The organism is Bacillus sp. KICET-1, from assembly GCF_027721405.1.
Lineage (GTDB): Bacteria > Bacillota > Bacilli > Bacillales > Bacillaceae > Bacillus > Bacillus velezensis.
In genome coordinates this window covers 2,536,695-2,652,037 of record NZ_CP113515.1, presented here as the reverse complement: position 1 = coordinate 2,652,037, position 115,343 = coordinate 2,536,695, and the positions used below count along the sequence as shown (strand labels likewise).

Below are 115,343 nucleotides of genomic sequence, written 5' to 3'. Positions count from 1 at the left end.
TCGCCGCTCCCGGGGACACTTTATTTAATTTTTCACGGAGCCGTTTGACATGGGTGTCCACCGTTCTGAGGTCTCCGAAAAATTCATACTGCCACACTTCTTTTAAAAGCTTTTCCCTGTCGTACACTTTGTCCGGTGTTTTCGCCAGGAAGTACAGCAGTTCATATTCCTTCGGCGTCAGGCTCACCTCTGTGCCGTCGGCAGTCACCCTGTGAGCATCGTGATCAATAGATAGATGCGAAAAGACGAGCACATTTTTTGTCGGGGTATTGGCTGTCAGATAAGATGTTTGGGAAGCCCTTCTTAAAAGCGCCTTTACCCGAAGCACCACTTCTCTCGGGCTGAAAGGCTTGACGATATAATCGTCCGTACCCGCTTCAAACCCCTGGACGCGGTTGGCTTCTTCCCCTTTTGCCGTCAGCATGATAATCGGCGTCGCTTTTTTTTCTCTGAGCTGCCGGCATACTTCGATTCCGTCCGTTCCCGGCATCATTAAATCCAAGAGCACCAGATCATAATCTGATGCCAGCCCCATTTTAATGGCCTCGTCGCCGTTTTCCGCTTCTTCAATCACATAGTTTTCCCGTTCAAGGTACATTCTTAAAAGGCGTCGAATTCTGGCTTCATCATCTACTACTAATATTTTAGTTTCATTTGTTTGATCCATCGTTTTCCCCCTGCTTTCCTTCTGTTACTTTCATTTTAACAAACTGTGCGGCAGCTTGAGAACTGTATCGGCTTTTTGCATCTATGCGTACGAATGAAGTCCGGCAAGCACGAGATTCACAAAAATTAAGTTAAACATAATAATGGCGAAGCCGATGACGGCAAGCCACGCGGACTTTTCGCCATGCCAGCCTCTTGACAGCCGCAAGTGCAAATACGCTGCGTAAAATAAAAAGGTGATCAGCGCCCATACTTCCTTCGGGTCCCAGCCCCAAAAACGCGTCCATGCAAGCTGCGCCCAAATCATCGCAAACACAAGCGCGCCGAGTGTGAATACCGGAAAACCGATGGAAACAGCGCGGTAGCCGACTTCATCGACCAAGTCCAGATTCACATTTTTGACGAGCGGGCTTATAAGAGCGCTGATTCTCTTTCTGAATATCAGCCTGAGCGCACCGTATAAAACGAGACCTGCGCCAAACGACCAGATCACCGTATTGACCTTTCTGCCTGAAAAAATGGCCGGAAGCTCAAAAAGCGGCTTCATTGCGCCTTCCGTAAGCAGTTCTCCGTCATGCGGGCCGACAAGCGCAGGCATATCATATATCATGACGCTTTTGGCCTCTTTTTTATCCACCCAATTAAATTCAGCTTTGTAGTCCGCCAGCCGGAATGCCGACGTGACGGCGATAAATGCCACGGTCGTCACGAGTATAAACATGATGACTTCAAGCCAGAACGTTTTTTTGCCCGGTCTGGATTGGTCGACATGCTTTAACAGGAAAATGACGCCGGCTACAAAACTGATCGCAAGAATCGCCTGCCCGAGCGCCGCCGTTGTGACGTGAATGTACAGCCAATTGCTCTGCAGTGACGGAATAAGCGGCGTGATGTCTGTCGGAAACATGCTTGCATATGCGATAAGCAAAAGCGCGATAGACAATGTGAACATGCCTAATGAAGGCAGTCTGTAAATAAAGTAAATAATAATAAAAGCGAGAACAAGCATCATGCCGAATGACGTCGTAAATTCAAACATATTGCTGACAGGCGCATGTCCGCTTGCCGACCATCTCGCAATGAAGTAGCCGAGATGACAAAGAAATCCGAAAATGGTTAACGTGATTCCGATAGCCGACCAGCGGCCCTTACCGTCCTTAGCACCTTTTGTTCCCCGGATGGCGCCGCCGAAAACCGGGACGGCAATTAAATAAATCAAAAAGGCAGCATAAAGAAAATTTGCGCTCAGCTCCGCCATGACACCACTCCTTTTTCACTAGGTCTGATTTTTGGCCAATTCTTTTTGATCGGCCGGCTCTTGAATCCCGGTCCCGCTAAGAACAAATTCGATATCTTTTTTCAGACCGAACCAGTTTTTGTTCGTATGTCCCGCCACAAGCACTTCATGATCACCTGTTTTGATCCAGATCCTTCTGTGCTGCCAGTACATTCCTTGAATGACGCCGATCATAAAGATCGCGCCGCCGACGGCAAGCACCCATAAGGTTAAGTCTTTTCTGACGGTGAGTCCTGTAATGTTTTTCGTTTCCACATGGTCGAATTTTAATTTGTACTTGTTACTTTCGGAACCTTCAACAGTCTGCTGAATCGCAACAAAACTTTTCTCCCCTTTCGGCTTGTCAGGAGCCGTGATTTTAAAGACAAAAGCCGGATTGTTAGGAACCTTCGTTTTCGTGCTCGGTTCTCCGTCCTTGTTAAAATAAAAATCAGGAAGATAACTGGCGATCTGCACTTTGTAACCGTTACCAAGATCATAGTCCGTGTCGGGATCAAGAAGATTGATCTTCAGTTTGCCGAATGACTGTTTTGTTTTTTGGTCGATCAGCTGAAATACCATCTGATCGAGCTGGTTTTCTTTATAGTCCACCTGATACACAGAATAGGAGTCAAAGCGCAGCGGTTCATTGACGCGGATATTGTTTTCTTTGACTCTTTTAAGCTTCGGCTTTTCACCGAATACAATGTCGCCTTCCCTCTTGTACAAAACCGCGTCCGTTGTGAAGGATTTGGCGACTTTGCCGTTTCCGGCTCTGTCAATGGCGTCGGCGAATACTTTTTTCTCAGTGTCTTTGTTATATGTCTGCATCGTGAACCGATTGTTTTTTAAGTAATACTTGCCGTCAGTGCCGGGGATCTGGGCGGTTTCGCCTTCACGGACCCAGAGCGTTTCATCGACATACATACCGGGTACAAATCTCAGCATGGCTCCGATCAGAAAAATGATCAGGCCGATATGATTGACGTAGGGCCCCCACCTTGAAAAACGGCCTTTTTCCGCCAGAATGCTTCCCTCTTGTTCTCGCACTCTATAATGCTTTTTTTTCAATCGTGTTCTGAGGCTATCAGCCGCATCCCCGCTCAGCTCGGTTTCTGTCCGGCTGTATAGACGCTGCCTCTTCAAAAAGACCGGATTCCGCCGAACTCCTTGATTTTTCAGTGCCCTGTACAAAGGAATCACCCGATCCAGGCTGCAGATGACCAGTGATATGCCAATGGATGCGATCAGGAGCATATACCACCATGAGCCGTACAGCTGATGAAATCCCAGCAGATAATACAGTTGACCGATTATGCCGTACTGCTGTTCATAATATGTATCCGGCTGGGCGCCCGGCGGCAGATAAGCTTCCTGCGGAAAAACCGTGCCGAAAGCAGACGCCGCCAGAGTAATGACGATCAGCCATATTCCGACTTTTACGGAAGAAAAGAAGTTCCATACCTTATCTACGATTGTTTTGTTATATGTTTGCGAACGCCTTGCGCTGCCGTCGTACCGCATATCCGCAAGCGGCGATTTTTGATCATCAAGCGGCTTCCCGCACGACTCGCACAAAACCGTCCCTGCTGGATTCACGTGCCCGCATTCACATTTGACCTTTTTCATGAAGACGCCTCCGGCTTAATTAAATTCATATAGTCATGAACCATGCGTTCTGTCATCGTGCCGGTCACCACTTTCACAACGTTTCCGTCGGGATTGATCAAAAATGTCGTCGGAATAGGTGATACGCCGTACGCGTCCAGCACTTGCCGGTCAGTATCGAGCGCAACCGGGAAATTGACGCCGTATGTTTTCATAAAATTATGTACTGCAATTTTTGATTCGCCGACATTTACCGCAACCACCTCGACACCGAGGTCTTTAAAATGCTTGTATTGATTCTCCATGTAGGGAAATTCCTTCTTGCACGGCTCGCACCACGTTCCCCAGAAATTCAGAAAAACACCTTTTCCTTTTAACTGACTCAGTTCTATGAGTCTGCCCTCTGTATCTTTCAGCGCGAAATTCGGGGCTTTGGACCCCTCAGATATACGCTCACCGTTTGTGTATACGGCATTATAGATGGTATATCCGAGCGCGCAGAGTAAGATGAGAAGGATGCCGGTCCGAATGAATAAACGCCGCCGTTTTTTGTTCATTGTACACTGCTCCCCTCCCCTGCCTGCAAATCCATTCAATTATATCATCAACACGTTTTGTAATTTTTGAAGGTTATGTGAAAATTAGAAAGCGTTTTTACCGTGTTCAGCTAAAGCCCGCAGCCTTTTCACCTCATGCGGCGACAATTCTCTTGCGTCTCCTGTGCGCAGGCCTCTTAAATCTAAAAATGCGTATTCTTCACGTTTTAGTTTCAGCACGTCATGACCGATCGCCTCGAACATGCGGCGGACCTGTCTGTTTCGGCCTTCATGAATCGTCAGCTGAATAATGCTCGTCTGCTTTCTTTTGTCCAGGGAAAGCATTTTCGCTCTGGCCGGCGCTGTCTTGCCTTCTTCAAGCTGAATGCCGCGCTCAAGCTTTCTCAGAAGTTCCTTGGAAGGAATCCCCTTCACTTTGGCGACGTACGTCTTATCAATTTCGTATTTCGGATGCATGAGTTTGTTGGCAAACTCGCCGTCATTTGTCAGCAATAAAAGTCCGCTCGTATCATAATCAAGCCTGCCGATCGGATAAATGCGCTGCGGCACTTCTTTGAAAAAGTCGGTCACCACTTTCCGCCCTTTGTCGTCATCAGCTGCTGAGATCACTCCTCTCGGTTTATAAAGCAGAAAGTACACGGGTTCTTCCCGCTCCACCTTTAATCCGTTTACTTCAATCTGATCAGAACCAGTCACTTTTACGCCGAGCTCTGTTATTACTTTTCCATTCACCTTTACTTTTCCTTCTTTTATCAGCTCTTCTGCCTTTCTGCGTGATGCCACGCCGGCATGAGCAATAACTTTTTGCAGTCTTTCCATGTCGTTCACCTCAAGTATAATCTTACTTTTTTCCCCTTGAACAAACAAGCTTTTTCAAGGAGAGTTATTCTGATATATAAAAAGCGCCTGATTTCAGGCGCTTCCAAATAATAACGTAACTATGATGATTGATGCAACCACCCCGATCAAATCAGCAAGAAGACCAACCTTTAAAGCATCCCCCATTTTTTTGATGCCGACCGCCCCGAAATACACCGTCAGGACATACAGCGTCGTGTCAGTCGATCCCTGCATGACCGAGGCCAGTCTGCCGATAAATGAATCAGGCCCGTACACGGCGATCAGATCTGTCGTCATGCCGAGCGCCGCCGTTCCCGAAATCGGGCGGATCAGAGCAAGCGGCACGACTTCTGCGGGAATGCCGATCGTTGTAAAGAAAGGCTTGCACAGCCCCATGACAAAATCCAGCGCGCCTGAGGCCCGGAATACGGTAATCGCCACCAGCATCCCGACCAAATACGGAATGATGGAAAACGCAATCTCAATTCCTTCTTTTCCGCCTTCAACGAATGATTCATACGTCGGCACTTTTTTGATCGTGCCGTATATCAATATACCGGCGATAATAATCGGAATCATGGCTAAAGACAGCCAATTCACCATTTCCATTCGCTTACCTCCCTTTTCTTTTGCGGCGGTACCAGAAGTAGCGGTCAATGAAAATCGCGCCGATTCCCGAAATTAAAGTCGCTAAGATGGTCGGCCCGACGATATCGGTCGGTGATTTCGCCGAGTAAGCCATGCGCACGGCAATGACGGTTGTCGGTATCAATGTAATACTCGAAGTATTTACCGCCAAAAAGGTAATCATGGAACGGCTGGCCTCAGACTTACCTCCATTCAGCTTTTTCATCTGCTCCATGGCTTTAATGCCGAGCGGTGTCGCCGCATTTCCCAGTCCGAAAAAGTTTGCCATGAGATTTGATAAGATGTATCCCATCGCCGGATGATCAGGGGGAATATCGGGAAACAGCTTAGAAATAAACGGGCGGCACATTCTGCTGAATATATCCAAAAGGCCGGACTGCTCGGCTATTTTCATCAGGCCGAGCCAGAACACGAGAACGCTCATTAATCCGAACGAGATCGTAACCGCTTCTTTCGCTCCTTTAAAAACGGCTTCATTCACATCCTGTAAGGTACCGTTAAACATCGCAAAGACAAGTCCGATTACCGTCAGACATACCCAGATTAAATTGACCATGACGAACCGCCCGCCGCGCTCATAAACAGGCTCGTAAACGTCTCAATGAAATGCTTTTTCGGTTTTTTATGGCGCTCATTTTCATAATAGACTGGGATCTTGGCGATCACTTTCCCATCATGCATAACAGTCATCCGGCCGACGACATCAGGAATGAGAGAGGCGTCCTTTTTCCAGGCTTTTTTCGGTTTTATTAAGGTTGTGCTGATTTTTACATCGTCGATTTCATCCTCTTTTAACAAATATTTGACATCCCGGGCAATAAAAGCGCGCTTTCCGTAAAACGTCTTTTTCAGCTTCGGAATGCCGCCTTTTTTAGCGACGACATAGGTTTTATAGTGATCAAAGACATAATTAAACATATTCATATGGTCATCCCAGTCATCCGGATCATTTATGGTGACCGCGATGAGATCCGTACCGTCTTTTGAGGCCGTCGAGACGAGCGTCCGTTTCGCGATTTTTGTGTAACCCGTTTTTCCGCCTGTGCTGTAACGGTAGAGCCCAGTCAGAAGCTTGTTTTTATTTTTCCATACCCGGTCCATCGTTTCCGCCTTATACACTTTTGTGCCTGAAACGGTCCGGTATTCCTTGATTTTCATCGCGTATTTAGTCAAAAGCGCCATGTCATACGCCGTTGAATATAAATTTTCATGGTCGTCCAGCCCGTGCGGATTTTGAAATTTTGTATTTTCCATCCCGATTTGCTCGGCTTTTTTGTTCATCATAAATACAAAACCGTCAAGGCTTCCGCCGACATATTCCGCTATTGCCGCAGCGGCGTCATTTCCTGATCTCAGCATAAGCCCGTATACGAGATCTTTCAGCTTTACTTTTTGTCCCGGCTGAAGATAAATGGCTGAGCCTTCCGTTTTTACGGCATTCGCGGAAACCGTCACGGTCTCTTCCATCTTCCCTGATTCAATCGCCAGCACCGCCGTCATGATTTTCGTAATGCTTGCAATCCGCCGCTTATGATGTTCATCCTTGGCGAATAACACCCGGCCAGATGCTCCGTCGATTATAATCGCGCTTTTTGCGCTGACATGTATTTGGGCATGTGCCGTATTGCCGTCTGTAATGGAAAAAAGAATAACAAAAGTCAAAAGAAATACGGCAGCTTTTTTGAGAAAGCGCATGAATGCTCACGTCCTTGTTGTGGGTTTGTACAAGTTTATGCGCATGTCCATGACTTATGAATACCAATTGCATCACTTTCACATAAAAAAACTCTTCCAAAAGGAAGAGTTTTTATCTGACTGATGCCATATTTGAGCCTGATGCTTCATATTGCGCCAATTCTTCCCGCATGCGCAGAAATTCACTGCTGAGCGAAAGCAGAAGGCTCCGCAGCGAATCCGGCACTTGCTGGTAGAATTCAATCGCGCTTTGGCCTGTATAAGCGGCGCGGCTGTTTTCGTACCATGTATCCTTTTTCGGCATGAAAAATTCTTCCACGCACTGATGATACACTTTATACAGCGTTTTTTCCGCTCTCACCTCATGAAACGGCTCCTGCATTAAGAGCCGGCGGCAGGCTTCCTGGGCGCCTTCGCAAAAGACGGTCATCCTCCTCAGCACACTGAGCACGTCGCGGCAGTATGCCTCATCCGCCTCTCCTTGAGCCCGCATCTCCGGCAATGTTGTATGATTTAAATAGCTGCTGACCATCGTGACAACCTCGGCTAAAAATTCACCAGTTTCTTCAGTATGGGCCCTCACAATCGAATTTCCCATTTCCGTCCGTTTCCTTCCTCTCTTTTACTTCGTCATTTGCGTCATTCATCAATGGCCTTTCCCTACTATCGTATGATGAAAAACGATTATTATTTAATATCCTCAAAAGTTTGGTTGAAGTTTTCAAAGAATAAATCGGCTTCCTCCTGGAGAACGTCTTCCTCCGCATTTTCAGGAAGCGGCGGGAGCTCCTCCAATGTTTTTAAGCCGAATTGTTCAAGAAATACCGGTGTCGTGCCGTATAAAATCGCCCGGCCGGGACCGTCGGCGCGGCCCACCTCACACAGCAGCGCTTTTGACACGAGGCTGTGCAGAATCCGCTCAGACTTCACGCCCCGGATGTCTTCAATTTCCGCCCGTGTGATCGGCTGCTTGTACGAAACGATCGCCAGCACTTCCAAAGAAGCCTGTGACAGCCCTTTTGACGGCACTTCGATTAGTTTTTTCAAATAAGGAACGAATTCTTTTTTCGTTCCAAGCATATACGTATCCGCATATTCGGTAAGCTCGATGCCCCTGTTGTCTTCCTTGTACTGAGCGGCCACTTCTTCCATGATTCCGGCCAGTTCCGCTTCTTCTATTTCAAGCACCGTCACCAATTGCTTTTTGGTCAGCCCTTCATCACCCGCCGCATACAGCAGGGCTTCCACAATCGCTTTCCAATTCACGATATCAAGCGCCATGAATGGATTCACTCCCCGTAATGTATATATCTGAAAAGTTTTCTTCCTGTTCAATGATAATCTGCTGATTTTTCATCAGTTCCAGGACTGCTAAAAACGTCACGACGAGATGGTCCTTTTGCCGAGAAGGAAAAAGCTCCGTGAAGTTTATTCTTCTCCCCGCCGTTTTTAAGCTTTTTACGATTTCGTTCATTCTGTCTTCAATCGGTATTTCCTGTCTTGTAATGGTCGTTTCTTTCGGCCGCGTGATTTTTTTACGCTGAAGCACCTTTTGAAACGCGCCGATCATGTCATAAACGGTCACCGACAGTTTCTGCTCGGTCTGTTTGATTTCTTTTGCATACTCACTTAAATCACTCGGCGGCTTGGTAAATGACTTTTGTCTTTCTTCTTCCCGCTCTTTTAAATCCTTCGCAGCGGTTTTATACTTTCTATACTCAATCAGTTTTTCAATCAGCTCGTCCCGAGGGTCTTCTTCTTCAAGCATTTCGTCTTCAAACAGCTCTTCCTCTTGTTTCGGAAGCAGCATTCTGCTTTTAATGCTGAGAAGCGTCGCCGCCATGACCAGATATTCACTGGCGACATCAAGTTCAAGCTCTTGCATTGTATGTACATATAATAAATATTGTTCAGTAATGGTTGCCACGGGTATGTCGTATATGTCGATTTCAAGACGGTTAATCAGATGAAGCAGCAGGTCCAATGGGCCTTCAAACGCATCAATTTTCACTTGATATTCTACCATTATCTCACCATTTTCAATATCACTCTCATTGCCGGAAAAACTGGCTACCCTTTAGTATAATCCACCGAAATGCTCTCGTCCAATACTTTTATACACGTCCTCCGTTATTTAGAAAATACTGAAAAAGAAGATATACGCCTATACCTTTAAAGGCGGATGCACATATGATAGCCGTGTAAACTTGAAACAAAGGGAGGCTGATTTCACATGAGCGGAGCTTGTTTCGGCGGAGGTTTTGCATTAATTGTCGTTCTGTTTATTTTGCTCGTTGTCGTAGGAGCATCTTACATCTGCTAGTTCCTCAGGCTTCAGGCACCAAGCCGCTCTTTTTTCCTTTTCATAACGCTGTGGTACACTGGTTTTAGCATAAAAGGAGGAAGCGGCTTGTATCCTAAAGCTTATATCGGCTTTTTGGCCGAATTTCACGCATCAAGAGATTATTTTGAGTGTCATGAACTGTTAGAGGAATATTGGAAAGAAAGCCCGGCTGAAAAGCGGAGCATTCATTGGGTCGGCCTGATTCAGCTTGCCGTCGCTCTGTATCACCAGCGCAGGGGAAATGAAGCCGGGGCGAAACGGCTGATTGCCAACAGCTTACGTATTCTCCAGTCTGAAAAGCAGGCGGTCTGTTCTCTCGGTCTCAGCCATCCGAAGCTGATTGAGCTGATAGAAACGCTGGCAGACGATATAGAAGCGGGCCAGCCTTATAAAAGTGTTATGCTGCCGATTACAGATGAAGCCCTGAAAGAAGCATGTCTTGCCGAATGCCGCCGAAAGGGCTATACATGGGGGCAAGAAGGCGTATCAGATACCTTTCTTATTCATAAACACCGCCTGCGGGACAGGACGGATGTCATTAAGGAACGCGAACGGGAAATTGAGAGAAGAAAAAAAAGCAGAGGCTGACGGTCAGCCCTGCTTTTTCTATATCAAAACAGCTCCCGAAACCGTGAAGATTCCGGGAGCATTTGTCAGTTATTATATGAGATATCCTGATCTTTTTGATGTTGACAGCGTTCAAAAAAGCTTTGCGTTAATTCATTCGGAACGAGTGCCTCCGTTTTGAACAGACGTTTTAAGGCGTCCATCATTTGCTTTCCGATTCCTTGATGGCGGTGAGAAGGATTCACGCTGATATGCCGGATTTCAACTTCTGAGTCCTTTTTTTCGACTCCGATCGCTCCGACGATATCTTCATCCTCTTTCCAAAGAAAGAGCTGGCGGCCAGTATCCGTTTCATAGTCCTTTATTGTCTGCTGAAGCTGCTTGAGATCTTTTTCATTCGGCATAAATGACAGAAGACCCATCGCAATCTTTTCAAACGATTTTTTATAACGAATTAACATAAAAACCCCTCTATATCCAAAATGTCCATTCATGTCCTATCAAACGGATACATAAAGGCGATCCGTTTCCTCACATTATATCATTTTCGCCGCTGTTTTAAACGCTTTTCAACAAATTATTCAAATGAACGGTTTAAATTTGCCATTTCAATGGCAGATACTGCGCAATCCGCTCCCTTATTTCCGGCTTTTGTTCCGGCTCGTTCGATGGCCTGCTCAATGGTTTCAGTCGTCACAATGCCGAAGATAACCGGGACGCCCGTCGCCGTTCCCGCCTGGGCAATGCCTTTTGCCGCTTCATTGCAGACATAGTCATAATGCGTTGTCGCTCCTCTGATAACCGTGCCGAGCGTAATGACGGCATCGTATTTTTTCGTTTCCGCCATTTTCTTTGCCGCAAACGGGATTTCAAACGCTCCCGGCACCCAAGCGACGTCAATGTCGTTTGATTCTACACCGTGGCGAAGCAACGTGTCTTCCGCTCCGCTTAACAGCTTGCTCGTAATAAATTCATTAAATCTGCCGACGACGATTCCGATTTTAAGTCCTGTTCCTACTAGGTTTCCTTGTATGATATTCATATGTTATCCATCCTTTTTTGTGAGATTTGTTTTTAGAAATGAAGCAGATGTCCAAGTTTTTTCATTTTGGTCTGTAAATATTGCTTGTTATGCTCACTCGCTTCCATTTGAAGCGGCACCCGTTCTGAAATGCTGAGACCGTATCCTTCGAGGCCGGCGATTTTCCGGGGGTTATTGGTTAAAAGTTTCATATGCTGAACCCCTAAGTCGCGGAGAATCTGGGCGCCGATGCCGTAGTTGCGCAGATCAGGCAGAAAGCCGAGCGCTTCGTTCGCTTCAACCGTGTCATACCCTTGTTCCTGCAATCGGTACGCCTTCAGCTTATTGATTAAACCGATTCCTCTGCCTTCCTGGCGCAAATACAATAGAACGCCGCGGCCTTCTTCAGCAATTTGCGCAAGCGCGGCATGAAGCTGAGGTCCGCAATCACAGCGATGGGATGCAAACACATCGCCCGTCAGGCATTCTGAGTGCACTCTGACAAGAACGGGTTCGCTGTTAAACGGGACATCCCCCATGACAAAGGCGAGATGTTCTTTTCCGTCAACCTCGTTTGTATATCCGTAAACCCTAAACGTGCCGAAGTCAGTCGGCAGCGTAATATCAACTTCTCTGTTCACAAGTGTCGTAATGTTGTAACGGTACTCTATTAAGTCTTTTATCGTAATCATTTTCAGCTGGTGGCGTTCGGCGATTTCAGCTAACTCCGGCACTCTGGCCATTGTGCCGTCTTCATTCATAATTTCACAAATGACGCCCGCTCCCTGAGATCCGCAGGCTTTTGCAAGGTCAACGGCTGCTTCCGTATGGCCGGCCCGCTTCAGGACGCCTCCTTTTTTTGCGATTAAGGGGAAAATGTGGCCCGGACGCTGAAAATCGTCAGACACAGATTCCTCGTTCAACAGCGCCTGAATCGTAAAAGAACGTTCTTGAGCGCTGATGCCCGTTTTTGTCAGCCTGTGGTCAATACTGACCGTAAACGCGGTCTCATGTGAGTCCGTATTATGATCGACCATCGGGTGAAGATCCAGCCGGCCGGCGATGTCTTCAGACAGCGGCGTGCAGATCAGGCCTCTCCCATGGGTCGCCATAAAATTCACCACTTCAGGCGTGGCATGCTCAGCCAGCGCTACGAAATCTCCTTCGTTTTCTCTGTCTTCATCATCGACAACAATGATGACTTCACCTTTTTTCAGCGCCTCTAACGCCTCTTCTATCGGATGAAACATATCGATCTTCCTTTCTAAAAGCCGTTCTCGCTTAAAAAGGCTTCCGTGATAGTTTGATTGCTTTTCGTTTGTTCTGTTTTGTGCAAAAAGCGGTATAAGTATTTACCGATCATGTCACACTCAATATTTACGGTCGATCCGACTGTTTTCGTCTGAAAAATCGTTTCTGAGATGGTATGCGGAATGATGGATACCGTCACGCTTTCGTCTGATAGACCGAAAATCGTCAGGCTCACGCCGTCTACCGTAATTGAACCTTTCAATACGAGCGTTTTTGTCAATTCCGGCGAAAGTTTTAAATCGTAATAGACCGCGTTGCTTTTTTTCTCGATCCGCGTAATTTCCGCCGTTCCGTCCACATGCCCTGATACAAAGTGGCCGCCGAACCGTCCGTTGGCGGACATCGCTCTTTCCAGGTTTACTTTACTGCCTTTTGACAAGCCGTTCAGCGAAGTGGCTTTCACTGTTTCCGGCATGACATCAACCGTAAATTGATTGTCAGAAAATCCGGTTACGGTCAGGCAGATGCCGTTTACCGCAATGCTGTCGCCAAGCTTCACATCACTTGTCACTTTTGAAGCGGCGATGGTTAATGCCATGGAAAGGCCTGTCTTTTTGATTGCTTGGATCGTGCCTGTTTCTTCAACGATTCCTGTAAACATCGTCACCATCCTTTCCATCTTTAGGTATGGCCGTCAGTTTTATATCCGGCCCGATTTGGGTGATTTGTGTGAATTGTAAATGGGGGACATCTTTCATTGATTGAAAACCTTCACCGGAGATCAAGCTGGGAGCAAGCGTTCCTCCGATTAATTTAGGGGCGAAATAGAAATGAAGCTCTTGGAAACAGCCTTCCTTGACAAAACTTCCGTGTACGGATGCTCCGCCTTCCACATAAACGGACATTATGCCGTTTTCAGCGAGAATGCTGAGCACCTCAGGGACGTGAATGCGGTCTGTTTCCAGCGGAATAACTTTTATTCCGAGTGCGGTCAGCCGGTCTTTCTTTTGCACGTCTGCATCTTTGGCCGTAAATATCCATGTCGGCGCAGCGCCGTCAGTGAGCACATTTGCCGTTTCAGGAATGGTCAGCTTTGTATCGAGAATCACTCTGACCGGCTGCTTCACTGCATCAGGAAGCCTGCAGGTCAGGCTCGGATTATCGGCTTTGACTGTGCCTGCTCCGACAAGAATGCTTTGATGCGATTTCCTGTATTGCTGGGCATCAAGCCTTGCCGCCTCTGATGTAATCCATTTGCTGTCACCGGTTTCAGTCGCTGTTTTCCCGTCAAGGCTCGCAGCCGCTTTCAAGGTGACATACGGAAGTCCGGTCCGCATGAAGTGAAGAAACATTTTATTCAGCTCTTCTGCCTGCTGCCTGAGAAGTCCGGTTTTCACTTCGATGCCCGCTGCTTCCAGCATTCCGATGCCTTTTCCGGCTACAAGCGGATTCGGATCTTTCACAACGATAAACACCCTTTTTATCCCCGACTTTATTATCAGTTCGGCGCATGGCGGTGTTTTTCCGTAATGGCTGCAAGGCTCCAGCGTCACATACAAATCGGCGCCTTTTGCGTGTCTGCCGGCCATATGAATCGCGTGAACCTCGGCATGCGCTTCTCCGTATTGCAAATGGGCGCCCATTCCGACGATCTGTCCGTTTTTGACGACGACAGCGCCGACAAGAGGATTGGACTGTGTCTGTCCTTCACCGCGTCTGGCAAGTTCTATTGCTGTATTCATATAATATTCTTCCATCGTTATCCCTCCCTTCTTCCACGCAATTTGGCGTCAAAAAAGCCCCGAATGTTTACACAGTTCGGGGCTTTGCCAGTTTTAATCCATAGGAAATAAGACTATACAGTAAGTTTATTTTTTGCATAGCTTCTCTCATCCTTCTCCCATCCAGACTTTCACTGTCGGCTTCAGCTTTTCACTGAATCCACCGTATACAGATGCATACGGGTCACGGGCTGTAAAGCGCAAAGCGCCTTATTACCGCCGGTCGGGATTTTCACCCAGCCCCGAAGGATACAATCAATATTTTTTTGTCCTTATCCGCTATTATAACATCCTTTGCGGCAGGCGCAATGAATTTGCACCTAATTATTCAGAAAAATAAAAAGCGCCCTTTTCCCATAAAAGGCGCCTTTATTTATTCGTTCACTTTGACAACCTTCAATAAGCCGTCAATCCGGTTTGATTTGCTGAAATACGCTTTAATTTTATCTCCCTTTTTCACATCGGAGAGATCCTGCTTCAGCTTGTCGCCGTTAAAAATAATTTTTGTGCCGTTTGCTGCCGTACCGTGGTACTCAGTTCCTTCGATTTTCGTAATTTTATATGTTTTGACTGTATATTCTTCTTTTTCCTGGGACAGGGTTTGTCCGATTGCAGTCGGCACGTCTTTCAGTTCAATATCGTTTATGACCATATAACCGCCCGCCAATAACAGCAGCAGTACAAGTAAAATGGCTGCTTTTGTTTTAATTCTTCCCATTTTTCTACCTCCAGCCCGTATCAATCTATTCATTACTATGTCATATTCCTTTTTTTCATGAATAGAAAACCGTTCTTCCCTGCGTGAGTTATTCATATAACGTTTCATAAAGGGAAGATGTTTCATGTATCTGTAAAACTTTCTATCTATTAAATAGATATACGAATTTATGTTCTGTTTTTGAGGGTGGAAAGATAAATTTATATAAAAAAGCAGTTTTCTTATAAGAAAACTGCCTGTACGGTTTATTTCGTCTTGCGAATTTCATTAAACGGGAAGAAGACGAATTTTGATGTGCCCGCTATTTGTTTTTTCGTAAAGAGACCGAGGCCGTTGCGGCTGTCCATAGATTCTCTGCGGTTATCACCCATGACGAAATATTTGTCGTCCGGCACCTTCACCGGGCCGAAGTCTTCTGTCAGCCGGTCAAAGCCGCCTTGCTTCGCCTTGTGCTTGTTTGCCGCTAAATACGGTTCGGACACTTTTTTGCCGTTGATGTACAGCTGATCGTTTTTCATTTGCACCGTGTCGCCGGGAAGTCCGATAATCCGTTTGACATAGTGCTCGTTTTCTCCGTTCAGAACGACGATCTGGCCGCGTTTGAAGTCGCTTATGTATTTGACCGTCATATTGACAAAGATTCTCTCGCGGTCATGCAGCGTCGGATCCATTGATTCGCCGTCAACGAGATAAGGGGCAAATAAAAAGTTTCGGATGAGCAGTGCCAGAACGACAGCGATGATAATGGCTTTCGCCCAATCAAGTACGGCGCTTTTTTTAGAAGTTTTTTCTTTTTCTGATTTCAAGTGATTTCCTCCCATTAGCCATGGTCGTTTTTATTTTACCATGAATCCCTGCACAGAGGGCAAATAAGCCCCGCACCTCATCCATTTTTTTCATTTTATAAGCCGGATCTGCTGATTTTACGGTATTTCACGAAGCTTCCGATCCGCCAAATGCACAAATACACAAAAGCAAGTTCCATCGTTAAAACGGCGAATTCCGCCGCGTCAATGTTTTTGAAATATTGGCTGAGCACGATACGGATCGCAATAATCGCGATAATGACATATTTAAAGTTTTTATTCCGCTTGGAGTAGACAAAGCCGTCTTCCCGAATTTCATAGGCGGTTTGCGACAGCATAATGACGCCGAATACCGCGCCTAACAGTCCGGCGATGGCGAGCTCCCAAAGAGCGGGAAAATGAAACTGCTTTCCCGGGATATTCATGAGCTGGCTGATACTGAATGTGAAAATGACGGCGATAATCAAAAGCGGGAGAATGATGCCGAAGCCGCCGCCTTTAATCGGCCTGTTTCCCTTTTTCACCCTGAACCAAATCATAAGTGCGAGAATGATAATGACAAATAAAACGGTTGCCAATTGAACCAACGTTTCTACCTCTTTTCATTGTTGTAATCGGTCTTTTTCACTATACCAGAATGATCACCGATGTTCATATATGTATTTTTTCATGATTTACACATGAGAATTTTCATATACATAAAAAAACCCGCCTGAAAAAGGCGGGTTTTCTGTCATTATCCTTCTACACGGATTTCTTTCATTTTGTCTCCGTTAGACATGTTTTTCGCATGCTCTAAACCGCTTGTCACTTTTCCGAATACAGTATGAACGCCGTTTAAATGCGGCTGCGGCTCATGTACGATGAAGAATTGGCTTGAACCCGTGTCTTTACCGGCATGCGCCATTGATAAAGAACCGGCTTCGTGTTTATGCGGATTGCCTTCTGTTTCACATTTGATCGTTTTTCCGCTTCCGCCCATGCCTGTCCCAGTCGGATCTCCGCCTTGGCTGACAAAGCCCGGAATCACGCGGTGGAAAATAACGCCGTCATAAAAGCCCGTATTCGCCAGATTTTCAAAGTTAGCGACTGTATTAGGCGCTTCATTCGGATAAAGTTCAAATTCGATTCTGCTGCCGTTTTCCATTTCGATGTAACCAGTTTTCATTCTCATTCCTACTTCCGTATTGTTTTTTGTCAAAGCCTTCTTCAATATGAATTTCAATTGTAAGCCGGCTTTCTTTTTGATATTCTTTTGAAGGAAGAGGCCTCTGCTCTTCTTTTCGCGGCTATTATACCACACCTTCAGCCGGAAAACGAATCTCCCCGCTTCCGCAGAAAGAAAATGAAACCAGAACAGCTTCACAGCCGTCTATGTATCGGAACTGCTTCACGCAGGTCCTCACAAACCGCTTCAAAACGGCATTTGTGAAAAGAAGGAGGTTAACCGCTTTGAAAAAAATGTGGATTGGATTGCTGGCGGCGGCCGTTGTATTGTGCACAATACCGAAAATCAGCCTGGCCGATGCCGCAGTCGGAGATGTCATCGTCACACTGGGGGCGGATCTGTCAAACGAAAACCGTCAGAAAGTGCTTGACGAATTAAATGTCCCTGATAACGCGACAAAAGTGACGGTCACAAATAAAGAAGAACATGAATATCTGGGAAAATATATATCGAACGCCCAAATCGGCACAAGAGCCATCTCTTCGTCATCCATTACGGTGGCAAAGAAAGGGTCCGGGCTTGACGTTAAGACCCATAATATCGATTCCATTACGGATGAAATGTACTTAAACGCCCTGATGACAGCAGGAGTGAAAGATGCGAAAGTATACGTGACGGCGCCGTTTGAGGTATCAGGCACCGCAGCATTAACGGGAATCATCAAGGCATATGAAGTCTCATCAGACAAAGCAATTTCAGAAGATGTAAAACAGGTCGCCAACCAAGAGCTTGTCACCACTTCAAATCTCGGGGATAAAATCGGGGATAAAAACGCCTCCGCGCTCATCGCAAACATTAAAGATGATTTCGCGAAAAACGGTGTGCCCGATACAAAAGAAGGAATCGAGAAAAAGGTCGATGATGCGGCTTCAAACCTTAACATTACACTGACTGACGCTCAAAAAGACCAGCTCGTTTCATTGTTTAATAAAATGAAAAATGCCAAGATTGATTGGGGCCAAGTCGGCAGCCAGCTCGATAAGGCAAAAGACAAAATCACGAAGTTCATTCAATCCGATGAAGGCAAAAGCTTTGTTCAAAAAGTCATTGATTTCTTCGCTTCGATTTGGAATGCGATCGTGTCTGTATTTACAGGAGACAGCGGATCAAGTTCTAACAGCTGAATGCAAAAAGAGACCGGACGCCATTGTTCCGGTCTCTTTTTTATTTATTGTTTGACCCCCGTCTTAAACGGCAGATCCAGTTTTACAATGTCTTCATAAGTTTCCCTTCTAATGACAAGATGCGCTTCGCCGTCTTCCACAAAAACGACGGCGGGACGCGGAATGCGGTTGTAGTTGTTAGCCATGCTGTATCCGTATGCTCCCGTGCAGAAAACGGCGAGAAGATCGCCTTCTTTCACTTCCGGAAGATCTATATCCCAAATGAGCATATCACCGCTTTCACAGCACTTGCCCGCGATGGATACCGTTTTATCGTGGTGTTCTCCGATTCTGTTTGCCGATACGGCTTCATATTTCGCCTGATACAGCGCAGGACGGATATTATCGCTCATGCCCCCGTCAACCGCTGCATATTTACGGGTGCCGGGCACTTCTTTTTGCGAACCGATGGTATAAAGCGTCGTTCCGGCGTCTCCGACGAGCGAGCGTCCCGGTTCAATCCAGATCTCCGGAATGTCAAAAGCGTGCAGCGCTGCGTTTTCTTTTACCGCTTCGATAATTTTTTCCACATAAACGGCGGGATGAAGAGGTTCATCCTCCTCCGTGTAGCGGATGCCAAAGCCGCCCCCTAAATTCAGCACTTCAGAGACAAAGCCGAATGATTCTCTCCATTCATTCAGTTTTGTGAAGATTTTTTCTGCGGCCAGCACAAAGCCCGCCGTATCAAAAATTTGCGATCCGATGTGGCAGTGAACGCCGAGAAGGCGGATATGGTCTGACTGTAATACTTGTTCAATCGCCTTTTCTATTTGCCCGTTATGCAGATCAAAACCGAATTTGGAATCTTCCTGTCCCGTCGTAATATAATCATGCGTATGCGCCTCTACCCCCGGAGTGATCCGCAGAAGCACATCCATTGTGCGCCCTGATTTGCGGCACAGTTCCGCGAGTAAGGATATTTCATAAAAATTATCAACGACAATGCAGCCGATTTGATGATCGAGCGCCATTTTCAACTCTTCTTCGCTTTTGTTATTGCCGTGAAAATGAATCCTGTCAGCCGGAAAACCAGCCGCAACCGCCGTAAACAGCTCTCCGCCGGATACAACGTCCAATGAGAGCCCCTCCTGCTCAGCGAGCTGTATCATCGCAACGGAAGAAAACGCCTTGCTCGCGTACGCGACCTGCGCCTTTAAATCCGCGTCAATGAATGCCTGTTTAAAGCTTTTAGCGCGCTCACGTATTAAAGCCACATCGTAAACATAAAGAGGCGTGCCGTAATGCTCCGCTAAATACAGCGCGTCCACACCTCCGATTTCCAAATGACCTAGTTTGTTTTGTCTGCTTGTGCCATGTAAGAACAATGCTCATTCCCTCTTTCTGATCCGCATATGGGTGAAAAGGACAGCTTCTTTTGAGCTGTCCTTATACAAGTCCCGTATAAGTTAAGACATACAATATCATAATCTTCTGTCGGTTTCAATGCGATTATGAACCGCTTGGCTGTCTTTGACGGTCTTTCGGGTGAACAATGCTCGGTCTGACTTTGGCTCCCGGCACTGTCGTCCGGACGAGCACCTGCCACAGCGCCTTGCCGTTAAACGGTAAAAACGGCCATAAATACGGCGTATGAAACGAGCGGATATTCGCCATTATGATCAGCAGCAATGTAAAGCCTATCACAAAGCCTTTTACTTGGAAAATGGCCACGAGCACCATTAAGATGAGGCGTATCATTTTATTGGCGAGGCTGAGCTCATAGCTCGGCGTGGTAAATGATCCGATGGCGGCGATCGATACGTACAGAATCACTTCTGCTGAAAACAGCCCCACCGCTATGGCGATTTGACCGATCAGCACCGCCGCAATCAGACCCATGGCGGTGGATAAAGCGGTCGGCGTATGGATCGCGGCCATCCTGAGAAACTCAATCCCCAAATCGGCCAAAAAGATTTGCAGAATGATCGGGATATGCGTATTTTTATTTAAACCGATAAAATCCAATCTTTCAGGCAGAAGAGACGGTTCAAGAACAAAGAGGAACCAGATCGGAAGCAGAACAGTTGAAGCGATAATACCGAAGAACCTGATCCATCTTAAAAATGTTCCCACTGAAGGCGCCTGCCTGTATTCTTCCGCATGCTGAACATGGTGAAAAATCGTGGTCGGCGTTATGATCACGCTCGGTGACGTATCAACGACGATGATGACGTGCCCTTCTAAAATGTGATTGGCGGCCACATCCGGCCGCTCCGTGTATCTGACCATCGGAAACGGGTTGTAGCCCTGTTTGACGATGAATTCCTCCACCGTTTTATCAGCCATCGTCAATCCGTCAATGTCAATCGCATTCACTTCGTTTTCGACGATGCTGACAAGGTCCGGGTCCGCGATGTCTTCTATATACACAATCGCAAGATCGGTCTTAGAGCGCTCGCCGACTTTCGTAATTTTGACGCGGAGCCTTTCGTCCCTGATTCGTCTTCTGATCAATGCTGTATTAATGACGATATTTTCGATAAAACCGTCTCTTGCCCCGCGGACGACCTTTTCCGTATCCGGTTCTTCAGGTGTGCGTCCGGGGTAACTTCTGACGTCGACGACGAAAGCGAAGCCCGCGCCTTCAACGATAACGGCGACAAGTCCGGAAAGCACTTGATCCGTTGCTTCGTCGAGCGTTTTGACTTTTTGGACCTGCTGATTGACAAGCCTGTTTTCAACAACGTCAATCGCTTCATCCGCATTTTCGTCATAATTATTGACGTCGACGAGCTGTTCCATTAAATGAATGATAAACAAAGTATCGGTTAATCCGTTGACAAAGTAAATCTGGACTTCCCGGTCTAATACTCGAACTTTGCGGACGCCGACATCATAGCTCGTTCCCATACCGACGCGGTCTTTAAAAAATTGTTCATTTTTTCTAGGATCCCGGTACACCTTGATCATGTTTTCCGGTTTTTCCGGCATGGCTTTCGCTCCTTTCTAAAATGAATTCGACCGCCTTCATCGTGATCGGCGAGCCTTTGGATATGTCATCTTTTCTTCCCATCTTACCTATGTCGCCGATGCCCACAATGAGGGGAACGTCCAATTTATCCAGACAATACACCGTATCTCCGTTCATTCTGTGCTCGTCCATTTCTCTCATTCCGGTTTTATCGACGCCATACTCCGTCACTTCTCCATCACGGTCAATGGAGACATCGACTTTCGTCCATTCAGCCTGATGGGTCTTAGAAGCGACCGCAATCACCCCCAGCACTTCAATGTCCTGATGTGAGGCGACATATTTCAGCGCCGTTTCACCCGGCCCTTCCCCTTGCAGGCCTGAATCGTCAAACATGACAAACACCGGGTCATTCGGCGCGGCTTTAATCAGCTGAACAAGTTCGGGGCCGCTTCTGGTTGACGGATTGCCCTTTGATTGGGAAATACACCGTCCGCCTGCTTTTTCCGCGGCATATTCAATTGTTTTGGCGGCGTATACGTCCCCGTCTGTCACAAGAATGACCTTCCGTTTCGTCATCAGGCATTATCCTTTCGGTTTAAAAATAACGGCTACAAGAAATGCGAATAAAATCGCTGAAGATATACCGGCGGAAGTAAGTTCAAAAATCCCCATGGCGATCCCGATAAATCCATGCTCGTGAGCTTGATGCATGGCGCCGTGCAATAAGCTGTGACCGAAGCTGACGATGGGAACCGTCGCGCCCGCGCCCGCGAATTCGATAAATTTGTCATATATTCCGAACCCATCCAACAAGGCGCCGATGACGACAAAAGTTGTCATTACATGGGCGGGTGTCAGTTTAAAAATGTCAAGCAGCAGCTGACCGATAATGCATATGATTCCCCCGCAAACAAAAGCCAACAGATATTCCATTTATGATGCACCTCCCGCCCGCTCAAATACCACACCGTGCGCGATGGTCGGAATGGTTTCCTTCTGCTGGATCATTGTCGGACTTAAAAGCGCTCCTGTCGCGACAACGAGTACCCTGTTTAGAGTCCCTGCTTTTAATTGATTAAAAATATGTGTGTACGTAACAAGCGCGGAGCAGGCGCAGCCGCTTCCGCCCGCAAACACCTGCTGGTCCGGCGTATAGATGAGAAGACCGCAGTCATCGTGTTTCGTTCCGACGGGATAGCCTTCTTCTTTGAGCAAATCTTTCACGATCGGCGAGCCGACGCCTGAAAGGTCTCCCGTTAAAATCAGATCATAATCATCCGCCGTGCGGTTTAAGTCCTGCAGGTGCTGTTTGATTGTGTCGGCGGCAGCTGGCGCCATGGCCGATCCCATATCGAACGGATCTGTTATTCCGAGGTCGCTTACTTTTCCCACTGTTGCGCTTGTAATCTTGATATCAGAAGGGTTTTGGCTGATGATGACCGCCCCGCCCCCCGTGACCGTCGAAGTGGCGGTATCCGGTTTTTGCCCGCCATATTCCGTCGGATTGCGAAATTGCCGTTCTGCGGTCGCGTTATGGCTGCTCGTGGCTGCGATCGCCCGGTTCGCAAAACCGCCGTCAATGAGCGCGGATGCGACGGCAATCGTTTCCATTGATGTCGAACAGGCGCCGAACAGACAGAGGAACGGGATTTTCAGATGTCTGGCGACGTAGTTGGCGGTCACATTTTGATTTAAAAGATCCCCCGCGAGCAACAAATCAATATCGCTCTTTTTCAAATTCTGTTTTTGCAAAGCTGAGTTGATGGCATCTTCCATTAACTGACGTTCCGCCATTTCCCAGTTTTTCTGATTGCAATGCATTTCATCGTATGTCTTATCAAACAGCGAACCGAGCGGGCCGTCTTTTTCTTTCGGTCCGGCTGCCGTCCCCGCCGCATTTACAAATAACGGGTTTTCAAACACCCAGGTTTGCTTTCCGGTTAATTTCATTTTTTCTCCTCCTACGAAAACAGTTTTTCACAAGCAAACCGTATCAGGCCTACGATATAGGCTGCCACGACGCCGAATACAATGACGTTTCCCGCCAATTTAAACATGTTTGTCGCTACTCCGAGCACGAGTCCTTCACTTCTGTGTTCCAGAGCCGCGCTTGTCATACTGTTTGCAAAACCCGTCACCGGCACGGCTGAACCCGCTCCGGCAAACTGCCCGAGTCTGTCATAAATGCCGAATCCGGTCAAAAGAGCGGAAATTAAAATAAGAGTGGCGGCCGTCGGGTTGCCCGCTGTTTTTTCATTAAAATTAAAAAAGTGGATGTAAAAGTCTTGAAGAGCCTGCCCGATCAGACAGATCAAACCGCCGATCAGAAAGGCTTTGACGCAATTCCAAACATATGGCGGTTTCGGCTGATAGTCTTTCACTTTTGTTTTGTAATTTTCTTTTAAGTTTGTCACGTCGGTTCCTCCTTATGAATGATGGATAAAATACAGCCAATGAAATAAAGAGCCGGCTATTTTGCCGAACACAATGGCCATCAGCAATATGATGATTTTGCTGCCGAAGCCGATCCGTTTGGCAAGAATGGGAAGCACATTCAGCACTTCTGTAAGCGCGGCGGCCAGCATGCCGACAAACATGCCGGCCAAAAGCCCGACCGGAACGGCCAGCCATTCAGATAAAAAAAAATGATTCATATTTAAGGTTTCCCAGCCGCCGAACACAGCTCCTGAAATAACAGCTCCTTCGTAGGCCTGTACAAAGCGCATTGTTTTTGTCAGCTGCATAAGGCGGGGGATGATTCCCATAACGGTTAAAAAAGCCACAAAGCCCGCTCCCACGGTCAGCCCTCCGCCAAGCCCGACAAACATAACGAAAAGAATGCTAACGATCATGCAGATCTTTCATCGTCTCTTCATTTTCGTGCATTGCGACATAATGATCGAGATCAAGCTGATAATTAAACATCTCGACTTCCAGCGGGCTTGGCTCTTCATTCAGGCGTTTTTTGAAGATGTGATTAAAAAAGACGATCATACCGAGACCGAGGCCGATGCTGTATGGAATCTGAAGCAGATACGGATATTCATTCCGTTCGCCCGTTATGATTTCATATAAGGCGATATGAACTTCTCTCATACTGACATCTTCATGAAAATTCATAATGGCAAGACATGAACCGATAAAAAGCAGGAGCCAGACACCGACGAACAAAACGGCTGACAGCTGCTTTTTCTGGTAATGGATTTCCACTATCGTTTCAGCGCCGCCGACGGTCTGTACATCAAGAGCGGGAAAAGCGGTATGAATGGTTTTCAGCACTTTTATGATGTCCAGCACGACGATATTTTTGTCTTTTTTCGTGACCTTATACAGCGGCAGTGCCGACAGTTTTTTTTTCAGCTTTTGCTGTCCCGCGATCTGCGCGGCGTCGCCGATTGTGATGATATCTCCGGTATGAGCCTTCACGCGGTGGCGAAGTCTGAGAAATATTCGTCTTTCCATCTTGCATCACCATCTTTCGGGTGGTTATATATGTAGTATGCGGTTCACTTTTGTTCTCATTCATCAGCGGCAAAAGACCATAAATTACCACCGATGCACAAATAAAAAAAGCCGGCCCGTAAAAGGTCAGCTTTCCGTATGATCCATCTGCACTTTAATCTGCTTTAATATTTTTTTCTCCAGCCTCGATACCTGGACTTGGGAAATCCCGAGCCGTTCGGCTACTTCCGACTGTGTCTGATCTTTATAATATCTCAGATAGACAATGAGTTTTTCCCGTTCTTCCAAATCACTGATCGCTTCCTTGAGGGCGATTTTGTCAAACCACTTCTCTTCTGAATGATCGGCGATCTGATCAAGCAGGGTGATCGGGTCTCCGTCATTTTCATACACGGTCTCATGAATGGATGAAGGCGCCCGCACCGCTTCCTGCGCAAGCACCACATCCTCCGCATCAATTTCTAAATGGTCCGCGATTTCCTGGACGGTCGGCACTCTTCCGTATGTTTTTGACAGTTCATCTTTCGCCCGGCGTATTTTATTGCCGAGCTCTTTTAAAGATCTTGAAACTTTGACGGTTCCGTCATCGCGGATGAAGCGCTGGATTTCTCCGATAATCATCGGCACGGCATAAGTTGAAAAACGGACATCATAGGACAAATCGAATTTATCAACGGATTTTAACAATCCGATACAGCCGATCTGAAACAGATCGTCCGGCTCATAGCCTCTGTTTAAGAACCTTTGAACGACGGACCACACAAGACGCATGTTTTTTTCTATGAGGAGGTCTCTTGCCTGCTGGTCGCCCTCTTGGCTCTTTTTGATTAATTCTTTGACTTCATGGTCCTTGAGCTGCGCGTTTTTGCTGTTTTTCTTAACCTCCACATCCATAACAAATCTCCTTAATTACAAAGCGCTTTGCTTTTTGATAGGTGTTTTGTTAAGCGTATCGTCGTTCCCATCTCCGGCGAGGAATCAATCGTGACATCATCCATAAAGTTTTCCATAATGGTAAAGCCCATTCCGGAGCGCTCAAGCTCGGGTTTTGTCGTAAAGAGCGGCTGGCGCGCTTCCTCAAGATCCGTGATCCCGAGGCCTTCGTCACGTATGGTCAGATAGACGACATGATCCTCCAGCGTAACGGAGATGTACACCTTTCCGTCGCAGTTTTCTTCATAGCCGTGGATGATCGCGTTTGTTACCGCTTCTGATACGACGGTCTTGATTTCCGTCAGCTCATCCATCGTCGGGTCGAGCTGTGCGATAAAAGAAGCAACTGTTACGCGCGCAAACGATTCGTTCTGACTGAGGGCTGAAAATTCAAGATGCATCTCGTTTTTCATGATGCCACCCCCAACGTTAAAAGCGCTTTTTGTTCTGATTGTTCAAACCTGATGATTTTAAACAGGCCGGACATGTCAAACAGACGTCTCACCGCGGGCGAAATCGCGCACACGACCATTTCTCCGCCGAGCTGTTTAATTTGTTTATAACGCCCTAAAATCACGCCGAGGCCGGAGCTGTCCATGAAGGTAAGATCTTCAAGGTTCAGCACGATGTGACGGATGCCGTCAGCCTCCAGCGATTCAGTAACCTTTTGTTTTAATGATTCTGCCGTATGATGGTCGAGTTCACCTGTTAATCGAATACAAAGCACGGATTCTTTGACATGAAAGTCAATTCCAAGGCTCATGCTCATTCCTCCTTGATATGATCGGATAATGAGTGTTTCGATTTTCGGGAAAGCAATTCCTTCACTATGACAAAACTAGTGCCCGTTCGCCACGATTATTTAAATTTTGTCCAATCCCCCATCGTGCGCTTCAGAAAAGTGAGAAAACCCGCTTTTTCCATGTCGTCTTTTGCCGTGACCGGGCTTTCAACGAGCACCTTTCCGTCTTTTTTCAGAACGAGGCTGCCGAGCACCTCTCCTTTTTTAACCGGAGCTGTTACATTGCCGTTGATTTTCACTTCTTTTTTTACTTTGTCCATGTTCTCTCCCTTTTTGGCCAGAAGAGAAATCGGCTCAGATGTGGTCAGCTTAACCAGTTTCTGTTTTCCTTTTTTTACTTTTACCGTTCCGACGATTTGATCCCGTTTGTACAGCGGGTGTGTTTTGAACTGGCTGAAGGCGTAATCAAGCATTTTGGTCACTTGGGCGTTTCTTTCTTTCGGAGTGCTGGCTCCGAAAACAACAGCAATGACCCTCATATTTCCTTTTTTAGCGGTGGCGGTTAAACAATACTTCGCTTCGCCTGTAAAGCCCGTCTTCACGCCGTCTACACCCGGATAAAATTTGATCAGCCGGTTTGTATTGACGAGCCAGAACTTTTTGTCTGTATTTTCTCTTAAATAATCCTCATACGTTCCCGTAAATTGAGTGATTTTATCATACTTTAATAATTCCTTCGCCATTTTCGCCATGTCATAAGCAGAGCTGTAATGGTCTTTTTCTGGCAGTCCCGTCGGGTTTTTGAAGGAGGTATCTTTCAATCCCAATTCTTTTGCTTTTTTGTTCATCCGGCTGACGAAATCCTCTTCTGAACCGGCGATATACTCCGCCATTGCGACGGATGCGTCATTTCCGGAAGCTATCGCAATTCCTTTGAGCATTTCTTTTACCGTCATTTCTTCTCCGGGTTCAAGGAAAATCTGTGATCCGCCCATGGACGCGGCATGTTCACTCGTCCTGACTTTATCGCTCATCTTTATTTTCCCTTTGTCAAGCGCTTCCATGATTAAAAGCATGGTCATGATTTTTGTCATGCTTGCCGGCGCCAGACGCTCCCGGCTGTTCTTGTTATAAAGAATGCTTCCCGTATCGCGTTCAATCAGCACGGCGCTTTTGGCTTCATGAGCGAGCTCCGATGTATGTTTTCCGTCCGGCTTTGCAAAAGCGGACGGTGCTGATGCCGTTAATAAAATGCCAATCAACAAAGTGGATATAAGACGTTTCATCTCCAAAGCCCTCCATTTCATAATCCTTTTTATTTTTTCCAAATCCGGTGGTTTTATACGCCTCATCTGGAAAATGTTTCGTGTTGAGTGCATAAAAAAACAGCTGCTTCCGAAGAAACAGCTGACTGATGCTGACTTATTTTTGAGATCGTGCGACTACGGCTTTTACAAGCTTCAAAAAGCCGCCTTTTACCTTTTCCGTCATTTCCATTACTTCTTCATGGGATAACGGCTGGTCAAGAATACCTGCCGCCGCGTTGGAAATGCATGAGATGCCGAGCACGCGCATCCCCGCGTGGTTGGCGACGATGACTTCCGGCACGGTCGACATGCCGACAGCGTCAGAACCCATCGTTCTTAAAAACCGAACCTCAGCAGGCGTTTCGTAAGACGGCCCCGTAACAGCTGTATACACCCCTTTTTGAACAGGAATGCCCAGCTCATCGGCCGTTTTTTCAGCCAAGCTTGACAGCTCTTTGTCATAGGCTTCTGACATGTCCGGGAATCTCGCTCCGAATTCAGCTTCGTTCGGCCCGATTAACGGGTTGGTGCCCGTAAAGTTGATATGGTCTGTAATAATCATCAGATCGCCGGCGCGGAATTCAGTGTTGATACCGCCGGCTGCATTCGTCACGACGAGAGATTCAACGCCGAGCGCTTTCATCACGCGGACGGGAAATGTGACCTGATCCATTGAGTAGCCTTCATAGTAATGAAAGCGGCCCTGCATCGCGATGACCTGCACGCCTTCAAGCGTTCCCATCACAAGCTGGCCGGCATGGCCTTCTACCGTTGAGACCGGAAAATCAGGGATCGTTTCATATGTAAGCTTGACAGCTCCTTCAATTTCATCGGCCAATACGCCGAGCCCTGACCCTAAAATCAGACCGATCTTTGGTGTTTCTTTCACGTGTTCTTTAATAAATGCAGCAGCACGTTCGATCTTTTGTTTCAAAAAAAGTCCCCCTACTGTAATCTTGATAAAAAGCTTTTTCCGTATTCCGGCTTTTCCGTTTTGAAATTATCCGCAATGGTTGCGCCGATATCGGCAAATGTATCCGCAAGCGGCAGCTGTTCAGTGTGTTTGTGCTTTTTGCTGTAAACAAGAAGCGGCACATACTCCCGCGTGTGATCCGTGCCGTGATGGACAGGATCATTGCCGTGATCCGCAGTGATGATAAGCAGATCGTCTTCTTTCATTTTTTCAAACACTTCCGGAAGCCTCGCGTCGAATTCCTCGAGCGCTTTTCCGTACCCTTCCGGATCGCGGCGGTGTCCGTACAGCGCGTCAAAATCAACGAGGTTGGCAAAGCTCAGGCCCGTAAACTCTTCACCGAGCGTTTCAATCACTTTGTCCATGCCGTCCATATTAGATACCGTGCGGCGGGAAGATGTAATGCCTTCTCCGTCATAAATATCAGAAATTTTGCCGATGGAAATGACGTCTAATCCGCTGTCTTTCATTCCGTTCATTACCGTGCGGCCGAACGGTTTGAGCGCATAATCATGACGGTTCGGCGTGCGTTTGAAGCTGCCCGGTTCTCCGACGAACGGTCTTGCGATAATCCGGCCGACCATGTACTTCGGATCAAGCGTCAGTTCTCTTGCCGTTTCACAGATGCTGTACAGCTCGTCAAGCGGAACGACATCTTCGTGAGCCGCAATCTGCAGCACGGAATCTGCTGATGTATAAACGATCAGCGCACCCGTTTCCATATGTTCTTTTCCGAGCTCGTCCAGAATCGCCGTGCCTGAAGCCGGCTTATTTCCGATGATTTTCCGTCCTGAACGCCGCTCAAGTTCCTGAAGAAGTTCATCCGGAAATCCTTCCGGGAACACTTTAAACGGTTTTTCAATGTAGAGGCCCATAATCTCCCAGTGCCCCGTCATCGTATCTTTCCCGTTTGACGCCTCCTGCATTTTTCCGTAGTACGCAAGAGGGTGCTCCGTTTTTTCCACGCCCTTAATGTCTCCGATCAGTCCGAGACCGAGCTGCGCCATATGGGGCATATGTAAGCCGTTCATGTGCTCTGCGATGTGTCCGAGCGTATTTGCGCCTATATCATTAAAATCGGCGGCGTCCGGCGCTTCACCGATTCCGACAGAATCCATTACGATCAAAAATACCCGGTTATATTTGTATTCAGACATCATAAAAGCCTCCTTTTCTTCCATTTGTCCATTGTAGCTTACAGAGGTCAGACAACTCAAGTATAAACCGTTTACATTCTCGTTGACAATGCCGATTCAAATAATTAGAACCTTCTCTGTATTCCGCCAATCCGGCAAAAAAAAGCCGCGGCCCCTCTGGCAGCGGCTCCTAAGCGCGCGGATGATACTGTTTGTACACGTCCTTCAGCCTTGTTTTCGTCACATGCGTATAAATTTGCGTCGTGGAAATATCGGCATGTCCGAGCATCTCCTGCACGGCGCGCAGATCCGCCCCGTTTTCGAGCAGGTGCGTTGCAAAGGAGTGCCGGAGCGTGTGCGGTGTCAGCTCTTTTTTAATCCCCGCTTCAAGGGCGATTTTTTTCAGGTTTTTCCAGAATCCCTGACGGCTGATCTGCCTGCCGTGATGATTCAGAAAAAGCGCTTCGGTTACGTTTTTCTTTAATAATTTCCCTCTGGCTTTTTCAATGTACGCTTCTATCGCATGAGAAGCGGCTTCACCAATCGGCACAATCCGCTCTTTCCGCCCTTTTCCGAAGCAGCGGACAAATCCCATCGTCAAATGGACGTCGGATAATTTCAGCTCGATCATCTCGCTGACCCTGATGCCGGTCGCGTACAGCAGTTCAAGCATGGCTTTATCCCTGAGACCGAACGGGCTGTCAAGCTTAGGCGTGTCCAATAACCGCTCAACTTCGTGAAGCGCCAATACTTTCGGAAGCGTCCGCTCTGTTTTTTGTGTTTCAATATGTACCGAAGGATCTTTATCCGCGGCTTTTTCCCTTAACAGAAATTGATGAAAAGACCGGATTGACGCCAAATGCCTGGCAGACGTCTTGCCGGATTTCCCGGAGTCCTTTATATGCTTTAAATATTGAATAATATGAAGACGGGTCACATCATTCCATGAAGTGATCTGAAGGCTTTCAGTTAAGAAGAGAGAATAACTTTTCAGATCACGCTCATAGGACATCATCGTATTTTGGGACAGCCCTCTTTCAACCCTCACGTAATGGATGAAATCCTTAATTTGATCCTTCACTCTCGATCTACTCCCCGTTTTGGTAAAAAAAGATCAATCGGCCGAACCAGCCGTCTTTCTCCTCATGTTCCGTTTTGGCCACTTTGACGGCGGAGCCTTCCGGTTTATCGTACCGATGATAGTTTTCATACTCTGAATTCACCCATATCATAGCATAATAGAACAGCGCGGTAAAACCTGTGAACAGTATAAACACTTTGATCGTATCCGCGGCTGTTTTTAAGAATCTGCCCATCTTTCTATCGACCCTTTCTTTGGCGGCTGTTAGTACACCTTATGCCAATTTCAAAGGCTTTTATACATAAAAACAGCAAAAAACCCTTTCCTGGCAGAAAAGGTTCGTAGGCTTTTACTCTGTTTCATCCCCGCGGCAGCGGTGGCAGATTCCGTGAAAAGTCAATCTATGATCTTTAATTTTAAATTTCCAATCACGTTCAATCACTTCTTCAACGTCTTCAAGCAGATCTTCTTCAATTTCATCGACGGCTCCGCACTCCATGCACACCAAATGGTGATGAAAGTGAGCCGCGCCTTCTTTGCGAAGGTCGTAGCGGGATACGCCGTCCCCGAAGTTAATTTTATCAACGACTTTTAATTCTGTTAATAATTCTAATGTACGGTATACTGTAGCGAGACCAATTTCAGGAGATTTCTCTTTTACGAGGAGGTATACATCTTCTGCGCTTAAATGGTCTTCTTCGTTTTCAAGCAGCACTCTTACCGTTGCTTCCCGCTGTGGCGTAAGCTTGTAGCTTGACGAGTGCAGCTGCTTTTTAATTCGATCAATACGGTTTTCCATGTCTTTCCCTCCTACGCCGCATTCCATGACTCATTATAACAAAATACGCGCAGAGTTCCAACTATAATTATTATAAACTGATAAATAAAAGTATTATTTTGTGATAATCATTCTAAAATATGCGTGAAGACAGCTTTTCCATAAACAGCGGAGACACGTACGCTTCGAGCAGCGAAGCGATGACCGAGAAGAAAACGATGAGAATCAGTACGAAGGCGTAACGTCCGAACCATTGGATCGGCGCGTCATGAAGGCTGCGTTTGACAAACAGCTGCCGGATCAGTTTCAGTGAAAAAGCGATGGAGCATGTCCCCATGATAAGATATGCCGGAATGAGAACGATGTTTTGCGGCAGAACCGAAATAAATGACAGGAAAAACCCGTTCATCCCCATTTGATTCACTAAAAAACCGACCGTGAAGCCGACGACGATTCCTTTTAAGAACACCATAATGAAAATAACCGGAAGACCGATCACGGAAATACCGAGAATCCACATCAGCCCCAAATATTTTACATCATGAAAGACGGCCTGCCAAAACATTTCTGAAGCGCCGGCATGTTTTCCGTCAGACAGCTGTCCGAAAAACTTGCTTAAATAGTAATACAGATCTTCTTTCTGCGTGATGGTCATGCTGTTGACGATGATCGCCCCGAAAATGACCCCCATCAAAAACAAGACGAACACAAATATATAAAGTGACAGATGATCCTTTACATGGCGAAAAAACAGTTCTTTGTACGATTGTTTTCTCATACCGCTTTCCTCCCGCTAATCTATTGACTTGATTTAGTAGATTGTATGAAAGAAAAGAGAAAACATGACAGAGAAATCATAGAAAGGCGCGAGATTCCGGCATAAAAAAAGAACCCCCGTCATCACTCCGGTGATCATAGGGGTTCCTTTTTTTATGCTTTATTCTTTCAAGCCTGTCTTTTTTGGTTTTCGTCACTCTTTCATGGGTGCTGAAAGACGGCGCCGTCCCCCTTGACAGGACTGCGTCACGCATCCCGTTTCTTTTGAGATGCTCCCGCATTTTTTTCGTTTTGCTCTTCGCCATGTGCCAATCGCTCCTTTTTCCCTTTTCTTTATCATAACAAAAAAATCCAGATGTGTTCATGAATACGGCTCATGTTTCGACCGGTAAGCGCGCAGAGACGTTTTGGCAGATGAATAGCTCCCCATTGCGGCGTATCCGTAAAAAAACCCCATAAAAATCCCCGCATACACGTGTTCATGATGACCGAAAACGATAGACACAACATTTCCGGCAGCAAGGGCAATCGTGGGAACGAATATGCCCGGAACCCGGCAGAACACTTTGATCAGCTGTGTAACGCATAAGACGACCGGCACGCCGATCACAGCATCCCAAATATTTGTATGGATCAGCGGAAAATAATCCACATTGCCACCTCTTTTTTCCGTCTTTTGCTATCTGTTAGCCTGCCTAAGAATTCCGCTTCCTATTCATGAAAAAAACAGCACCGGCACATGTCCGGTACTGTAAGAGTTGTTTATTTTCCTGCCGCGGCCCGTTCTACGGCTGCTGATACGGCCTGATGCACGTCCGCATCCAAAGGCTGAGGCACGAGATCGCCGTGTTTTGTGCAAGAGGCGATGGCTTCTGCGGCCGCCACAAGCATTTCATGGTCGATTTTCTTGCTTTTGGCGTTCAGCGCGCCGCGGAAAATCCCCGGGAAGCCGAGAACATTATTGACTGAACGGCCGTCAGCTGCATAAGCGGCTCCGGCTTGTAATGCCTCTTCCGGTTCAATCTCCGGCTTCGGATTAGATAAAGCCAGAATGACGTGTCCTTTTCTGACATCCTCTTTTTTAATGAGACCCGGAACTCCTGTGGTGCTGATCACAATGTCACACGTGTCCATTAATTCTTTGATGCTTCCAAGCGGCTGACCTCCGTACTGAGCGAGGCGGTTCATTGCGTCTTCTGACTTGTCCGTTCCGCAGACCGCTTTGACTCCGTATGCCATAAACATGCGGCAGATGGCGACGCCTGCCGCGCCGAGACCGATCTGACCGACCTTCGCTTCTTTTAAATCAAGACCGGCGCTTTTACAAGCGGAAATGGCGGCGGCGAGCGTGACGACCGCCGTGCCGTGCTGGTCATCGTGCATAACCGGAATGTCCAGTTCTTCTTTCAGGCGGTCTTCAATGTCAAAGCAGTGGGGCGAACCGATATCTTCAAGCAGAATTCCGCTGAACCCCGGAGAAATATGTTTTACCGTGCGAATGATTTCTTCCGGATCAGAGGTATCGAGCAAAATCGGAATTCCGCTGATACCCGCCAGCTGGTCAAAAAGCGCGGCTTTCCCTTCCATTACGGGCATTCCGGCGACAGAGCCGATATTGCCGAGGCCGAGAATCGCCGTGCCGTCGGTGACAATGGCGACAGAATTGCTGATTGTCGTATAGATGGATGCTTTTTCAGGCTCGTTTTCGATCAGTCTGCACACATCGGCGACGCCCGGCGTATAAACACGGCCAAGCTCAGCCAATGTCCGGATCGGCATTTTGCTTTTCATCTGAATTTTGCCGCCTTCATGAGCAGAGAGCACTTCATCTGAGACTGTATGAAGCCGGATGCCTTCACCGAGAGCTTCAATGGCTTGAATGATTTCCTGTAGCTGCTCTTCATTTTCAGCCTGCACCGTAATGTTGCGCATTGTGTAGTTCGGGCCGACTTTAACGGTTTCAACTTCCCCGATATCTCCGCCCATCACTCCGATGGCGGTTGCCACTTTTCCGAGATTTCCGGGAACAGTCGGCGTTTCAATCATTAACGTCCGAATCATATGCTTTGTAATCATGAAATGAACCTCCTAACCCAATTTTTGAGATTGTAAGGATTTTTCTTTCGTGTACCAAATGAATTTCCCCGTGTATCCGTACAATATTGCCAGTCCGATAGATACAAAACTGAGCCACATGAACGGCAGATAAGAAAATGTGGATACGCCGAGAATGCCGGCCATATAGATGCCGTTATCAGACCACGGCACCATCCCTGAAGTAAGCGTGCCGCCCACCTCTGCGTTCCGGGATAAAACTCTTCTGTCAAGTTTCAGTTTATCATAACTGTTCTCCATGATTTTCGGCGTCAGAATCAATGACACGTACATCGCACAGCCGAAAATGTTTCCTAAAAGGGCGACGATCAATGTCGAAAGCGTTACATTTCCCGGTGTGGTCAGCTTTTTCTCAAAAGTTGAGACAATCACTTTTAATACGCCGAGCTTCTCAAGAATTCCTCCAAAACCAAGACCGAACAGGATAACGACTAACGTATCCAGCATACCGGTAATGCCTCCGCGGTTTAACAGGCCGTTTAAAAATTCGACGTCCGTTTTAATAGAAAAACCATTATAAGCAGTCGCGATGGCACTGGCAAAATTCATTCCCTGAAAGACGGAAGCCCAGATTGCGCCAAGCAAAGCACCGATGATAATAACGGGCATAGACGGCTTTTTCAAAATCAGAAGGACAACGACGACAACAGCCGGAATGAGCATCCATATATGAATGTCAAACGTTTTCTGCAATGAAGATTTTAAAAATTCCACTTTGTCGAGATCAATATTTTTTCCGCCGTATATAAATCCCGTTACGGTAAATAGAATGGCCGTAATAATATAGGACGGAATTGACAGATACATCATCGCTCTGACGTGTGACAGCACATCCACCTTAGAAAGCGTGGAGGCAAGCACTGTACTGTCAGACAGCGGTGAAAGCTTGTCTCCGAAGTAAGCGCCGGACAAAACGGCTCCCGCTACGATCGGAAGCGGTATACCCATTCCCTCTCCGATAGCAATCATGGCGATCCCCGCGGTTCCCACGGTTCCCCACGACGTTCCGGTCGCAACGGACATAACGGAACAAATAACCAGTGTAGCCAGAAGGAAAACATGAGGATTAATAAACTCTAAACCATAATAAATTAACGTCGGCACAACGCCGCCGGCAATCCATGTCCCGATGAGTGCACCGACCGAAACGAGAATCAATACCGCTTCAAGACCGTTTGATATCCCGGTGACAATCGAATCCTGCAAGTCTTTATATGAATATCCCAGCCTGACTCCGAGAATAATAGCGAAAAACCAGGATATTAATAGAGCTAGCTGGATCGGCAGGTCTAAAAACACTGTGAACGATAAGACAAGTGCTAAAAACCCGAATAATAAGATAATTATTTCCAATAAATTTGGCAATCTGGCCTCTTTCACAAGAAAATCCCCCTAGAAGAAAAAAGCTAAAACGCTTTCATCAAATGATATAACAAATTATACTATACTGCCTCATCCCTTTGTATGGCAACCGCCTATTCACTAAAAAACGTGAAAAGGCGGCTGTTGTTGCTTTAAAATTTATTTTTCTAATAGATCTTTTCCGGCAATTCCCGGTTTTGTCATTTCATACGGATTCAAAATGATATCCAATTCTTCTTCTGTCAGTACATCATTTTGAAGGCAAAGATCTCTTACAGATTGCCCCGTCATGATTGCTTCACGGGCAATTCGCGCAGCCGCTTCATACCCGAGGTGCGGATTGACCGCTGTAATGACGCCGACGCTTTTTTCCACGTATTGCTTCAGACGTTTTTCGTTGGCTTCAATTCCCGCCAGACAATGATCGGTGAATGAACGGAACCCGTTATTCATGATGCTGATGGATTGAAGCAGGTTAAATACGAGTACCGGCTCCATTACGTTAAGCTCCAGCTGGCCCGCTTCTGAAGCGAGGCAGATCGTATTGTCATTCCCGATGACCTGAAAGGCGATTTGGTTGATCAGCTCTGCCATTACAGGGTTGACTTTCCCAGGCATAATGGATGATCCCGGCTGACGGGCGGGCAGTGAAATTTCCGCAAGTCCCGCGCGCGGACCTGAAGCCATTAAGCGCAGATCGTTGGCGATTTTAGACATGTTCATCATGCATACTTTCAATGCGGCTGAAACTTCCGTATACGCATCAGTGTTTTGTGTGGCGTCAACCAAATGGCCGGCGCCGACAAGCGGCAGTCCGCTGATGTCAGCCAGGTGCTTTACAACCTGTTCTATGTAGCGCGGATCGGCGTTAAGTCCCGTACCTACGGCCGTTGCCCCCATGTTGACTTCATACAGATGCTGGCGGGATTGTTTAATTCGCTTTATGTCACGCTCGAGCACGCGGCTGTATGCTTCAAATTCCTGTCCGAGACGGATCGGCACAGCGTCCTGAAGGTGTGTGCGCCCCATTTTAATGACAGAATCAAATTGTTTCGCTTTATCCTTAAAGACACTCAGCATATGCGCCATCGTATCAAGGAGCTTATCCAAAAGTTTTAAGGTGGAAATATGGATTGCCGTCGGGAACACGTCGTTCGTCGATTGTGACATGTTGACGTGTGTGTTCGGGCTGAGGTGAATGTATTCACCTTTTTTATGCCCCATGATTTCAAGCGCTCTGTTGCCGATTACTTCGTTGGCATTCATGTTCATGGACGTTCCGGCTCCCCCTTGGATCGGATCGACGATGAATTGGTCATGCCATTTCCCCTCGAGAATTTCATCTGCGGCCTGGACAATCGCATTTCCGATTCCTTCATACAGCCGTTTTACATCCATATTGGCAAGCGCCGCCGCTTTTTTGACGATGGCGAGCGCATTAATCATTTCTTCGTGGATGCGGTATCCGGTAATCGGAAAGTTTTCTTTCGCGCGCAGCGTTTGTATTCCGTAATACACATCAGCTTCAATTTGTTTTTCTCCGAGGAAATCTTTTTCCTGACGATATTCTTTTTGCGCGTTTGTCATGCTAAAACCCTACTTTCTCTTTGTGGTAGTCATGTTTTTACAGTACAACGTCGTCTGCGATCGGTGTCTCCATAATGTTTTTGACTTCAGCCAAGTTGTGAGACTGGCCGAGCGCCCACATTAATTTCGGCACGATGGCTTCCGTGTTCATATTTCTGGAGCGGATAATGAGATCTTGATTGACTCTTCGGCCGACTTCATAGACGCTCATGTCCTCTCCTTCTTCAAGACATTGTGTCGTAATGACGACGACAATGCCGCTTTCAATCATTTCATTGACTTTGGCGAGAATGTCTCTTCCTTCAAACGGCACGCCGCCGCTGCCGTAGCTTTCAATGACGATCCCTTTGTACATGCCCTTTAATGCGTCAAACATTTCCGGTTTCAGCCCCGGGTGGAGCTTGAGCAGGCACACGTCCGTGCAAAGTGAGGTATTGACCGTAAAGGCATCGTCTTTTGGCATGTGCACTTGTTTGTTGTATTCAATTCCGTTTTCGGTAATAAACGCGATATACGGATAGTTAATGCTCTCAAATGCATCATAGCTTTTCGTTCTTAATTTAATGGCGCGTGTGCCTTGAATGACTCTGCCGTCAAATACGACGTATACGCCGCCCACCCCTTCACATGCGAAGCGGATCGCGTCCGTGATATTTTTTTTGGCATCGGTTTTTTGAAATGTAATCGGGATTTGCGAACCCGTAATGACGATCGGTTTATCAGCATGCTGAAGCATATAAGACAGTGCCGCTGATGTATAAGCCATTGTGTCTGTACCGTGCGTAATGACGAACCCGTCATATGCGTCATATTTTTCTTTGACAGCATTTGCGATTTCGGCCCAGTATTCAGGCTGCATATTTGTGCTGTCGATGTTCATTAACGAATGGGTTTCCATCGTGTAATCGTTATCAAGTTTTGATACGTAGGTTAACAATTCGTCTGCTTTCACCCCGGGTGCAAGCCCGTTTTCTCCTTCGACTGAGGCGATTGTTCCTCCGGTTGTTAACAGCAATAATTTTTTCATACCCTGCACCTCTTCATCCATTTCTCAAGATGTGTTAAGCATTCGCTTTTCGCATACTTTTAATCAAATTATAGACAGACGATTGAAATTAATCAAGTGATTATTATTCAATTCGCGTACACTTTTGCATATCGATATGATATAATTTGCTCAAGTGAAAAGGAGCGGTTTTGAATATGAATTTAGATCGTTTAACTGAACTGAGAAAAAAGAAAAATTGGTCTCTTCAATATACGGCTGACCGTCTCGGCATCGCCAAAAGCACGTACGCCGGGTATGAATCAGGATACCGGCGTCCGTCATTCGAGGCGCTGGGCACGCTTGCCGATCTGTTTGACACGACGTGCGACGATTTACTGGGGCGCACTGAAAAAAAGGCGGAGCCGTTTACCCAGACCATCGAATTAACAAACGCCGCACAAGGCCGCGGCACACTGACCGTTGACGGACAGCCGCTGAATCAGGATGAAATCATCGAATTGATTGCGTTTGTCCGCACGAAAAAGAAGGTGCAGGAGGAGCTCCGCTAAAATCCGGCTTTTACGGCTTGATTCTGCCGTACGTCCCTCCGCCCCCGGCCTCAAGGACGAGCTGCCCGGTGCGCGCTTTATGAATGACAGCCGCTATTTTAGGCTGGACGACACGCGCCAATTCCTCTTCTTGCGCCTGATGAAGAATCGCCATCTCCGTCCCGAAAGCCCGCTTCAGTTTGTCTAACGTTTTCGGCCCGACCCCCGGAATGAACTGCAGCGGGATTTGATGAATATACGGCGGCCGCGGCACGCGGCTTTTTTTCGGTCCGCTCAGTTCCTCCAGCCGTTCACTGACCCCTTTTGTCATTGTTTTCCCCCCGCACTCCGGACAGGCGGAAGCTCCTTTTTCCACTGGGCCGCCGCAGCGGTCGCAAGCCGTCCGGTAATACTTCCCGAGCTTCGGGTTCAGCCCGTAATTCGCCGTGATTTTTCTTCCGTCCTTCCCTTTTAAAGCCAGCGAAAATTCCGTGAAATTCGCTTCTTTAAGAAGCATTTCATTATATTCTCTGCCGATTTTTCCTAAGGAATGCGCATCAGAATTTGTTAAAAATGTATACGGATCAAGTTCCGTTACCCGCGAAGCCATGTCGGTGTCACAGCTTAACCCGAGTTCCGCCGCGTCAATGAGCGCCGGGTCGAAAACTTCTGTCAAAGAAGATATGACCCCTTTTCCGTACAGGCTTTTATGCGGGGTGAACATATGGGCGGGAATAAACAGCCCGCCCAATTCCTTTGTTTTCCTTTGAAGATTCAAACCGGTTTCATAAATACGCTGGGAACTGAGATGGATATTTTTAAGCCTTTTTGCGAGCCACTCAGAAAACATCTTCATTTCGGCAAGAGACGGCATAAAGACGAGAACGTGAATCGGCCCGCGGCATGTGTGATCATAGATTTCAAGCTCACTGCCCAATAGAAGCGTCGTATTCCGATACCGGATGCCGCCTTCTTTCAGCTCACGGTATCTGCCTTCATCAATTCCGCGCTCGATTTCTTCTATGACTTCCGGGGAATGGCAGTCGATGATGCCCAATAGTTCAATTCCCTTCCCCTCACTGGCCTCTTCTAAAATCCGATGCAGCGTCAACGTTTTGGCCCCGGTGATTTTGACCGGTTTTCCCGTATAGGTGCGGCCGATATGAATATGCAGATCGGCATAGATGGTTTTCATCATTTTTCCTTCAGCGCTTCTTTCAGCTGGAGATACTGAATCGCGTACGCCGTTTTTGCGTCATACACCCTGCGGGATTCAATCAGCTTCACGGCCTCTTCAAGCGTGACCTGCATGACTTCGACAAATTCATCCTCATCCAGTTCGCGCTTTTCTTCCAGCGGCGAAAGCCCTTCCGCAAGAAAGAGATGCACGATTTCATCAGCAAACCCGGGTGATGTATAAAAAGCGGTGATTTTCGTCAAGGTTTCCGCCGTATATCCCGTTTCTTCCTCGAGCTCTCTTAACGCCGTATGTTCCGGCTCTTCTCCCTTTTCAAGCTTCCCGGCCGGAATTTCAACGATTGTCCGTTCCAGCGGCTTTCTGAACTGGTTCACCAAAATGATTTTTCCTTCCTCGGTCACCGCAAGTACGGCCACCGCTCCCGGATGTTTGACGATTTCCCGCTTGCTTGTTTTTCCGTTCGGGAGCTCTACATCCTCTAAGTAAAGATCTATGACTTTCCCGTCATACAGCTTTTTTTTCGCAAGTGTTTTTTCTTCTAAATGTTTCATCATGTCATCTCCCGTTCTGTCTCTCTATTATGCCTCATATATTTTATCATACATGCATGAGAGGGAGGTGCTTTTCGATTGAAGGTGTACCGGAAGGATAAGAGTATCGTATTGGTCGGAAAGGCGTGGGAAGTGCGGGCTAAACTGAAAGAATACGGACGGACATTCCGCTATGTCGGAGATTGGATCACCGGGCCTTAACAGTTGAAAACTTCGCGCCTTTATATTACGGTCAATAAAAGACTATAAAAAGGAGCGAAACGATGAGAAAACGCACACTGGGACATTCTGATTTAGAAATAAGCGAAATCGGGCTCGGCTGTATGTCGCTGGGTACGGATAAAGCTAAAGCGCTGTCTATTTTGGATGAAGCGATCGAGCTTGGAATCAATTATTTAGATACCGCTGATCTTTATGATTTCGGCAGAAATGAGGAAATTGTCGGGGAGGCCGTCAAAAACCGCAGGCACGACATCATTTTAGCCACGAAAGCCGGAAACCGCTGGAATGATGATAAAGACGGCTGGCATTGGGACGCTTCCAAAGGATACATAAAAGAAGCGGTCAAAAACAGCCTGCGCCGGCTGAAAACGGACTATATCGACCTTTATCAGCTGCATGGCGGCACGATGGAAGACCATATTGACGAAACGATCGAAGCATTTGAGGACTTAAAACAGGAAGGTGTCATCCGGTATTACGGCATTTCCTCGATTCGTCCGAATGTTATTAAAGAATATGTAAAAAAATCAACTATCACCAGCGTTATGATGCAATACAGCCTGCTGGACCGGCGCCCCGAGGAGTGGCTTCCCCTTTTAGAGGAGAACGGAATCAGCGTAGTCGCAAGAGGGCCTGTCGCTAAAGGGCTTCTTACGGAAAAACCGCTTGATCAAGCGGCCGCAAGCGTAAAAGAGAACGGCTATTTAACATATTCTTTTGCAGAACTGGCAGAAACCAAAAAAGCGATCAGCGCTGCCGCACCTGACTTGAGCATGACGGAGCTTTCTCTTCAATACTTGCTGTCACAGCCGGCCGTCGCTTCTGTCATCACCGGAGCCAGCTCACTTGAGCAGCTGAGAGAAAACTGTTCGGCTGCAGAGGCCCGTCGTTTAAGCAGCCAGGAAATCAAAGCCCTGCAATATCATACAAAACGGGACGTATACGAAGCCCATCGTTCTTAAACAATAAAACCGGCACCTTTTCAGATGCCGGTTTATTTATATTTGTGCCAATCGAGACTGCTTTCATTCAGCAGCTCTTCAAAGCTTTTATGTTTTTCTTTTTCTTTTCGTTTTCTGATTTGTTCCGCCTTTTGCTGCGCCTGCTTTTTCTCGTCTTCTTCCTTCAGCTCACTTTTCATTTGCAAAAGCCTGGCCTTCAGATCTTCCTCCAGATCGTCTTTTAAGCTGTGTTTTTCTTTAGGCAGCTGCTTTTTCATCATTACGCCCCCCGTATCTGAATATGGTGAAGCAAGTGTACCACGGAGCGCCGGAGGCCGGCAACGTTCACGGTCCCAAAAAGCCGGTGGAAGGATTTTTCATATTAAAGGAGGGTGCCTGTGTGAAAAAATGGCTGGCGGTGTTCGGTTCGGCTTGCGCAGTCTTTTTGGCTGCCGGATTCGCTTTTACGAATCTGATTATGTTTATGAAGAAAAAGACGGATGAAGATATCATGAAAAAAGAAACGGCGGACGGGCATGATAGATTTGATTCCTTTCAGGCCATGGAAAAAGAAGAGGCCGTCATCCTGTCACGCCACGGGTATGAAATCAAAGGCTTTTACGTCGCCCCGCATCATACGGCAAACACCATGATTATTTGTCACGGCGTTACCGTAAATTCGTTCAATTCATTGAAATACATGGATTTATTTTTAGATTTAGGCTGGAATGTGCTCGTATATGACCACCGCGGGCACGGAAAAAGCGGCGGCAGAACGACGAGCTACGGCTATTTTGAAAAAGATGATTTGGAAGAAGCCGTGAATTGGGTGAGACACAAAACCGGAGACGGCGGTCAAATCGGCATCCACGGGGAATCGATGGGAGCGGTGACGGCCTTATTATACGCGGGCGAGCATCAGGATGAAAACGGCGCTGATTTTTATATTGCGGACTGTCCGTTCGCAAGCTTTCGCGATCAGCTCGCCTACAGGCTGAAGCGGGAGTTCCGGCTGCCTCCGTGGCCGCTTCTGCCTTTGGCTGATTTCTTTTTGCGGATGAGAGAAGGATACCGTATCCGTGATGTATCTCCTCTATCGGTTATCAGCCGCATCCGGCAGCCCGTGCTGTTTATTCACAGTAAGGAAGATGATTATATACCTCCCGCTTCTTCCGAATTGCTGCACCGCAGAAAACGCGGCCCTAAGATGCTCTATCTGGCCGAATCGGGCGGGCATGCCATGTCGTACACCAAAAATCCGGAGAGCTACCGCAAAGCCGTTCAAACCTTTTTAGATACCATGACGCAAACGTAAAAAAGCGAAAGAACGTATGCTGGTTCTTTCGCTTTCCCGTCATAAAACGTCGGTAATCCCGTCCATATTTTCTCCGATCCAGTCAATGGCGAGGTCGATTGTCGTAAACTCCTGCGCTTTGAAGGTCATCTCATCCTGAAGCAGCCAGACATCCTTCTGAACGGATTCAGCGCCTCCGATGGACCAGTGCAGCAGACTGTACGGGTGGTTGTTGTTCAGAAAGGATACCCACGTTTTATGCTGTGCCGTCTGTTTAATGGCTTTCAGCTTTTGATTCACTTTCCGTTTCTCCCTGCTTTACTAATATGCTCATTCTCGGGCTCAGCATCTCTGCCGGGCTTTTTAAGACGAGCGTTTTTGCCTTTTCATTGTAATCGATTGTCATTTCCTCGTCAAAAAACACTTTTTGTGAGGTCTGGATGTAAAGCGGAAGTCCGTTGGTTTCAATGGCTTCGCATTGTCCCGTTAATTCGTCCGCCAGCCAGATGGCCGGCACGCCGCTCACCGCGCACCCGCAGCCTTCTGCGTCATAGCGGAGCTGCGCTTTTTTCCCCGGGTTGGCGTCCATCGCCTGCTGAAGTGTGTGTTTCGCCGCATCCGTCACATGTATTTGCATAGATGATCCTCCGTTTTTCATTTTCGCCATTGTAGCATACCGAGCCGCTGTATGCATTGTTTCTGCTTTCTTTACAGCAGCCCGCTCTCCCAGTCCTTTGCCTCTTGTTCAGCCGCCTTGATCCAGTCATTTTTCCCTTCACTATACTTTGCCATATCGTATGGGTATGTCTCAGCGAGGTGCCGTTTCAGTTCCATGTATTGAGCCGCTTTTTCAGGCTTTGCAGTGAGGTAATCCCGGAACAGCAGATGACGCTTCACGTCCGGATGGCCTGTTTCGTATATATGAACGTGGTGCGTGCGCTTGCTGCCGCCTTTTTGAAAGAAACGCCGGCCCTCTATCCCGTTTTCCCCTTTCGCCTCATAGCCGAGTGCTTCCAGCTGCGGACTGAATCGGTCGGCATCCAAAATATCTTTGACCTCCGCCAGTATATCGATGACGGGTTTGGCGGCCATCTGCGGGATGGAGGTGCTGCCGATGTGGCTGACAGAATGAAGTGCTGGGCCGAAGATTCGGATCAAGTCCGCCTTCTCTCTTTCAAACATTTCTTTCCATTCCGGCTTGTACGGAACAACTTCCGCTTTCCTCTTCGGATAAAGATGAAAAAACGAGAGGGTCAGCCCTTCCGGCGTCTCAATCTGTCCGGCTTCCGTGAACCCGGTTTTTAAATAGAGAGAGACTGCCGGAACGTTTTGGCTGGCGGTAGCCGCCTCTATTTTTTGAGCGTCCCGGTTCTCGTCTATCACAAATTGAAGAAGCGCCCGTCCGATTCCTTTCCGAAAGGCGGACGGGTGCACCGTCAGCCTGCATATGACAAGGTCATATCCCTTTTTTTCATACGAAATGACGCCTGCAAGCTGATCTTTTTCCTTGAAACCGGCAAACGTCTCCCGTGACCGCTGTATATCATCGGGTGTTTCATGCAGGGCGGGAATGCCGAAAAAGCCGATCAGCTCGGCTTCTTTTTGATAAGAGCAGCGCTGAACCGCCGCAATTTCCCGCGCGGTCTGTTCTTGTGTATGCTGTAAAAATGTAATCAATCTTCCGCCCCTTTTGACGCAAACATCCGCTGTGACTCCGTCTTCGTAATGCGGACCGCGTACGCTTCATACCAGGCGCTTTTTCCTTTTTGTTTTGCCGCCTGGTGGTCCGTATGATCTTTCCACCTTTTAATCGCCTCCAGGCTGTCCCAGTAGGAAACCGTGATGCCGCAGCCGTTTTCCTCCCGAACGCTTTCCGCGCCTAAAAAGCCCGGCTGTCCGCCTGCCAAATTCATCATGCGCTCTGCCGTATGTTCATATTCCTCATCATATTTTCCCTTTATTGATGAAAAAATGACCGCATAATAGGGCGGTTTGGGCGTGTCAGCTAAAAAACCCATATTCATCCCCCTCTACATATATTTCACAAACAGAATCCGGTCTTCTCCCGGGCCGTCATAATTCGCAAAAACAGGGATTCCGTTTACGGTTTTGGTTCCTTTTTCAACTTCAAAGCCTAATTTTGTATGATAAGCGATTGATACTTTATTGACAGGCGCCGTCACGCAATTGACTTTTGTGCAGCCCCTTTTCTTCACCGTCTCCATAAATCGGTCGTAGAGCTGTTTTCCAATTTGCATTTTTCTGAAATCCGGATGCACACCGGAAAAATGAATGTAGGCTGTCTCAGGGTCTGTTTGTGACTGAAAACCGATTAAAAAACCGGTCATTCCCTCCGGCCCGTACGTGATAAAGCTTGTGTCCTGAAAATGTTCAAAAAACAAGCGCGGCAGTTTGTCTTTCATCTGCCTGCCGCCCCACCATTCATTCAAAACAGACGTAACCATTTCATAGTCTTCAGAGGTAATTGTTCGAATATCCATTATCGATTGACTCTCCTTTTCGTCCGGCAAAATGAATGTCAGCTCTTCTCATTGGAATATAAAAAATTATATGTGGGTTGTTTGCAATTGTAAATGATTTCTTTTCAAGCAAACGAATCAGCAAGTCTTCCAGCCGGGGAATGATTTACCAGTATAAACGTGATCATTGTTCGGGTACAATGAAAAACAGAACAAACGTTCCCGGAGGTTTTTTTATGGCTGATATTCTTCTTGTTGATATGCAATCGTTTTATGCGTCTGTGGAAAAAGCGGAAGCGCCTCATCTCAAAAGCCGGCCCGTGATTGTCTCGGGAGATCCTGAAAGACGCAGCGGCGTCGTGCTTGCGGCTTGTCCGCTCGCCAAACGATACGGCGTAAAAAATGCCGAACGGCTGTGGGAAGCGCAGGCCAAATGTCCCGACGCCGTTATTGTCCGTCCGCGGATGCAGCGGTATATTGATGTATCCGTCATGATTACCGAACTGTTTGAACGGTATACCGATCTTGTAGAACCCTACTCCATCGATGAGCAGTTTCTCGACGTGACCGGAAGCAGGCGGCTGTTCGGTGATCCTTTTACAATTGCCAAAAGCATTCAGCAAGCGATTATGCGTGAATTCGGAATTTATGCCCGTGTCGGCATCGGGCCGAATAAGGCGCTCGCGAAAATGGCTTGCGACCATTTTGCCAAAAAAAACGCATCCGGCATCCACAGATTGGATATGTCAAATATCAGGCAGGATCTGTGGCCGCTGCCGGTCGGAAAATTATTCGGCATCGGAAAACGGATGGAGCATCATTTAAGACGGATGGGCATCAGCACAATCGGCGGGCTTGCCGGGCACCCAACCGAACTGCTGAAAAAACGCTGGGGCATTAACGGCGAATTGCTTCAGCGGACAGCCCGCGGCATCGATCCCTCTCCGGTCACCGTCAACACGCACAGCCGGCAAAAAGCGATCGGCCATAACATGACCCTCCCGAGAGACTACAGCCGCTTTGAGGATATTAAAGTCGTGCTGCTGGAGTTAAGCGAAGAAGTGGCCCGCCGCGCCCGTTTCAAACAATATATCGGCCATACGGTTTCGGTCAGCATCAGAGGCGCTGATTTTGAATTCCCTTCAGGTTTTCACAGACAGAGAAAGCTGGTGTCTCCGACTAATTTCGGAATGGATATTTTTAAAGCGGCTGTCAAGCTCTTCAAAGAGCATTGGAACGGTGAGCCCGTCCGCAGCGCCGGCGTCTCCCTTTCCCAGCTGGAGCCTTGTGATTATGTTCAGCTGAGCCTGTTCGATGCCCAGGAAAAAAAGATCAGTCTCGGCAAAGTATTGGATGATATTCATGAGCGGTACGGCCCTGCGTCGCTCCTCCATGCCGCTTCACTGACAGAGGCCGGCCAAGCCTTTCACCGGGCTGAAAAAATCGGCGGGCATTACAAATAACTTGAGGTGATATACATGAATCCGAACAAATTAACACCCGGGTATAATGTCATGTGGGAATCAAGCCGGATGATGCTGCCCGAACATCGGGAGCAGCTGCTTGCGAAAAAACGAAAAGAACGGGAATTCCGGCCTCCGGAACTGAGCGAAGAGCAACTGAACGACATGAACCGCATCATTGCGGCGTCAATTGAAGAAGACAGGGCCATTTCGGTCACCTACGCTTCCGCACACGGCCCCCGCCGCTTTTGGGGCTGGGTAAAACAAGTGATGCATGACGAAAAACGTTTAAAAATCATAAACGATGAAGATGCGTTAACGCTGCCGTTTCATCGTATTCTCTCAGCTGAATTGGAATAAAATCCCCACCCCGGCCTGACAGAAAATATGATAGAAGAGTGGGAGGATCACATGATATTTAGTAGAATAAAGATGAATGACAAGAATAGGAGAATATATGATGGATCAATTTATAGAAAAAATGCTGGGACAAGCCCTCCGCCAGTATGGACGGAATGTGTCGACAGATCCGCTGAGCCCCTATGAAAAACAGAGTTTAAAAAAAGCTTTAGAAGAAAGAAGGAATGAAGAACCCGATGAGGATCTCCATGCCCATGTAGAAGATATTATCTACGATTACGTCACCAATCAGGGGCAGTTTTCCTGACACGGACGTTTATGCACCGGGCGATAAGGGAAACGTCCGAGAGTAAACCCTTAAAGATTGCGTGGTGCAGGATATGCCTGTCGGGCCTTATTTCAGGATCGGCTATGCCGTTCTTCTGTTATTTCTCATCATTTATCTCGGAACATTAATAGACTTTTTGTTCCAGCCTGTTGTGATTACGGTTAAAACCTTGTTTCCGCCTATTGTATTATCGGGCGTCCTTTACTATTTGTGCCGCCCGCTCGTCAGAGTGCTGCATGCGAAATTAAAGCTGCCCGAAGGAATCGCGATTTTAGCGATTTATGCGGGAACAGCCGGCCTTTTTGTCCTCTTCCTTTATACGGCGGGCCCTGCCGTTCAAAAACAGTTTACAGCCTTCACAGATCATATTCCGGAGCTTTCCGCAAAAGCTGAAAATTGGATCGGGCATCTTCAGGACAGCAAATGGTTTTCCCGGCTTCAGCATGGGGATTCCTTTAAAAAATTAGCAGACAAAGCCGCAAATTATTCCGGTTCAATCGCTGATTCTCTCAGCAGCCTGGCCGGTACGGCTGCCAATGCCGCCATCACCGCAGCCATTATTCCGTTTGCGCTGTATTACATGTTAAAAGAAGGACACAAAGCCCCCCGGCGACTGCTGCGGCTTCTTCCGGAAAAACATCAAAAAGAAGGAAAACAAATCCTTCGGGACATGGATGAAGCTCTCAGTTCATACATACAAGGACAGCTGCTCGTCAGTTTTTGTGTCGGCGTTCTCGTCACAATCGGCTATTTTATAATCGGGCTCGATTATCCGCTCGTTCTGGGCGCGTTCGCCATGGTGACAAACCTGATTCCGTTTATCGGGCCTTGGATCGGCACATTTCCCGGAGTCATTGTCGGATTGTTCGATTCACCGACCGAGGCGGTGCTGGTGATTACGGTCGTCGTCATTGTCCAGCAGCTTGAAAGCCAGCTGATTTCCCCGCAAATTATGGGACGGAAGCTGGACATTCACCCGCTGACCATTATTTTTCTTCTGCTTGCCGCCGGCAAATTCTCAGGAATTGCCGGGATGCTGCTGGCCATTCCGGGATATGCGGCCGCAAAAGTGGTCATAAGCCACATGCAGAAACTATTCATTCTCAGAAAAACACAAAGCTAGGAATGATTCATCCCCCATGTCTTCACATCGGTCAAAATGAAAAAACGGCGGGCTGAAGAAGCCCGCCGCACACGGAGGTAAAAAAGATGAACATCGGTGATATCATTTTTCAATTGATTTCATTTATTGCAGCCGCGGTTTTCCTGTTTGCCGTGATATACGTATTCAGAAGCTTGAACAAGCGCCGCATACAATTGGACAGAATCGAAAAGAAACTCGACGCGCTGCGCGAAGAAAAAAACGAAAAGTTATAGTTCATTCAGAAGCAGGAGCAACGAGCTCCACTTTTATCCGATCCGGGTCCTCCGTGTATACGGCGTAATGCGCGCTTCCGCCTGCATATGGATGGCGGTCCCTGTAAAGCACGGGGCATCCTCTGGCAAGCAGCTTTTCTGTCATCTCGTCAACCTGCTCTCTTGATGCAGCATGAAAAGCCAGATGGTTCAGCCCGACCCGGCATCTGTGGTACTCCGGTGTTAAAAAACGCTCCTCTGTCTGTACAAGCACAACATAAAATCCTGCGTTTTTCCAGCTGATGCCGGAGTCCCAATTTTGAAATTCTCTATAACCGAGCTCACCTAAAAACCATCCCCAAAACCGGGCGGAGGCTTTCAAGTCAGATACATACAACTCAATATGATGTATCATAATATTCGCTTCCTCCTCACATCACACCCGCCTTACCAGCACCTCTTCAACTTTATGGCCATCACCTTTTCTCAAAATCAAATCCGATCTGAATTTTGTCGGCAGGATATTTTCATACAGATTCGGACGGTTGACGCTCTCCCAAATGGAGGCGGCCATGGTATCCGCTTCTGCATCAGACAAATCCTTAAATTTATGAAAATAAGAAGCCGGATCCTGAAAAGCGGTTTCTCTTAAGAGGCGGAAACGCTCCAAATACCACGTGAAAATCCGGCTTTCTTCGGCATCCACATAGATCGAAAAATCAAAGAAATCCGATACAAAAATCCGCGGATCTTCCCTGTCGTCCTCTAATGTCGGCGACTGCAGGACATTGATTCCTTCGATAATAACGATATCCGCACCTTCGACAACCTCGACGGCGCCCTCTTCCCTGTCATACGTAAGATGGGAGTATACGGGCGCCTCCACTCTCTCTTTCCCTGACTTTATATCGTTCAGAAATTCAAGCAGCGCTTTCACGTCGTAGCTTTCCGGGAATCCCTTTCTGGACAGAAGGTTTTTTCTTTTTAATTCCGCCGTCGGATACAAGAAACCGTCGGTTGTCACCAGGCTCACCTTCGGCCTGTCCGGCAGACGGGAAAGAAGCTTTTGCAAAATTCTCGCCGTCGTGCTTTTGCCGACGGCGACGCTGCCCGCGATTCCGATGATAAACGGGATTTTCGCTGAATGCGGATGCTTCAGAAACACATTGACATGCTGATTCCGTCTTGCGGCAGACGTGACATGAAGATGGAGCAGGCGCACAAGCGGAATGTAAATCGTTTCTACTTCTTCCACCGACAGGTAGTCATTCAGCCCTTCTACGGCCTTGGCTTCTTCCTCTGAAACGGCAATGGAAAGGTGGCCGCCGAATCCGGCCCACGACTCGCGGCTGTGCTGCGTATACAATGTATGTAAGTTCAATTCTTTACTTTTCACAATTCACACCAATCTCTCTGTATGGCTTTCCGATAAAAAAACAAACGCTTACAAAGATTGTAACGGAAAACCGCTTCACTGTCTGCCCATTTTTTTCACAAATGAGGAACCGATCCGGCTGTACTCTTCCATTTCCTCCTCCGGAACCATGCTTCCGCCGGTGCTCCACACAAGGTGCACGGCATTTTCCATCTCAAGCCCCCGTTCTTTTATATAACGGTTTCCGGCTTCGGTCTGAACGACCTTGACGGCTCCGGCCAGTCCGGCGAGTGCAGAGGGTTCAAGGCTCTTATTCTCGGCCGCCCTTAATTGAAAAAGCAGCGAAAAAAGCGTGCCGTCATCGGCGGTATAACAGCCGCTTAGTATAGGCTCCATCAGAGGGCCGGCCAGTCCGGACGGCCTTCCCACCGCGAGTCCGTCGGCGGCCGTTTGATTATCAAGACCGATATCCTGCACGCTGATTCCGTCATGCAAGCCGGAAAACAGTCCTAACAGCATACACGGTGAATGCGTCGGCTCACCGAAAAAAATATGGACATGCTCGCCATAGATCAGCTTTAGCGCAAGCGCGACGCCGCCCGGGCCTCCTCCGACCCCGCACGGCAAATAAACGAAAAGCGGTTCATCTGCATCAGGCTTTATGTTCATTTGACCGAGCTGCTTTTTCACACGGCTTCCCGCAACGGCATACCCCAAAAACAGATCCCGGGAATGCTCATCATCAATAAAATAACAATAAGAGTCCTGCTTCGCCTGCATGCGCCCCTCTTTGACAGCCAGACTGTAGTCTGCTTCATATTCGATGACGCGAACCCCCTTTTCCCGGAGCAGCTCCTTTTTCCACTGCTTTGCGTCACTGGACATATGAACGGTCACACAAAAGCCGAGCTTCGCGCCGATTATGCCGATACTCAGACCTAAATTGCCCGTAGAACCGACGGCTATAGAGTATTTTGAGAAAAAAGCGGTAAACCGTTCCTCAGTCAATATGCTGTAATCATCGTCTGTTGAGAGCATTCCCGCTTTTACCGCGAGGTCTTCGGCATGCTTCAGCACTTCATAAATCCCGCCGCGCGCTTTAATAGAACCGGAAATCGGAAGTTCATTGTCGCATTTCAAAAGCAGACGCCCTGGGAAAGCCTGAGCGGCGCTTTGTTCCAGACGCTTTTTCATTTCATTGATGAAGACAAGCGGAGACTCAATGAGGCCTCCCGCCGCTTCCGTCTCCGGAAAAGCCGACGCGATATAAGGCGCAAACCGGCGCAGTCTTTCTTCCGCTTCGGCAATCTCCTTTTTCCATTCAGCGCCATTCTTTACTGGATCATCGGTTTTATGCGGGTTGATCCAAAGTACTTCACGCGCCTCCGCCATTTGCCTGACTATAGGCTCTGCCATCAATGCCTTGTGTATATCCCGGTCGGACATTCCTTTCTCCCCCTTGTTACTTTTTCTTTAATGCGCGGCCGGCCAGTTTTTCTGTAAACGAAGGGAAAAGCTGATACAGCTTCGTCCCGAGACTCATCCATCGCGGAAGATTCATTTCCCGTTTATCCGTCAGAATTACGGATGTAATACGCTCTGCCACACGGTCGGCATCAAGCATCCATCTGCCGACGCTTTTCACATAACCGCCCTCTTTATCTGCAATTGTAAAGAAGTCTGTTTTGATTGGACCGGGATTAACCGTTGTCACAGCTACACCCGTACCGGCCAGCTCAAGCCGCAGCGCATTGGAATACCCTAAAACGGCGTGTTTCGTAGCGGAATAAAGGCTTGATTTCGGCGTCGCCAATTTGCCGGCCTGTGAGGCGATATTGATAATATGGCCGCTTTTCGCATGAAGCATCACAGGAAGACAGGCCTTCGTACAGGCGATTAATCCGAAGACGTTGACTTCAAACATTGCCTTCATATCATCCAAAGATGAATCAGCGGCCGTTTCAAAAATGCCGAAGCCGGCGTTGTTGATTAATACGTCAACATGACCGATCAAACGCCTTACGTTTTCAGCCTCTTCTGCATGCCGGACGTCAAACGGAATGACATCACACTGCCCGCCGCGCGCGGTAATCGTCTTTTTCACTTCCTGCAAGCGGTCCTCCCGCCTCGCGGATAAAAAAACATGAGCTCCTTCTGCCGCGCAGGAATATGCAAGCCGTTCTCCGAGTCCGCCGGATGCTCCGGTGATCCAAATCCGCTTATCCGTTAATCTGCCCATTTCCTTCACCCCTTCACAGCTTTAAACATCAGAGTGTTCCCCGACTGAAAGGATACAGCCTTCCCTTCGGCGGCCAGCACGTCAAGATGGCCGATCGTTTCTGACATCGTTAAAAACATTTCATTTTCATACACAGCCGGAAACAGCCGCCGGCATACCTGGAAAGCCGTCAGCGTATCCTCTGACAACAGGCGCAGCACATATTCCGACCGGTTTCTCTGTTTTTCAAGCCGCCTGTCAAAAGCAGGCTTTACGTCTGTCAACAGATCGCCGTGTCCCGGATATAATAAGGACGGGTTTAAGTCATACAGCCGCTTCATTGAGTTCAAGTAGTCGAGCATCGGGGCCGCGCGCACGCCCCCCTTTTCCGGAGCTTCCAGAATCGGATTGGTGGAGCTGTTGGACAAAAGCAGATCGCCGCTGAACATTTCACCGCTTTTTTCATGGTAGAGCGCAATGTGAGAAGCGGCATGGCCCGGGATTTCGAGCACCGTCCAGCCGTTAAGCCCGTCAATTTTTCCGCCTTCTCCCACTGTTTTCGTTAACGGACGGTTTGCAGAAAATAAGTATGACAGCTTAACTGTTTTATGTATGTCTTCAGGCGTCAGGGGAACGTCCATTTCAGTCATAAGCGACAGGAAAAAGTCCTCCTGCCGGGCGATATACGACTGATCCTGAGTAATGTACCTGTCATTCAGCGGATGCCCTATTACTTCCGTATCCTCGGAAAAAAGGTGCAGCAGACCTGAATGATCTGCGTGATGATGAGTGAGCACCACCTGTTCTATATCCGCCGCAGAAACCCTGTGTTCCTTAAGCTGCAATGAGAGCGATTCAGCCGCTTCCTTTGTATTCGGGCCGCAATCAATAAGGGTTAAGGCTTCATCTTTTACTAAATAAACGATAACGTCGCCGACTGCAAACGGAGTCGGCACACGTATCGGAATGATCTTTCTCGCTGCCATGTTTACGCTCCTTCGTTCTTTTCATTCCTGAATAATCATATTTTAGCGTTTTCTTTTCACTGTGTCATTATTGCCGCATATCGGAAAAAAAGATTGACATCCCGCTCTTGCGCATAGCATAATGAACAACAAACTAGAAAACACGGAACGCGATGACGAGGAACTAGTATATAAACAACGGCAGCAGAGAGCAATGTCCCCGGCTGAAAGACATTGCGGCCCTCTTGTTTACAGAACCTGCCCTCAGAGCGGTTAGGAAAACCTAAACGTACCCCCTCGTTACGGGATTTGAGCTGAGCACGGCTGATTCGTGCTAATGTAAGGTGGTACCGCGAAACCTTTTCGTCCTTTTTGACGGGAAGGTTTTTTTGTGTTTTGAGAAGAAGGAGGATTTATATGAAGAAAATCGGTTTTATCGGGGCCGGATCAATGGCGGAAGCAATGGTGAACGGACTGCTGCTAAGCGGAATGACAGCCCCCGGACATATATATATGACAAACCGCTCAAATGACAGCCGGCTTGAAGAGCTCCAAAAAACGTACGGAGTGAAACCGTGCCGGGATAAAGAAGAGTTTTTCAGCAATACCGACATTATCGTTCTCGCCTTTAAACCGAAAGATGCGGCAGAAAGCATTGAGAACATTCGCGAATACGTGAAAGATCAGCTTGTGATTTCTGTCATCGCAGGGCTGACGATTCACACGATTCAGCAATATTTCGGCAGAAAGCTCACCATCATCCGGGCGATGCCGAATACATCCGCGGCCATTCAGCAATCGGCGACCGGTTTTTCCGCAAGCTCCGAGGCGAGTGAAGCTGAAATCCGGACGGCAAAAGAGCTTCTGGAAACAATCGGAGAAGCGACGCGCTTTGAAGAAAAACACCTTGATGCCGTCACAGCCATTGCCGGAAGCGGTCCCGCCTATGTGTATCGGTATGTCGAAGCAATGGAAAAAGCCGCCTTTCAAGCCGGCCTGCCGGAAGAAACGGCAAAAGAGCTGATTTTACAAACCATGGCCGGGGCGACGGAAATGCTCAGAACAAGCAGCAAACGGCCTGAACGCCTGCGCAAGGAAATCACAAGCCCGGGCGGCACGACTGAAGCAGGCCTTCGCGCATTAGACGAGCGCCGCTTTGAAGAAGCCATCATGCACTGCATCGCAGAAACCGCAGCCCGGAGCGCCGAAATTAAAGAACAATTCGCAGGCTCCGTTCTGCAAAAGACGGACCAGTGATAAAGCATGGGGCTTCCCATGCTTTTTTCATTCTGTTTAACTGCCGTATAAGCGGCTGATTCTCTCTTTTACTTCAGGAAGATGGAATGTGGCTTCGTGCATGTTCACCTCTTCCTCAACCGCTTTTGTCAGCTCTCTTTTGATCCGTGCGGTCACATTGGTTTTCAGCGCAACCAGTGAGGCTCTCGGTTTATCCGCCAGCAGCCGGGCCAATTCGCGGCCTCTTTGAAGGACGTCTTTTTTCGGCAGCACTTCAAACGGAACTCCCCGTTTTTCCAGAGCGGCGCCGCTGAAATTCGCGGCCGTAAACAGCATTTCTTCCCCGAGGACAATTCCCAGTTTTTCAGGCACAATATACGTCGCGCCCATTCCCGGTGTAAATCCGTACTTCATATAATTACAAGAATAAAAACTCTCCCTGCTTAAAATCACGAAATCCGAGCTCAGACCGATCGTAAAGCCGGCTCCGATCGCATGCCCCTGCATGACGGAAATCACGGGAATCCTGCAATCCAATAAAAGACTGTGAAGCTTTAAATCTGTAAATTGGAGCTTTCCGCTCTGAATGGTCAAAAGCCCCTCCTGCGTTCCTCCCGTGCAGAAATAATTTCCGTAACCCGTCAGAAGGACGGTTTTATAGGACGAATGGGCATTGATGTCTTGGAATACCCGGTGCAGCTCTCTGACAAACTCTTCTGACAGCCCGTTTTTCCCGGCCGTATCCTGCATTGTGACCTGCACAATGCCCGGTTCTGTTTCCTGTACATCAATCATTGGATTCATGTTTATTCTCCGTTTCTTTAAAAATACTCAAGCCTTTCCGACTCTGAGTGTTTCTGATACTAGGTCGTCCATTCATACTTTCTGTGAAACTCTTTTATTTCAGTCAGCACCAATCGCGTTTTTCCTTGATGCGCATTCGGGATGTCTGCAGCGGGCGCGGCATTTCTTGTGCCGAATTTTACGATGCCGCTGTCTTGCAGCAGCCGGTCATAATCAGCCATCGATAAACGGACGCGTTCATCCAAATGCCGGCTGATCTGAAATTGATTCTGCCGCGTCCGGCTTTGCGGCATAACGACACCGCTGTAAAATTCAGAGCAGCAGCCCGAACCGTATGAAAAACAGCCCACGCGTTTCGGCGTTTCAAAAGAGCCGTTATCAATCGTGCTGGCAAGAGATAAAAATACGGTGGCCCCCATGATGTTGCCGACGCGCTGACAGTATTGAATCCCAGGCAGCACGCGTTGCTGAAAATCCGCTTCAATGTCTTGCGGCTTAGCCTTTTCCAATTTTCTCATCATCGTCCGATGCGCTCCTTTTACCATTCCGCCAAACGGAGTATGAAAAGAAAGGTATTGAAATGTATTCTTATAATCCGCCCCGCTCACACGCTTTCGGTATTCCTGAAATGATTTTTCACAGCAGTCCAAATAAGACATGAGCGACAGATCAGCATCCCCCGCTTCACTATCCGGAATCGGGCGGCAGGTATCCATGACTTCATACCCGTAATACCCGCTTGCGCCTTGATCAAGCAAAAAGACATGAGGGGTGCTGCTGACTAAAAGCGCCACAGCTCCCGCCCCCGCACTCGGTTCGGCATAGGACCATTCCTCCGTCAACGCGTCACCGCCTTCAGCCACTAAAAAGCGGGAAATATCCGTTCCGATGATGAGCGCTTTCGCTCCCGGCGATGTTTGCGATAAGATGAAATTCACGCCCATTTGAAACCCGGCCGTTAAAGAATAGCAAGCCTGTTTCACCTCAAATAACCGGCAATTCCGCTTCAGCTGCAAATAATCATGGACGTATGTACTGATGGATTTGCCAAAATCAATCCCGGATTCCGTACAGGTAATGACCATTTCAATCTGATTCCGTTCCTCTTCTGACAGAGAGTCGGTAATCGGTTTTGCGGCATTTACGGCGAACGTAATCGGATCTTCAAACGGAAGCGCCACCACTTTTTCTTTCATCAGCAGGTTCTCAAACCTTTTTTTATCCAGGTTCCGATGTTCCGCAAGCTCCATGACGTCTACATACGCGGTTCCGCCAAACACGTTCATTGCTTCGATTCCTACATTCATTTCTCCAAGCCCCCAGAGTAAAGAGGCTTCCTGTGGAAGCCTCTTTTATTTTTTCGTTCAAAACTCAACAAGCAGCCTGTCAACGCCGTGAAATACAGGGCTCGGAACCAGATTCGGCTCTTGATCCTCAGTAAAACGCCATGCGGGCATCTGTTCAAAAAAGTGGGAAAGCGCGATTTTCGCTTCAAGCCGGGCCAGCGGCGCTCCTAAACAATAATGGCTGCCCTGACCGAATGACAGATGCTGATTCGGCTTTCGTCCCAAGTCAATCTGATCGGCATTTTCAAACTTCTTTTCATCTCTGTTCGCCGATCCAATCCACGCATACACTTTTTCTCCGGCCGGAATCGTTTTTCCGCCAATCTCGCTCTCAACCGCGGTGTAGCGGGTTACCCGCTGAATGGAAGGTCTGAGGCGGATGACTTCCTCAATAAAGTCAGGAAGGAGCGCCTTATTTTCAAGCAGCCGGGGCAGAATGTCCGGGAACTCCTTGAGACTGAGAAATGAATTTCCGATCACATTTTCCGTCGTTACGTGCCCCGCGACGATCAACAAGCCGCAAAAACCGATTAATTGCTTGTCTGACAGCGGCTCTCCGTCTAAATCAGCTGCAATTAAATGGCTGATTAAATCATTTTGCGGCTGTTTTCCCCGCTGTAAAATAAACTGCATGAAGTATCCGATCATCTGCTTTTGCACTTCATTCATTTTCTTTTCATCTTTTACATTCTGGCTTTGGTCGACCCAGCTTTTAAAGATATCCCTGTCTTTCGGAGGGAATCCTAAAAGCTCTGCGATCACGATAATCGGAAGCGGAAATGCGTAATCTTCAATAATGTCCATCCTGCCTTTTGAACGGACGGCCTGAAGCAGGTCATCAGCGATAGCGGCTATACGCGGTGCAAGAGACTCAACCGATTTCGGCATGAACGGCTGATTGACCAATTTTCTGAAGACGGTGTGTTCAGGCGGGTCCATTTTCAAAAGGCTGTCTTTGTTAATATGCCGGATCATTTTTTCCTGTTTGTCCGCACTTAAGTATTTATGATCGGAAGAAAAATGACTGTAGTCAGAAATCACCCGCTTCACTTCATCATAGGTGAAGATTTCCCAGCAATCTTCCTTTTCATTGTAATGAACGGGAGAGGTTTCTCTCATCGTTTGGTACCACTTGTACGGCTGCTGCTGTCTGATTTTTGTTAAACTGGTCATTTTCATTCCTCCAAGATGTGATCAAGATTTGAAATGACCCGCCGAAGCTTACGAGTAAACCCGGCGGGCGGATATATGAATTTACGGTCTTGTTTTGGCGGGCTGCTTCAGCATCTCACCATGCACGTTCAGTATCTTTTCCTGCAGCTGCAGGAAGCTGTGTTCTGTCATTCCGTCTGCCGAATATAAAACGCCGCAAAATTCAGAAATCGTTTCCGCTGCGCTGTCTTCAGCCAATAACGTCATATGGTTGGATACCGCCACATCCATGATGGCGATGTTTGTCATATGCTCTTCCCACTGGCTCCAGTAGTTGACGAAATCAGCGGATAAAATATCAGCCCTGATCGTAAAATACGGATCAAGCTCACCCAAGAAAATACCGTTTTTATTTCGGAAATAATAGCATGTCACCCCGTTCGGATCCGGAAGCGGCAGGAGTTCGTAATCAGTGATTTCGTAAGCGTCCTGAACATTTATATTCTGCCTGATCAGATTTTTCACCAACGCGTCCGTCTTCGTTAACCCCCGCTGTTTGGCTTTTGCGATTAATTGCTCTAAAAATATGTCTTCATGAAGATCGGCATTCAGTTCATCACGGTGAATCAAGGTTTCAGAAATGCGTTCCGGATGTTGATAGATTGGTGCAAATAAAGCCATGTTCACCGTCTGCAGCATCATATTTTTATCAAATAATTCATCAGGAATGTTTATTTCCCGCGCACCCGCTGAGTCAAAGGAGTCGAGCATGACGATTGACTCAACGGTTTCTCCAGCCAGCTGCAATTGCCGGGTGACTTCATAAGCGAGCATGCCCCCTAATGAATAGCCGCCTACATCGTAAGGACCCCGGTGCTGCACGGTACGTATGAGCTTAACGTAATATTCGGCCATGTTTTTAATGCCGCGGATCGGTTCCCGGTCTGTCATCCATCCTCTTGCCTGAATTCCGTAAAAAGGACGCCCGGTCCGTTCGGCAACAGGCTGGTACAGCTCCACTGCCCCCAGCGCGGAATGAAACCAGAAAATCGGTCTTCCCTTTCCCCCCGGGTTAAGACAGATCAGTTCGGGCGGTTCTTGATCATCTGTCTCTTCTGATATATCGTTTTGTTTCGTATGTTCCTCATGTACTTCCTCGGTGTCTTTTTGGACAGAACCGGTCAAATACCCGGCTAATGTTGCGATTGTCGGATATTCATAGACCAGATTTGCCGTAATAGACGCTTGATAGGTTTTATTAATGGACTGAACCCATTCCACACCGATAATAGAATCCAGCCCCATTTCAATGAATGCCTCATGCTCATCAATATGTTCCGGCTTCAGAAACAGGATGTCCGCAAGGCTTTCTTTGAGCTCTTTGCGCAAAGTGCTGTCAGAGATGCCGGCAAGGGGCGTTTCTGCTTCCGGGATTTGCGGACGTACCGCTGTTTCCTCCGCTTCAGCATACTCGGGTTTCTTTATTTGCCCCGCTATATATTCCGCAAGCTCCTTAAGCGTCGGGTGTTCATACACCTTATTGGCAGTAATCTCAGTGTGGTGCGTTTTATTTACTGTTTGTATCCATTCAACCCCGATAATGGAGTCAAGCCCCATGTCGATGAAAGGCTCATCAGCATCAATATCTTCCGGTGACAAAAATAAAATATCTGCCAGGCTTATCCTCAATTCTTCAAGCAATGTTCTATTGTCTTCGAAAACGGCTTTTTCTGGCTGCCGGACAGAAACAGAACAATCCAAAGGCTGTAACACGATCGGTTTTTGCAATGTCTCCGGTTCAAACGCTGTCATTTCGATCTCAGTTAAAGGACTCAGAGAAATCAGCCCTTCATGTTCAGGCTGCGGCGAAGACGGGAGAACGGTTTGCGTTTCAGACTTTTTCATGGCTTGGCCTGGTAAAGAACTGTTTACATCAGCCGCCCAATACCTTTCTTTTAAAAATGGGTAGGCAGGCAGCGGCGTTTTATAATATTTCCCTCCGTCAAAAAGCCGTGTAAAAGGAAGATCATATCCTCTGCAAAAAAGGTCAGCGATATGTGCCAGGCTTTCTCTGTACTGTGCTGGCGAAGCCGCTGAGCGGCACTGTTCAATGCATTCCATTCCGAATGTTTTCATTCCGGCTTCTTCTGCCGGCTTCTGATCCTTCAAATTGGACACAAACACACCCGGAAGCTCTCTTTTTACAAGCCACTCCGATAATACCCGCTTCAGTTCGTCCGCACTGCTTACGATACAGGCAAACCGGTGATGTAAATGCTTTCTGCCGAGCAGGAGCGTATAACTTATATTTCCCAGATCGCTGTCTTTGTTCTTGCTGAGTGAATCCAGCAGGCGTTCTGCCTGAATTTCCAGCTGACGCTCCGTCCGCGCAGATAAAGGAATGAGGCAGGCCGGTTTTGCCGGTGACCGGCGCACGGTTTGCGGCGCCTCTTCAATCACAAGATGGGCATTTGTTCCGCTGAATCCGAATGAACTGATGGCGGCTCTGCGCGGTGCATCCGGGTTCCGTTCCCACGGTATCAGCTTGTCATTCACAAAAAACGGGCTGTCCGCAAATTGAATATGCTGATTGGCTTGGTGAAAATGCAGGGAAGCCGGAATCTGCCGATGCTTCAGCGACAGCAGGATTTTAAACAGTCCGGCCATCCCCGCGGCCGCAGCGGCATGCCCGAGATTGGTTTTCACAGAGCCGATGGCGCAATATCCTTTTTTATCCGTATAGCGGCGGAAAGCGCGCGTTAAGGCGCCGAATTCGATCGGGTCGCCCAGTGCAGTGCCCGTTCCGTGAGCTTCCACCATTTGAATGGTTTCCGGATCAATGTGAAAAGTGTCATAGACATGCCGTTCCAATCGTTCTTGAGATAGCGCGCTTGGAGCGGTGATTCCGTTTGTAGCGCCGTCCTGATTCATTGCAGAGCCTTTTATGACGCCGTACACATGATCTCCGTCACTAACGGCGTCGCTAAGACGTTTCAGCACCACCGCTCCCACGCCTTCACCAGGCACGAACCCGTCCGCGCTTTGATCAAACGTATGGCAGCGTCCGGTCGGTGACAGCATATTCGCCTTATTTGACGACTGATAAAAAGCGGGAGTGGATTGAATGAAAACCCCGCCCGCCACCGCCATTTCCGTTTCTTTCGTCCAAAGCCCCTGACATGCCAAATGAATGGCTGTCAGCGAACTGGAACATGCTGTATCAACAGTGATCGCCGGACCTTGTAAATTAAGGTGATAGGCGATCCTTGCCGGAGTGACGGAATTATGATTGCCCCAAAACGCCTGCGCGGGCCCCTGCTGTTTAAAAATGGCCTGGTAATCTCCGCCGCAGGAGCCGGCATACACGCCGCATTCCCGGCCTCTTACCGAGTCTCCCGCATATCCCGCATCTTCAAGCGCTTTCCATGATTCTTCCAAAAACAGCCGCTGCTGAGGGTCCATATAGGTCGCTTCACGTCCCGATATATGAAAGAAAACGGGGTCAAAACATTCAATGTCCTCTATAAAACTGCCATACTGGCATTGGCTGTCAGAGACATCCCATCTGTCTGCTTTTTTAATCAGATCCCGTCCGGCGGCTAAGTGTTCCCAAAACTCATGGACATTCTCCGATTCAGCAAACCGCCCGCTCATCCCGATAATCGCGATCGGTTCTTTTTCAGGTAACACAGCTGCTGATTTTACTGTATCGGCCGGATCCTTTTGTTCGGGGCGGTACGTCATTTGATACGGCTCAGAAACGCTGATGACGATTTTCCCGATATTTCCGCGGTCATCCAGACAGTGATACGCTTCTTTTATGTCTTCAAAGGAAAAGATTTTTGAGATGACAGGCTGAATGACTCCCTCTTCCGCCAGCCGCTGCAGTTCCAATTGATAGTCCTTGACCCGATCCGGATTTTGAAGGGACAGCTTCCGCAAATCCACGCTGTGAAACGATTGATTGTTATGAAGGACGGACAAGTCGACTGATTTAGCGGATTTCAGCGCAGTCATGGCAATTTCGATATATCTTCCGCCCGGCGCCAGGCAATTCATTCCTTTTTGCATGGCATCACCGGCCAGGGTATTAATGACAACATCCACTCCACGGCCGCCGGTCATTCGCATGATTTCCGTTTCAAAATCTTCTTCTAAATAGCAAATGGTATTGTGGATCCCGAGCGAATGCAGATACTCAATTTTTTTCTGTGATCCGGCCGTTGCATATATTTCCGCGCCGATATGCCGGGCCATTTGCACCGCGATCAGCCCCGTTCCTCCCGTCGCGGTCTGAATTAATATTTTTTCGCCTTTTTTAAGTCCGGCTTTCCGGAAGGCGTCTATCATTGTCACCGCCACGGTGGGAAGAGCGCATGCTTCTTCAAAGGTCAGCCGGGCCGGTTTATGATAGACTTGATGTTCTTTACATGTGATGAGATTCGCCTGAGAGCCAAATTCCTCTCCCATGCCGACAATCACTTCATCACCTGGAATGACGGATGTTACATGCCTCCCTGTCTTGATCACGACGCCGCTTGCTTCGAATCCCGGAGTGAACGGATAAGGCGGCATCGTCGGATACAGCCCTCTGACACAAAGCAAGTCTCCGAAGTTTAAAGAAAAGGCGCGGACGGCTATTTGAACTTCGTCATCTTTTATCTCGGGCACTTCACTGCGGGCAATCGTCAGATCTTCAATGCCGCCCGGACGGTCAATCACAACCCGGAATATTCCCGAGTCATCGGACTTTGCGAAAGAAGGCGGCATACGTTCTTGTTTCGGTTTCTGATAACCGTTTTCCTTTCTTTCCGTCTGCAAAGGTTTTTCATTAGGCCATTCTTCCTGAAGCGCCGGGCGGATTTTCGCTCTTTCGGTCTCCAGAGACGAGGCTATGATGGTTTCGTATTCTGCCGAGATATAACCGGTCAGCAGTTTCACATGATAGTAATCAAATAAAATCGTTGTCTGCAGTGTAAGATTCAAACGCTTATTAATCTCGTTAATCACATTGACGGCCAAAATGGAATCAATGCCGTATTCAGAGAAATTCAGTTCTTCCTGAATATCCTCTTCTTTCATTTTTAATACATCGGCAATACTTGTTTTGATGACAGAGCGGACATGGGAAGCGACCGATTCCCCATCAGCCTTAACAGCTTGATGCTCCTCTGGCGCGCGGCTGCGGGAAACAGGCTGTGCGGGCTTTCGGAAAACTTCGGCCGGGGCGGCGTATGGCTTTCTGCCGTCTCTGATCCCTTGCATCCGGACGAGTCCGTCACTCTCAGCTGCGATAATCTGCTGACCTAAATCATGAGCCGTTTCAGCAGGGAAACAAACCGCTCTGTATCCTTCCGAATGCAGCACACACTCCCACGATTTTGGATATAAGCCGGGACTTCCCGGAATCCGAAGCTCAGCATCCTCATAGGACCACCAGCCGTCAAGCAGCCCGAAGGTTAAATGGGTAAAAACAGAACGATCGCTGATTTCGTTTATCAAAATCATCCCGTTGTATTTCAGGAGCGCTTTCAGACGGCGCAGTGTCAAACCGATATTTTTTGTGGCGTGAAGCACATTGGCGGCGATGACAATATCGTAAACACCCGTTTTGATATTTTGTGATTCGCAAGGCTCCTCTGCATTAAACAAGGCTGTTGTCAAATACGGCACATCAGGTCCGTATTCCTGTTCGGCATGCATTAAAAAAGCTTTAGAAACGTCCGTATAACAATATTCCGCAATCTGTTTTGCGAATGGTTTCAGTTTTGTAAACAGCATGGCGCTCGTTCCGCCCGTCCCGGCCCCTACTTCTATCAGCCTGATGCGGGCATCGGGGTGTTCTGTAAGATAAGCTTTCAGGTAAGCGGCCGCGGAATCTGCCAACACTTCATTAAAATAATCCGCAACGGGATTATGCTTATAAACACCTTCAACGAGCCGCATTGATGAATCGGGAAATACGATATCCGTAGCCGGACGTTCCCCTTTTAAAATGGAAGGCATCGCTTTTATCGTCGCCTCGGCCAATTCAGCTTGCGCAAGCTCCCCATTGGGAAGCAGGCGTTTATGGGCATTCCACTCATTCCAGACTGTGCGGCCGTCCGGGCGCTGATCCCTGAGGAGAGTGATCGTGTATCCGTCATACGTGATATACCCGTTTTCTTTTAATAGATTCAGGCTTTCTTCCAGCCATCTGCCGTATGTGCCGATCACGCCGGCGCTCCGCATGGATGCTGAAGCTGTGGTGACAGGCTCGCTGAAAAACCCGATTGACTGTAATTGGTAAAAGAGCAGTTTGCAAAGAAGGCTGTTCATATGCGCAACTCCATTTCTCGTTTTAAAGTCTCAAGCCGTTCATTCCGATCCGGATTTTGCCGCTTGACGCTTTCCATAAATGAAGGCTTCGGGCCGGATACAACCGATATTGCATCTTGATCCGTCAGCGCGGCTAAGCCGTGCGGAGCAGCTTTAATGAATGCCGCTTGGCTGAACGGTTCTGATAGTAAGACTTCCAGCGCCTCCATTGCTTCATCGGGTTCAATAGAACCGATCCCTGACGCCTCCATCCGTTTTCTGTAAGACGGGTCTGATACAACGCCCAGACTGCCCCAATATCCCCAATTCATGACTTTCACTTCACAATCAAGCAAAGAAGCGATATGGCGGGCAAAGGCGTCTTGAAATGTACACCCTGCCGCATAGTTGCTTTGCCCGGCATTTTTTGTGAAAGAATTAACGGATGAGAAAAACAGCACAAAATCAAGCGGTTCTCCCTTAAAAGCTTCGATCATTCGGACGCTCGTATTCACCTTAGCTGAAAAAGCGTTTCTGAAAGAAGCTTCATCCATATTCGCCATACTTTTGTCGGCAAGCGTTATCGCGGAATGGATGACTCCCGTTATATTGCCGTATTGCTCTCTTACGGAACGGACGGCAGCCTTAAGCGCTGCGGCATCTTGAGCATCAGCCTGTATATAATGCGGCGCGGGGCCTGATAGCGCCAGCCTGTCTATTTTGCTCTGAATCTCCTGATCCTTCGGCCGCCTGCCGATCCATATCATCCGTGCCTTGTAACGGGTGATCATGTATTTGCTCCATGCTTCTCCGATGCCGCCCGCTCCGCCGATGACAGCATAAACGCCGCCTTCTCTGTACGACATACGCGGAGCGGAACTTGTCAGCACCCGGACTGTTTTTTGCTTGTGCCAAGCTCCGTTACGGTACGCGGCAGCATTTCCGTCCGGATCTGGAGGAAGGCGCCAGATGTTTTTCATCTCAGACGAATCACTGCCTTCTTCTGCATCAATCAGCCTGATGTCCCAGTTCGGATATTCTTTTGCCAATGAACCGATCAACCCGTGTACGCCTGCATGCTCAGGCTGCGGCAGATCACCCGGATACACGGACTGTGTCTGCCGGGTGACCGCCGTAAAGCTGATGTTTCGGTTTCCATACCCGAGTGACAGCAGCGCTTTGATGAAACGGAAACATTGAATCACCCCATTCTCCTGCTCATCAAGCATTTCCTGACTGACGGATGCGGGTGCGAAACGATCCGGCGCAATCCATAAGAAATGGCGGATATCCTGATACCCGGCTGTCAATTCACGTAATGTTTGCTCGCTTGAATGATCCGGCGTCTCCGCCAGATGGGCGCGGGGCCACATTTTTGCCGCGGCTTTTATGGTATTTCCCGGCTTTCCGATGATCAGCAATTGTTCCTGATCAACCGCTTGATTTTCTTCTATGGAAAAGAAAGTTTTGTCCCAAACAGGGGCAAGCATCGCTGTCTGAACTTCCTGCCGCTTGCTTTCGGTTTGGTTTGTCTGCCGGACAGCCCGGCAGGAGAAGCCTGTCAATCTCATACAAACAGCGCCGTTTTCATCACATAAATCAATATCCAGCGTCAGCGCTCCGTTATCTGACCGATCGCTCTGTTTGCGGACAAGCGCCCACATCGTTTTCTGAGTCGGCTGAAATATTTCTGCCTGCCTCAGGGAAAACGGCAGCATCGGAGTGTCTCCGGCAGTATCTGAACCGGCACCCAGTGACGCCTGAAACGCGGCATCTAGAAGACTCGGGTGGATGACAAACTGATCGGCGGTACTGTCTGCCGTTTCTGGCAGCGACAGCCGGGCTGCAGCGCCCCTCTCTCCGATCATCAGCTGATCAATTCCTTGATGGCTCGGCCCGTATATCATACCCGCATGCCGGAAAGCCTGATAAACCTCATCAGACGTCATAACCGATTGGCTGCACCCGGACAGCCAGCCCTCTAAGTGAACTGACGGAACCGCTGCTATCTCTCCTGATACCGCGGTGCCTTTACTGTATATAATCCGTTCTCCCCCGGGTTCTTCCGATAGGCTGTAAATCGTAAATTCAATGTCTTCATTTTCCTTAAGGATAAGGCTGATATGGACTTCTACATCCGTCCCCTTATGAACAACAGGCCTCATCCATATGAGATCTTTCAAATACAGTCCTTTACGTCCGTCCGGCACAGCGTATGCGGCACGCTCAACGGCCGCCCTGGCCATTTCGATCACGGCGGCTCCCGGGAGCACCTTCTGTCCATTGACTGTGTGGTCAGTGAAAAAGAATTCCCGTCCGGTAAAAACAGAAGTGAATTTCAGCTCCCACAGATCGGATGTGTTTTCATGAAGCAGCGGATGGATCACCGTTTTGCCGTCATCCCGTTTTGAAACCGCCTCGGCTTCATCTTGAATCCAGCATCTGACCTTTGCAAACGGATAGGCGGGAAGGCTGATTCTCCGGGGTTTTTGTCCCGAATATAACAAGTTCCAGTCCACATCGACTCCCTGCACCCACATGTTCAGCAAATGACCGTACTTTCTCTTTTTCAGCCATTTGCCCATGGCTTCCTGCAAATCTTCATCAGATTCAAACACAGCCACTGTCTCATGATTTCGCTTCGCCCGCCCCCTGTAAAGATGCGGTGCGTTTTCATTTTCCAAGTACGATCTGAGCTTGTCCTCCAGCTCCTTAAGGGAGTCCGCAATGAAAGCCAGCCGCTCATCCATCGCTTCCCGCCCCGCTTGTAAAGTGTATGCGACATCAAATAAGTCCGGCTTATCCGTATGCTTCTTTTGAAGAAAAGCAAGAAGGCGCTCCGCATATTCTGTCAGACGCTCCCCATTTTTCGCAGACAGCAGAATGACAGCCGGCTCTTGGCTGCTGATTGCTTGTTTTACAGGAGCCTCATATTCTTCAATAATGATATGCGCGTTAGAACCGCCCGCACCAAAGCTGCTGATCCCCGCCCTGAGCGGCTGTTCTGCTCCGTCTGCTGCAATCCGTTTCCAATCTGTTAATTCCCGGCAGACGGAAAACGGCCCTTCGTCAAATTGGATATTCGGATTTAAAACATCCGCATGCAAAGATGGGGCGATTTGTTTGTGCTTCATCTGCAGCAGCACTTTTGTGACAGCGGCGATGCCTGCTGCCGATTCCCCATGTCCGATATTTGATTTGACAGACCCGATGAGACATGTTTCAGGAACATCACCGAATGCATCGGTTAAAGCCCGGATTTCAATCGGATCGCCTAATTTCGTCCCTGTCCCGTGCGCTTCCACATAGCTGATCTGGCCCGGAGATACCCCCGCTTCCTGTAAAGCTTGAGAAATGACTTCGCTCTGCGCCTTGGGGTTCGGTACGGTGTAACCGCTCGCTCTCCCGCCGTGATTAATGGCAGCTCCTTTAATGACGCCGTAAATCCGATCTCCGTCTTGTACGGCGTCTTCTAAACGTTTAAGAAGCAGCACCCCGACACCTTCTGCCGGAATATAGCCGTCACCCCCGGCGCCGAAACTCCCGCAGTGTCCTTTAGATGAGATGAACTGCCCCTGGCTCAGCATGAAGTACTTGTTAGGATGAACGGTGAGATTCACTCCGCCGGCAAGCGCCGCGCGAACCCGATGATCCCGCAGATCCCGGCACGCCATGTACAATGAAGTCAGCGAACCCGAACACATCGTATCGACCGAAATGCTCGGCCCTTGAAAATCGCAAAAATAGGAGACACGGTTAGCAATGGATGAAATCCCGCCGGGGAGCCCGATATGCCGTCCTTTCACTCCCGCTTCAGCCGCGAATAACGGATATTCCTGATACATGACTCCGGCATACACACCTACCTGACGGCCCAGTTCAGGTGATGTCCTCGTATATCCCGCATCCTCCATGGCCATCCACGCATGCATCAAAAACAGCCGTTCCTGAGGATCAAGGTGTTCCGCTTCACGGGGGGAAATCTTAAAGAACTCAGGATCAAAATCGGCGATCCCGTCAATGAATCCGCCCCATTTGCTGTAGATCGCTCCCGGCGCCGTCCGGTCCTCGGAAAAGTAATGTTCCCATTTCCAGCGGTTTTTCGGAATTTCGGTAATACAATCCTTTCCTTGTTTGAGATTATCCCAAAACGCATCGATATCATCGGCCTGCGGATACTTGCCGGAAACCCCGACAATGGCAATATCCAGCGGGTTTCCTTTCGTTTTCTGACGGCTTTGATTCCCGGACGGGGCAAAAGACGCATTTTCAAGCCGATTTGGCTGAAGCACTTCTTTCACAGACGCGTTTTTCAATTCCGCCAGCTGTTCCCCGGTATGACTGAGGACTGCGGCATCAAATGAGAGAAACCCGTCTTTTTTATGTTTGATTGTATTCACCACATAGACGGTATCAGACATGACAGGTCCGTAAAGCGTCAGCCTCTCAATCATGAGCGGAACGTGAATCCGCTTTTTCAGCTGCAACTCTTCTTCACCGAGCGACATATAACAAGAATTCAATATAAGCGGGTCAAATGCAAAGTGATGCAGATCGCCTTTTTCTTTTTTTCCTGATAGGTCCAGCTGCAATAAAAAGGAGCTCTCACTCATTTTGTATCCCGCCGTTACCGTTTTCAGCATCGGGCCTATCGTGAAGTCGGCAACCGAATCGTACAGACGGGAAATAACATCCGGCGCCACCTTTTGTGCATGTGCCTTCATTTGTTCAACGTCATATGATTTTTTTACGGGTGCCTCTATACCTCTGCTTATTTCTCCTTCGGCACATGTCTTCCGGCTTTCTTTACCGGAAACAGTGCAGCTTGCGGTAAAGCGTTCGGCACTCTTTTCTGCCGAAAATGAAATGTCAATCTGTGCGGCCTCTCCCGGCTCCAGCGTGACGGGCCCGCCCGTAAAGCGGATATCTTTCAGCCCGGCGGGATACGTGCCGGGATGAGACGCTCCGGATGCTTCAAGCACAAGACACGGATACGTTACACCCATCAGTGCCGGTTTGCCGAAAACCAGATGATCCTGAAGGAATGCTTCATGTTCATAGAAAGTAAATGTCTGACTGCCTGATTGCGTTTCAGAGACCGGTGCTGCATCCGCGACAAGGCCGGAAGATTCAGCTGTTCCTTTTGTTTTTATGTCTTCAAGCAGCTCGGATATGCTGCTGCATTCAAATAAAAGAGTCGGATTCATCCGCAGATCAAACGCACCTTCGATGTCTTTAATAATGGCCAGAAGCTGTGACGATTCAAGACCTAATTCAAAAAACACGGTGTGCGCATCATTTCTTGTGACAGGACGGCCTACGTATGTTGAGAAAATGCGGTATAAGGTTTCCTCCATCTGCTGAACGCCTGGTATCAGCTGCCGGTCTGTCCGCACCTTTTTGGCTGTCAGGCCGAGCAGTGAAGCAATATGCGCACCGCTGAGGTTGTAAAAGTCAATATCCATTTTCACCATTTCAGAAGGCGTGCCGGACTTTTTCGAAATCACCGCGTAACAGCGCTCCGTAACGGTTTCAGCGGCAATAAACGAATCATAATAAATCGGTAAAAACAAACCGGTGCCTGCAGCTGTCTGCAATACGCCGGAGGCCATGGCGGCACCGTCCATCAGCGCGGGATGAAAGAGAGCGCCGGGGAGATTTTCCTGGCATGAATCAGACTGCCGAATATCAAGGAAACATTCCTCTTCATTTGCATAGATCTCTCCCTCCGGCTTCATCAGCCCGTCATGCGACAGTCCGCGGCTTCTCGCGTCTTCGTAAACCGTATGCAAGGAGACTGATGGAAGCGCAACTTGTTTTTTCTCTTCCGCGTCAAGGCGCTTATCTGATGAGAAGACTCCTTCATGCACCTCCGCTGATAAGAAAACCGTCCCGGAATCCGCCCCGCAAATCGAGGCTGTCCAGAACTCCTTTTCTTTACTGAATATGACACTCACATCAAGCCGCTCTGACCGTTTCACTGATAAAGGATGATAAATGGTCACCCGTTTCAGACAGATGGAACGGAATGAAAGATCAAGGCTTTGCTTTGCCAGCTGATACAGCATATCAATATAGGCCAGACCGGGCATGACAGATTCTCCGTGAACAAGATGGTTTTTCATAATGGGATGTTCTGCCGTCAGGCGCAGATTCACTGTTTTTTTCATGGTTAGTCCCCTTTTAAAAACGTCACGTTGTCACCTGCCAAAACGAGTCTGCAGGTGCAGTGCTTGTCTCTGCTTTTTTCTCATATTTCTTTAAAAGATCCGCAATGTCTGTTTTTTCATTATTTGTTTTTTCCGTTTCACTCTCCGTGCTGTTCCAGCCGCCCAAAAGCGGGTAGTGTTTTTTTCTGAATTCCGGCGGCTGAGGCGCCCGGTGATGTTCCCGCTGCCTTTCACCTCTGTATTCTTCAACGAGGATATGAGCATTTGTCCCGCCGTCAGGAAATGAACTCTGAGCTGCGACGCGGGGTTTCTTCTCTGAATGCCAATCAACGGGTTCACGATTAAAATGAATACGCGACGCTTCAAAGTCATAATGTTCAAATGGCTCAAGCGCTGATAAGAAAGGCGGAATCAGCTTATGATAGACGCTCAGCACACATCGGATGAAGCCCGCAAGACCTGAAGACAGAAGCAAATGCCCTACATTCGGTTTCACCGATCCGATCCGGCAGGGCAGAAGCGTTTTCCGGTTCAGCTGATAGACATCTGAGAGCGCCTTGATTTCCACCGAATCAACGATTGGGGAACCGCCTCCGTTCACTTCTATATATCCAATGTCTTCGGGCGACTTTTCCGCCATGTCAAGCGCAGTTTGAATGGCGTCTCTCTGCGCTCTTATATTCGGTGAACCGGGACCGAGCGTCCGGCCGTCATTGTTTACCGAGACGGCTTTTATGACGCCGTAAATACGGTCTCCGTCCCGCACCGCATCGCTCAATCGTTTGATAAAAACCGCCCCCGCTCCTTCTCCGAGCACTTCTCCCGCTGATTCACGGTCGAATATATGAAACACGCCGTTCTCATTTAAAATATGGCGCGCTCCGAATAACCGGTGCGCGGACGGAGATAAGAGCAGACTCACCGAACCGACTAAGGCCGCGTCAATCCTTCCGGCCAAAAGGGCGTCTTTTGCAAAGGACAGCCCGATCAGCCCTGAGGAACATGCTGTATCCACGACAAGGCTCGGTCCTGTGACATTCAAAAATCGTGAAATGTTGGCCGCCAAATAGTTTTGTCCCGCCCCCAAAATCGGGTTAGGCGCCTGCAGGATATGTTCCATACCGGCTGAAGGCTGCGCCCTGCCGCCGATGTACACGCCGACTTTCCGGCCCGATAAATCCTTTTGGCCGTAACCGGCATCATAAACGGAATGAACCGCTTCTTCTAATATGATCCGCGCCTGCGGGTCCATAATTGCCGCGTCTTTTTCAGAGATGCCGAAAAAGCCCGCATCAAACATGTCGATATCATCAATCCACCCCGCATAATCCTTTGCATGCGCTGTTGCATGCCAGCGCGTTGCGGGGACAGGCCGGATGGCGGTGTTTCCTTTCATCAGCAGCTCCCAAAAAGCATCCGTTCCGCCCGCCCCCGGAAAACGGCAGGACATGCCGACGACGGCAATATCGTCTTCGGTATCCGCTTTCGGCTTCATGGATGTTCTCTCTTCAGCAGCGGCGGTTAAATCAAGCTGTACGTCCCTGTCTTGAACGAAACCATTTTCTTTTGTCACAAAATCGGCTTCATGATGCGCTGCGAAATAGTCAACCATTTCTGTAATCGTTTGATATTGAAGCATTAAGGACGGTGTTAACTTTATGCTGATCCGTTTTTGCAGTGATTGAACCAATTCCGCAAAGAGTATTGAGTCAATCCCGTATTCATCAAACGGCATATCATCTTTTATCTGCTCATCCGTCATTTTCAGTTCTTCACTGAAGACGGTGCGCACCCATTGACGAATCGTATCCTTCACCTTTTGGTCACCGGCAGTGCTTTTTTTCACGGGAGCTTCAGCTTTCTTCACCTTCAGAAGATCACCAAAATCAGCCTCACTGTCTTCTGGAACACAAGGAATTCCGCAGCTTTGTCCGTTTAATATGATGTAATCTAAAAGCTTCAGTCCGTCTTCGGCAGACAGCCTGGAAAGTCCTGATTTTTGATAAGCAGGACTTTCCGGCAGGCCTTCAGCCATGCCGGTTTCTTTCCAGACGGGCCATTGAACGGCTTTAACAAACACGTTTCCTTTACCTGCCTGATGATTTGCAAAAGAGTCCATAAATGAATTAGCCATCGCGTAGTCACTTTGCCCCGCAGCAAGCGAAGGGATCAGACCCGAAACGGATGAGAACAAAATAAAAAACGACAGCGGCTCATTCTGAACGGCTTCATAGAGACCGCGAAGCCCTGTTACTTTCGGCGCGCAAACGCTTTCGATTTCAGTTTCGGTTTTGTTATAAAAAGCGGGGTGTTCTCCCATTGCACCCGCGCAATGAAAAACGCCGGTAATCGGTCCCATCGTGCCGCGGATGCTGTCCGTCATGTTCCGGAGCCCCTTTTGATCCGTAAGAGAAACGCTGTAATAACGGATCTCCGCGCCCCGCTCGGCTAACCTCTGCATCCGCTCGGCTTTTTCCGGGAGAATGCCGTCCTTTTTCATGTCTGCCCACTCTGAGGAATCGGGAAGCGGCTCCCGCCCCATGATGACCAGTTTCCTGCATCCGCGTGAAACGGCATGCTCTGCCGCAATTGCGCCGATCCCGCGCGATCCGCCCGTTATTAACAGCACATCATCAGACGAATAGGAAAGCTCAGGCGCCGCCGAAACATTCATACCCTGCTTCAGAAACGGCACATAACGGCGATTCAGCCTGTAGCAGCATTCACTGCCGCTTTTGGCCCGCGGCTGTAAAAATTCAGTCTCAATCTGTCTGCTTAATTCTTCTGTATGCTCAATCGCACAATCGCTATCTATCGTAAAAGAATGAATGTTGGCATACTCAGCGCCCAGCATTCGGTACAGCCCCGCCGTTTTCGCCCCTTGCATCAGAGGTTTACTTTCCTTGAAAGGCTGGAGGCGGTGTGTCACTTGGCTGAACACAGCGCCGCTATGACGGAATGATTCAAGAGCCTGCTGTAAAAAGGCAAGCTTTCCGTGTTCTATCTCTTCCTGCCGTTCATATTCCGCATCATATGCGGTTATGTCGACGACCCCGAGTATCTGTTTGTTTTGAAGAGACTCCCGCACTCTGCCGTAAAGGTTTCGCCCCGATGCGGCGGCGTAATAATCGGCGCCGTCTTTTGCCTGATGGATGAAGCAGATCGTTTCAATATGGCCGTTTCCTTTAAAAAGAGCATCGGCCAATCGGCGCGTCTTATCCGTTGCAAGTATCATTACTGTTCCTGATAGTGCTTCAGATTCCGCCGGATCTTGCTGCTTCCAGTCTTTTTGAAGAATGATCTTTTGGTTTTCCGCCGGTTCGTCTGTCTGTTTCCGGATATCCGCAGGCACAGGCACCCAATACCGCTCCTTCGCGAACGGATATACAGGAAGGCTGACCCGTTTCGGCTTCTCTCCTTCGTATAACAGGCTCCAGTCAACGGCGGCTCCTTTTGCCCACTCAGTGAGCAATCTGGAATATTGCTTGTTTTTCAGCAGCTCGGCCATTCCACTTGATGAAATATCATCTTGAGCACGTCCGCGGAAACATCCTTCAATTTCTGTTTTCCGTTCAAGCACATCCTTCAGTTTCGCTTGCAGACCGCAAACGGAAGTAACGATAAATGCCAGCCGTTCAGGCATCGCTTCTCTGCCAGCTTGAAGCGTGTAGGCCAGGTCTTTAAGGTTGACTTCTTTTTCCCGTAAAAAGCGGTCATACCGTTTGACATATTCTAATAGGCGTTCTTCATTTTTTGCCGAAAGCAGAAACAGAACCGGCTCGTCTTCCCGTATACTCACTGATTTCTTTTCAGCCTGCGGCGGCAGATATTCTTCTATGACAAAATGGGCATTGCTCCCGCTGGCGCCAAAAGAGCTTAAACCCGCTCTTCTCGGCTGGTCAGGATGTGACGGCCGTTCCCATTCTTCCAGCCGGTCCGCCACATAAAACGGCGTGTCCGGAAATGGAATATGGGGATTCAGCGTGTCCGCGTGCAATGACGGAAAGATTTCTCCATGCTTCAGCTGCAAAAGCACCTTTGTTAATCCGGCGACCCCGGCGGCTCCTTCTAAATGGCCGATATTTGATTTGGCAGAGCCGATGGCGCAAAACCGCTTCTTGTTTGTCCATTTGCGGAATGCGCGGCTCAGCCCTTCAATTTCAATCGGATCACCCAGAGACGTGCCTGTTCCGTGGGCTTCAATATAGCCCAGTGTCTCCGGATCAATGCCGGCACTCTGAAAAGAATCTGTAATGACTTCCGCCTGTGATGCCGGATCAGGCACGGTCAAACCGGATGTTTTTCCGACATGGTTTAAAGCGGAGCCTTTTATGACGCCATATATCGGACAGCCCATTCTTTCCGCTTCTTGAACGGTTGTCAGTAACACCGCGCCGACGCCTTCTCCCGGCACATAACCGTCACCGCCGTCGGCGAAGCTTTTGCAGACGCCTTCTGAAGACAGAAATCCGGCATTCGCCAAAAACGCATATTTATGCGGGTGTGTGACCGCATTCACACCGCCGGCAATGGCGAATTCGCACTCCCCCCTTTTAATGCTTTCACATGCCAAATGTATGGATGTGAGCGAAGAAGAGCACATCGTATCAACAGCCATTGACGGCCCTGTAAAGTTCAGGCAGTGAGACACGATATTCGGAACAGAGGCAGGCGTCACGCCCATAGACAGCGGTGTGCCCCGCTGTGTGATTTCAGCGCCGAACAGCTCATAATGGCTCCAAAACACACCTGCGAATACCCCGACGCGTTTTCTTTTTTGTGAAGATGGCCCGCGCGCCGTTCTGTCCTGATAAAAACCGGCATCTTCACAAGCTTCCCAAGCCGTCTCTAAAAACAGCCGCGCCTGCGGGTCCATCATTTCAGCCTGGCGCGGAGTCAGATTGAAAAACAGCGGGTCAAAGCTGTCTATGCGATCTAAAAATCCTCCGTAACGGTAGAACTGATCTGCTTCATATGAGAAAGAATAACCTTTCCATCTGTCTTTCGGCATTGTTGTAATGCAGTCTTTCCCTGAGCGCAGATTTTGGTAAAATTCATCAATGCTTCCCGCCTGCGGGTATCTTCCCGCCAATCCGATTACCGCAATATCATGCTCTTCTGTATGTCTCTCTTGTTTTCGGCTTCTTCTCTTGACAGCTGCGTTGGATAATGAAGATCCGTTCTTGTCTCCCTTTGGACCCAATCGGCCCATGCTTTCAGTTACAGCCGGCTCTTTCCCGTATAAAATAACGGATTGCAGCTTGCCGAGTCGCAGCATATATTCAAGTGCAGCCATCCCTTCCCCGGCCGGTAGCGGGCTGGTGCCTGTTGCATCATTCATGATCTCTTTCGTCAAGCTGTCAACCTGCATGCCGCCATCTTCCCAAAGCGGCCAGTTGATCGTCATAGAAGCCCCGTTCCGTTCGCCTTTTTCCGCTTTGCAATCGCGATATTTCATATATTCATCCATAAAAGCGTTCGCTGCGGCATAATCTGTCTGGCCCGCATTTCCGGCCAACGCCGAGAATGAGGAAAATACGGCGAAAAATTCAAGCGGTTCATGCCGTGAAGCTTCGTCCGCATGAATCAGGCCGCTGATTTTCGGCAGGAACACCTGCTTCAAGTCAGAACTGTCTTTTTGGATGATAAATTGATCTTTTAAAACACCGGCGCAATGAAAAATACCCGTCAGCCGGCCGAAGGTTTCTGTAATCTGAGCAAATGCCCGCTCTGTTTCGACTTTGCTGCCGATGTCCGCTTGAACGTAAAGAACTTCTGCTCCCAATGCTTTCAGTCTGCTGATCTTCTCAGACTGTTGCGGCGAACGGCCGATGAGTGCGAGCTTCACCTTTTCTTTTTCTGCAAGGTGACGGGCAAGCAGAAATCCAAGACCGCCGAGGCCTCCTGTAATGACATATACGCCGTTTTGTTTCCAAGGAGACTGTGTCTGCCCGTCCAGTTTCTCAATACGTTCGAACAATCTGATCTGCCGCATATTGTCTTTATACCGAATGTCTGTGCAGCCTGCATAAGAGCAGTCTGCTTCGGTTCTAATGATTGCGGCCGTCTCACTTGGCAATCTCTCATTCTTGTCACAGAAGGTGATCACCTGAGTGCGAAGAGCCGGATTTTCCAGATGTGCCGTTTTCAGCATAGCCCCGAGAGCGGAAGACAATGCCGCTCCATTCTCAACGGCGCATACAAGCTGAATCAATGTATGTTCTTTCGGATGGTCTGTCAGTTCCCGTTTGAGCATACGAAATATACGCTCGGCATCTGCTCCAAACTGCTCATCTGCAGCCTCATGCTCCCTTTTCAGTTCTATCACTTCCGCTTCCGGGCAATGTATGCCGAGTTCACCGGTGAGACGGGGTTCTGCATCGGCAGCGATAATGAGATGACGGGTGTGTTTTTGCCCGTTCTGCACCGCCGTTTCCAGCGGATGATCTTTCCAGGCGGGTTCAAAAAACAGAACCTCATCAGCGATGTCAGCATCTGATGTATGCCGTTCTTCGGCCGAATCTTTCAGCACACAGCCCGCTTCATTGATAAGGTAATCCGCAAGGCGGCGGACAGATGAATATTCAAAAAGCAGTGTCGGATAAAACTGCTGCTGAAAAGTCTGCTCTAATATCTTTACAAGCTTCAGCAAATGCGCCGAGTCAAGCCCCATATCATAAAAGCCTTTCCGCACATCAATATCCTGTGCCGGACGATTGATCAGCCTGGCGATTTCCGACTTTATGTAAGTCACCATGTTTTGTTCCGGCGTTTGCTGTTCAGACACGTCTTCTGCGGCCACAGGACTTTCGGGCTCTCCACGGCCGCTTCTGTTCTGCTGAGGCGGCTTCTCTTTGTCTATCAGATGGGTAATCATATTCGCTTGTCTGACCCTTTTTACTGTCAGTTTCTCACATTCGGCCAATACGTTCCCTGCCCTGTCGTAAATCGTGAAGTCGGCCGAATAAACATCAGGTTCGCTGTCTGATACGCCGCTTTCAGTGCGGCTGTTTTTCATAGAATAAGTGTAAATCGTTTTCGGAAACGGCTGATACATGCAAAAACGATTGATCATAAAAGGAATATAAGGTGTGTCATTTTGCTTTTGGGCCGACAATGCAAAGGAAGAGCCGGCAAGGGTGGACGCATCTAAAAAAGCCGGATGCGCCTTAAATTTCTCCCGGAATCCTTCAGCCAAATCACTCAGAGTGAGCTCCATTAATTCTTCTTTATCCTGAAGCTGATAAACGGCCCCTTCATTTTTCATAAACTCGCCATGCTCAATATGGCTTCTTCTTGCAATTCCGTAAATGTCATGCATGTCCCATTTTCGGCTTGCGTTTTTCATGAACGCTTCAATATTCAGTTCTTTTGCCCGGGGTGTGTCTTCTTGCAAATAAAGCTGGCATTCCATATTCTCATCCCGGTTTCCGCCAAGCGGTGTGCCGTTTTTTGCTTTTTCGCTAGTGATCTCAACTTTCCAGCTGTCACATGCCGGCGTAAAGGTGACATACAGGTGTTTATCAAACTCTTCAGATGTTACAACAGGCTGCTTAAAAATGATCTGTCTTAATTCTATAGGCCTTTCACCGAGATACCCGGCGGCGAGCCGATACAGCATATCTATTAAAGTCACGCCCGGGAGGACGCGGATTTGATGAACGCGATGATCCCGGACGATATAATTCGTATGGCTGATTTTCTGCAGGAACGTTTTGACTTGATCGGTGGCAACTGCCAATCTATCACACCTCGCTTATTTCAAACATTGCTTCTGTGCCCGCCTCATTTTCTTCCGCTTCGGACAACTGTGCTTTTTCAGGCCAATACCGCTGTTTTCGGTATACTGTCTGGCCGCCTTTCGGTTCCATGGCCGCTTTTCGCTCTTTAGGTATTCCTTCGTTGCTGACAATGATATGGGCGTTATTCCCGCCCAAACCGAACGCGCTGACCCCGGCCCTGAGTATCTCTTTTTTTCCGTCCCACCGCTTCAGCTCAAGCACAGGATAAAGCGGCGAATCATTAAATTGAAAGCGGGGGTTCGGTTTATGGCAATGCAAAGTCGGCGGCAGTTCTTCATTGGCAATCGCCAGCAATACTTTGATGATTCCCGCCGCGCCCGCCGCACTCAGCAAGTGGCCGATATTGCTTTTGACGCTTCCTACACCGCAAAATTGTTTTTCATCGGAATAAGCAGACAAGACATTGGTTAATCCTTTTAATTCAATCGGGTCGCCGATCAATGTACCGGTTCCGTGCGTCTCTACGTATGTCATGGTGTCCGGCTCGATTTCCGCTGATTGAACCGCCTGCTCAATCAAGTCCTGCTGCGCCCGGGGATTCGGCGTCGTCACGCCCATTGTGCTGCCGTCATTATTTATCGCAGAGCCGTCAATAACGCCGTATATTTTATCTTCATCTTCTATCGCTTTTTCGAGCGGCTTGAGCATCAGCACACCGCAGCCCTCTCCGATTCCTGTTCCGTCCGCACCGGCATCGAAAGATTTTGAACGGCCATTTGGCGATAAGATTCTCGCCGCGCTCATTGTGAGAAAAGGTTTTTCATCAAGCAAAATGTCAACCCCGCCCGCAAAGGCCGCTTCCGCTTCTCCATTTTGAATAGCCTGCACGGCCAAATGAATTGCCGTAAGCGAACTGGAGCAAGCTGTATCTACGACCAGGTTGGGCCCTGTAAAGTTATAAATGTGCGCCATGTGTGCGGTAATAAAATTTTGCCCCGCGCCAATAATCGCGTCTTTTTGCAGATATTGAAATTTCTGATGAAACGCACCTGCCCTTGCACCGGCAAAAACGCCGATACGGCGGCCCCAGAGATCCTCTTTTTGATAACCGGCATCGGCCAAAGCTTCCGCGCTCACTTCGAGCCACTGCCTTTGCAGCGGGTCTATCATCGGTGCCAGCGTTTCTGAAATATTAAAATACTCCGGGTCAAATTGATCAATATCGTGAATAAAACCGCCCCATTTACTGATGCTTTTTCCTTCTTGATATTCACCCGGCTGATAGTGTTCCCCGGTGTCCCATCTGTCCGGCGGAACTTCAGTGACGGCATCCGTTCCGCTGCGGAGATTCTTCCAAAATTCTTTTATATCCCCCGCTTTCGGAAAATGACAGGCCATGCCGATGATCGCAACCTTTCCCCGTTTCCCGGGCTTATCTGCCGTTTTTTTGCTCCGTTTCGGCATCTTCTGCAAAGGGACCTTCTCCGCGGAAACTGCTGTATCTGCCGAAAAAGCTTCCGGACAATGTGCAGCTAAATAATCCGCGAGCTGTTCAATGGTAGGATGCTCCAGAAGGACAGTCGGATCAATTGAAACGGATGGCAGTTTTTGATCGATCTTTGTCAGCACTTGCGCCAGAAAGATAGAATCCATTCCGTATTCCTGAAAAGGCACATCGATATCCATATGCGTTTCATCGATACTCAGCTCTTTTGCCAAAAGCGACCTCAGCCAAGATTGAATATCAGTCCGGTTATGTCCCCGTTTTTTGGTTTCAGGAGGTTTGGAAGCTGCTTTCATTCCTTTATGGGCGGCTGGCTTGGCGTTTTCCAGCGCTTTGATGTCCCAATCATGTTTCACTTGTGCCGGCAGCACGACAGCTCCGGGTTTTTCTCTTAAAATGTAATCAAGCATCTTGAGACCTTCTGCGTCAGAGTGCCGCAGCAATCCCGTTTGCTGATACATCCCGCTTTTTATATCCCTGCTCATGCCCGTCTCATCCCATGCCGGCCATTGTATGCTGATGATGCCGCTCTTATTGTTTTCTGCAAAATAGTCCATGTAAGAATTAGCCATCGCATAATCGCTCTGACCCGCCGCAAGAATCGGGACGGCTGCCGAGACAGATGAAAACAGGACGAAAAATGCCGGCGCACCATCCTTTACACTCTCATACAGACTGTGAAGGCCGTCTGCTTTCGGGGCGAGCACCCGCGCAATACTGTCTTTGGATTTGCGGAGAAAAGCAGGGTTTTCACGGTCCGCAATTCCCGCGCAATGCAAAATGCCTCCGACAGGTCCGAGCGTTGAGGTTACCTCTTTTATAAGCCGTCCGACGGCCTGCTTATCCGTCAGATCAACTGCTGAGACGCACACTTTTACGCCTTGTGATTCCAGCTGCCGGATAAGCTGTATTTTTTCCGAAACGACAGGGTCTGTTTGCTCAAGATCCCACTCGGTTTTCGGCGGCAGCTCCTTTCTGCCTGTCAAAAGCAGTTTCTTCACACCATACGCTGAAACGAAATGCTTGGCGCATAAAGCGCCGAGACCGCGCGTTCCTCCGGTTATCATCAGGACGGCGTCTTTTGGAAACACAGTCCGGTCTGTTTGCACGGCTTCAGGTTCAATCTGATCAGTCTGCCGAAGAACATAACTGAAGCGCATACCCTCCCTATAGCAAACAGCAGACTCCGTTAAGTCTGATTCAATTTCTTGTTTAATAAAAGCGGCTGTCTGCTCCAGCGGCTCTTCAGGATCAATATCGGCGTGACAGGTGAGAATATGGCTGTATTCATGCCGCAGCATGCGATAAAGTCCCGCTTTTTCAATACCATGCATAACGGCAGCCTTATTTTTGAATGATTCAAGCCCTTTTGTAAGATAAAGCATTTTCATGTTTTCTTGTCCGCGGCCGTATTCAATCAGCTGCTGCAGCGATGCCACCCAGCTGATGTCCTGCCGCTTTTGTCGAGAGCCGCAGCCAGTGAAGTCAATAAACCCGGAATAGACGGCCGCATTCGCATCCTGTAAGAAAGAGATGAGCTGATTTTCCTGCACAATGTCAGCATCATTCAGCTGTTTTTTCACCTCGGCGGCAAGGTCTTTTGTATCCTCGGAAACGATGAGCGCTATTTTGCTGAATGGCTCGGATGAAGACACTGCCTCGCAAGGCTCCCATGTTTTCTGCAATAATACTGTTTTTTGATTCGAAAGCGGCAGCTGCTCCCGTTTCGGCACCCAATAGCGGTCTGCTCTGAACGGATAGGAGGGCAGGCTGATGCGGCGCGGCTTACTGTCCGTATACAGCTGCTCCCAATCTGTGTCAAATCCGTTTGCCCAGAGCCGCAGCACTTTCTTGTATTTCTTTTTCTCAAGCCAGGCGCTGACGAGATCAGCGGCGTCTTCATCGTCTGAGAACATGGAAATCGTGTTATTCTCGCGTTTTTTACGGCCGCTGATGATATCTTCGCTGTTTTTTCCCAACAGAAACGCGTTCAGTTTTTCAGTCAGTTCCTCTGCGGAGCCTGCAATGATTCCCAGCCTCGCTTCCATCGCATCCCGTCCGGTCTGCAGCGTGTATGCGGCATCTGCAAGATCGATATGGCGGAATGATCCGTTTTGGATAAAATCGCGAAGGAGACGCGCTCTTTCTTTCAGCCGCTCTTCATTTTTAGCCGACAAAACAAAAAGAGATGACGCTTTCTCACGGGTTTCCTGCTGTTCCGTCTCACTTCTGCCCATGTATTCTTCAATAACGATATGCGCATTGACGCCTCCGAAACCGAATGAGCTTACACCCGCCCGGCGGGGCAGGACCCGGCCGTTTTCATCACGCAGCGCTTCCCACTCCTTTGTTTCTGTCACAATGTAAAACGGGCTGTCCTTCAATTTGATATGGGGATTGATGTTCTCGCAATGCAGACTTTTGGCGAGCGTCCGATGTTTCAGCTGCATCAATACTTTGATAACGCCCGCAATGCCTGCCGCGAGCTCCAAATGTCCGATATTTGTCTTCACTGAGCCTATCCCGCAATATCCGCCCGGAGCCCCGTCTGTTTGGAAAGCTTTTTTCAATGCATTGATCTCAATCGGATCTCCGAGTGCCGTTCCTGTTCCGTGCGCTTCTATATAAGTGATGGTTGACGGGTGAATACCGGCTTTTTGATAAGCGCTTTTCAGCACATCCGTCTGAGCCTGCGGATTCGGCGCGGTAAGCGACGCTGAGCGTCCGCCGTGATTTTCCGCTGTACCGCGGATGAGGCCGTAGATGTGGTCCCTGTCACGCTCAGCCTCTGAAAGCTTTTTCAAGACAATCATGCCGGCACCTTCTCCTCTGACATAACCGTCAGCCTGATCAGAAAATGTTTTGCAGCGCCCGTCTTCACTGAGCATGCCTGCTTTTTGAAAGCCGATATGCCCTTCAGGCGTGACGATCGTGTTGACGCCCCCTGCGACCGCCATATCACAATCTCCCGTTTCAATGGCTTTTACCGCGCGGTGAATGGCGACTAAAGAGCTTGAACAAGCGGTTTCTACCGGCTCGCTCGGCCCGTGGATATCAAGAAAATAACTCATCCGGTTCGGCCCGACGGACGGCACGATTCCGGTCATCGTATACCCCTCGACAGGAAGACCCGCCTTATTGATTAAGGTTTGATATCCGCTTCCCAATGTGCCGGTGAAAATGCCGGTTTTTGTTCCGGCAATCCGTTTTGCTGAGTACCCCGCGTCTTCAATGGCTTTCCACACATACATCATTAATAGACGCTGCTGAGGATCCATCATTTCAGCTTCTTTCGGAGATATCCCGAAAAACAGCGGGTCAAACCCGGCGATTCCATCTATAAAACCGCCCCATTTTATTGACGTTTTATTTGCATCCGCTGCCGGATCGCCGTAATATTCGCGCCAATCCCAGCGATCTCGTGGAATTTCTGTAATGCAATGCTCCCCTTTTTGTAAACGAGTCCAGAATTCATCTATGTCTTTCGCCTGCGGAAAAATACCGCTGATTCCGATAATGGCTATCGGTTCGGTTTTTTCTTCTGATTTTCCTTTTACGGATACGGGCGTTTCCCGCTTGACATGAACGGCCGCCGGATCTTCAGCTTTTCTTATTCCGGCTTTTGGAGCGGTTTTTAAACTCTCTCTTTCTAAGCCGCTGAATGCTTCTTTCCATTCAGATATCAAATAGCCGCTCAGTTTGCGCAATGTCGGAAATTCAAAGAAGATAGTCGGGCTGAGCTCAAGCTGATAAGACCGATTTAATAGATTTGTAAATTCAGTGAAAATGATCGAATCAAATCCGTATTCCGTCAGTTCGCTGTCAGCCTCAATATCTTTCATGCTTACCTTTAAAAGATCTGATACATGCCGCTTTAGTTTCTCTTGCACCTGATCTTTCAGATCTCTTGCATCTGCCACTGCCGGAGCTTTTCCGGCGGCGCTTTGTTCTTCGCCCAGATCGAAAATATGGCTGCGAATCCGTTTTTCGTCGCCTTCTGCCACCATGACCTGGTGTTCTCCGGAGGCAAAAGCGGCGTAAAGCGCTTGGATGCCTGAGGCCGATCGCATGGCTTTCATTCCGGTCTGTTCGTACATCAGCCGTTCGGTCTCTTTGTCCACGCGCATACCTCCTTCTTCCCAAAGCGGCCAGTTGACGGACAGGGTCTTCCCGCTCCGCTCGTTGTCCCGCACGAGACGGTTTCGGCGGGCTGCATAAACATCCATAAATGCGTTGGCTGCCGCATAACCGGCCTGCCCCGGATTTCCCATGCCTCCCGCCAAGGAAGAAAACAGGATGAAAAAGTCCAGCCGCACATCTTTCGCTGCTTCATCAAGATTGATAAGTCCTTTCACCTTCGGCGCCATGACGGTCTTCCGTTCGTTTTCTGTCTGGTTCAGAATGTAGTTGTCAGCGATCACGCCGGCGCCGTGAATGATCCCGTCAAGTGTTCCGTGCTCCTCCTGTATGCCGCGGACGAGGGCGGTGACCGCCGCCCTGTCTGTCACGTCAACCGGTTGATAAAATACGCGGGCACCCGACACTTCCAAGCGCCGTAAGCGGGCGGAGCGGTCTTCATCAAGCGCTTCCGCCCTCCCCGTTAATACGAGGACGGCGTTTTTGACGCGGGAGGCTATTTCTTCAGCGAAAATCAGTCCGATGCCGCCCGCTCCCCCCGTGAGGAGGTAGACCCCTTCGTCTTTCCACGGAACGGCGCCGCTTTGAGGCGCCGGCAGATGACGCCAGTTTCTGACGAGACGTTTGCCGGCTTCATAACGGATTTCCGCTTGTTCAGGATGCGCCCGATTTTCGTTCAGCTTAGCAAGAAGCGATGATGCTGACTCGTCCGGATCGGCTTGGATGACTTGGCCGTACAGCTTCGGATGTTCAAGGTGAGCCGTTTTCAGAAAAGCGGCCAGCCCCACCAATACATTGTCTTCCCCCCTGTCGGGGACAAGAAGCTGGATCAGCGTTTTTTTCTTCTGTTTTTCTTTGATAAGACGCGTGACGATCGCTGACAGCTCCGCCGCGCAGGCGTTATAACGGTCTTCAATCGGACCTTCGCTGTCAGCCGCACATACGGCGCCGCTTATGTCCTCAGCATTCATTCCGCCATACAGCGTCACGTATCTGAAAGACTCTTCTTGTCCGCCGCCTTCATCCGGCGGTGATTCCTGCCACTTTGGCTGAAGCAAGAGCGGTTTTTCCTCCGTTCCCTCTTCCAGAAAACGGGCGGTGAGTCCCGTCAATCGGACACATACCGCGCCGTTTTCGTCACACAGCTCAATATGATAGGCGCCGGCCGCTGAGGAAAGCACCGCCCACATCGTCTCACGGCACGCAGAAAACACCTGCATATCCTGCAGGGCAAACGGCAGAAACGGCCGTCCGGACGCGGAACCGTCTGAGAGCACAAGACCGATAGAAGCCTGAAGGGCGGCGTCCAGCATGCTTGGATGCAGGATGAACGGCTCCTTTTCTTCGCGGGCGGACGGCGGAAGAGTGAGCTTCGCGAGCACTTCTCCGTTTCCGGCATAGACGGCGTCAAGCGCCTGATGCGACGGTCCGTAGGTGATGCCGAGGCTGTCGAACGCTTCATAACACTCAGCCTTTGACATGCGCCGGCCGCCGCAGCGCGCCTGAACCGCTTCCACATCGAGAACAGGAGCACGCTCCGTCTCTTCGAACACGGCCTTTCCCTGGAAAAAGACAAGCGGCTCTTCCCCTTCGGCATACGCTTCAAAAGCGATGTCTCCGTTTTCTTCCGGCTGAAGCTTTACATGAAGCGTCACTCCTTCAGAAAGCGCCGTCACCGGACGGAGCCAAACGATCTGTTTGAGCCGGACACCCGTTTTCCCGCCGGGCAAGTCTTCAGCAGCCAGCGTAACGGCGGCCCGGGCCATTTCTAAAGCAGCCGTGCCCGGAAGCACCGGTTTTCCATTGACGATATGATCCGCAAAAAACGGTTCATGCCCTGAAAAAACAGAAGTAAAGCGCTGGGCGGTAAAGGTCGATGTATTCGCATGGAGCAGCGGGTGAAGCTTTTCACGTTCAGCTGAATTCCGGCTTTCAAGCTCTCTCTGAAGACGATCGGACGCCCAATACGTCTGCCTGGCAAACGGGTAGCCCGGCAGATTGCCGATTCGCGGCAAAGGTCCGCCATAAAGCAAGTCCCCTTCGATTTCATAACCTTGACAATAAAAATCTGCCAGCACGCATAACAGCTCCTGATACTTTCTATGGTCAGAATATGAGGCGCTGCACTTGCCGAGCACTTCTATTATGTGCTCCTGAATATGCTGACGGCCTGCAAAGTGCTGCGGTACTTTTCCCGAAAACACATAAGGATGATGTTCATTAAGCTTTGCCTGCTTCCATACATACACTGCGTCATCAGCATCTTGCACTACGATGGCGGCGCGATGGTTAAAATGATGCCGTCCTTTTAACAACGTATAGCTGAGCTGGGCCAGATCATTTTCTTTCAGTCCGCCATTTTCCGCCCAAGTGATCATATCTTCGATTTTTTCCTGAAGGGCCTCCTCTGTTTTTGCAGACAAAGTAAGTAAATATGCAGGGGCATCACGATGAGGTGAAGCATTGCGCTTATAGCTTTCCATAACGACATGGGCGTTTGTTCCGCTCATCCCGAATGCGCTGACTGCCCCCATTCGGTTTTTACCCGGCAGAGAAGGCCACGGTTTACCCGTTTTATTCACATAAAAAGGACTCTTCTCCCAGTTGATATAGCGGTTTTCCCCGCTGCAATGCAGACTGGCGGGAATCATTTCACGGGAAAACGCCTGTAAAAGACTGATCAAACTGACAATGCCTGACGCGGCAAACGTGTGGCCGATATTGGTTTTAATTGATGTGAGCGCGCAAAAAGCTTCTTCGTTTGTATAGGCAGAAAATGCGTCATAAAGCGCGTTAATTTCCACCGGATCACCGAGTTTTGTACCTGTACCGTGTGTGACGATATATTCGATATCTTCAGGGTTGATACGCCCCCGGTCATAAACGGAAGTAAGCAGCCGGGTCTGCGCGACGCCGCTCGGAGCGGTAATTCCGTTTGTTTTCCCATCATAATTGATGCCGCTCGCCCGAATCACCCCGTAAATCGGATCACCATCTTTTTCCGCCTCTCTCAGCGGCTTAAGAACAACCGCCGCGGCCGCTTCCCCCGGAACCATGCCGTCAGCCCTTTTATCAAACGCGAAGCATTTCCCGTTTTCCGACAGCATTCCGGCTTTATCTATCGTTTCAAAAAAGTCCGGGGTATTCATGATATTCACCCCGGCCGCAACAGCTGTTGTGCACTCTTTATTCTGCAGGCTTAATACCGCCTGATGGACAGAAACGAGCCCCGAAGAACATGCTGTATTTATCGCCATCACAGGACCGGATAAATTCAAGTGATAAGCCAGCCGCGCCGCCAAAATACCGTTATGATGAGACGTGACATTGCCTTTGTCCCGTGTTAAAAGGTGATAATCTCCTTCTTCCGCCCCCACAAACATACCGATCGTCTGCTGCCTGATATGACTGGCGCCGTAGCCGGCGTCCTCAAGGGCCCTCCACGCTTCCTGAAGAAGCAGCCGCTGTTTCGGATCCATCGTTTCAGCTTCCCTCGGCGATATTTCAAAAAATAAAGGGTCGAATTCGTCCGCCCCCGGTACAGCGCCGAGTTTCCATTTTGAACTTGTGAAGCCTTTTTTTGCGACCGGTGCGACAACGTCCTCTTCCTGAAACAGAATGTCCCACAGCTCGTCCGCCGTGCGCGCCTGAGGAAATCGGCCGCTCATGCCGATAATGGCAATGGAATCAGCTGCCTGACTGCCCTCGGTTCCGGCATTCAGCTTATTTCTTCCCCACTGCTTCTTTCGCTTTTCCGTTCCTCCCTTTTCAAAGACAGATTGATCTGCGGATTCAGGTTTCTTTTCTTCATAGACATGCTCCATGACGGACTTGTGTTCCGTCAGAAAATAGCGGACGACCTTCTCCAGTGTGGAATGTCCGAAAAACAGGGCCGGTGTCACTTCAATTCCGTAGTGAGCGGACAAAGAAGAGGCGAATTCCGCCAAACTGATAGAATCAAAGCCGAAATCAGCCAGATTGTCAGCGTCCGTCAGTCTGTTCTTGTCTATTTTCAAAAGCCCCGCCGCCAGTTCTTTCACATCCCAGGTTACGCATTCTTCCAGCGTGAAGCCTTTCATTTCACTCCGCCTTCCTGAAAACGGGACGTTCCTGTTTACAGAACCCGAAATCGGCCGTTCGCCTTGATCTATCTGCAGGAAGCGTTTGGCCCTCGACGGAAAACCGGCCAGGACGAGATACTGGCTGGACGGCTGGACTAACAATGTTTCAAAAGCTTCGAGTCCTTCCTCTGTGTATAAATAACGCTGTCCGCTTGATTTTAAATACATATCGGTGCTTTCCGCCGTGCCGACATGCATCCCCCCTTCTTTCCAAAGCGGCCAATTGATTGCAAGTGACTTGCCGCTTCTGAGTCCGAGGCTCACAAGTTTATCCCGATGACGGACAAAAGCCATTTGGAAGCGGTTCCCCGTCGCGTAGTCACAAGAACCGAAGTCTCCTAAAATCGCTGAAGAAGAAGAGAAACAACAGAAGAAGTCAAGCGGCTCCCGTGACAGAACCTGATCTAACACCGCAGTGCCGTCCGCTTTTGGCGATAAGACTTGCTGAAAGGTTTGCAGATCTTTCTCCAGAATGCTTTCAGTGCCTTGAAGACCTGCAGCGTGAATGACACCGTGAATCGGCCCGCATCCTTTCTCTTTCGCTTCTTGCAAACCTTTCTCCATCTGAGCTTGATCTGCGGCATCCGCCTGCACGTAAAACACCTTGGCGCCCGATTCTTCCAATCTCTTTATCTTGTTCAGCACCGGGCCGCCTGCCGCTGATCTCCCCGTCAAAATGAGCGTAACCGGTCCTTTTTCAGCAAAATATCCGGCAAATAACAAGCCTAAACCCCCGCATCCGCCGGTAATCAAGTACGTTTTCCCGCTTTTTATCACACGCTTCTCAACAGGGGCAATATCCGTCTGCTTCATTTCCATGACGTGACGGATTTCCCCACTGTACATGACACTGCGGAACGACTCGCTGTGAAGTTCTTCACATACGTTATGGATCAGTTTTTCTAACGGTCCTTTTTGTCCAAAATAAACCGCGGCCGTATCCGTCTCCGGCAAGATCAGTTTCAGCGACCGTTCCAGCCCGATCCATGACTCGGCGTAACTGATATCGGTATCAATCCCGCACTGAGCGGAAAGAAGGATTCGCCTCGGTTTAGAACGCAAAGAAGCAGCTGCGCGGATCACATGATACAGAATAGAATAGTCTTTCACGACCTTTTCATCTTCAAGCGGCCATCCATATAAAACGGCATCCGCTTTGCCTGCAGCCGTTTCAATATGCCGAAACGTTTCTTGATATGCTTGTCCGTCAGTGATTTTAATTTGATAATGCGTGTTTGAAAGCTTTTGAGTTTTCTCACCCTGTGAAATAAAAAACACGCCGGCTCCCGGATAAAGGGATTGTAAAGACCGATAAGCATGCATTCTGGCAGCTTCTTCCGTAAGAAAACAGATGACCGTTTTCAGCTCTTCATGAATGGATTTCTTCAGAGGCTGCTGCGTCCACATTTCTTCAAATATCATCATCTCGGATTGTTCCTCTTGCCCGTGATCCTGCTGAGACGGGTGTCTCATTCTTATCCCTTTGATTTCTGCGCAGACAGTGCCGGTTTCGTCACAAAATTGAATGTCACAGCCGGTTTGATTCTTTTTATTCATATACATCCACATGCCGGATGAGCACGGACGCATGACGCGGAGTTCTTCAACCGCTTCAGGCACGATATGGACTGACGGCTCCGTTTTTGCCAGGACTTGAAAAGCTGCGTCCAGAAATTCCGGCGGCAGATGATATCCCGGATTACAGCCGCTTTCATCTATAAGAGCAAGCTTCGCCCAAACCGCATTTTCTCCCGCATAAAGCTTTTCAACGGTGCGGAACTCCTTACTGATCGTTACACCTGATGTGCCTGGTGTTTCATAATCGAATGACAGCGGACGGCAGTCTTTTTGTAAGGAGGCAATATCCAACACGCGGGATGGCTGTATGTTCCCTTGTCCGATGATTCCATAATGATGCAGCTTCTCTTCACTGTATATTTCATAATGGATGCCTTCCTCGTCTTCAGACAGAAGGGAGAGATTGACGCCCGCACCGTGATGTCCGCCGGTAATCGGGTCAGTCCATGCCGCTGTTCGGATCCATATCTCTTTTTCTTCAGAGCTGTCTGCCGCATGATGATAAGCCGCAAGCGCCATTTCTAAATAAACGGCTGCCGACAGAACCCGCTCCCCTCTCACATTCTGGAAAACGTGTTCCCGGCCTGTAAAAGATGTATGATAGCTTTGCTCCGCCAAGGTTGACGTATTTTCATGCAGGAAAGGATGCACATATTCAGTTGTTCCTGCTTTTTGTTCTTCCCGCTTCATCCAGTAGCTTTCTTTTGCAAATGGATAAGACGGCAGACTGATACGATGCGGCAGCGCCCCTTTATATAAAGATGCCCAATCGACGGGCATCCCGTGAACCCAGGCATTCAAAAGACTGTCAAATTGATGTTTTTCCATCCAATCACTGACTGTGCCTTCCGTCTCTGTGACAGCACTATCACTCCGGCCCGTAAACACCCCGCTTACGGAACCAGCATGATTCAGAAAAGCAGTCAGCTTCTGTTCCAATTCAGAAACAGAGTCCGCTCTCATCGCCAGCCGTTCTTCCATCGGGACCCTGCCGACTTGAAGGGTAAATGCCGCGTCAAGCAGATTCGCATCTGTAATTGTTCCGTTTCCGGCGGCATCCGACAGCAACAGAGCCCGCTCGCGCAAGCGGTCTTTATCTTTTGCCGATAAAACAAAAAGCGCCGGACGGCCGGAGTCCGCCGAAGTCATTTCAGCCGTTTCATATTCTTCTATCAACAGGTGGGCATTTGCTCCGCCCGCTCCGAAAGAAGATGTACCCGCGATTCTCGGATATTCCCGTGTTACTCCTTCAGATTCTATGACCGGCCGTCTCCATTCCGCCGTTTCCTGCTGCACGATAAAAGGAGAAGTTTCAAAATCAATTTCCGGGTTCAGCTGCTTTGAATGCAGCGACGGCACCAGATATCCGTGTTTCATCTGAAGAAGAATTTTGGTGACCGCAGCAATGCCCGCCGCACTTTCCAGGTGTCCGATATTGGATTTAACAGAACCGATGGAACAAAATTGCTTTGCATCCGTATAGCGTCGGAAAGCCTTGGTTAACCCTGCGATTTCAATCGGATCTCCCAAGGAAGTGCCGGTGCCGTGGGCTTCCAGATAGCTGATTGCTCTCGGATCAATCCCTGCCCGCTCCATCGCCTCTGCGATCACTTCCCCTTGTGCATTCGGATTCGGAACGGTGAACCCGTTCGTTTTGCCGCCGGCGTTCAGAGCGCTTCCTTTAATGACACCGTATATATGATCATGATCTTCAACAGCCTTTTTCAACGGCTTTAACACGATACAGCCGACGCCCTCTCCGTCAACAAACCCGTCAGCCTTATCACCGAACGCTTTGCACGCGTTTGACGGTGACAGCATTCTCATAGAAGAAAGTCCGATATAATGAACCGGATCTGTAATCAGGTTTACGCCGCCGGCAATTGCGCATTCAGATGCACCTGTTCTGATGCTTTCTGCGGCGAGATGAATAGCGGTTAAGGATGAGGAGCATGCGGTATCGACCGCGATGCTCGGACCGTGAAAATCAAACACATAGGATACGCGGTTCGGGATAAAGTGGTAGTGGGCCCCTGTCGGATAGTTGCCGTTCATGACACCCGCAAAGACACCAACCTTTTTACCGGCGCATAGTGAATCAGGGGTATATCCGGCATCCTCAAGGGCCGCATAAGCGGTTTCCAGAAACAGTCTCTCCTGCGGGTCCATGCGCTCCGCTTCTTTCGGGGAGATTTTAAAAAACAGCGGATCAAATTTATCAATATCTGTTAAAAAGCCGCCCCACTTTGTATACATCCGGCCTTCCTTACCTTTTGTCTCATCATAGTAGTCCCGCCAATCCCAGCGGTCTTTCGGAATTTTGGTGATTCCGTGTTCACCGGTCTTTAACCGTTCCCAGAACTCATTAACATTTTCAGCTCCGGGATACCTCCCGGCTAGACCGACAATGGCCACTTCAAGGTGTTTTGACGGCGGTTCGGAAGCGGGCGGCGCTGTTTCAGAAAAAGATGCCGCTTGGCGCTTCGCCAATCCGGCGCTTTTTTTGCGGCTTTGCTTTTTCTGTAATGTGTGCGGCGCCTTTTCGGCTTCTTTATTTGTCTTGAAAATCCCAGCCATATCATCCTGTCTTGAGCTGACGAGATATTCCGCTAATCCGCCGATTGTCGGATACTCGAAGAACAAAGTGCTGCTGATATCAGGGATGTCTTCCCGCACGCGGTTGGTCAGCTGTACGATTAAGATGGAATCGATTCCGTATTCTTCAAGGGGCGTATGGGCTTGAACGTCCTCAATCGGCATCTTTAAGATGGCGCTGACGATCTGTTTCAGATACTCTGTGCTTTTTTCAAGCAAAGAGCCGGATGATACCGCTTCAATATGACGGACTTCTTCAGAAAATCGCGCATGCAGTTCGCGCTCCTTCGTTTCAGCCAAGTATGCGGCAAGCTCTTCTATCGTCCGGTATTCAAAAAACAGCGTGCTGCTGATATCTGGGACGAGATCCCGCAGCTCATTCGTCAGCTGAACGATCAGAATAGAGTCAATGCCGTATTCATCCAGAGGAGCCAGCGGATTTATCTCTTCTGCCGGCATTTTTAATACGTTTGCCGCAGCCTTTATCAGAAAAGCCGCTGTCTTTTCCGAAAGCCCCTCTCCCGCTTGTTTGATGGGGAGCTGACGATCAGAGGATGTTTGCGGTACGTTTGATTGGCGCTTTTGCGCGGTGTAAGCTTCCCTGCTCTGCCTGATGACTCCGTTGCTTTTCGCCGTGATAATCTGCTGGGTGTGCAGACGTTCGTTTTCAGCCGGAAATTGAATGGAATGAAAGCCTTCAGCCATTAAAACGGATTTCCATGTTTCCGGATAAAGGCCGGGGCACCCCGGAATCCGCAGCGCCTCGTCTTCGTACAGCCACCAGCCCTCTAACAAGCCGAATGTAACATGTGTAAACGGCGTATGCCCGCCCAGTTCATTAACAAGCAGCAAACCCTCCTTTTTCAATACGGCTTTTGCCGTCCGTAATGTTTTCCGGATATTTTTGGTGGCATGCAGCACGTTTGCGGCAATAGCGATATCGTAGGTTCTCAGATGTAATCCCTGGCCCGCCGCAGGCTGCTCCACATTAAACAGCTGATACGTCAAATACGGATTGTCCGCGCCGTATTCCTTTTCGGCATGCATTAAAAAAGCTTTTGACAAGTCGGTATAACAGTATTCCTGAATATGGTTTTGATAGGGGCGGAGCTTTTTAAACAGTGTGCTGCTCGTTCCGCCGGTGCCCGCTCCGATCTCCAGCAGACGGATGTTTGCCTCAGGATTGTTTTTAATTACATTTTCCACATAAATACACGCTTCATTTGCCAGCACATCGTTGTAATAATCAGCGAGAATGTTATGCTTATAGATTCCTTCAACAAGCTCCATTGAAGAATCGGGAAACATCACGTCAGTGGCTTTTATTTTGCCTGTTAAAATGTCAGGCAAAGCTTGAATGACGGTATGCGCCAGCAGTGCCTGCGCTTTCATATCCGGATCTTTCAGCCATTCGTTTTTCTTCTTATGCCACTCTTCCCAAACCGCGGCCGTTTCACCGCTTTTAAAATCGCTGTCTAAAAGACGGATACTTTCTTCCAGCCAGCGCTCATATAAAGGCAGACAGGAAGCCGCCGGCGCTTCGCCGGTCAGACCCATTGAACGCAGCGTCACCCGCAATACTTGCAGCAAAAGCCGATTCAATTCTTTCATTTGATTGCTTATTTCTGTTCTTAAGGATAACTGTGTACGGTCTTTTTGTTTGTCTCCCTTACCCAAAACCTTATCCTCCTAAGAAAATTAAATTTGCTCCGTCATTTTGACAGGCAATCAGATAGTCACAAATTCATGAGGGTTCATTCCCTCGATCGGAATCGGCTTGGTCAGCTTCATCAGCCCCATGCGGGAGATCGGCTGCGTCAGCAGAGTTTCCAGCGCCTGCATCCCTTCCGCCCGGCTGATCAGCCCGAGACCGATTGCACTCAGTCTGTCAAACTCTTCAGAAATGTGATTGTCAGCCCGCTCCCAATACCCCCAGTTCATCACTTTGACCGGGCATGACAGCCGTCCGGAAAGCTCATGGGCAAATGCGTCTTTAAATGCGCACCCCGCCGCATAATGACTTTGATTCGGATTCTTAATATATGAAATAACCGAAGAGAAAAAGAGAATAAAGTCCAAAGACTCTTTCGCAAATACTTCGGCAATGTTGACGGAAATATCCACTTTCGCCGCAAGGCCGGCGTGAAACTGTGATTCTTCCATATCTTTTACGCTTTCATTCGCAAATACCATCGCTGAATGAACGACGCCGCTGATGGTGCCGTATGTGTTTTTAATCTGTTCATAGGCGCGCTGAAGCGATGGAAGATCAGAAGCATCTGCGGCTATATATTCGGGAGCCGGGCCTGATGGCCGGTACCGGTCTATTTTTTGGCGTATCCGGCTGTCCAGCGGCCGCCTCCCGATCCAGACGACTCGGGCTTTATACGTCGTCACTATATAATCTGTCCAAACCTCGCCGATGCCACCCGCACCGCCGATGATGACATATACGCCTCCATAGCGGTAAGGAACACTTTCAGACGGCCCGCTTTGGACCGGAAGCAATTGAGGCCGGTACCATTCCTGATGTCTGCGCACCCATGCTTTACCCGTACGGTCGCGGGGCAGGCTGAATATGTCTTCTGCGGGGAAATCCCCCCCGTCTTCAAGATCGGCCAGACGGATGTGCCAGCTCGGATGCTCTTTAGCGAGAGACCCGACGAAACCGTGCACACCGGAATGAGCGGGACGCACCTCATCATATTGGGTGATAGGCTGTGCTTGGTGCGTAATCACCGTCATCCCGAGCTGCTCTTTTCCATATCCGAGACCGATAAGAGCTTTGGCCGCTCTGAAAATTTGCAGCACCCCGCTTTTTTGATCATGGCTGTCAGAATCAGCCGGCTGAGGGGCAAACCAGATCATATGCTGAATCTCACCGAGACGGCGGAGCCGATCAGATATCACTTCAACGGAAGCACTTTGGCCGATATCAAATCGCACAGCTTTAGGAAACAATCGTAAAACCGCGTCCGCCTGCCCATCTGTACCGCCTATGATGACAGCTTTTGCTTCAGAAATGGGGAAGCCGGTTTGGTTGTCTATCGGTTCCGCGTCCCATACCTGCATCAGTTTGACGGCTCCGGTAAGGTTACCCGGCAGATCGTATTGCTTATTATCGGTTACGGCCGGCGCACTTTCGGCCATCCGGGCAGAAAATCCTTTTATCCTTACACACACATTGCCGCGTTCATCACATATATCAATGTCCATTCTTCGCACGGCCGGTGTTTCATGCGTCACAAACACGGCCGCCCACATGTTTGGACTGCACGGATGAAAAACGGTCAGTTCATGCAATTCAAAAGGCATTAACGGCTGCTCCGGATAACCCGCTTGATCTTCATTCATAACGCCGATGGCCGCCTGAAAAGCGGAATCAATCAGACTCGGATGGAGCACAAACTGTTCGGCTTCATCAGAAACGGAAGCAGGGAGCACCAATTTAGCCAAGGCTTCTTTTTCCCCGCAATAAATGTGATCAATTCCTTGATGTGAAGGTCCGTATACAATTTCCGCCTTTGCAAACGCCGCATAGCAGTCTTCTTTTGACAGCACTTTTTTGCGGCAGCGCGCTTTCAGCTGTTCAATATGCAAAAACGGCGCCTCAGACAGCGGCTCAATCACAGCACTGCCTTCACAATAAATGTCTGAATCATTTTCATTGCTGTACACTTGAAATGAAACATTGCCGTTATCCTCCAAGGAAAGCCCTGTCGTCATACCCAGCGGCTCTTTTTTATGAACGGCCTGGCGTATCCAGCTGATATACCGCAGCGAAATGCCGGTTTTAGCCGTGTATTCAGCGGCTAACGGCGCGGCAGCCAGTTCAGCCGCGGCTCTCGCCATTTCAAGATAAGCCGCCCCGGGGAGAACACGCTTGTTTCGGACGATATGATCGGCTAAGAAGAATTCATCTCCGTTCAGTATCGTACTGAATTTTTGTTCTAACAAATCTGATGTATTGCGGTGAAGCAGCGGGTGAAGCCTGCTTTCTGTCTTTACGGAAGTGACGGGATGATCGGGCTCCGGTATCCAATATCGTTCCTTTGCAAAAGGGTACGTCGGCAGACTCATCCTGCGCGGTTTCTCCTCCTGATACAGCCGCGTCCAGTCTATCTCAAACCCTTTTGACCACAGCTCCGCAAGTTTTTTGTAAGTGCCGCTGTCCGTCCATTTTCGGATCAGCTCCTCCGTATCCTGATCATCATTCAGGAAACCCCTGATTTCCGTTCCGCTATCAGACCGCCCTTGAAAGCTGCCGTCAATCTGCCGTTTTCGTTCTGTAAATTCAGTTAATTTCCTGATCAGGTCCGCTTGATCGTTCACTAAAAAAACAAGCCGTTCTTCCATTGCCAGCCGTCCCGTTTGCAGCGTATACGCCAGTGACCGCAGGGAAAAAGATTCATCAGGCTGCTTATCTAAACCGGACTGGCCGAAAAGACCGAAAAGAATATCCTTATGTTTCTCATCGTTTGTAAGACATTCTGCTAAAGTCCGGACGGAAGTATGCTGTATGAGATCAGTCATGTCTATTGCCAGCCCGTATTGATCCGTCATCAGCTCAGAAAACTGTGTCAGCTGCATGACATCCAAGCCGAATTCCTTCCAATCCTGTTCACCATCTACCGAGCCGGCCTCTACATGCAGAACATCCGCCAGAACACTGCGCAACGCATTCTCCAGCTGATTTTGCATTGTAACTCTTTTGTCATGAAGCGGCCCGCTTCCTTCAAGCGCTTTATCTTTGAGAAACATCAGCAGCCGGGCAGCGTATTCCTTCAGCCGCTCCGGATTTTTCGCTGATAGAGGCACGATATACGGTCTCTCTTGATTCTCCGTAATGCCGGGGTTTTTGGGCCTGTACTCTTCTAAAATGAGATGAACGTTTGAACCCGTCGCCCCGAATGAACTGATGCCTGCGCGTCTCGGACAGGAATGTTCACGGCCGTTCTCTGTATACACCGGCTTTTTCCATGACTCGGTTTTTTGCTGCACGTAAAATGGCGAGTCCTCTAAACGGAGATACGGATTAATCGTCTCTGAGTGCAAAGAAGGGACAAGCGTTTTGTGAAACAGCTGCAAAACCGTTTTATGAAGCCCGCTGATCCCGGCGGCTGATTCCGCATGTCCGATATTCGATTTAACGGAACCGATCGCACAAAATTGCCGATCCTCCGTAAACGTGCGGTAAGCTTTAACAAGACCTTGTATTTCAATCGGATCTCCTAAAGAAGTTCCGGTTCCATGCGCTTCCACATAAGAAATCGTCCGGGGATCAATCCCCGTCTTTTCAAGACATTCGGCTATCATATCCCCCTGCGCCACGGGGCTCGGCACGGTAATCCCGCTGACGGTTCCCACGTGATTGACGGCGCTGCCTTTTATCACCGCATAAATATGATCCTTATCTTCTTCGGCTTTGTGGAGCGGCTTCAGCAGCACGGCCCCGATGCCGTCAGCTGAGACATAGCCTGTGCCGCCTTCGCCGAACGTGCGGCACAGCCCGTCACTCGAATGCATATCCATTAAGCCGTATGTGATATATTTTGTCGGGTGCAATGATAAATTGACGCCTCCGGCAAGAGCTGCTTCACATTCACCGCGTCTCAGACTTTCCGCCGCCATATGGACGGCCGTCAAAGATGACGAACACACCGTGTCAACCGCCATGCTCGGCCCGTGAAAATTGCAAAAATATGAAACACGGTTTGCGATCGGCGCATAGTTCAAGGGATAAGGAAAGACCAGCCCTTTCGCCGCAGCTTCAGCGCCGGCGAGAGAATAATCCATATGCATCACCCCGGCAAACACACCGACGTTCATTCTCTTATTCGGCCCTTTCGGCTGAACGATTGTTTCCGGGGTGTAGCCCGCATCCTCAATCGTTTCCCAGCATGTTTCCAAAAACAATCGTTCTTGCGGATCTTTAGCTTCTGCCTCCCGCGGAGAAATCCGGAAAAATTTCGCATCAAAACAATCCGGATCGTCTATAAAACCGCCCCATTTGGAAATCGGCTTGCCGGACGGCGATCGCAAATGCTCATATTTCCTCGTATCCCAGCGGGAACGAGGCACTTCCGTTACGCTGTTTTCTCCATTTTTTAAATTTGTCCAAAATTCACGAAGATTTTTGGCGCCGGGGTACCGTCCCGCCATCCCGACGATCGCAATATCTCCATTCTGCGTTCCGGCTGATGCCGACTTTTTCACGCGGATTTGGGTCGTCCTCTTTTTTTCCCGGGGCAAAGGCTCAGCACTTGAATGTCCGCTTTGAGCATGGCCGAAACCGGCTCCGTAATGTTCGCACAAATATCCCGCCAATTCCGCGATTGTCGTGTATTCAAATAACAGCGTCGGCAGTAGCTGCGTTCCGATTTTTTGTTCAATTTCCTTCACCATGTCCAACAGCCCCGGAGAATCCAGCCCCATTTCATAGTAGCCGATATCCGGGTCAATCTCTTTCACAGGTTTGTTCAATCGGGCGGCAAGCAATTCTTTTAAATAAAGGATGCACTGTTCAGTAAGGCCGGCGGAAGCCTCCGCACGGCGGGGCTCAGAAGGCGCCGGTTCCGCTTGCGGAGCCGGGACGGCATTCCGCCCGTCAGGTTCTTTCTTTTGCCGTTTCTGATTGATCAGTTCCGGGTCCCTCACCAGTTTATTGGCGAAGTTTTTCAGTTCGCCGACTTTTCTGCCTTCCTCATTGAAAAACTCCATTGTCACGTAAACGAGATCTTTCTTACGGGTGACGGATTCTTTTTTTATCTTGGTGATACATGTTGTCTGCAGCAATTCGGCGCAATAAAACGATTCATAAAACAGCGGCAGAAATAATTGCCCCTCCTTCCTCGTCAAAGGAGCGAGGTATACATTGGAGCCGATGCTGCTCGCATCTATCAATGCGGGATGAAACATCGCCTCTTCTGCATGTTCAAGCTGATCCTTTTGCACCGACAGATCAATATAAATCTCTTTTTCAGTTTGGTAGACGCTTCCGCAGCCTTTCATCATTCCTGAATGAACCAGTTCTTGATCCCTGCATTCCGTGTAAATGTCCTCAAGCGGTATTTCTGCCGCCGTTTGTTTTACGGCATCCATCCGGACGCTCTCTTGGAAGCCGGCGGGCTTGACGGAATGCATTTGCGCCGCGGCATATACCTTTGTCTCTGCTGCTTCGTCACCTTGTTTTTGCCCTTTCACCTCTACCTTCCACTGCTCTTCGCCGTTCTCTGTACAGTCAACGGAAAGCAGGATTGATTCTCCCTGTTCAGGAGCTAAAGGGTGAAAAATCGATAAGTGCCTGAGTTCAAGGCCGGCATGAAAAAAACCGTTTTCTCTGAAAGTCTGATAGATCAGGTCAATATAAGCCAGACCCGGCAGCAGTTCCTTTCCATAGGCTTTATGATGTTTCAGAACGGGATGCTGATTGTTAATAAGAAGCTGCTCTTGCATATGAACTTCCTCCATATCGACGTTCAATTTTCAGCGCAATCAGTAAGTCTTCATTTGTTTCCAAAACGTATTCGGACGGGACTTATGTGCGTTTTCATGCAGGCTTTCAGCTTTGTCCGGACGAATGGGCCGGCGTTTTAATTCCTGTCTCGGCAAAGGCTTTCTGACCGGGGTATACGCCTCTTGCTCCCAGGCTTCCACTATGACATGGGCATTCGTCCCTCCGTCAGCGAAGCTGCTGACGGCGGCAATCCGCGGTGAATCCGTCCATTCACGCAGCGCGTGCGAAAAATAAAACGGCGAGGCGGACAGATCGTAATGCGTCATCGGCTCTTTGCCGGAAAGGAAAGGCACACGTTTTCGGCGCGAGAGCATAAGCACTGTTTTAATGAAACCGGCAATCCCTTCAGCACATAACGGGTGTCCGATATTCGGCTTCATCGACCCCAATTCGCAAGGCGCGCTGTTTTGCATACGGTATACCGCTTCAATCGCCCTCAGCTCCAAAAGATCCGTTACTTCAGAGCCAGAACCGTTTGCTTCAATGTAGCTGATATCCTCCGCTTTTCTGCCGCTTTTGGCAAGCGCCTTGGCCATCACTTCTTTCTGCGCCTGTATATTCGGTGTGGCAGGCCCCGCGGTTCTGCCGTCATTGTTTACGGAAATGCCTTTAATGACCGCATGAATCCGGTCCCCGTCTTTTACAGCCTGGGCCGCTGTTTTTAAATACACCATTCCGACGCCTTCTCCCAATACGATGCCGCCGGTGCGGCGGTCAAAAATATGAAACGCAGGCTCTTCACTTAACAAATTGCGGAGTTCGAACATCCGGTGGGTTTGACCGGATTCCAGCAGACTGACTCCCCCGACCACCGCTGAGTCGATTTCACCGCAAGAAAGCGCCTGTATCGCCATATTCATACCGACAAGCGCTGAAGAACAGGCCGTATCCAAAACAAGACTCGGCCCCTTCAAATCAAAGAACTGAGAAAGATTGGCCGCTAAGTAATTCGGGCCGGCGGCGACTATCGGATTTTTTGCATGCTTCAGACGGTTTTCGTCAGGCATACTGCCCCCGCGTCCTCCTAAATAGACACCGGCTGACCTGCCTTTCATTTCTTGTAACGAGTAACCGCTGTCTCTGAACAGATGAAGCGCCTCTTCTAATAAAAGAAAGGACTGGATATCCATTGCCTTGATGTCTTCTTCGGGAATAAGGAAAAACTCCGGGTCAAAATGCGTTACATTTTTTAAAAGGCCCGCATAATCCGCCTTCTCCGTTTTCCAGCGCTCTTTCGGCACCCTTTGAATGGCTGACGTTCCTTCAGACAGCAGCTTCCAATAAGCTTCAATTGATTCAGCTCCCGGAAAACGGCAGGACATTCCGACAACAGCGATATCTTGCGCCGCTGCACCGCCAGAAGGCTGAATGACAGCGGCTGCCGTTTGTTTGGGAACGTCCGGGATTACAGGCTGAACCGGTTTTGAAACGGCAGCTTTGATTTCCGGATATGCTGTTTCAAGCCATCCGGCCAGCGCAGCAACCGTAGGGTATTCATACAGCACCGCCGGGTCAAGGTCAGCTTTGATCCTCTTTCCGATCGCTCTGGACACTTGGGCAAGCATGATGGAATCGGCTCCGTAATCTTGAAACGGTGTATCAGATTCAAATCTTGACGGCTCCAGTCTTAATTCCCGGCAGCAAATGCCCGTCAGCCACTCCTCAACGCTTTCTGTATCGGCCTGTTCCTGCTTCTTTGTTTCGGTAAGGCCGGATGAAAGCAGCAGACGGCCAGGCTCCCATTTTTCCGGGTGAATGACGGCCGGCATAATAACAGACCCGCAATCGCCTGCCATAATGGCATCAAACAGGCTCAGCCCTTCTCTGTCAGTGATGCTCTTTAAACCGCTTTTCAGATAGGCCCGGCTTTTTGATTCGCCCATACCCGTTTCTTTCCAGCTCGGCCATTGGATGCTCAGCACCGGAAAACCTTTTGCGGCCGCAAAATAATCCATATAGGCGTTAGCCATGGCATAATCGCTTTGTCCCGCTCCTAATTCCGGCATCACGCCGGACACTGAAGAAAACAGCGCAAAAAACCGGAGAGGCTCCTTGTGCAGCGCTTGATACAAAAGGTCCAGTCCGTCTGTTTTAGGCTCAAGCACGGTCATCATCTGTTCTCTTGTTTTGCGGATAAAGGCCGGATGATCGAGATCTACGGCTCCCGCCGCGTGTATCACGCCTCCTATCGGCCCCATCTTCTCTTTCACCCGGCTGACGGCCTGCTCATATTCAGGGCCGGAAGATACAGACAGCACTTCCGTTCGGACACCTTTTTGTTCGAGCTCTCTGATTCTTCTCACTTTATCGGAAAACGGGGAATTCCGTTTGACATGATCATCCCACTCCGCTTTCGGAGGCATTGTTTCTTTTCCGGTAAGCACGAGTTTCGTGACTCCATAACGTTCGGCAAAATGCCGGGCGAATAAATATCCGAGTCCCCGGGTCCCTCCGGTGATCCAAAGCACATGGTCTTTCGGAAATGAAAATTCTTTTTCTGCTAAGCTGTTTGTTTCCTTTAACCGCGCGTGATAGCGCACACCGTTTTGGTAACACACTTCGATGTCTTCAGAATCGCGAAAAAACTCCTCTGCGATCTGGTTTGCCAGCTCAGGATCTTCGGCAGTCCGTTCTGCATCCATATGCCGCGAGCGAATATCCTTATACTCACTTTGGAGCATCCGGTACAATCCGGCCTTTTTTGCACCTGAGAGATTTATCGTTTCATTTGCAAAAGGCTCAAGCCCCTTTGTCACACAAAGCAGCTGAAGCTTTCGGCCGCGGTTTCTGTTGTCAATGAGAGACTGCAGACGATGAATCCAGCTGTCATCATGATTGATTTCCGTCCCGCATCCCGTCACATCAATCAGACCGCCAAACCGGGCCGCGTCCCCGGATATTTCCGGTGACGCAGCGTCAATGATTTCAGACTCGGGGAAATAACGGGACAGCTCAACGGCCAAATTGCCTGTCTGGTGATCGGCGGCTATTCCGATGACGCCCGGCACTTCCTTAACCGGAACACTGCTGCTTTCTGCCCAGCTTTTCTGTAAAAAGCGGGTTTCACGCAATGTTTCAGAATGTGTTTCAGCACCGCGAACATTGTCCGGGGCTGCATCGTCCGGCCAATACCGATCCTTTATAAATGGATAACCGGGAAGGCTGATGCGGTTCGGCAGGCTGCCGTTATAAAGCTCTGACCAATCAATCTTCAGCCCTTTTACCCAAAGTTCCAGAAGCTTCGCGAATTTTTTTCGTTTCATCCATTTACGGACGGCGTCCTGCATATCTTCATCCTTAAAAACGGCTAGAATGTCTTTATACTGTTTGCTTTTCCCTCTGAAGCAGCCGTCTGTCCCGCCGTCAATAAAACGCTGCAGTTTTTCCGCTAACTGCTCTGTCGACGTCACAATAAATGCCGCACGTTCTTCCATCGCTTCTCTTCCGGTTTGAAGGGTGTAAGCCGCATCCCGGAGGCTGCGGTCTGTGACGTCATTTTTTCTGATCGCTTGAAGAAGCTGCTGCGCCCGCTGCTTCAGGCTGGCCTCCTGTTTGGCGGATAATAAAATGACTGCGGGATCTTCATCTGTGAATGGCTCAGAAATCTCCCTATCAGGTTCAATATATTCTTCTATCAATATGTGGGCATTTGCCCCGCCCGCGCCAAAAGAAGAGATTCCCGCGATTCTCGGAATCTCCTTTTGCGCTCCGTTTTCCTCAATGACCGGCCGCTTCCAGTCTGCCAATTCACGCTGCACCACAAACGGCGTCCGGTCAAATGCAATATTCGGATTCAATTTTCGGCAATGTAATGAGGGGGCAAGCTTTCGTTTTTGAAACTGGAGCAGCAGTTTCGTTACACCGGCAATGCCTGCCGCCGCTTCCAAATGCCCGATATTGGATTTAACTGAGCTGATGGCGCAAAAGCCTTTATCTGACGTTTTCGTTTGAAATGCGCGGGTCAAACCGTCAATTTCGATCGGATCTCCGAGTTCAGTGCCCGTGCCGTGGGCTTCGATACAGCTGATCATCCGCGGATGTATTCCTGATTTTTCAAGCGCGCCGGAAATCACGTCAGCCTGGGCGCTCGGACTCGGCACTGTATACCCGTTTGTTCTGCCGCCGTGATTGATATGAGTGCCGCGAATCACCCCGTAAATACGGTCCTTATCAGCTATCGCTTTTGACAGCGGCTTTAACAGCACGGCCCCGACGCCTTCCCCGGGAACAAATCCGTCCCCGCCTTCACCGAAACTTTTACACGTTCCGTCTTTTGAAAGCATTCGATAGGCGCTGAGCTCCGCATAAGCCGAAGGATGCGTATACACATTCACACCGCCGGCAATCGCCATGTCACATTCGCCGCGAAGGATGTTTTCACACGCTTCATGAATTGCAGTCAGCGAAGACGAGCACATCGTGTCGACCGGCATGCTCGGCCCTTTCAGATTAAGAAAATAGGAAACTCTGTTGGCCGCTGAACTGAACGACGTTTTCGGCTGCAGGGTGCCGCCGTTTTTCCAGTACATTCCGTACCCGTTTTTCGTAATGCCCGCAAAAACGCCGACCCGGCCGTTATACAGATTCTCAAGCTGTTCCTTCGTATAACCGGCATCCTCCATCACCTGCCAGCACATTTCAATAAAGAGACGCTCCTGCGGGTCCATATTCAAAGCATCACGGGGTGAAATTTGAAAAAACAGCGGATCAAAGAAAGCGGCATCTTTCAGAAACCCGCCCCGCTTACTGTAACTTTTCCCTTCTTTCACGGCCGCTTCGGGATCAGGGTTGTAGTACTTGTCCTTTTCCCAGCGCTCTTCGGGAATTTCCGTCACACAGTCTTTTCCGGCTGCTAAGTTATCCCAGTACGCTTCAAGTGTTTCAGCTTGCGGATAACGTCCGCTGACTCCGATAATCGCAATCCTTTCTTTTGTCTGGTTCTCATTGGAAAAAGAAGGCCGTTTCTTTCGCTTGATAAACGACGGAAGCACCGGAAAATCTTCATTTGCCAAAACCTGTTCTGATACGCCTGAACGGTGCTCATCATCATTTGTCCATTTTCGGCATTCTTTTGGATAATCCGTGACAAAGTGAGCTGCCAGGGAGCCCAGTGTCTTATATTCGTAAAAAACCGTTTTGGAAAGGTCACCGAAAAGCAGAGACAATTCGCGATTCAATTTCGTCACAGTGACTGAGTCGATTCCGTAGGTTTCCAGCGGCTCTTCAGTATCTATGTTGGAAACAGTAATTTTTGTAGTCAGGGCAAAAAGCGTTTTGAGCTGAAGAAGCGTTTGTTCATACAAACGTTCACTGCGGTGTTCGGCATTGGTTTTTCCGGGAGCGCCCGTCTTGATGACAGGCTGCAGCTTCAACCCCGACAGGGAAGCCCATATTTTTCCTTCTTCGTCACATAAATCAATATAAAAGCTCCCCGCCTTCTCTTGTATCTCGGCCCATACCTTGTCAGGACAAGATTCATAAAACAAAAGCTCGTCCAATGAAACCGGGGCGAGCGTTTTATATTCTTTGCCGCCAAGCAGCGCGCATGCCTCTGTCACACTTTGCATCACACAGGGAGGGAGGCCGAATCGGGCGGATTCTTTTTGGTTTGTCAACGGAATTGAAATGTCTGCCAGCATCCGTCCTGCTGAGGCGTAAATACGCTCAATTCCTTTCATGTGCTCACTGTATTGAACGGTATCGTTCTGAGTGATGGCTTCAATTTGCTGCTTATCCATCAGGGAACCGCTGTTTTCCTTCAAGCGGCTGATATCCAGCATGCCGGGCACAGCATCAACTGGCTGAATCGTCCCTTGGCTGTACACATCATAATGACTGGAATCAGCAGAAAATGCATTATAAATCTCAAACCTTTTGGCTTCACCCTCTGCGGGTATCAGCCTGATCTCGATATGGAACGGCTCAGCCTCAGTCAAAATGGGCTTTGACCACACGATATGCGTCAGCCGGACAGCCGCAGTCTCCTTTACTGTCAAAACAGCCGCAGCTCTCGCCATTTCCAAAAGAAGTTCTCCGGGCATAAGCTTTTTATGCTGTAAAGAAACATCAGCGAGAAAAAATTCCCGGCCGCTGAAAGCTGCCGAGAATCCCTGTCCCGTTTCATCGAAAATATGCTGCTGAGCAAGCGGATGAAGGGAATCCGCTTGGCGAAGTCCCATCCGCATATCATAATCGCGCAAAATGCCGATCGCATCCTGTTTTGTCATTTTTTTATTTTTGACGTCAGAAAAAACCCGGTGCAGAAACTCTTTCATATGGTTTCCTCCATTACGCTAATCCCTGTAAAAACCGATCGTTCTTTTTACAGCGGCTTCTATGCTTATTTCGTTTTTCTCCAATTCATCAAGCAGGCGCTCATAAGTCTCAAGCGGGGACGTATCAGTCTCATAAGTCTCCCGGTGCCTTATATGCTGCGCTCTGTGCGGTATCCAGCAATGTGTTTTCGCAAAAGGATAGACGGGCAGGCTGACTTTTTTTGGCCTTTCGTCCGGATATAATTTATTCCAGTCGACATGTAAACCTTGCACCCATAATTTTGCAAGCATTGCATACTTTCCTGCTTCCATCCATTGATCTACGGTCCCGCTCATTTCTGCGTTGTCCGTCATCTCTGTAAACAGCTGTTTCATCGCTTTGTTCCGGCCTGTAAAGAAATTCTGCCCCGTCTCCTTGCCGCTGAGGAAATCATTCAGCGCGTTCGTAAGCTCTTCTTTTGTTTCAGCAATGACGGCAAGGCGCTCTTCCATTTCATCCCGGCCAAGCTGAAGCGTATAAGCGATACCCGCAAGATCTCCGTCAGCTGAATGTGACTTTTCCAAATATCTGCGCAGCTGTTCCGCACGTTCCTTCAGCTGTTCCGCCGTCTTTGCCGAGAGAATGAATAAGGACGGCTGAAGTTCACCGGACGTCCATTGTTTCTCTTCAACAGGAGAAACATATTCTTCGAGCACGACATGAGCATTGACACCGCCAAATCCGAACGAGCTGACACCCGCTCTCCGCGGCAGTTCATTTCCGCTATCATCAGTCGCCGCTTTCCACGGCTGAGTGTCGCGGACGAAATAAAACGGGCTGCCGTCGAGGCTGATATATGGATTAACGGTTTCACAATGCAGACTTTTAACGAGCGTTTTGTGCTGCATCTGCAAAATAATTTTTAAAAGCCCGGCCATGCCGGCGGCAAGCTCTGTGTGGCCGATATTCGTTTTGACGGAACCGAGGCCGCAATGAGGCTGATCGGGCGCCGTTACTCCGGCTTTCTGATAAAGCGCTGCAAAAGCCGCTTTGAGTCCGTTGATTTCTATCGGATCTCCGAGCGCCGTTCCCGTGCCGTGGGCTTCAATATAACTCACTGTACGGGGGTCGATGTTCGCTTGCTGATACGCTTTTATCATGACTTCTGTCTGTGCTTTCGGATTCGGCGATGTAAGGGAAGCCGCCCGTCCGCCATGATTTTCCGCCGTTCCGCGAATAACGGCATAAATACGGTCGCCGTCACGTTCCGCAGCGGATAATGTTTTCAAAACAATCATGCCGGCACCTTCAGCTCTGACATACCCGTCCGCTTGATCGGAAAATGTTTTGCAGCGCCCGTCTTCACTGAGCATTCCCGCTTTATTAAAGCTGATATGCATATCCGGCGACACAATGGCATTGACGCCTCCTGCAATCGCGATGCCGCAGTCTCCGGCCTGAATTGCCCTGACCGCACGGTGAACAGCGACCAATGAGCTTGAACAGGCGGTTTCAATCGGTTCGCTCGGCCCATGTATATTCAGAAAATAGCTCATGCGGTTCGGACCGATTGACGGAACCGTTCCGGCGGCGGAAGAACCCTCAATCTCTATATGGAACTTTGAAGCTTCCTGGGCGTAACCGCTGTTTGTCGTGCCTGCAAAAATGCCTGTATTTGTACCTGAGAGGCTTTTGGCAGAGCAGCCGGCATCTTCAATCGCTTTCCATACATGCATCATTAAAAGTCTTTGCTGAGGATCCATCATTTCGGCTTCATGCGGAGAAATACCGAAAAATAAAGGATCAAATTGAGCGGTTTCATCAATGAAGCCGCCCCACTTTACATTGCTCGCATTTTTATCTTTCTGCGGATCTCCGTAATACTGTCTCCAGTCCCAGCGTTCCGGCGGTATTTCAGAAATGCAGTCCTTTTCTCCGGCTAAATTCTCCCAAAACATTTCCGGATTTTCAGCCATTGGAAATGCACAGCTGATTCCGATTATCGCCACGGGCTCAGGTGCAGCTGCGGTTTTTGTTTTAGGAAGGCGGGACGGAATCGAGAATGGCTCCGTCTTCATTTTTTTACGCACAACCGGTTTCTCCGTTTCTGTTTCTGCCTGTGAGCCGAATGTATCCGGATGTTCCGTCAGCAAGTATTGGGCAAAACTAAAGACTGTCGGGTATTCAAAAAACACGGCCGGTGTCAGTTCAAGCCCATACGTTTTATTTAGTTCATTTGCAAACTGCGTGAATGAAACCGAATCAAAGCCATAATCTCTCATCTCTGATTCAGCATCTATCTCGTCTTCTTTCACCTTCAGAATGCCTGATATCATATGTTTGAGTTCTGCTTGTACTTTATTCGGCAGATGGACGTGCGTCTTCCTTGACACATGAATGCTACGGGACGGTTCCGGCGCTTCAGGCATCAGGTTTTTTCGAATCCGTTTTTCGTTGCCTTCTGCCACCATGACCTGGTGTTCTCCGGAGGCAAAAGCGGCGTAAAGCGCTTGGATGCCTGAGGCCGATCGCATGGCTTTCATTCCGGTCTGTTCATACATCAGAAGCTCTGTCTCTTTGTCCACGCGCATACCGCCTTCTTCCCAAAGCGGCCAGTTAACGGACAGGGTCTGCCCGCTCCGCTTGTTGTCCCGCACGAGACGGTTTCGGCGGGCTGCATAAACATCCATAAATGCGTTGGCTGCCGCATAACCGGCCTGCCCCGGATTTCCCATGCCTCCCGCCAAGGAAGAAAACAGGATGAAAAAGTCCAGCCGCACATCTTTCGCTGCTTCATCAAGATTGATAAGCCCTTTCACCTTCGGCGCCATGACGGTCTTCCGTTCGTTTTCTGTCTGGTTCAGAATGTAATTGTCGGCGATCACGCCGGCCCCGTGAATGATCCCGTCGAGTGTTCCGTGCTCCTCCTGTATGCCGCGGACGAGGGCGGTGACCGCCGCCCTGTCTGTCACGTCAACCGGTTTATAAAATACGCGGGCACCCGACACTTCCAAGCGCCGTAAGCGGGCGGAGCGGTCTTCATCAAGCGCTTCCGTCCTCCCCGTTAAAACGAGGACGGCGTTTTTGACGCGGGAGGCTATTTCTTCAGCGAAAATCAGTCCGATGCCGCCCGCTCCCCCGGTGAGGAGGTAGACCCCTTCGTCTTTCCACGGAACGGTACCGCTTTGAGGGGCCGGCAGATGACGCCAGTTTCTGACGAGACGTTTGCCGTTTTCATAACGGATTTCCGCTTGTTCAGGATGCGCCCGATTTTCGTTCAGCTTAGCAAGAAGCGATGATGCTGACTCGTCCGGATCGGCTTGGATGACTTGGCCGTACAGCTTCGGATGTTCAAGGTGAGCCGTTTTCAGAAAAGCGGCCAGCCCCGCCAATACATTGTCTTCCCCCCTGTCGGGGACAAGAAGCTGGATCAGCGTTTTTCCCTTCTGTTTTTCTCTGATAAGACGCGTGACGATCGCTGACAGCTCCGCCGCGCAGGCGTCATAACGGTCTTCAATCGGTCCTTCGCCGTCAGCCGCACATACGGCGCCGCTTATGTCCTCAGCATTCATTCCGCCATACAGCGTCACGTATCTGAAAGACTCTTCTTGTCCGCCTCCCTCACCCGGCGGTGATTCCTGCCACTTTGGCTGAAGCAAGAGCGGTTTTTCCTCCGTGTCCTCTTCCAGAAAACGGGCGGTGAGTCCCGTCAATCGGACACATACCGCGCCGTTTTCGTCACACAGCTCAATATGATAGGCGCCTTCCGCTGAGGAAAGCACCGCCCACATCGTCTCCCGGCACGCAGAAAACACCTGCATATCCTGGAGGGCAAACGGCAGAAACGGCCGTCCGGACGCGGAACCGTCCGAGAGCACGAGACCGATAGAAGCCTGAAGGGCGGCGTCCAGCATGCTCGGATGCAGGATGAACGGCTCCTTTTCCTCGCGGGCGGACGGCGGAAGAGTGAGCTTCGCGAGCACTTCTCCGTTTCCGGCATAGACGGCGTCAAGCGCCTGATGCGACGGTCCGTAGGTGATGCCGAGGCTGTCGAACGCTTCATAACACTCAGCCTTTGACATGCGCCGGCCGCCGCAGCGCGCCTGAACCGCTTCCACATCGAGAACAGGAGCACGCTCCGTCTCTTCGAGCACGGCCTTTCCCTGGAAAAAGACAAGCGGCTCTTCCCCTTCGGCATACGCTTCAAAAGCGATGTCTCCGTTTTCTTCCGGCTGAAGTCTTACATGAAGCGTCACTCCTTCAGAAAGCGCCGTCACCGGCCGGAGCCAAACAATCTGTTTGAGCCGGACACCCGTTTTCCCGCCGGGCAAGTCTTCAGCGGCAAGTGTAACGGCGGCCCGGGCCATTTCTAAAGCAGCTGCGCCCGGAAGCACCGGTTTTCCATTGACGATATGATCGGCAAAAAACGGTTCATGCCCTGAAAAAACAGAAGTAAAACGCTGGGCGGTAAAGGTCGATGTATTCGCGTGGAGCAGCGGGTGAAGTCTGGCTGCTTTCTCACTTTCCGCTGAGCCTGTTTTGTCAAGTGACACATCAGCTTTTGTGACCCAATATCGGTCTTTGGCAAAAGGGTAGGCCGGGAGACTGATGCGGCCCGGGCTGCGCTGATAAAGAACTGACCAATCGACGTCAAGTCCTTTAACCCAAAGGTCAAGCAGCTTTCCGTATTTCCCTTTTTTCAGCCAGGCATTTATGGTAAGCGCCATATCTTCATCAGAAGTGAGCGAAGCCGCCAATGAATGATGTTTGGCTGTCCTGCCCCGCCAGATATGAGCATGGTCGATATTATGATCGTTTGAGAAACTCATAAGCTTCATTTTCAGTTCTTCTATCGACTCGGCCGTAAATGCAAGCCGCTCAGCCATCGGTTCTCTTCCCGCCTGAAGCGTGTAAGCGATCTTGGCCAAATCCCCGTCAGAACGTTTTTTTCTTATAACATCATCCAGAAGCTGGCGGGCGCGCTCTGTCAATTGGTGCTCATTTCGCGCTGATAAAATAATAACAGCCGGTTTTTGCGGAGAAACAGCTGCGGTTTCCATTGGTTTCAGGCTGTCAGACGGCACATATTCCTGAATGATGACATGCGCGTTTGAACCTCCTGCTCCAAACGAGGAAATGCCGGCAATTCTCGGATATTCCTTCATTTCACCCGTGATATTCAAGACAGGTCGTTTCCATTCCGTTTCTTTTTGCTGTACGAAAAACGGAGTGTGCTCAAACTCAATATTCGGATTCAATTCCGCCGCATGCAATGAAGGGGCAATCCTCTTATGTTTCAATTGCAAAAGCAGTTTGGTGATCCCCGCAATCCCCGCAGCGCTTTCTAAATGTCCGATATTTGATTTAATGGAACCGATGGAACAAAACTGCCGGTCTTCTGTTGTCAGGCGAAAAGCTTTCGTTAACCCGTCGATTTCAATCGGATCACCGAGCGCAGTGCCCGTTCCGTGCGCTTCCAAGTAACTGACCGTTCTCGGGTGAATGTCTGTCCGTTTCAATGTCTCTGCGATCAGATCAAACTGCGCTTTCGGATTCGGCACCATATAAGCGTTTGTCCTGCCTGCTGCGTTCAGCATGCTTCCTTTGATAACGCCGTAAATATGATCGCCGTCTTTCTCCGCTTGAGCAAGCGGCTTTAACACAATCGCCCCTACTCCTTCACCGTCAACAAAACCGTCCGCACCGTCTCCGAAAGATTTGCATTTATCACCGGGAGACAGCATTGAAAAAGCGGACAGCCGCTCATAGTGGGCCGGATCAACGATAAGATTGACTCCGCCGGCAATCGCTGTTTCACTCATTCCGCTCCGCAAGCTTTCTGCGGCGAGATGGACAGCTGTTAAAGAAGAAGAGCATGCTGTATCCACAGCCATACTCGGCCCTTGGAAATTGAACAAAAATGATACTCTGTTTGCGATAGACCAGTCGCTGGGAACTGTCGGGTAATTGCTGTTCATCACACCGACAAAGACTCCGATTTTGCGGCTGTCACAAAGCGCGGCCGGGGTGTACCCCGCATCTTCAATGCTTGAATAAGCAGTCTGCAGAAACAATCTTTCCTGCGGATCCATCCTTTCAGCTTCCGCGGGAGATATACGGAAAAACAGCGGATCAAATGTATCAATGTCATCGAGAAAACCGCCCCATTTTGAATAAATGGACCCCCATTTTCCGCGTTCCTCGTTATAAAACGTTTTCCAGTCCCAGCGATCTTTCGGCACTTCAGTAATAGAATGCCTGCCGGCTTTTACATTTTCCCACAGCTCATTAACGTGATCGGCGCCCGGATACCGGCCTGACAAACCGATGACAGCGATATCCCGGATATAGGGATCTCCGTTCGTCCTGCTGCCTTCCTCGTTTTGAGGAATCTTGTTTTGTTTTACATTCAGATTATCTGTGTGATCAGACAGCTGCTCCTCACGCACACCCATCGCTTTCATAAATGCTCCCCGCTGAGAAAGAAGCAGGTAATCCGCAATTTCTTCTATCGTCTGATATTCAAAAAAGAGGGTGCTGGTCATTTGGTCAAACACGTTACGAAAAGCATTCGTGAGCCTGACGACCAGAATAGAATCCAAACCGTATGCGGTTAAGGAAACCGACGGATCCATTCTCCCGCTCGGAATCTTCAGCGTTTTTCCTATTAATTCCGTCAGATATGTGATGCCCCGTTCTCTTACGTTTGGAATCGGCGCGGCGCTTTCTGCGGGAGCCTGCACCCGTCCGGCGTTTTCGGGATGAGTCCGTCCATTCCCGAATTGCCGCTCGAGCGCTTCTTTACGGGAAGACAGAAAGTAATCAGCAAGCTCATCAATGGTTTGATATTCAAAAAACAAAGTGCTGCTGACAGAACCGAAGACGTCTTTTAACGCGTTGGTCAGTCTGACGACCAGTATGGAATCCAATCCGTATGCGGTTAAAGGTTCATGGGATAAAAGACGATGCGCCGGCACTTTAAGCGCTTCACCGATTACCTTCTTCATCAGTTCAACGCTTTTTTCTCTCAGGCTGAAATGCAAGGTATCATCCGAAAGACCATCTGCGTCATACGGACGGCGCTCCAGCTTCTCTTCTGACGCCTGCGGGAGGGCAAGCCTGACCGTTCCGTCACTTTCAGCCGCTATAATCTGCTGGCCTAAGTCGTGTGCGGCTTCAGCTGGAAACAGAGGATGGACGAACCCTTCAAGCGAAAGCGCTTCCGCCCAGCCGGCCGGCTCAACCCCCGGACAGCCCGGAATCCGTAAATCATGATCCTCATACAGCCACCAGCCTTCAAGAAGGCCGAACGTCACATGGTTGAATATGGTGCGGCTGTTGATCTCATTTAAAAACAGCTGGCCGTTTTTTTGCAGCATTGCTTTCGCATGGCGCAGCGCAGAGCGGATATTTTTTGTCGCATGAAGCACATTGGTCGCGATCACTGCGTCATACGTGCCGATGTCCGGCGCTTCTGTTGATACCGGCTGCTCAGCGTTGAATATTTTATAAGTGACATAAGGATATTCCGGACCGAATATGTCTTCTGCATGTAAAAGAAATGCTTTAGAAATATCCGTGAAACAATATTCGGCAATATGCGCTTCATACGGTTTCAATTTTCTCATGACCGCGGCGCTCGTCCCGCCCGTTCCGGCTCCGATTTCTAAAATGCGGATTTTCGCCTGCGGGTCTTTTTCCAGACGTTCCCGCAGAACTGCAATCAATGTGTCAGCAAGCTTGTCATTGAAAAAATCAGAAATGATATTATTGCGGTAAATGCCTTCCACAAGACGGAAGGAGGAGTCAGGGAACATCACTTCCGTTGCCGGAAGCTTACCGGTTAAAATGTCTGGAAGCACACGCAATGTCTCTTCTGCCAATCTGACATGCGCCCTCATGTCTTTCTGGCGCAGCCAAGTCTCTTTTTTCCGCTCCCATTCCTCCCACACCTGCCCTAAATCCGTTTTTTCCGGAGCAAGCGCTAATGTATTCAGGAGGACAAAGCTCTCTTTCAGCCATCTGCTGTATTGTTCCGTTATGCCGGCAGCCGATTGAAATAACGGCAAAGCCTGGTCAAGCCCGGCTCCCATCTCATAAAGGGTTGATACAAGCATTTTTTCAATAAGGGATTCCATATCTCTCATGCAGCTCATGACACTTGATGCTTTTAACCGCTCAGCTTCGTCATTCTGCGTGATGTTAACCGCTAATTGTCCGAGTGCGGAAGGAATCTTTTCCGGATAAACCGTTACTTGTTCTTTCAGATTGTCCTTCATAAAAAGCGGATCTGTCGTTTTAATCAGCGCCAACTGGTTATGAGGTCCGGAAAGCAGGGTTTCCAGCGTTTTCATCGCTTCGGGCGCCTCAATAGAAGCGATTCCGTCCCGTTCCATCCGTTTCCGGTATTGTTCTGAAGCGACAACGCCGACACTTCCCCAAAAGCCCCAATTGACAACTTTTACGGCATACGGCGCTTTTTGGGAGATCCGCTTAGCAAAAGCGTCTTTAAACGTGCACCCGGCGGCATAATTGCTTTGTCCCGGCGCTTTTTGAAACGACATCATCGAAGAGAAAAACAGCAAGAAATCCAGGGGTTCCCCTTCAGCTACCCGGGCAATCTGCAAGCTCACATCAGTTTTTACAGAAAGTGAAGCGCGGAACTGATCCTCTTCCATATTGGCAAAACTTCGGTCTGATAACACGATGGCGGAATGAATGATTCCGCGGACCTTTCCATTTTCCTTCACAATGGTGTCATACGCCCGTTTGAGAGAGTCATAATCCGCGGCATCCGCGCTGAAATATTGCGGTGCGGGACCTAAAGCTGCAAGTCTTTTCAGCTTTCTTTCAATCTGTGTATCTTTTTTCCGTCTCCCGATCCAGACAATTTTCGCCTGATAGGTCTGAATCATATATTCAGTCCATACTTCTCCTATTCCGCCTGCTCCGCCGATAATCACATAAACCCCGCCGTGCCGGTATAATGAAGGCTCATCTGCATGAGGCCGGCAGACGGCCAATTGCTGTCTGTGCCACTGACCTGCACGAAAGACCCACGGATTTCCCTCGGGGTCCGCCGGTAAAGAGAAGACATGGGGAAGATGCCGGTCTCCCCTTTGAGATTCCAAATCAAGAAGCCGGATGCTCCAATTGGTGTATTCTTTTGCGAGCGATCCCGCTAATCCGTGTATGCTTGCATGACTCGGATTGACCTCATCATGTTCATGAATCGGCTGTGCTTGAAACGTGCAGATTGTCAATGAT

The 115,343-nt window shown here is 49.0% G+C and carries 80 protein-coding genes and 1 riboswitch (2 of these 81 cut by a window edge); of the genes, 13 read left to right on the top strand and 67 right to left on the bottom strand.

The genetic code is table 11. The features are described from left to right. The 11 genes from resD to OVA33_RS13510 form a co-directional block, all read right to left on the bottom strand. A protein-coding gene (gene resD, locus OVA33_RS13560) for a DNA-binding response regulator ResD (protein ID WP_003153397.1) crosses the window boundary here: on the bottom strand, window positions 1–667 show its 5' portion. The gene continues 56 nt to the left of window position 1, outside the view; only the first 667 of its 723 coding nucleotides appear in the window; it begins with the start codon at window positions 665–667; its stop codon lies beyond the left edge, outside the window. An 81-nt stretch (window positions 668–748) separates the two neighbouring features. Beyond that, window positions 749–1,924, bottom strand: coding sequence for a c-type cytochrome biogenesis protein CcsB (ccsB, locus tag OVA33_RS13555; protein WP_017418056.1), 1,176 nt, complete (start codon window positions 1,922–1,924; stop codon window positions 749–751). Between the two features lie 18 nt (window positions 1,925–1,942). After that, window positions 1,943–3,571 (bottom strand): cytochrome c biogenesis protein ResB, encoded by a 1,629-nt coding sequence (gene resB, locus OVA33_RS13550; RefSeq protein WP_025649803.1) that lies wholly within the window; start codon window positions 3,569–3,571, stop codon window positions 1,943–1,945. Further along, window positions 3,568–4,107 (bottom strand): thiol-disulfide oxidoreductase ResA, encoded by a 540-nt coding sequence (gene resA / locus OVA33_RS13545; protein ID WP_017418058.1) that lies wholly within the window; start codon window positions 4,105–4,107, stop codon window positions 3,568–3,570. The genes resB and resA overlap by 4 nt, the downstream gene beginning before the upstream one ends. Before the next feature lie 84 nt (window positions 4,108–4,191). Further along, a complete protein-coding gene (rluB, locus tag OVA33_RS13540) occupies window positions 4,192–4,926 on the bottom strand; it encodes a 23S rRNA pseudouridine(2605) synthase RluB (RefSeq protein ID WP_007612296.1) in 735 nt (244 codons plus the stop codon). A 93-nt stretch (window positions 4,927–5,019) separates the two neighbouring features. Then, window positions 5,020–5,556, bottom strand: a complete 537-nt coding sequence (gene spmB / locus OVA33_RS13535) for a spore maturation protein SpmB (protein WP_025649804.1) — start codon at window positions 5,554–5,556, stop codon at window positions 5,020–5,022. 4 nt (window positions 5,557–5,560) lie between these two features. Beyond that, a complete protein-coding gene (locus OVA33_RS13530; protein WP_003153385.1) occupies window positions 5,561–6,151 on the bottom strand; it encodes a nucleoside recognition domain-containing protein in 591 nt (196 codons plus the stop codon). After that, window positions 6,139–7,290 carry a D-alanyl-D-alanine carboxypeptidase family protein gene (locus tag OVA33_RS13525; RefSeq protein WP_094296006.1) on the bottom strand — a complete coding sequence of 384 codons (1,152 nt, stop codon included), beginning with the start codon at window positions 7,288–7,290 and terminating at the stop codon, window positions 6,139–6,141. The genes OVA33_RS13530 and OVA33_RS13525 overlap by 13 nt, the downstream gene beginning before the upstream one ends. 112 nt (window positions 7,291–7,402) lie before the next feature. Continuing rightward, window positions 7,403–7,888: a DUF3907 family protein gene (locus tag OVA33_RS13520; protein WP_003153380.1), complete on the bottom strand. Its 486-nt coding sequence runs from the start codon at window positions 7,886–7,888 to the stop codon at window positions 7,403–7,405. Between the two features lie 89 nt (window positions 7,889–7,977). Then, window positions 7,978–8,571 carry an SMC-Scp complex subunit ScpB gene (gene scpB / locus OVA33_RS13515; RefSeq protein WP_110085506.1) on the bottom strand — a complete coding sequence of 198 codons (594 nt, stop codon included), beginning with the start codon at window positions 8,569–8,571 and terminating at the stop codon, window positions 7,978–7,980. Then, window positions 8,561–9,316, bottom strand: a complete 756-nt coding sequence (locus tag OVA33_RS13510) for a segregation/condensation protein A (protein ID WP_017418061.1) — start codon at window positions 9,314–9,316, stop codon at window positions 8,561–8,563. The genes scpB and OVA33_RS13510 overlap by 11 nt, the downstream gene beginning before the upstream one ends. A 207-nt stretch (window positions 9,317–9,523) precedes the next feature. Here OVA33_RS13510 and OVA33_RS13505 point away from each other — a divergent pair, with 207 nt between their 5' ends. Next, the gene (locus OVA33_RS13505) at window positions 9,524–9,613 is read left to right on the top strand and encodes a YjcZ family sporulation protein (protein ID WP_003153376.1); all 90 of its coding nucleotides are present in this window, start codon (window positions 9,524–9,526) and stop codon (window positions 9,611–9,613) included. A gap of 87 nt (window positions 9,614–9,700) precedes the next feature. Then, window positions 9,701–10,222 (top strand): DUF309 domain-containing protein, encoded by a 522-nt coding sequence (locus OVA33_RS13500; RefSeq protein WP_021494254.1) that lies wholly within the window; start codon window positions 9,701–9,703, stop codon window positions 10,220–10,222. A gap of 65 nt (window positions 10,223–10,287) precedes the next feature. Here the strand turns inward: OVA33_RS13500 and ribT are convergent, their stop codons facing one another. The 9 genes from ribT to OVA33_RS13455 all read right to left on the bottom strand — a co-directional run bounded on the left by ribT (window position 10,288) and on the right by OVA33_RS13455 (window position 16,946). After that, window positions 10,288–10,662, bottom strand: coding sequence for a GNAT family N-acetyltransferase RibT (gene ribT, locus OVA33_RS13495; RefSeq protein ID WP_003153373.1), 375 nt, complete (start codon window positions 10,660–10,662; stop codon window positions 10,288–10,290). Between the two features lie 116 nt (window positions 10,663–10,778). Further along, complete coding sequence (gene ribH / locus OVA33_RS13490; RefSeq protein ID WP_003153372.1) at window positions 10,779–11,243, bottom strand: 6,7-dimethyl-8-ribityllumazine synthase; 465 nt, start codon at window positions 11,241–11,243, stop codon at window positions 10,779–10,781. Between the two features lie 32 nt (window positions 11,244–11,275). Continuing rightward, window positions 11,276–12,472, bottom strand: coding sequence for a bifunctional 3,4-dihydroxy-2-butanone-4-phosphate synthase/GTP cyclohydrolase II (locus tag OVA33_RS13485; protein ID WP_003153371.1), 1,197 nt, complete (start codon window positions 12,470–12,472; stop codon window positions 11,276–11,278). Window positions 12,473–12,486: 14 nt separating this feature from the next. Beyond that, window positions 12,487–13,134 (bottom strand): riboflavin synthase, encoded by a 648-nt coding sequence (ribE, locus tag OVA33_RS13480; RefSeq protein ID WP_007409425.1) that lies wholly within the window; start codon window positions 13,132–13,134, stop codon window positions 12,487–12,489. Next, a complete protein-coding gene (gene ribD, locus OVA33_RS13475; protein ID WP_128974095.1) occupies window positions 13,115–14,230 on the bottom strand; it encodes a bifunctional diaminohydroxyphosphoribosylaminopyrimidine deaminase/5-amino-6-(5-phosphoribosylamino)uracil reductase RibD in 1,116 nt (371 codons plus the stop codon). Before ribD ends, ribE begins: the two co-directional genes overlap by 20 nt. Window positions 14,231–14,361: 131 nt before the next feature. After that, a riboswitch (FMN riboswitch) is annotated at window positions 14,362–14,508 on the bottom strand. 119 nt (window positions 14,509–14,627) lie between these two features. Further along, window positions 14,628–14,972, bottom strand: coding sequence for a hypothetical protein (locus tag OVA33_RS13470; RefSeq protein WP_003153366.1), 345 nt, complete (start codon window positions 14,970–14,972; stop codon window positions 14,628–14,630). 245 nt (window positions 14,973–15,217) lie between these two features. Then, window positions 15,218–15,793 carry a signal peptidase I gene (gene lepB / locus OVA33_RS13465; RefSeq protein WP_039063276.1) on the bottom strand — a complete coding sequence of 192 codons (576 nt, stop codon included), beginning with the start codon at window positions 15,791–15,793 and terminating at the stop codon, window positions 15,218–15,220. 80 nt (window positions 15,794–15,873) lie between these two features. Further along, window positions 15,874–16,365 (bottom strand): CcdC protein domain-containing protein, encoded by a 492-nt coding sequence (locus tag OVA33_RS13460; protein WP_071181820.1) that lies wholly within the window; start codon window positions 16,363–16,365, stop codon window positions 15,874–15,876. 149 nt (window positions 16,366–16,514) lie between these two features. Beyond that, window positions 16,515–16,946 (bottom strand): peptidylprolyl isomerase, encoded by a 432-nt coding sequence (locus OVA33_RS13455; protein WP_003153363.1) that lies wholly within the window; start codon window positions 16,944–16,946, stop codon window positions 16,515–16,517. Window positions 16,947–17,230: 284 nt separating this feature from the next. Here OVA33_RS13455 and OVA33_RS13450 point away from each other — a divergent pair, with 284 nt between their 5' ends. Then, window positions 17,231–18,130, top strand: a complete 900-nt coding sequence (locus tag OVA33_RS13450; protein ID WP_014418285.1) for a DUF1002 domain-containing protein — start codon at window positions 17,231–17,233, stop codon at window positions 18,128–18,130. A gap of 44 nt (window positions 18,131–18,174) precedes the next feature. On the opposite strand, the gene lysA is transcribed toward OVA33_RS13450, so the two are convergent. The 24 genes from lysA to OVA33_RS13330 form a co-directional block, all read right to left on the bottom strand. Beyond that, on the bottom strand, window positions 18,175–19,494 hold the full coding sequence (gene lysA, locus OVA33_RS13445) for a diaminopimelate decarboxylase (RefSeq protein ID WP_025649809.1): 1,320 nt from the start codon (window positions 19,492–19,494) through the stop codon (window positions 18,175–18,177). Window positions 19,495–19,618: 124 nt separating this feature from the next. Next, on the bottom strand, window positions 19,619–21,100 hold the full coding sequence (locus tag OVA33_RS13440; protein ID WP_017418066.1) for a spore germination protein: 1,482 nt from the start codon (window positions 21,098–21,100) through the stop codon (window positions 19,619–19,621). Then, window positions 21,054–21,662, bottom strand: a complete 609-nt coding sequence (locus OVA33_RS13435; protein ID WP_123117309.1) for a stage V sporulation protein SpoVABEA — start codon at window positions 21,660–21,662, stop codon at window positions 21,054–21,056. Before OVA33_RS13435 ends, OVA33_RS13440 begins: the two co-directional genes overlap by 47 nt. A gap of 3 nt (window positions 21,663–21,665) precedes the next feature. Next, complete coding sequence (gene spoVAE / locus OVA33_RS13430) at window positions 21,666–22,016, bottom strand: stage V sporulation protein AE (protein WP_007409415.1); 351 nt, start codon at window positions 22,014–22,016, stop codon at window positions 21,666–21,668. Continuing rightward, window positions 22,017–23,033 (bottom strand): stage V sporulation protein AD, encoded by a 1,017-nt coding sequence (gene spoVAD, locus OVA33_RS13425; RefSeq protein ID WP_015240132.1) that lies wholly within the window; start codon window positions 23,031–23,033, stop codon window positions 22,017–22,019. Between the two features lie 11 nt (window positions 23,034–23,044). Beyond that, window positions 23,045–23,497, bottom strand: a complete 453-nt coding sequence (gene spoVAC, locus OVA33_RS13420) for a stage V sporulation protein AC (RefSeq protein WP_003153353.1) — start codon at window positions 23,495–23,497, stop codon at window positions 23,045–23,047. A gap of 12 nt (window positions 23,498–23,509) precedes the next feature. Continuing rightward, entirely contained in the window at window positions 23,510–23,935 is a 426-nt protein-coding gene (locus OVA33_RS13415; RefSeq protein ID WP_007409413.1) for a stage V sporulation protein AB, read from the bottom strand. Continuing rightward, window positions 23,925–24,545 carry a stage V sporulation protein AA gene (locus OVA33_RS13410; RefSeq protein ID WP_007409412.1) on the bottom strand — a complete coding sequence of 207 codons (621 nt, stop codon included), beginning with the start codon at window positions 24,543–24,545 and terminating at the stop codon, window positions 23,925–23,927. The genes OVA33_RS13415 and OVA33_RS13410 overlap by 11 nt, the downstream gene beginning before the upstream one ends. Before the next feature lie 126 nt (window positions 24,546–24,671). Then, window positions 24,672–25,439 (bottom strand): RNA polymerase sporulation sigma factor SigF, encoded by a 768-nt coding sequence (gene sigF, locus OVA33_RS13405; protein WP_003153348.1) that lies wholly within the window; start codon window positions 25,437–25,439, stop codon window positions 24,672–24,674. Window positions 25,440–25,450: 11 nt separating this feature from the next. After that, window positions 25,451–25,891, bottom strand: coding sequence for an anti-sigma F factor (gene spoIIAB, locus OVA33_RS13400; protein ID WP_003153347.1), 441 nt, complete (start codon window positions 25,889–25,891; stop codon window positions 25,451–25,453). Then, entirely contained in the window at window positions 25,888–26,241 is a 354-nt protein-coding gene (spoIIAA, locus tag OVA33_RS13395; protein ID WP_007409411.1) for an anti-sigma F factor antagonist, read from the bottom strand. Before spoIIAA ends, spoIIAB begins: the two co-directional genes overlap by 4 nt. A 95-nt stretch (window positions 26,242–26,336) precedes the next feature. After that, window positions 26,337–27,506 (bottom strand): D-alanyl-D-alanine carboxypeptidase family protein, encoded by a 1,170-nt coding sequence (locus tag OVA33_RS13390; protein ID WP_021494259.1) that lies wholly within the window; start codon window positions 27,504–27,506, stop codon window positions 26,337–26,339. Between the two features lie 136 nt (window positions 27,507–27,642). Further along, on the bottom strand, window positions 27,643–28,461 hold the full coding sequence (locus tag OVA33_RS13385; RefSeq protein ID WP_003153340.1) for a purine-nucleoside phosphorylase: 819 nt from the start codon (window positions 28,459–28,461) through the stop codon (window positions 27,643–27,645). Window positions 28,462–28,472: 11 nt separating this feature from the next. After that, window positions 28,473–29,657, bottom strand: coding sequence for a phosphopentomutase (gene deoB / locus OVA33_RS13380; protein ID WP_015417748.1), 1,185 nt, complete (start codon window positions 29,655–29,657; stop codon window positions 28,473–28,475). A gap of 169 nt (window positions 29,658–29,826) precedes the next feature. Then, on the bottom strand, window positions 29,827–30,717 hold the full coding sequence (xerD, locus tag OVA33_RS13375) for a site-specific tyrosine recombinase XerD (RefSeq protein WP_007612347.1): 891 nt from the start codon (window positions 30,715–30,717) through the stop codon (window positions 29,827–29,829). 7 nt (window positions 30,718–30,724) lie between these two features. Next, a complete protein-coding gene (locus tag OVA33_RS13370) occupies window positions 30,725–30,952 on the bottom strand; it encodes a YqzK family protein (RefSeq protein ID WP_003153331.1) in 228 nt (75 codons plus the stop codon). A gap of 114 nt (window positions 30,953–31,066) precedes the next feature. Next, the gene (gene fur / locus OVA33_RS13365) at window positions 31,067–31,516 is read right to left on the bottom strand and encodes a ferric iron uptake transcriptional regulator (RefSeq protein WP_003153330.1); all 450 of its coding nucleotides are present in this window, start codon (window positions 31,514–31,516) and stop codon (window positions 31,067–31,069) included. Between the two features lie 112 nt (window positions 31,517–31,628). After that, window positions 31,629–32,273, bottom strand: coding sequence for a stage II sporulation protein M (gene spoIIM, locus OVA33_RS13360; RefSeq protein ID WP_007409404.1), 645 nt, complete (start codon window positions 32,271–32,273; stop codon window positions 31,629–31,631). Window positions 32,274–32,349: 76 nt separating this feature from the next. After that, window positions 32,350–32,577: a hypothetical protein gene (locus tag OVA33_RS13355; RefSeq protein WP_012117898.1), complete on the bottom strand. Its 228-nt coding sequence runs from the start codon at window positions 32,575–32,577 to the stop codon at window positions 32,350–32,352. A gap of 56 nt (window positions 32,578–32,633) precedes the next feature. Beyond that, on the bottom strand, window positions 32,634–32,924 hold the full coding sequence (locus OVA33_RS13350; protein WP_003153325.1) for a hypothetical protein: 291 nt from the start codon (window positions 32,922–32,924) through the stop codon (window positions 32,634–32,636). A 110-nt stretch (window positions 32,925–33,034) separates the two neighbouring features. Then, complete coding sequence (locus OVA33_RS13345; RefSeq protein WP_007409402.1) at window positions 33,035–34,348, bottom strand: NAD-dependent malic enzyme; 1,314 nt, start codon at window positions 34,346–34,348, stop codon at window positions 33,035–33,037. A gap of 12 nt (window positions 34,349–34,360) precedes the next feature. Next, complete coding sequence (gene nhaC / locus OVA33_RS13340) at window positions 34,361–35,767, bottom strand: Na+/H+ antiporter NhaC (RefSeq protein WP_021494261.1); 1,407 nt, start codon at window positions 35,765–35,767, stop codon at window positions 34,361–34,363. Window positions 35,768–35,908: 141 nt separating this feature from the next. After that, window positions 35,909–37,336: an aspartate ammonia-lyase gene (gene aspA / locus OVA33_RS13335; protein WP_003153322.1), complete on the bottom strand. Its 1,428-nt coding sequence runs from the start codon at window positions 37,334–37,336 to the stop codon at window positions 35,909–35,911. Between the two features lie 37 nt (window positions 37,337–37,373). Next, window positions 37,374–38,363: a type I asparaginase gene (locus tag OVA33_RS13330; RefSeq protein WP_003153321.1), complete on the bottom strand. Its 990-nt coding sequence runs from the start codon at window positions 38,361–38,363 to the stop codon at window positions 37,374–37,376. Window positions 38,364–38,539: 176 nt separating this feature from the next. On the opposite strand from OVA33_RS13330, the gene OVA33_RS13325 reads away from it, so the two are divergent. Then, window positions 38,540–38,893, top strand: a complete 354-nt coding sequence (locus tag OVA33_RS13325) for a helix-turn-helix domain-containing protein (protein WP_003153320.1) — start codon at window positions 38,540–38,542, stop codon at window positions 38,891–38,893. A 10-nt stretch (window positions 38,894–38,903) separates the two neighbouring features. On the opposite strand, the gene OVA33_RS13320 is transcribed toward OVA33_RS13325, so the two are convergent. Together OVA33_RS13320 and OVA33_RS13315 are read right to left on the bottom strand one after the other, a co-directional pair. After that, entirely contained in the window at window positions 38,904–40,067 is a 1,164-nt protein-coding gene (locus OVA33_RS13320; RefSeq protein WP_017418076.1) for a TIGR00375 family protein, read from the bottom strand. Next, on the bottom strand, window positions 40,067–40,621 hold the full coding sequence (locus OVA33_RS13315; RefSeq protein ID WP_003153317.1) for an NUDIX hydrolase: 555 nt from the start codon (window positions 40,619–40,621) through the stop codon (window positions 40,067–40,069). Before OVA33_RS13315 ends, OVA33_RS13320 begins: the two co-directional genes overlap by 1 nt. Before the next feature lie 78 nt (window positions 40,622–40,699). On the opposite strand from OVA33_RS13315, the gene mciZ reads away from it, so the two are divergent. Continuing rightward, window positions 40,700–40,822, top strand: coding sequence for a Z-ring formation inhibitor MciZ (gene mciZ / locus OVA33_RS13310; protein WP_003153315.1), 123 nt, complete (start codon window positions 40,700–40,702; stop codon window positions 40,820–40,822). Between the two features lie 62 nt (window positions 40,823–40,884). Further along, window positions 40,885–41,805, top strand: a complete 921-nt coding sequence (locus OVA33_RS13305) for an aldo/keto reductase (protein ID WP_025649814.1) — start codon at window positions 40,885–40,887, stop codon at window positions 41,803–41,805. Between the two features lie 32 nt (window positions 41,806–41,837). Here OVA33_RS13305 and OVA33_RS13300 read toward each other — a convergent pair whose 3' ends face one another. Beyond that, window positions 41,838–42,062: a YqkE family protein gene (locus tag OVA33_RS13300; RefSeq protein ID WP_007409396.1), complete on the bottom strand. Its 225-nt coding sequence runs from the start codon at window positions 42,060–42,062 to the stop codon at window positions 41,838–41,840. 122 nt (window positions 42,063–42,184) lie between these two features. On the opposite strand from OVA33_RS13300, the gene OVA33_RS13295 reads away from it, so the two are divergent. Beyond that, window positions 42,185–43,099: an alpha/beta hydrolase gene (locus OVA33_RS13295; RefSeq protein ID WP_128974096.1), complete on the top strand. Its 915-nt coding sequence runs from the start codon at window positions 42,185–42,187 to the stop codon at window positions 43,097–43,099. 39 nt (window positions 43,100–43,138) lie between these two features. Here OVA33_RS13295 and OVA33_RS13290 read toward each other — a convergent pair whose 3' ends face one another. The 5 genes from OVA33_RS13290 to OVA33_RS13270 all read right to left on the bottom strand — a co-directional run bounded on the left by OVA33_RS13290 (window position 43,139) and on the right by OVA33_RS13270 (window position 45,579). After that, window positions 43,139–43,378, bottom strand: coding sequence for a DUF2552 family protein (locus OVA33_RS13290; RefSeq protein WP_003153307.1), 240 nt, complete (start codon window positions 43,376–43,378; stop codon window positions 43,139–43,141). After that, complete coding sequence (locus OVA33_RS13285; protein ID WP_025649817.1) at window positions 43,353–43,715, bottom strand: iron-sulfur cluster biosynthesis family protein; 363 nt, start codon at window positions 43,713–43,715, stop codon at window positions 43,353–43,355. Before OVA33_RS13285 ends, OVA33_RS13290 begins: the two co-directional genes overlap by 26 nt. Window positions 43,716–43,786: 71 nt before the next feature. Beyond that, complete coding sequence (locus tag OVA33_RS13280; RefSeq protein ID WP_025649818.1) at window positions 43,787–44,755, bottom strand: GNAT family N-acetyltransferase; 969 nt, start codon at window positions 44,753–44,755, stop codon at window positions 43,787–43,789. Then, window positions 44,752–45,096: an antibiotic biosynthesis monooxygenase family protein gene (locus OVA33_RS13275; protein ID WP_007409393.1), complete on the bottom strand. Its 345-nt coding sequence runs from the start codon at window positions 45,094–45,096 to the stop codon at window positions 44,752–44,754. The genes OVA33_RS13280 and OVA33_RS13275 overlap by 4 nt, the downstream gene beginning before the upstream one ends. Before the next feature lie 12 nt (window positions 45,097–45,108). Further along, the gene (locus tag OVA33_RS13270) at window positions 45,109–45,579 is read right to left on the bottom strand and encodes a GNAT family N-acetyltransferase (protein ID WP_014418298.1); all 471 of its coding nucleotides are present in this window, start codon (window positions 45,577–45,579) and stop codon (window positions 45,109–45,111) included. 215 nt (window positions 45,580–45,794) lie between these two features. Here OVA33_RS13270 and OVA33_RS13265 point away from each other — a divergent pair, with 215 nt between their 5' ends. The 5 genes from OVA33_RS13265 (at window position 45,795) to OVA33_RS13245 (ending at window position 49,086) form a co-directional block, all read left to right on the top strand. Then, window positions 45,795–47,021 (top strand): DNA polymerase IV, encoded by a 1,227-nt coding sequence (locus tag OVA33_RS13265; protein ID WP_017418081.1) that lies wholly within the window; start codon window positions 45,795–45,797, stop codon window positions 47,019–47,021. A gap of 15 nt (window positions 47,022–47,036) precedes the next feature. Then, window positions 47,037–47,381, top strand: a complete 345-nt coding sequence (locus OVA33_RS13260) for a YolD-like family protein (protein WP_017418082.1) — start codon at window positions 47,037–47,039, stop codon at window positions 47,379–47,381. Window positions 47,382–47,481: 100 nt separating this feature from the next. Beyond that, window positions 47,482–47,688, top strand: coding sequence for a YqzH family protein (locus OVA33_RS13255; protein WP_003153294.1), 207 nt, complete (start codon window positions 47,482–47,484; stop codon window positions 47,686–47,688). 73 nt (window positions 47,689–47,761) lie between these two features. Continuing rightward, window positions 47,762–48,832 (top strand): AI-2E family transporter, encoded by a 1,071-nt coding sequence (locus tag OVA33_RS13250; protein ID WP_014418301.1) that lies wholly within the window; start codon window positions 47,762–47,764, stop codon window positions 48,830–48,832. Window positions 48,833–48,918: 86 nt separating this feature from the next. Then, a complete protein-coding gene (locus tag OVA33_RS13245) occupies window positions 48,919–49,086 on the top strand; it encodes a DUF4083 family protein (RefSeq protein ID WP_017418083.1) in 168 nt (55 codons plus the stop codon). 1 nt (window position 49,087) lies between these two features. Here the strand turns inward: OVA33_RS13245 and OVA33_RS13240 are convergent, their stop codons facing one another. From OVA33_RS13240 to OVA33_RS13220, 5 genes are all read right to left on the bottom strand, one after another. Beyond that, entirely contained in the window at window positions 49,088–49,477 is a 390-nt protein-coding gene (locus tag OVA33_RS13240; protein ID WP_025649819.1) for a VOC family protein, read from the bottom strand. A gap of 24 nt (window positions 49,478–49,501) precedes the next feature. Beyond that, a complete protein-coding gene (coaA, locus tag OVA33_RS13235) occupies window positions 49,502–50,461 on the bottom strand; it encodes a type I pantothenate kinase (RefSeq protein ID WP_003153290.1) in 960 nt (319 codons plus the stop codon). A gap of 75 nt (window positions 50,462–50,536) precedes the next feature. Continuing rightward, entirely contained in the window at window positions 50,537–51,886 is a 1,350-nt protein-coding gene (gene dsdA, locus OVA33_RS13230; protein ID WP_128974097.1) for a D-serine ammonia-lyase, read from the bottom strand. Window positions 51,887–51,902: 16 nt separating this feature from the next. After that, entirely contained in the window at window positions 51,903–52,679 is a 777-nt protein-coding gene (locus OVA33_RS13225; RefSeq protein ID WP_071181824.1) for an SDR family NAD(P)-dependent oxidoreductase, read from the bottom strand. 5 nt (window positions 52,680–52,684) lie between these two features. Next, on the bottom strand, window positions 52,685–53,644 hold the full coding sequence (locus OVA33_RS13220; RefSeq protein ID WP_017418086.1) for an MBL fold metallo-hydrolase: 960 nt from the start codon (window positions 53,642–53,644) through the stop codon (window positions 52,685–52,687). A gap of 396 nt (window positions 53,645–54,040) precedes the next feature. On the opposite strand from OVA33_RS13220, the gene proC reads away from it, so the two are divergent. Next, on the top strand, window positions 54,041–54,880 hold the full coding sequence (gene proC, locus OVA33_RS13215) for a pyrroline-5-carboxylate reductase (RefSeq protein ID WP_017418087.1): 840 nt from the start codon (window positions 54,041–54,043) through the stop codon (window positions 54,878–54,880). A gap of 36 nt (window positions 54,881–54,916) precedes the next feature. Here proC and OVA33_RS13210 read toward each other — a convergent pair whose 3' ends face one another. From OVA33_RS13210 to OVA33_RS13165, 10 genes are all read right to left on the bottom strand, one after another. After that, a complete protein-coding gene (locus OVA33_RS13210; RefSeq protein WP_017418088.1) occupies window positions 54,917–55,663 on the bottom strand; it encodes a polyketide synthase in 747 nt (248 codons plus the stop codon). A 59-nt stretch (window positions 55,664–55,722) separates the two neighbouring features. Then, window positions 55,723–56,970 carry a hydroxymethylglutaryl-CoA synthase family protein gene (locus OVA33_RS13205; RefSeq protein WP_128974098.1) on the bottom strand — a complete coding sequence of 416 codons (1,248 nt, stop codon included), beginning with the start codon at window positions 56,968–56,970 and terminating at the stop codon, window positions 55,723–55,725. A 57-nt stretch (window positions 56,971–57,027) separates the two neighbouring features. After that, a complete protein-coding gene (locus tag OVA33_RS13200; RefSeq protein ID WP_017418090.1) occupies window positions 57,028–58,182 on the bottom strand; it encodes a cytochrome P450 in 1,155 nt (384 codons plus the stop codon). An 81-nt stretch (window positions 58,183–58,263) separates the two neighbouring features. Then, the gene (locus OVA33_RS13195) at window positions 58,264–64,479 is read right to left on the bottom strand and encodes a beta-ketoacyl synthase N-terminal-like domain-containing protein (protein WP_128974099.1); all 6,216 of its coding nucleotides are present in this window, start codon (window positions 64,477–64,479) and stop codon (window positions 58,264–58,266) included. Further along, entirely contained in the window at window positions 64,476–70,628 is a 6,153-nt protein-coding gene (locus tag OVA33_RS13190) for a type I polyketide synthase (RefSeq protein ID WP_128974100.1), read from the bottom strand. Before OVA33_RS13190 ends, OVA33_RS13195 begins: the two co-directional genes overlap by 4 nt. A gap of 22 nt (window positions 70,629–70,650) precedes the next feature. After that, a complete protein-coding gene (locus OVA33_RS13185; RefSeq protein WP_063636695.1) occupies window positions 70,651–78,369 on the bottom strand; it encodes a type I polyketide synthase in 7,719 nt (2,572 codons plus the stop codon). A 4-nt stretch (window positions 78,370–78,373) separates the two neighbouring features. Continuing rightward, window positions 78,374–93,982 (bottom strand): SDR family NAD(P)-dependent oxidoreductase, encoded by a 15,609-nt coding sequence (locus OVA33_RS13180; protein ID WP_063636696.1) that lies wholly within the window; start codon window positions 93,980–93,982, stop codon window positions 78,374–78,376. 51 nt (window positions 93,983–94,033) lie between these two features. After that, window positions 94,034–99,760, bottom strand: coding sequence for a type I polyketide synthase (locus OVA33_RS13175; protein ID WP_128974101.1), 5,727 nt, complete (start codon window positions 99,758–99,760; stop codon window positions 94,034–94,036). A 39-nt stretch (window positions 99,761–99,799) separates the two neighbouring features. Further along, entirely contained in the window at window positions 99,800–106,096 is a 6,297-nt protein-coding gene (locus tag OVA33_RS13170) for a type I polyketide synthase (RefSeq protein WP_128974102.1), read from the bottom strand. Window positions 106,097–106,114: 18 nt separating this feature from the next. After that, window positions 106,115–115,343, bottom strand: the 3' portion of a protein-coding gene (locus OVA33_RS13165; RefSeq protein ID WP_128974103.1) for a type I polyketide synthase. 3,365 nt of this gene lie beyond the right edge of the window; the window shows 9,229 of its 12,594 coding nt (coding positions 3,366–12,594); its start codon lies off the right edge, out of view; it ends in the stop codon at window positions 106,115–106,117.

Coding starts and splice junctions, on each gene's coding strand:
- ccsB (WP_017418056.1), bottom strand. CDS start 1,924: ATGGCGGAGCTGAGCGCAAATTTTCTTTATGCTGCCTTTTTGATTTAT.
- resB (WP_025649803.1), bottom strand. CDS start 3,571: ATGAAAAAGGTCAAATGTGAATGCGGGCACGTGAATCCAGCAGGGACG.
- resA (WP_017418058.1), bottom strand. CDS start 4,107: ATGAACAAAAAACGGCGGCGTTTATTCATTCGGACCGGCATCCTTCTC.
- rluB (WP_007612296.1), bottom strand. CDS start 4,926: ATGGAAAGACTGCAAAAAGTTATTGCTCATGCCGGCGTGGCATCACGC.
- spmB (WP_025649804.1), bottom strand. CDS start 5,556: ATGGAAATGGTGAATTGGCTGTCTTTAGCCATGATTCCGATTATTATC.
- OVA33_RS13530 (WP_003153385.1), bottom strand. CDS start 6,151: ATGGTCAATTTAATCTGGGTATGTCTGACGGTAATCGGACTTGTCTTT.
- OVA33_RS13525 (WP_094296006.1), bottom strand. CDS start 7,290: ATGCGCTTTCTCAAAAAAGCTGCCGTATTTCTTTTGACTTTTGTTATT.
- OVA33_RS13520 (WP_003153380.1), bottom strand. CDS start 7,888: ATGGGAAATTCGATTGTGAGGGCCCATACTGAAGAAACTGGTGAATTT.
- scpB (WP_110085506.1), bottom strand. CDS start 8,571: ATGGCGCTTGATATCGTGAATTGGAAAGCGATTGTGGAAGCCCTGCTG.
- OVA33_RS13510 (WP_017418061.1), bottom strand. CDS start 9,316: ATGGTAGAATATCAAGTGAAAATTGATGCGTTTGAAGGCCCATTGGAC.
- OVA33_RS13505 (WP_003153376.1), top strand. CDS start 9,524: ATGAGCGGAGCTTGTTTCGGCGGAGGTTTTGCATTAATTGTCGTTCTG.
- ribT (WP_003153373.1), bottom strand. CDS start 10,662: ATGTTAATTCGTTATAAAAAATCGTTTGAAAAGATTGCGATGGGTCTT.
- ribH (WP_003153372.1), bottom strand. CDS start 11,243: ATGAATATCATACAAGGAAACCTAGTAGGAACAGGACTTAAAATCGGA.
- OVA33_RS13485 (WP_003153371.1), bottom strand. CDS start 12,472: ATGTTTCATCCGATAGAAGAGGCGTTAGAGGCGCTGAAAAAAGGTGAA.
- ribE (WP_007409425.1), bottom strand. CDS start 13,134: ATGTTTACAGGAATCGTTGAAGAAACAGGCACGATCCAAGCAATCAAA.
- ribD (WP_128974095.1), bottom strand. CDS start 14,230: ATGGAAGAATATTATATGAATACAGCAATAGAACTTGCCAGACGCGGT.
- OVA33_RS13470 (WP_003153366.1), bottom strand. CDS start 14,972: ATGGGAAGAATTAAAACAAAAGCAGCCATTTTACTTGTACTGCTGCTG.
- lepB (WP_039063276.1), bottom strand. CDS start 15,793: ATGGGAGGAAATCACTTGAAATCAGAAAAAGAAAAAACTTCTAAAAAA.
- OVA33_RS13455 (WP_003153363.1), bottom strand. CDS start 16,946: ATGAAAACTGGTTACATCGAAATGGAAAACGGCAGCAGAATCGAATTT.
- OVA33_RS13440 (WP_017418066.1), bottom strand. CDS start 21,100: ATGCCGGAAAAACCGGAAAACATGATCAAGGTGTACCGGGATCCTAGA.
- spoVAE (WP_007409415.1), bottom strand. CDS start 22,016: ATGGAATATCTGTTGGCTTTTGTTTGCGGGGGAATCATATGCATTATC.
- spoVAD (WP_015240132.1), bottom strand. CDS start 23,033: ATGAAATTAACCGGAAAGCAAACCTGGGTGTTTGAAAACCCGTTATTT.
- OVA33_RS13415 (WP_007409413.1), bottom strand. CDS start 23,935: ATGATCGTTAGCATTCTTTTCGTTATGTTTGTCGGGCTTGGCGGAGGG.
- OVA33_RS13410 (WP_007409412.1), bottom strand. CDS start 24,545: ATGGAAAGACGAATATTTCTCAGACTTCGCCACCGCGTGAAGGCTCAT.
- sigF (WP_003153348.1), bottom strand. CDS start 25,439: ATGGATGTGGAGGTTAAGAAAAACAGCAAAAACGCGCAGCTCAAGGAC.
- spoIIAB (WP_003153347.1), bottom strand. CDS start 25,891: ATGAAAAACGAGATGCATCTTGAATTTTCAGCCCTCAGTCAGAACGAA.
- spoIIAA (WP_007409411.1), bottom strand. CDS start 26,241: ATGAGCCTTGGAATTGACTTTCATGTCAAAGAATCCGTGCTTTGTATT.
- OVA33_RS13390 (WP_021494259.1), bottom strand. CDS start 27,506: ATGAAACGTCTTATATCCACTTTGTTGATTGGCATTTTATTAACGGCA.
- deoB (WP_015417748.1), bottom strand. CDS start 29,657: ATGTCTGAATACAAATATAACCGGGTATTTTTGATCGTAATGGATTCT.
- OVA33_RS13370 (WP_003153331.1), bottom strand. CDS start 30,952: ATGGGCAGATTCTTAAAAACAGCCGCGGATACGATCAAAGTGTTTATA.
- fur (WP_003153330.1), bottom strand. CDS start 31,516: ATGGAAAACCGTATTGATCGAATTAAAAAGCAGCTGCACTCGTCAAGC.
- spoIIM (WP_007409404.1), bottom strand. CDS start 32,273: ATGAGAAAACAATCGTACAAAGAACTGTTTTTTCGCCATGTAAAGGAT.
- OVA33_RS13355 (WP_012117898.1), bottom strand. CDS start 32,577: ATGGCGAAGAGCAAAACGAAAAAAATGCGGGAGCATCTCAAAAGAAAC.
- OVA33_RS13345 (WP_007409402.1), bottom strand. CDS start 34,348: ATGATTACAAAGCATATGATTCGGACGTTAATGATTGAAACGCCGACT.
- aspA (WP_003153322.1), bottom strand. CDS start 37,336: ATGACAAACGCGCAAAAAGAATATCGTCAGGAAAAAGATTTCCTCGGA.
- OVA33_RS13330 (WP_003153321.1), bottom strand. CDS start 38,363: ATGAAAAAATTATTGCTGTTAACAACCGGAGGAACAATCGCCTCAGTC.
- OVA33_RS13325 (WP_003153320.1), top strand. CDS start 38,540: ATGAATTTAGATCGTTTAACTGAACTGAGAAAAAAGAAAAATTGGTCT.
- OVA33_RS13320 (WP_017418076.1), bottom strand. CDS start 40,067: ATGAAAACCATCTATGCCGATCTGCATATTCATATCGGCCGCACCTAT.
- OVA33_RS13315 (WP_003153317.1), bottom strand. CDS start 40,621: ATGAAACATTTAGAAGAAAAAACACTTGCGAAAAAAAAGCTGTATGAC.
- OVA33_RS13305 (WP_025649814.1), top strand. CDS start 40,885: ATGAGAAAACGCACACTGGGACATTCTGATTTAGAAATAAGCGAAATC.
- OVA33_RS13300 (WP_007409396.1), bottom strand. CDS start 42,062: ATGAAAAAGCAGCTGCCTAAAGAAAAACACAGCTTAAAAGACGATCTG.
- OVA33_RS13285 (WP_025649817.1), bottom strand. CDS start 43,715: ATGCAAATACATGTGACGGATGCGGCGAAACACACACTTCAGCAGGCG.
- OVA33_RS13275 (WP_007409393.1), bottom strand. CDS start 45,096: ATGGGTTTTTTAGCTGACACGCCCAAACCGCCCTATTATGCGGTCATT.
- OVA33_RS13270 (WP_014418298.1), bottom strand. CDS start 45,579: ATGGATATTCGAACAATTACCTCTGAAGACTATGAAATGGTTACGTCT.
- OVA33_RS13265 (WP_017418081.1), top strand. CDS start 45,795: ATGGCTGATATTCTTCTTGTTGATATGCAATCGTTTTATGCGTCTGTG.
- OVA33_RS13260 (WP_017418082.1), top strand. CDS start 47,037: ATGAATCCGAACAAATTAACACCCGGGTATAATGTCATGTGGGAATCA.
- OVA33_RS13255 (WP_003153294.1), top strand. CDS start 47,482: ATGGATCAATTTATAGAAAAAATGCTGGGACAAGCCCTCCGCCAGTAT.
- OVA33_RS13250 (WP_014418301.1), top strand. CDS start 47,762: ATGCCTGTCGGGCCTTATTTCAGGATCGGCTATGCCGTTCTTCTGTTA.
- OVA33_RS13245 (WP_017418083.1), top strand. CDS start 48,919: ATGAACATCGGTGATATCATTTTTCAATTGATTTCATTTATTGCAGCC.
- dsdA (WP_128974097.1), bottom strand. CDS start 51,886: ATGTCCGACCGGGATATACACAAGGCATTGATGGCAGAGCCTATAGTC.
- OVA33_RS13225 (WP_071181824.1), bottom strand. CDS start 52,679: ATGGGCAGATTAACGGATAAGCGGATTTGGATCACCGGAGCATCCGGC.
- OVA33_RS13220 (WP_017418086.1), bottom strand. CDS start 53,644: ATGGCAGCGAGAAAGATCATTCCGATACGTGTGCCGACTCCGTTTGCA.
- proC (WP_017418087.1), top strand. CDS start 54,041: ATGAAGAAAATCGGTTTTATCGGGGCCGGATCAATGGCGGAAGCAATG.
- OVA33_RS13210 (WP_017418088.1), bottom strand. CDS start 55,663: ATGAATCCAATGATTGATGTACAGGAAACAGAACCGGGCATTGTGCAG.
- OVA33_RS13205 (WP_128974098.1), bottom strand. CDS start 56,970: ATGAATGTAGGAATCGAAGCAATGAACGTGTTTGGCGGAACCGCGTAT.
- OVA33_RS13200 (WP_017418090.1), bottom strand. CDS start 58,182: ATGACCAGTTTAACAAAAATCAGACAGCAGCAGCCGTACAAGTGGTAC.
- OVA33_RS13195 (WP_128974099.1), bottom strand. CDS start 64,479: ATGAACAGCCTTCTTTGCAAACTGCTCTTTTACCAATTACAGTCAATC.
- OVA33_RS13190 (WP_128974100.1), bottom strand. CDS start 70,628: ATGAAAAAAACAGTGAATCTGCGCCTGACGGCAGAACATCCCATTATG.
- OVA33_RS13175 (WP_128974101.1), bottom strand. CDS start 99,760: ATGCAAGAGCAGCTTCTTATTAACAATCAGCATCCCGTTCTGAAACAT.
- OVA33_RS13170 (WP_128974102.1), bottom strand. CDS start 106,096: ATGAAAGAGTTTCTGCACCGGGTTTTTTCTGACGTCAAAAATAAAAAA.